Below are 113,965 nucleotides of genomic sequence, written 5' to 3'. Positions count from 1 at the left end.
ATCCTGCTCTATACCTCCGGCACCACTGGCGCGCCCAAGGGCGCCCTGCTGCCCCACAGCGTGCTGATCGGCAACCTGCCGGGCTTCGTCGCCTCGCAGGACTGGTTCCCCAAACCCGCGGATGTGTTCTGGTCGCCCGCGGACTGGGCCTGGACCGGCGGCATGATGGACGCGCTGCTGCCCACCCTGTATTTCGGGCATCCCATCGTCGGCACGCGCGGGCGTTTCTCGGTCGAGCGCGCCTTCGAGCTCCTGGAACGCTATCAGGTCACCAACACGTTCCTGTTCCCCACCGCCCTGAAGATGATGATGAAGGCGGTGCCCGAGCCCCGCCAACGCTACCAGCTGGCCCTGCGTTCCATCATGAGCGCCGGGGAAAGCGTGGGTGATACGGTCTTCGAATGGTGCCGCACGGCCCTGGGCGTCACGCCAAACGAGATGTTCGGCCAGACCGAGATGAACTACGTGGTGGGAAACAGCAACAAGCGCTGGCCCGCCAAACCCGGTTCCATGGGCCGCCCGTATCCGGGCCACAACGTGGCGGTGCTGGACAGCGACGGCGTGCCGGTTCCCCCGGGCGGAACCGGCGAAATCGCCGTGAACCGGCTCGACATCCACGGCTTTCCCGACCCGGTGATGTTCCTTGGCTACTGGCGCAACGAGGCGGCCACGCAGGCCAAGTTCAAGGGCGACTGGTGCCTGACGGGCGACCTCGCCACCATCGACGAGGACGGCTACCTCTGGTACGCCGGCCGCGCCGATGACGTGTTCAAGTCGGCCGGATACCGGATCGGCCCGGGCGAGATCGAAAGCTGCCTGATCGGCCATCCGGCCGTGGCCAACGCGGCGGTCGTGCCCAAGCCGGATGCCGAGCGCGGCGCGCTGGTCAAGGCCTACGTGGTGCTGACGCCGGAATTTGCCCAGCGGGACCACGGCGAAATCACCGAAAACCTGCAGGAACACGTGCGCGAGCGCCTGGCGCCGTACGAGTACCCCAAGGAAATCGAATACGTGGACGAACTGCCCATGACCACCACGGGCAAGATTCAGCGGCGCATCCTGCGGCAGCGCGAAGAAGAACGCGCGCAGGCCCACGCGCCCCAAACCGACGCTGGCGTGCCCGTTGCCGCCCCCGCGCGACAAACGGAGACATAGCATGGCCATTTACCAACTCAACGACCTGATCCCCCGCATCGACCCGCAAGCCTACGTGGCCGACAGCGCGGATCTCATCGGCAACGTCACGCTGGAAGCCGGCGTCAGCATCTGGTCGCATGTCTCCATCCGCGCCGACAACGACGCCATCCTGATCCGCGAAGGCACCAACATCCAGGAATCCAGCGTCCTGCACGTCGACGAGGGCTGTCCCATGACCATCGGCCCGAACGTCACGGTCGGTCACCAGGCCATGCTGCACGGCTGCACCATCCATGAAGGCGCGCTGGTCGGCATGCAGGCCATCGTGCTGAACAATGCCGTCATCGGCCGCAACTGCCTGATCGGCGCCGGCGCGATCATCCCCGAAGACCGCGTCATCCCGGACAATTCGCTGGTCATCGGCATCGGCAAGATCGTGCGGGAGCTTTCCGCCGACGAAATTGCCAACATGCACAAGAACACCGCCCATTACGTGGCGCGCGGCCAACAGTACAAGACCGCCCTGAAACGGATCGGCTGACGGCTCCCCCGAGGGCCCCCTCGCCGCCCCCGCAACCGTCCCAACCCCTGCTGCCAGCAGGGGGAATACCTCACCGCGATCGGCTAACATTCCGCTATGACCGATCAGCTCAAGAAATACCTTACCGAAGACCGCAGCGTCCGCGTCCAAGCGGTGCGCCTGTCTGACACGTGGAAGGCCGTGCAGGCCAACCACGACTACCCGCCCGCCATCACCGACCTGTTGGGTGAACTGGTGGCGGCATCCACCCTGCTCGCCGCCAACATCAAGTTCGATGGCTCGCTGGTGCTCCAGATCCAGGGCGATGGCCCCATCGCCCTGCTGGTGGTGGAATGCCGCTCGGACCTGAGCCTGCGCGCCACCGTCAAGATGCGCGAAGGCCACGAGGTGCCCAGCGCCGGCGACATGCAAAGCCTGTTGAACCCCGGCGGCAACGGGCGCTTCATCGTGGTGCTGGACCCGCAGCGCAAGCTGCCCGGCCAGCAGGCCTACCAGGGCATCGTGCCGCTCGAAGGCGACACGGTCGCCGAGGCGCTGCAACACTACATGAAGGCCTCCGAACAGCTCGACACGCGTCTGTGGCTGTCGGCCGACGCCGATCACGCCGCCGGCATGCTGCTGCAACGCCTGCCGCATCACGGCGGCGGAGAAACCGACCGCGCCCTGACCGAACAGGTGGCTGCCGAGACCTGGGAGCGCATCAATGCCCTGGCCGGCACGCTCAAGCGCGACGAAATCCTGGCCACGGACATCGACACGCTGATCCACCGCCTGTTCTGGGAAGAAACGCTCATCGCCTTCGATCCGCAGCCCGTCAGCTGGCACTGTCCGTGCACGCGCGAGCGCGTGGCCAACATGCTGCGTTCGCTGGGCGAAGCCGAGGTCAACAGCATCCTGGAAGAACGTGGACAGGTCGACGTGGCCTGCGACTTCTGCGGCAAGCCCTACAAGTTCGACACCGTCGACTGCGCGGCGCTTTTCTCGGCAAACCAGCCGGCAGCCGGAGACGAACCTCCCACCGTGCATTAATGCCCCCCGGCGGCAAGCCCGCCGGGACGTTTTCGTCACACCGGATTGTCCTCATCGACGGGCGGTCATGGGCGCGCCACACTGCGCAGCTATGACCGCCTTTATTTTTCCTGCCGTGTTTCGCGCCGTCCGCCGACAGCATGGCGCGGCCGCCCTTGAATTTGCCGTGGCGGGCGCCGCGGTGCTGCTGCTGGGTCTGCTGTGCATCGAAGCCGTCCAGTGGCACGGCGCGCGCCAGATGGCCCATCTGGCGCTGACAGAAGCAGCGCGCGCCGGCGCCACGGGCCACGGCGACCCGGCCCGCATGCAAGCAGCCTTTCTGCGCGCGTTGCTGCCGTTGCACGCCCACGCCGAGGGCCCGTCGGGCGCGCGGCGGCGCCTGGACACCGCGATGGCCAATCTGAAGGCGTTGACGGGCGTTGAGCCCTGGCGCATCGAAGTGCTGCTGCCGGACGACCAGTCGTTCCGCGAGCACGGGCACGCGGGCTTGCAGGTGGCCGCCGCGCCCGGCTTGCGCGCCATCGACAACGGCTACCAGGACCTGCAACACGCCCGCCGCCCGCCACGCCCTGGCGGCCAGGACATCTTCCTGGCCAACACGCTCAGGCTGCGTCTGACATATCTGCACAAACCGCTGCTGCCGCCGTTACGGGCGCTGCTGGCGGGGCTGGGCCGGCAGGACGGCAGCTACGCCGGGCACGCGCTGGCCAAGGGCGTGTTGCCGATCGTGGTGGAGCTGGAGCAGGAAATGCACACGCATCCGGTGGACTGGGCGCGCAGGCGCCCCCATCCCGAAGGCGTGGTGTATGGACCGTGCCGCCAGATGCGTTGCGGCCCGGGATAAGCCGGGCCACCGCTGGCAAGGTCAAAAAAACCGCCGGGCATCACTGCCGGGCGGTGGAATTGGAATGGTTGGCGCCGGTGGCGGCGGGCCTGGCTGGCGTTGCCGCCGCGGGCCGGGATGGGGCTGCTGCAGAGGCCGGCCGGGTGGCGGGGGCGTTGGCGCGTGCGGGCGTGCCGGTGGCGGCAGGCTTGGGCGGCGCCTCGGCGGACAGCGAGGCGCCCGCGGGAGGCTGGGTGTTCTGGGGCAGGATATGCACGAACACTTCGCCGTCGCGCATCATGCCCAGTTCACCGCGCGCCCGTTCCTCGATGGCCCCCGATCCGCCTTCCAGATCGCGCACTTCCGCCTCAAGGGCAGCATTGCGCGCGCGCAGGCCTTCGTTGGTCTCGCGCTGCTCAGCCACCTGGCGTTGCAGATCCCAGACCTTGAACCAGCCGCCCTTACCCAGCCACAGCGGGTATTGGATCAGGCCTAGCAGCACGAACAGCACCAGGAACAACAGGCGCATACGCGGGAACCTCAACTGTCGTGGCGTGGATGCGGCCCGGGCAACACGCCTGGGCCGCGCTTTTTATCAACGCAGGTTGTAGAAAGCTTCCAGGCCGGGATACGACGCGACTTCAGCCAGCTCTTCTTCGATGCGCAGCAGCTGGTTGTACTTGGCCATGCGATCCGAGCGCGACAGCGAGCCGGTCTTGATCTGCATGGCGTTGGTCGCCACGGCGATGTCGGCAATGGTCGAGTCTTCGGTTTCGCCCGAGCGGTGCGAGACGACGGCGGTGTAGCCGGCGCGCTTGGCCATTTCGATGGCGGCAAACGTTTCCGTCAGCGTGCCAATCTGGTTGATCTTGATGAGGATCGAGTTGGCCACGCCCTTCTGGATGCCTTCACGCAGGATCTTGGTGTTGGTGACGAACAGGTCGTCGCCCACCAGCTGGACCTTCTTGCCGAGCTGGTCGGTCAGGAGCTTCCAGCCTTCCCAGTCGTTTTCGGCCATGCCGTCTTCGATCGAGATGATCGGGTACTTGTCGCACCACGTGGCCAGGAGGTTCGTGAATTCTTGCGAGGACAGCGAGATGCCGCCTTCGCCGGCCAGCGTGTACTTGCCGTCGCGGTAGAACTCGGAGCTGGCGCAGTCCAGGCCCAGGGCGATCTGCGAGCCCGGCTCGTAGCCGGCTTCGGTGATGGCCTTCAGGATGAGCTGGATGGCGGCTTCATGGCTGGGCACGTTGGGCGCGAAACCGCCCTCGTCGCCCACGGCGGTCGACATGCCCTGGCTGTGGATCAGCTTCTTGAGCATGTGAAAGACTTCGGCGCCCCAACGCAGGGCTTCGCGGAAGCTGCCCGCGCCCACCGGCAGAATCATCAGTTCCTGCAGGTCCAGCGTGTTGTTGGCGTGCGCGCCGCCGTTGATGACGTTCATCATCGGGACGGGCATGCTCATGGGGCCGCTGCCGCCGAAATAGCGGTACAGGGACAGGCCCGACTCGTCGGCGGCGGCGCGGGCCACGGCCATGCTGGCGGCCAGGATGGCGTTGGCGCCCAGGCGCTCCTTGGACTCGGTGCCGTCCAGTTCGATCAGCGTGCGATCGACGAACGTCTGTTCCTGAGCATCCAGGCCCATCAGGGCTTCGGAGATTTCGGTGTTGAGGTTTTCAACGGCGCGCAGCACGCCCTTGCCCAGATAACGGCCCTTGTCGCCGTCGCGCAGCTCGATGGCTTCGCGGGCGCCGGTGGATGCGCCCGACGGCACGGCCGCACGGCCCATGGCGCCGGATTCCAGCAGCACATCGCATTCCACGGTGGGGTTGCCGCGCGAATCCAGAATCTCGCGGCCGATGATGTCGACGATTGCACTCATGACTTTACATTCCCTGAACGATAAACATATTCATGACGGCCGCGCCTTCGCGGGCATTGCGGGCACGGCGGTACTGCCAGGAATCGTAGAACGCCTGCGCCGCGGCCATGGACGGAAATTCCATGACGACGGTGCGGCCGGGTTCACGCCCCTCGAGGTGCTTCGATTCGCCGCCGCGCACCAGGATCTTGGCATCGTACGCGCGCATGGCGAGCGTGGACAGACGCTTGTAGTCCTCGTACTGCGCGGGCTTGGTCACTTTGACGTCGGCGATCAGATAGGCACTCATGGGGTTCCTTCAGAGCAGTTGCGTTGGTTTCGGTCTGACGCCGGATACGGCGCCGCCGCCAGTGTCGCGCAAGGCGCACGGGCGACGCATATCCGATGCTAATCGGTTGTATCCGAAAGAAGCGCCGCCGTATAGGGCGGCGCTGGGGAATCGGCCCGCGGCCCCGAGGATCCGCTTACGGAACTCAGGACCGCGGACACGCATCAGGCCTCCTGGCCGCGGCGAGCCTTCTGCTCGATGGCGGCGCGGATGTAGCTGGAGAACAGCGGGTGGCCGTCGCGCGGGGTGGACGTGAACTCCGGGTGGAACTGAACGCCGACGAACCACGGGTGGTTGGGCAGTTCCATCATTTCGGGCAGGTTCTCGGTCGGCGTGCGGGCGCTGATCACCATGCCGGCTTCTTCGAGGCGCGGCACGTAGACGTTGTTGACCTCGTAGCGATGGCGGTGACGTTCGTTCACCTCGTCGCCATAGATGGCCTGCGCACGGGTGCCGGGCTTGATCGGCACGCGTTGCGCGCCCTTGCGCATGGTGCCGCCCATGTCGGACGACGTGTCGCGCTTCTCGACCTTGCCTTCGCGGTCCATCCACTCGGTGATGAGTGCGACCACCGGGTGCGGCGCGGAGGGATCGAATTCCGTGCTGTTGGCGCCGCCCAGACCGGCGACGTGACGCGCGAATTCGATGACCGCCAGCTGCATGCCCAGGCAGATGCCCAGGTACGGCACGCCGTTTTCGCGGGCGTAGCGGATTGCGGCGATCTTGCCTTCGGTGCCGCGCTTGCCGAAGCCGCCCGGAACCAGAATGGCGTCCAGGTGCTTCAACTGATCGGTGCCGCGGGTTTCGATGTCTTCCGAGTCGATGTACTCGATGTTGATCTTCGAGCGCGTGTGGATGCCGGCGTGAACCAGGGCTTCGGTCAGCGACTTGTACGACTCGGTCAGGTCGACGTACTTGCCGACCATGCCGATGGTGAGCTGGTGCTCGGGGTGTTCCAGCGCCTCGACCAGGTTGTCCCACATGGACAGATCGGCCGGCGGCGGGGTCAGGCCCAGGGCCTCGCAGACGATGTTGTCCACGCCCTGCTTGTGCAGCATGGCCGGGATCTTGTAGATGGAGTCGGCGTCCCAGACGGAAATGACCGCGTCCAGGGGCACGTTGGAGAACAACGAGATCTTGGCGCGCTCGTCGTCCGGAATGCGGCGGTCGGCGCGGCACAGCAGCGCGTTCGGGTAGATGCCGATTTCGCGCAGCTTCTGCACCGAGTGTTGCGTGGGCTTAGTCTTCAGTTCGCCGGCGGAGGCGATGAAGGGCACGAGCGTCAGATGGACGAAGGCCGCGTTGTTGCGGCCCATGCGCAGGCTCATCTGGCGGGCGGCTTCGAGGAACGGCAGCGATTCGATGTCGCCCACCGTGCCGCCGATTTCCACGATGGCGACGTCGGTGTTGCCATTCCAGCCGGCTTCGGCGCCACGGGCGATGAAGTCCTGGATTTCGTTCGTGATGTGCGGAATCACCTGGACGGTCTTGCCCAGGTAGTCGCCACGGCGTTCCTTGCGCAGCACGGATTCGTAGATCTGGCCGGTGGTGAAGTTGTTCACCTTGTGCATGCGAGCGGAAATGAAACGCTCGTAGTGGCCCAGGTCCAGGTCGGTCTCGGCGCCGTCTTCCGTGACGAACACCTCACCATGCTGGAAGGGGCTCATCGTGCCCGGATCGACGTTGATGTAGGGGTCGAGCTTCAGCATGGTTACTTGCAAACCACGCGACTCAAGGATGGCGGCAAGCGACGCGGCGGCGATGCCCTTGCCCAGGGAAGACACCACACCGCCGGTGACAAATACGTATTTGGTCATCGTAATGAGCACCCGGGACGAGCGGGCGCGTGCGGGAAATTTGGATTATAGCCGGGCGACGCGACTTGTTTGGGTTTTCCCCTAGCTCTGTGCGGGTAACAATTGGCTGCACTCGGCAAGTGCATTGCCACAAGCCCCGCGGCGCCCGCATGGTATGGTCGCTCCCTAATTTTGAACCGCTGCCCGTGCGGGCGGCGCCCTCCCATCCCCGCCCCCGCGCCGATGACCGCCCTCTCCCGCCCCGTTCCTTCCCTTGCCTGGCGCATCGCCGTGGCCGCCGTCCTGTTGCGGCTGACGTATATCGCGCTGGTGCAGGCCTACACCTTGCTGAGCCCGACGCCCTACGTGGAGCAACTGCGTGAAAGCTACACGCAGCCGCCGGTGCTGGCCCCGCTGCTGGCCAACATCGTCTCGACCCTGCTCATCGTCGGGCTCGCGGCCTGGGGCGCAACGCGCCAGTGGCTTGCGCGCCGCGATGCGGCAACCGTGGACCAGCCGGGCAGGCTGCTGGCCACGTTCCTGGCTTTGCAGGCGCTCTACACGCTGTGCCTGTCCAGCGGCATGGCCTACGCGCAGCACCTGTTGATGAGCGGCCTGATCAAGGAAGGTTCCTGGCTCCAGACGGCCCTCGGCCTGGATGTGGCCGGACGTTTCATCGTCATGAACCTGGGTATCCGCGTCGTCACGGTGGCGCTGGAGATCGCCGGTATCTGCCTGGCGCTGCGCATCGCCGCCTGGACCACCACCCCGGCCGTCCCGGGCGCCGGCTCAGCGCTGACCCGCCGGCATGCGGCATGGATCAGCGGGCTGACCATCCTGATCTGGCAGTCCAGCGTGTCGATCATGCTGGGCGGCTATCTGCAAATGCAGACGCTGGAAGCGGGCTGGGCCCAGTATGCGCTGGGATATTGGGTGCTGCCCATCGCCCTGCTGGCGCTGACCACGCTCGTTTGCCTGAAGGTGCTGCCGCGCCCGCTGGAACGTTCCGGCATCGGCCGCGCCGTGGCGCTGGGCAGCGTGGCGTTCTGGATCGCCCAGGTGCTGGGCATTGGCCTGGGTATTGCCGTGCTCAAGTCCATGACCTGGGATCAACTGGCCTGGGCCGTCCAATCGCACGCGTCCGCCGCGCTGGCGCTGCTGGCTTACGGCGCGCTGCTGGCGCTGGGTTGCCTGATGGCCACGCGCCTGCTTCACCGCAAGCAAGACGCGCCGGCGCGGTAACCGGCGGCGCGCCGCGCCATGAAAAAAGGCCGTGGCGTCATTGCGCCGCGGCCTTTTTTTGCGCCGGCCCTGCCGGCAATACCGTCAGGTCAGATCGCCGCGCAGCGCAGCGTCAGCCACGCCAGCGCCTCGCCCTCAACCAGCGGCGACAGGCGCTCGAACACCGTCTTGTGATAGTCGTTCAGCCAGTCGATCTCGTCTTCGCGCATCAGCGAGGGCTCGATGCAGCGCGTGTCGATGGGGCACATCGTCAGCGTCTCGAAGCACAGGAATTCACCCAGCTCCGAGGTCAGCCAGCTGCGGTTGGCGACCAGGTTCTCGATGCGCACGCCCCAGCGGCCCGGGCGGTAGATGCCCGGTTCGTTCGAGGTGATCATGCCCGGCTCCATGGCCGTGTGGGGACCCGGCATCGCGCGGTACGAAATGACTTGCGGGCCTTCGTGCACGTTCAGGAAATAGCCCACGCCGTGGCCCGTGCCATGGCCGTATTCCGCGCCGCCTTCCCAGATGGGCGCGCGCGCGATGGCATCGAGCATGGGCGACGGCGTGCCACGCGGGAACGAGGCACGCGACAGCGCGATCATGCCCTTGAGGACCAGCGTGAAATCGACCTTCTGGTCCGCGCTGGGCGTGCCCACCGCCACCACGCGCGTGATGTCCGTGGTGCCGCCCAGATATTGGCCACCCGAGTCGATGAGCAGCAGGCCATCGCCTTCGATCGTGGCGTGCGATTCCGGGGTGGCGCGGTAATGCGGCATGGCGCCGTTGGCGTTGAAGCCCGCGATGGTGGCAAAGCTGGGGCAGACGTACGCAGGACGGCGCGCGCGGGCGGCCGTGATCTGCTCATCGATAGTCAGTTCGGTGATGGTTTCCTTGCCCAGCGCGCCTTCGAACCAGGCGAAGAATTCGCAGAGCGCGGCGCCGTCCTGCGCCATCGCCTGACGCACGTTCGCCAGTTCGGCGTCGGTCTTGCGCGACTTGAGCAGCGTGGACGGATTGATCGCTTCCACGCGCGGCACGGCCGGATCCATGGCGTGGAACACCCCGCAGGTGACGCGGGCCGGATCGATCAGCAGCTTCTGGTCCACTTCCAAGGAGGCCAGCGCATCCGCGGCCTGGGCGTAGTCCGCGACTTCGACGCCGTCGGCGGCCAGGATGGCGCGCAGGCTGTCGTCGATCTTGCCGTCCGCCACAAAGAGCGTGGCGTGGTCCAGGCCGACCAGCGCGTGGCCGACAAAGACCGGGTTGTAGTCCACGTCCGCGCCGCGCAGGTTGAACAGCCAGGCAATATCGTCAAGCGTGGAAATGAAATGCACGTCGGCGCCATGCTTGCGCATGGCGTCGCGAACCTGAGCCAACTTGCCGGCGCGGGTCACGCAGGCGTCGGGCGCGACGTGTTCGTAGATCTTGGCGTCCGGCAGCCCGGCGCGATCGGCCCAGACCTCGTCCAGCAGGTCTTCGCGGATTTCCAGCACGGCGCCAGAGGCGGCTGCGGCAGCGGACAAGGCGCGGAAAGCGCCCAGGCCCAGCACCTGGCCGTCCACCCCGATGACGTCGCCCGTGCCGGTGTTGGCGGCCAGCCAATCGACATGGCCCGGCGTCGTGGCCAGCGCAATCTTCATCAGTTGCACGCCCGTGCCCGCAAGCTGGGCTTCGGCCTGAACCCAGTAGCGGCTGTCCACCCACAGGCCGGCAAAGCTTGGCGTAACCACCAGCGTGCCCACCGACCCCGTGAAGCCCGACAGCCAGCGTCGCCCCTGCCAACGGGCCGGCAGGTATTCGGACAGGTGCGGGTCCGAGGAAGGAACGACGTAGGCAGTCAGACCGCGGCGGGTCATGGCCTGCCGCAATTGGGCAATACGGGCGTCGGTGCTAGACATGGAAGATGGGATCCTTAGCGCAACATGAAAGACATGGCGGCCAGGCTGTTCAGCGTGCGGATGGCGGACTGCATGCTATCCGTGGTGAATCGCAAGGTGACGCCGTCCACGCGTTCGAGCGTGGGCCACATGCAGAACAGATCGGCGAGCGCCGAGCTCTGCGTCTGCAACCGGCATTCTATAGGCGCGGGAATGCGGAAAGGAACGGCTTTCTTGTCGCCGCCGCGCTTGAAATTACGCACCGCGCTTTCGGCGGCCGCGGCAATCGCGCGGCGCGAGGCGGCGGGCGACAACGTGATGCCGCTGCCCTGCCCGTGCGCAACCTTGGTCTGCACCCATTCGGCGCCGGGAAAGGTGTCGCGGGTTTCCTCGATGAACACGTCGTCGCCCGTGCCCAGGATGACGGGCACGCCCAACTCGCCGGCCAGCGCGCCGTACAGGCCCGCTTCGCCCAGCTCCATGCCGTTGATGACAACGCGCGCGAACGCGAAGCTGTTGATGGTGTGGGCCAGGATGCCGCGGCCTTGCGAGCGCGAGTGGTAGCCGATCATGAAGACGGCGTCGCACGCCTCTTCCAGCCCGCCCATCATGCCCAGGTAGCGCGGCTTGCCCAGCACCAGGCGGGCGCGCTCGTCCAGGCCATCGGGCAGCAGGTTGCGAAAGCCGCCGTGCGAATCGTTGACCAGGATCTCTTCGGCGCCGCCCGCGATGGCGCCTTGCACGGCCGCGTTGGCCTCGGCGGTCATCCAGGCGCGGGCACGCTCGTACTCGCCGTTGCCGGCACGGACCTGCTCGGCATGGAAGACGCCGGCGACGCCTTCGATATCGGTGGAAATAAGGATTTTCATGAAAGGGGCCTTGAAAATGTTCAGAGTTCGGTGTCGGACAGCCACTGGCGCCAATCGGGCGCGGCGTGGCGGATGCAATCGCGGTGGTTCCCGTCGCGCCCGGTCACGCTTTCGGCGTGCCACAGCGCGGCAATGATGGCCTGTTCGCAGGCTTCGGCGGCGGCCTCGAAGAGCGGATCGATGCGGGCCTCGTGCAACATGGCGATCGCAGGCATGAGCGACTCGGCCAATTGCGGAATCGTGTATGCCGTCGAAAACGCCAGCGCAATGTCGCCGCTGCCGTGGCCGAACACCGAGCCGGTGCGCGCCAGCCCCGCGCCCGCGCGCAGCGACAGCCGGCGCAACTGCCGGGAATCGAGCGGCGCGTCGGTGGCCACCAGCAGGATGATCGATCCCTTCTCGGGCGCGATCACCGCGTTTTCGCCTTGCTGCGCCAGCTTGACGTCAAGCTGGTCCGCCAGCCGGCGGCCGAACGGCCTGCCCGCCACCGTGAGGTTGGGCAACCGGCCGAAGTTGGAAAGCACCAGCGCGCCCACGGTGTACTGCGGTCCGTCCTTGATCCGCGCAACGCGCGAAGCCGAGCCGATGCCGCCCTTGAACGAAAAGCTGGACATGCCCCGGCCGGCGCCAACGGCGCCCTGCGCGAAACGCTTGCCGGCGGCGGTCAGCGCGTCAGCGTAATGCGATTCCTGAACCGCCATCGCCTGGATGTCGTTCAGGAACCCGTCGTTGCACTCGAAGACCAGCGGATTCACGGTCGCCATGCCGCGGCCGATGCCGGGGTTGGCGGCGACCGCGGCGCGGATCTGCGCATTGGCCACCGTGCCCACGCCGAACGTATTGGTCAGCGCGATCGGCGTTTCCAGCACGCCCAGTTCCTGCACCTGAACCAGCCCCGTGCTCTTGCCAAAGCCGTTCAGCACGGTGGCCGCGGCCGGCGTCTTGTCCAGGAAGGGATCGCCGTCATGCGGGCGCACGACGGTCACGCCCGTTTGCAGCGGGCCATCGGCCAGCGTGCAGTGGCCGACGGTGATCTCGCCCACGTCGCAGATCGAGTCCAGCGGGCCCGAGGGCAGTACGCCGATCCGCGGGATGTCCAGCGCTTGTTTGTCCATGTTCGTCTACGTGTCGCCACGCTCCAGAATGCAAAACGCCGCCACCCTGGGTCCGGGACACGCGCGGGGCAGCGCGTGGCGGACGGAGGCGGCGGCGGAATAATCGCCCTCCACGCCGGCCTGGGCAAACAGGCCGGCGGCAGGTTTACTTGCGGTCGATCTTGGGATCGAGCGCGTCGCGCAGGCCGTCGCCCAGCAGGTTGAACGCCAGCACCGTCAGGAAGATGGCAAGCGCCGGGAAGATGGCGACGTGCGGTGCGATGACCATGTCGGCGCGCGCTTCGTTCAGCATCGCGCCCCACTCCGGCGTGGGAGGCGAAGCGCCCATGCCCAGGAACGACAGGCTGGCCGCGGTGATGATCGAGGTGCCGATCCGCATCGTGCCGTACACCACGATCGGCGAGATCGTGCCGGGCAGGATGTGGCGCATGATGATCGTCCAGTCGGACGCGCCCACGCTCTTGACGGCTTCGACGTACGTCATCTGCTTGATCGACAGCGTGTTGCCGCGCACCAGGCGGGCAAACGCGGGCACGCTGAACACGGCCACGGCCACGATCACGTTGACCATGCTGGAGCCCAGGATGGCAACCACGCCAATGGCCAGCAGCATGCCGGGGAATGCCAGCAGCACGTCGGAGATACGCATCGTGATGCGTTCCCACCAGCCTTCGTAGTAGCCGGCCATCAGGCCCATGAACGTGCCGACGATGGCGCCCATGGCGACCGACAGAAAGCCGGCGGCCAGCGAGATGCGTGCGCCCATGATGATTCGGCTGAAGATGTCGCGGCCCAGCGAATCCACGCCCAGCCAGTGCGCGAGGGACGGACCGGCGTTCAGCGCGTCGTAGTCGAAGAAGTTCTCCGGGTCGTACGGCACGATCCACGGCGCGAAGACCGCGACGATGACCAGCAGCAGGACGAAGAGGCCCGCGCCGACGGCAAGCTTCTGCTTCTTGAATTTGCGCCAGAACTCGGTGGCGGGCGTGCGCACGTCGTTTTTGGGAACGGCGGCGATGGTTGCGGCGGGTGTCGTATTGCTCATGGCCGCCTCACTTGTAACGGATGCTGGGATTGATGACGCCATACAGCACGTCGACAATCAGGTTGATCAGGATGAATTCCAGCGAGAACAGCAGCACGAGGCCCTGGATCACCGGATAGTCGCGCTGGGTCACGGCGTCCACCAGCAGGCGGCCAAGGCCGGGCCAGTTGAACACGGTCTCGACCACGATCGAGCCGCCCAGGAGGAAGCCGAACTGCAGGCCCATCATGGTGACGACGGGAATCAGCGCGTTGCGCAGCGCGTGCTTGATGATGACGCGGCGCTCGGACAGGCCCTTGGCGCGGGCCGTGCGCACGAAGTCTTCCTGCACGACTTCCACGAACGACGCCCGCGTGAAGCGCGCCATCACGGCGGCCACGGCGGCGCCCAGCGTGATGGAAGGAAGAATGTAGTGTTGCCAGGTCGAGGCGCCCACCGTGGGGAGCCAGCCGAGGTTCACCGAGAAAATCTGCATCAGCATCATGCCCAGCGCGAACGCGGGGAACGAGATGCCGGACACCGCCAGCGTCATGCCAAGACGGTCGGGCCAGCGATTGCGCCATACCGCCGACACGATGCCGATGATCATGCCAAAGCCAACGGACCACACCATGCTCGCAAGGGTGAGCCACAAGGTGGGCATGAAACGGTCGGCGATTTCGGTCGAGACGGGGCGCTTGGTGCGCAGCGAGGTCCCGAGGTCGCCCTGCAGCATGTGGCTGAAGTAGCGCACGAACTGCTGCGGCAGGGGCAGATCCAGCCCAAGTTCCTTGCGCACGAGCTCGACGGTCTGCTGGTCGGCTTCGGGCCCGGCGGCCAGTCGCGCCGGGTCGCCCGGAAGCATGTGCACAAACAGGAACACGACCACCGCTACCAGCAGCAGCGTGGGGATCATGCCCAAAAGACGTTTGACGATGTAGGTCAGCATTGAAATTCCTGCAACATCGGCGGGGACACCGCGTCCCCGCCGTATGTGGCCTTACAAGGGCCCGAAGGCCCCGAGAGTTACTGCTTGGTTTACTGCTTCAGGTCGATGTCGCCGAACCAGAACGAGGTGTCCGGTTCCACGTACACGCCCGACAGGTTCTTCGACTTGACGTACAGGTTGTTCTGGGTCACCAGGAAGGCCCACGGGGCGTCCTTCCAGATGGTTTCCTGAACGTTCTTGTAGATCTCGGTCTTCTTGGCGCGATCGGTCGTGGCCAGCGCTTGCTGGACGCCGTCGTCAACCGACTTGTTCGAGTAGTACGACACGTTGTTCAGCACCGGCGGGAACGCGGCGGTGGTCAGGAGCGGACGCAGGCCCCAGTCGGCTTCACCGGTCGAGGACGACCAGCCGGCGTAGTACATGCGGACCTTGGCGTCTTCAGGCTTTTGCACCTGTTGGACGCGTTGCACGCGCTGGCCGGATTCCAGGACTTCCACGGAAACCTTGATGCCGACCTGGGCGAGCTGCTGCTGCAGGAACTGAACGACCTTCACCGAGGTGCCGTCGTTATAGGCGGACCACAGCGTGCTTTCGAAGCCGTTGGGGTAGCCGGCTTCGGCCAGCAGGGCCTTGGCCTTCTTGATGTCGTAGGGCCATGCGCCGATCTTGTGTGCGTAGTCCACGCCTTGCGGCACGACGCCGTCGATGACGGTGGCGTAACCCGAGAACGCGACCTTGGCCAGGGCGTCCTTGTTGATGGCGTAGTTGATGGCTTCGCGCACCTTGACGTTGTCGAACGGCTTTTGCTGCGTGTTCATCGACAGGTAGCGGGCCATGATCGAGTTCTTGTGATCGACCACGTCCAGCTTTTCGTTCTTCTTCAGCACGGCGGCCTGCTCGAACGGCACCGGGAAGGCGAAGTGCGCTTCACCCGTCTGCACCACGGCGGCGCGGGTGTTGTTGTCGGTGACGGTGCGGAAGGTCAGCGTGTCGACCTTCGGGTAGCCCTTCTTCCAGTAACCGTCGAACTTCTTGACCTTCAGGTATTCAGCCGGCTTCCATTCGACGAATTCGAACGGGCCCGTGCCGACCGGGTGAAAGCCGATTTCCTTGCCGTACTTGGCCAGGGCAGCGGGCGAGATCATCATGGCGGCCGGGTGGGCCAGCGCGTTGATGAAGGCCGAGAACGGCTTCTTCAGCGTGATCTTGACGGTCATCGGATCGACCACTTCGGTCTTCTCGATGACGCTGAACTGGATGTAGCGCGACAGGCGGTTGTCCGGGTTGGCCGGACGATCGAAGTTGATCTTGACCGCTTCGGCGTTGAAGTCGGTGCCGTCGTGGAACTTCACGCCGGGACGCAGCTTGAACGTGTAGACCAGGCCGTCTTCGCTGACCGTGTAGTCGGTCGCCAGGACCTTCTGCACCTTCAGGTCCTTGTCGAACTCGAACAGGCCTTCGTAGTAGGCCTTGCCAGCCGCCTGGTTCAGCGTGCTGTTGGTGTTGTAGGGATCAAGCGTTTCCAGCGCGATGGAAACGGCGAACGTCACGTCCTTGGCGGCATGGGCCATCGGCGCGGCGAGCACGCCGAAGACCAGCGCGGCAGCGGCCATCAGCTTGGTGGGGCGCAGAACTTTCATCATTGCAACTCCTGGTTCCAAAAAAAGGTCAACTACTGAGTCAATACGCGCCGCCGACGGGATGGCGGGCTACAAAATGATCCGTACCGACCTGCACCAGCGGCTGCACCACCGGTTCGTCGTTCAGTTTGCGGATCGGGCTTGGGATTTCATCGGACAGCAAGGTGCGCTTCATGTGGCGGCGCGCCGGATCGGCGATCGGCACGGCCGACATCAGCTTCTTGGTGTAGGGATGCTGGGGATTCTCGAAGATCGCGCGGCGCGGACCGATCTCGACGATCTGGCCCAGGTACATCACCGCCACGCGGTGGCTGACGCGTTCGACCACGGCCATGTCGTGCGAGATGAACAGGAACGAGATGCCCATGTCGCGCTGCAGGTCGATCAGCAGGTTCACGATCTGCGCCTGGATCGACACGTCCAGCGCCGACACGGATTCGTCCGCGATCACGACCTTCGGATTCAGGGCCAGGGCGCGCGCAATGCAGATGCGCTGGCGCTGGCCGCCCGAGAACTCGTGCGGATAGCGCTGCGCCATTTCCGGCGGCATGCCCACGCGCTCGAGCAGTTCGGCGACGCGGCGCTCGGCATCCTTGCCCTTGGCCACGCCGTGCACCAGCAGCGGCTCCATGATCGAGAAGCCCACGGTCACGCGCGGATCCAGCGAGGCGAACGGGTCCTGGAACACGAACTGGATGTCGCGGCGCAGGGACTGCAGTTCGCTGTTCTTCAGGCGCACGATGTCGCGGCCGCCGAAGCGGATTTCGCCGCCCTGGCTTTCCACCAGGCGCAGCAGCGAGCGGCCGGTCGTGGACTTGCCGCAGCCGGACTCGCCGACCAGCGACAGCGTCTCGCCCGGGTACAGATCGAAGCTGACCTTTTCCACGGCGTGCACACGGCGCTGGACGCGGCTCATGATGCCGCCGCGCAAGTCAAAGCGCGTCACCAGGTTGCGCACGCTCAGGATGGGCTCGCGCTTGCCGGCGGGCACTTCCTGCGTGCTGACGGCGGCGGCCTCGGCCACGGGCTGGGCCTTGCCATCGACCTGCAGCAGCGGGAAGCGCGCGGGCAGGTCCGTGCCCTGCATGGCGCCCAGCTTGGGCACCGCCGACAGCAGCGCCTTGGTGTAGCTGTGCTGGGGCGCGGCGAACACGCGGTCCGACGGGCCTTCCTCGACCTTGTCGCCGCGGAACATGACCAGCACGCGGTCGGCCACTTCGGCCACCACGCCCATGTCGTGGGTGATGAACACCACCCCCATGTGCATTTCATCTTGAAGCTGGCGGATGAGCTGCAGGATCTGGGCCTGGATCGTCACGTCCAGCGCGGTGGTCGGTTCGTCGGCGATCAGCAGCGCCGGCTTGCAGGCCAGCGCCATGGCGATCATGACGCGCTGGCGCATGCCGCCCGACAGTTGATGGGGGTAGCGGTCCAGCACCGACTTCGCTTCGGGAATGCGGACCTGTTCCAGCATGCGCAGCGCTTCGGCGCGCGCCGAGGCGCCATCCATGCCCTGGTGCTCGCGGATCGATTCGGCGATCTGGTCGCCGGCCGTGAACACCGGATTCAAGGAGGTCATCGGCTCCTGGAAAATCATGGCCATGTCGGCGCCGCGCACATCGCGCATCACGCGCTGGCTGGCATTGGCCAGGTCGATCACGGAGCCGTTGCGCCGGCGCAAGGCCATGCTGCCCTGGGCGATGCGGCCACCGCCATGTTCCACCAGACGCATCAGCGCCAGCGACGTCACCGACTTGCCCGAACCCGATTCGCCCACGATGGCCAGGGTCTCGCCCCGGTCCACATGAAACGACAGATTGCGCACGGCTTCGACCGTGCGCTCGGAACCCACGAAGCGCACCGTCAGGTCGTCGACCTGGACCACGCGGTTATCCGGCAGCGCCAGGCTGTTTGCGCGATCAACCATCTCTTCTCATTCCCAAAATAAACCTACTGATCCAAACCGCCGCCGCTCATCGGTAGATGGCGGTTACCGGCTTCTCGCCAACGCGGGCGTAACCCCGGTACATGCCTTCCGTGTTGAACGGCAAGGCCACATTGCCCTGGGCATCGACGGCCACCAGGCCGCCCTTGCCACCGATGGTGGGCAGTTTTTCCATTACGACGCGGTCCGCCGCCGCTTCCAGCGAGGCGCCGCAGTATTCCATCTGGGCGGCCACGTCGTATGCGGCAACCATGCGGATGAACATTTCGCCCGTGCCCGTGGTGGACACGGCGCAGGTCTTGTTGCTGGCATAGGTGCCGGCGCCGATCAGGGGCGCATCGCCCACGCGGCCGACCTGCTTGTTGGTGATGCCGCCGGTGGAGGTGGCGGCGGCCAGGTTGCCCTGGGCATCGACGGCCACGGCGCCCACGGTGCCGAACTTCTTGTCGGCGTCCAGCGGATCGGCGGGCGCGGGCTGGCCGCGCGCGACCATGGCCTGGCCGTCGTGATCCAGCACGGCGGCGTCCGGCGTTTCGCGCTGCACGCGCAGCAGCTGCTCGCGGCGGGCTTCGGTCGAAAAATACGAGGGGTCGACGAGTTCCACGCCTTCCTGAGCGGCGAACGCTTCAGCGCCCTCGCCCACGAAGAACACGTGCTTGCTGTTTTCCATGACCTTGCGCGCGGCAAAGATCGGATTGCGCACGCGGTTCACATTGGCGATGGCGCCGGAACGCAGCGTGGCGCCGTCCATGATGGCGGCGTCCAGTTCATGAGTGCCGGCACTGGTGAACACGGCGCCGTGACCGGCGTTGAACAGGGGGCAGTCTTCGAGCAGGCGCACGGCCTCGGTGACGGCGTCCAGGGCGCTGCCGCCCTTGGCCAGCACGGCCTGGCCGGCGGTCAGGATCGACTCCAGCGCCGCGAGGTATTCCTGTTCTTTCTCGGCAGACATGGCCGCGCGGGACATCGCGCCGGCGCCACCGTGAATGGCAATCACGGGTTGAATCATCGTTTACCTACTCCATGGATGAGCCACGGCATCACGGACTGGGTCACCCCAGCGGCGGCCGCAACGGAATTCTTGGCCCGATAGGCCACCGCCGCGGACAGGGCTTCGATGAGCCCCAACGCGGCGGTTTCGGAATTGGGAATGAGCTGGCGCGCCGAGAAGGCGTACAGCACGACGGACGCCGTGGGCGCCAGCGGCGAGGTGGGCTTGTCCGTCAGCACCAGCACCGGCACCCCGGCCTGCTTGGCCGCGCCGGCCAGCGTCACGGTGTCGGCCAGGTAACGCGGAAAGCCGATAGCGATCACCAGGTCGTTACTGGTCATGCGCGACATCTGACGCGCCGCGTGCGACACGCCGCCGGGACCAGCCAGCGATTCCACCGAATGCAGGTGCATGCACAGGCCGCGCTGCAAGAGGCCTGCGAGAAACCCGCTGGCGCCGAAACCGATGATGAAGACGCGATCGGCGGCCAGGATGGCGTCGACCGCCTGTTCACAGGCCGCGGAATCCAACGCCTGCAGGTTGCGCTGCGCGTTGCGGATGTCTTCTTCGAGGGTTGCCGCAAAGATCTGGACGGCGCTGGCCGAGTGGGCCAGCTCGGTGCGCAGCTTCTCGACCGGTTCCAGCGCGGCTTCGAAGCCGCGGGCCAGTTCGGCGCGGAACTGCGGATAGCCCGGCAGGTCCAGGGCGCGCGCAAACCGGTTGGCCGTGGCGACCGACACGCCCACTGCCGCCGCGAACTCATCGATGGTCATGGTGGCGACGCGGAACTGATGCGCCAGCACGTACTCGGCCATCTTGTGCTGGGTCCGGCTCAGCGCGGGCTGGGCCCGGGCGATCCGATCAGCGATCGTAATGGCGGACTTGGTCATCGAACAGCGTGGTGGAAATCAGGCGGCGGGTTTATGTAAATCTGTTTACACACAAATTTTAGTTAAGAAAATAGATTTTCATACTAAGGGTATACCCGTGAATAGATGTAACAATCGGGCCTGAAAAATCGGGGCCGGTTTGCGTTACGCTAGTTGCCCTGTTTTTTGTCCCGCTATCTGGAATGACCCGCATGACACCCGCCTGGATCTGCAAGCCCCACGCCGACCTGACCCCCGCCGAGCTCTACGCCATCCTGCGGCTGCGCTCGGAGGTGTTCGTGGTGGAACAGAACTGCGTGTTTCTCGACATGGACGGCAAGGACCTGCAAGGGCAGACCGAGCACCTGATGGCCTGGCACGACGGCGAACTGGTGGCCTATTGCCGCCTGCTGGAGCCGGCCCTGAACGACGGCCGCGCCGTCATCGGCCGCGTGATCACCGCCCCCGCCGCCCGCGGCACGGGCCTGGGCCACGAACTCATGCGCCGCGCCAAGGAAGAAGTGCAGCGTCTGTGGCCGGATCAGCCCGTATACCTGGGCGCGCAGGCACGATTGAAGGGTTATTACGGCGGCCACGGTTTCGTGCCGGTCACGGAGGAATACATGGAAGACGGCATCCCGCATGTGGGGATGCTGTTGCAGGAGACGGCGTAGCGCGCGGCGCCCCGCCTCTGCATCAAGCAGGAACAAAAAAAAGCGCCCGTATTGAACGGGCGCTTTGATTTTGGCTGCCGGCGGCCGGCATCATGGGCCGGCCTGATCAGCCTGGCGATCAGCAAGCGTTACTGCACCGCAGACACGTCCAGCTTCGCCGCCGTCTTGGACTTGATCTCGTCCACCGTCACGCCGGGCGCCGTTTCCAGCAGCTTCAGGCCGTTTTCGGTGACTTCCATCACGCCCAGGTCGGTGATGATGAGATCGACCACACCCACGCCGGTCAACGGCAGGTTGCACTCGGGCAGCAGCTTGATGTCCTCGGTGCCGTCCTTTTTCTTGGCCACGTGTTCCATCAGCACGACCACGCGGCCGACGCCGGCCACCAGGTCCATCGCGCCGCCCATGCCCTTGACCATCTTGCCCGGGATCATCCAGTTGGCCAGATCGCCCTTCTCGGAGACCTGCATCGCGCCCAGGATCGCCAGGTTGATCTTGCCGCCGCGGATCATCGCGAACGAGTCGGCCGACGAGAAGATCGAGGAGCCGGGCAGCGTCGTGACGGTCTGCTTGCCGGCGTTGATGAGGTCGGCGTCGACCTGATCGTCGGTGGGGAACGGGCCGATGCCCAGCAGCCCGTTTTCGGATTGGAGCCACACTTCCACGCCCGCGGGGACGTGGTTGGCAACCAGCGTGGGCAGGCCAATGCCCAGGTTCACATAAAAGCCGTCTTGCAGCTCGCGCGCGGCGCGCGCCGCCATTTCATCGCGGGACCATGCCATGTCGTCTTCTCCTTAGGCCGGGCGAGTGGTGCGTTGTTCGATGCGCTTTTCGGGCGTGGCGTTCAGCACGATCCGTTGCACATAGATGCCGGGCAGGTGGATCTGATCCGGGTCCAGGCTGCCGGTGTCGACGATTTCCTCGACTTCGACAACCGTGAACTTGCCCGCCATGGCGACGTTCGGATTGAAGTTGCGGGCCGTCTTGCGAAACACCAGGTTGCCGCTGCGGTCGGCGATGTGCGCCTTGACCAGCGACACGTCCGGCACCAGCGAGCGTTCCATCACGTACTGCTGGCCGTCGAACTCACGGATTTCCTTGCCCTCGGCCACGATGGTGCCCACGCCGGTGCGGGTGAAGAACGCCGGAATGCCGGCGCCGCCGGCACGCAGCTTTTCGGCCAGCGTGCCCTGCGGCGTGAATTCAAGCTCGAGTTCGCCCGACAGGTATTGGCGTTCGAATTCCTTGTTCTCGCCCACGTAGGACGCGATCATCTTGCGCACCTGGCGCGTGTTGAGCAGCTGGCCCAGGCCAAACCCATCGACGCCCGCGTTGTTGCTGATGCAGGTGAGATCCTTGACGCCCGAATCGCGCAGCGCGGCGATCAGCGCCTCGGGAATACCGCACAGGCCGAAACCGCCCACGGCGATCATCTGACCGTCCTTGACGATGCCTGCCAGCGCCTCCTGGGCGCTTGCATAAACCTTGTCCATCGCTCCAACTCCTAGTTAAGGTCTAACCAAAGTGAGCCCGCCCCGCCGCTACCCGCGCACGGGTCCCGGAAAAATCGGGGAATCGGGACAAGCCCAGTCGTTCCTTGGGGCGCGGCTGTTGACGCCCGCTACCCGGGCATCGCGCCGAAGCCCGATTTCCGTGAAGCGGCGGCGCCGAGGGTGGCGCGCCCTCATTGCTTTTCTGATTTTGCGCTAGATTTTACCGGCATGACCGGCCAAAGCGCGCGCTATTTTGGCCGGTGCGCGGCCCGCGGCCGCGCGCGCTTACTCAGCCGGCGTGAACTGCGTGGCCATCTGCGCCAGGACTTCGGGCGGCCACGGTGCGGACGTATTGGCCACGTAATCCATCCAGACCAGCACATTGCGACCGCGCGCATAGGGGCCTGCGTCGTCGCCGACCTTCTCGAGCAGCAGCTCGAATTCGGCGCTGGAGCGGCCGATGCGCGTGACCTTGTGCGTCACGCGCACGGTGGCCGGATAGGTCAGCGGACGCAGGAAATCGCACGACGCATGCGCCAGGATCGCGCCGTCATCGGCCGGCAGCTTGAAGCCCGCGTTATACAGAATCTGCATGCGGGCCTCTTCCATGAGGCGGAAATACAGCGTGTTGTTCAGATGGTTCAAGGCGTCTGAATCGCCCCAGCGCAAAGGCAATTCGAGCTGATGGGTGTCGCCCACCGATAGCAGCCGCGCAGACAGATTGTCCGGGTTCACCAATAACTCCTGAAGGCTAAAAGAAATGCGAAGGCATACAGGACCCTCGCCTGCAATACAATCGCCGATAATACTTCCAGCCATATATGGAATACATACGGGGAGCTTTGCAAATGTCTGAACGCGAGTCGATGGAATATGACGTGGTCGTGGTTGGCGGTGGTCCCGCCGGCCTGGCCACAGCAATCCGTCTGAAGCAGCTGGCCGCTGAGAAGAATCAGGAGATTGGCGTCTGCGTACTTGAGAAGGGTGCGGAACTGGGCGCGCACATCCTGTCCGGCGCCGTGATGGACCCGCTGGCGCTGACCGAGCTCATCCCCGACTGGAAGGAAAAGGGCGCGCCCCTGAACGTGGCCGTCACGCAGGACAAGTTCCTGTTCCTGTCCGAGACCGGCGCGCGCGCCACGCCCAACTGGCTGCTGCCCCCCTGCTTTCACAACGAAGGCAACTACATCGTCCGTCTGGGCGACGTCGTCAAGTGGATGGGCGAGCAGGCCGAAGCGCTGGGCGTAGACATCTTCCCCGGCTTTGCGGCCGTCGAAGTGCTGTACGACGAGAACGGCGCCGTCCGCGGCGTGGCCACGGGCGACATGGGCGTGGCCCGCGACGGCAGCCACACCGACCACTATCAGCCGGGCATGGAATTGCACGCCCGCTACACCGTGTTCAGCGAAGGCTCGCGCGGCCAGCTCGGCCGCCAGCTCATCGAGCGCTTCAAGCTGGACGACGGCCGCAATCCGCAGTCGTACGGCATCGGCATCAAGGAAATGTGGGAAGTCGATCCGGCCCAATCCAAGCCCGGCCTGGTGATCCACACCGCCGGCTGGCCGCTGGATTCGGACACGTACGGCGGCTCGTTCCTCTATCACCTGGACAACAACCTCGTCGCCGTGGGCATGATCGTCGGCCTGGATTACGCCAATCCGTGGCTGTCGCCCTTCGATGAGTTCCAGCGCTACAAGACGCACCCCGCCATCCGCGGCACGTTCGAAGGCGGCAAGCGCATCGCCTACGGCGCCCGCGCCATCACGGCGGGCGGCCTGCTGGCGCTGCCCAAGCTCACGTTCCCGGGCGGCGTGCTGGTCGGCTGCGAAGCCGGTTTCCTGAACGCCTCGCGCATCAAGGGCAGCCACGCCGCCATCAAGTCGGGCAAGCTGGCCGCCGAAGCCGCGTTCGACGCCCTGGTTGCGGACCGCCGCCAGGACGAACTGACTGCATACCCCAAGGCCTTCGAGGCCTCGTGGCTGCACGCGGAATTGAACAAGGCCCGCAATTTCAAGCAGTGGTTCAAGAAGGGCCGCACGGTCGCCACGCTGATGACCGGCATCGAGCAACTGCTGCTCAAGGGCAAGATGCCCTGGACGCTGCGCCACAACAAGCCCGACCACGCCTGTCTGCAGCCCGCGTCGCAATGCGCGCGCATCGACTATCCCAAGCCTGACGGCAAGCTCACGTTCGACAAGCTGAGTTCGGTGTTCATCTCCAACACCAACCACGACGAGAACGAACCCGTCCACCTGACCCTCAAGGATCCGTCCGTGCCGGTCAAGGTGAACCTGGCCAAGTATGGCGGCCCCGAGTCGCGCTATTGTCCGGCCGGCGTGTACGAGTTCGTCAAGGACGACCACGGCGACGACCGTCTGCAGATCAACGCGCAGAACTGTGTGCATTGCAAGACCTGCGACATCAAGGACCCCACGCAGAACATCGTCTGGGTGGCGCCGCAAGGCGGCGAAGGGCCGGTCTACAGCGGCATGTGATACCCCGGGCGCATTGCGCCCGCCCGAAAGGCGCCCCGCGGGGCGCCTTTTTTTCCGACTGCCTGGAGCGACACCATGCGCGAACGCGTACTTCTCATCGGCTGCGGCGACCTGGGCCAGCGCGCGGCGCAACGCTTTCTGGCGCGCGGCGACGAGGTCCATGCCCTGCGGCGCCATCCCCCCGCCGGTGACACGAGCGGCATCCAGTGGCTGCAGGGCGACATCACCCGCCCCGACACGCTGAGCGCGCTGCCGCAAGGCGTGACCCGGCTCATCCACCTGCCCTCGCCCGGCGCGCGCGATCCGCAGGCCTACCGCGGCGTGTTCGTGGACGGGCTGGCAAACGTGCTGAACGCGCTGGATCGATCGCAGCTCAAGCGCATCGTGTTCGTCTCGTCCAGCGCGGTGTATGGCGAGCATCATGGCGCCTGGGTGGACGAGGACACGCCGCCCGCTCCGCAAGGCTTCAACGGCCGCGTGCTGCTCGAAGCCGAAGCTGCGCTGGCGGCGCAGCCGGTCTCGTCGACGGCATTGCGGCTGGCGGGCCTGTATGGGCCCGGCCGCATGCAGCTCATCGAGCGGTTGCGCAGCGGCGCGGCCGGCGCGCCGGTGCAGCCCGAACACTGGGCCAACCGCATCCACATCGACGACGCGGCTGCCGCGGTGGCGCATCTGGCGCTGCTGCCGCAGGTCGCGCCGGTGTATGTGGGCTGCGACGACACGCCCCTGCCGCTGCACACGCTGTATGCCGAACTGGCCTCGCTGATTGGCGCCCCCGCGCCGCGCGAGGCGCCCGCGCCGGCCAACGTGGGCAGCAAGAAACTCAGCAATGCCAGGTTGCGCGCCAGCGGCCTGTCGCTGCAATGGCCGGACTCGCGCCAAGGCTACGCCGCCCTGCTGGCTGAGGACGGCGCGTCGCAGGCATAGTTCGGTCCTCGCCGAATCGTTGCCGCCGGCGCGGGCGGATACTGGCGGCTGTCTCACTGCCCGCCGTCACCCTGCCGCCCGCGTGCCCCAGTTGGTTTTCCCGAGGACCACAACCGATGATTGCCGTGATATTCGAAGTCGAGCCCGCCCATGGCGACCCAGCTCCATACCTGGACATCGCCGCCGGCCTGATCGATGAACTGCGCACCGTGGACGGTTTCATTTCCGTCGAACGCTTTCAGAGCCTGTCCACGCCAGGCAAGCTGCTGTCGCTGTCATTTTGGCGCGACGAGGCGGCAGTCAAGCGCTGGCGTTCGCTGGAATCGCACCGCCGCGCCCAGCAGGCCGGGCGTGGCGGCGTGTTTCAGAACTACCGCCTGCGCGTTGCGCAGGTGCTGCGCGACTACGGCATGCAGGAGCGGGACGAGGCGCCCGCCGACAGCCGCCAGCGCCACGGGTGAAACGGCAGGGACGCGCTCGTCCGGAACGCCATCCCTTTGCCCCCGGACCGCCTACCGCAGCAGACGGCCCACCGTCTCGACCACGCGCCGCACGTCCTCGGCCGACACGTCCAGGTGCGTCACCAGGCGGGTCGGACCGCCGTAGACGGCGCGCATCAGGATGCCTTCCTTGCCCAGCGCCTCGGTCAGCGCGTCGCAGCGCGACGGCTCAAACCGCGCAAACACCATGTTGGTGTCCTGGCTTAGCACGTCCACGCCCGGGATGGCGCGCAGGCCTTCGGCCAACAGGCGCGCATTGTCGTGATCCTGGGCCAGCCGTTCGACGTTGTGCTCCAGCGCGTACAGGCACGCGGCCGCCAGCACGCCCGCCTGGCGCAGCCCGCCGCCCAGCATCTTGCGCCAGCGATGCGCGCGTTCGATCAGTTCCTTGCTGCCGACCAGCACCGACCCGATCGGCGCGCCCAACCCCTTGGAAAAGCAGCTGGACACCGTATCGAAGGGCGCGCAAAGCTCGGCCACGGGCTTGCCGCTTGCGACCGCCGCATTGAACACGCGCGCGCCGTCCAGGTGCGTGGAAAGCCCCTGCTCGCGCGCCCACGACGTGGCGGCCTGGATGTAGGCGGCCGGGATCAGCTTGCCGTGAAAGGTGTTCTCCAGCGCCAGCAGACGCGTGCGCGCAAAGTGCGGATCGCCTTTGGGCTTGACGGCCGCGGCCAGTTTTTCCAGCGGCAGGGTTCCGTCGGGCGCGTGCTCGATGGGTTGCGGCTGGATGCTGCCCAGCACCGCCGCGCCCCCGCCTTCGTACTTGTAGGTATGGGCAAGCTGGCCGACCAGATATTCGTCGCCGCGGTCGCAATGCGCCATGAGCGCGGCCAGGTTGCTTTGCGTGCCCGATGGAAAGAACAGGCCGGCAGCCTTGCCGGTGCGCTCCGCCAGGGTCTTTTGCAGGCGGATCACGGTGGGATCGTCGCCCATCACGTCGTCGCCCACGGGGGCAGAGGCCATCGCCTGCAACATGGCGGCGCCGGGCCGGGTGACGGTATCGCTACGCAGATCAATCATGAAGGTTCCAGGAAAACGGGGAAACGGGAAGTCGGAGGGGTCAATCGGCTTTCGCAGCCGGCGCCGCGCGGCTGACGACAAAAATGCCCGCCAGGATCAGCATCATGCCGCCCAGCTCGACCGGCGTGGGCCGCTCGGACAGGAACGCCCAGGCCAGCAGCATGGCCACGACCGGCACACCGAGGCTGGACAGGCCGGCGATCGACGCGGGCACCCGGCGCACGACCTGCAGCCACAGCAGCCAGCCTGCCGCGGTGGCGATCAGCACAATGTATGTCATGCCGGCCCAGAGCTGCCAACCCCATTGGGCGGGCATCTGCGGCACCAGCCAGGCCACGGGCGTCATGACCAGGCCGCCGAACAGCATCTGCCAGGCGGTGAACGTCATCACATCCGGCGCGTGGCGATCGAACATGCGCTTGGACAACACCGTGCCCACGCCCCAGCACAGGCCGCTGCCCAGGCCCAGCAGCACGGGGCGGATGTCGCCCAGGCCGTTCCAGGGCTCGACGAAACAGACCAGCCCGACAGCAGCCAGCGCGATGCCGGCCGCGTGGCGGGCGGTGGGCCGCTCGCCCAGCAGCCACCAGGCAAACAGCACGACCCAGAACGGCATGGTGTACGCCATGAGCGACACCTTGCCCACCCCGCCGTCCACCAGCGCGGTCTGCACGAAGCCCTGGAATCCCGCAGTCTGCGTCAGGCCGATCAAGAGGGTCAGTTTCCAGGGCGGCATCGACAGCGGCCGGCGCGTTGCAATCGCCAGCGCGAAGAGCACCAGGCTGCCCACCACGTAGCGCAGCGCCACGAAGTCGAAGGGGCCGATGTAGGGGACGATCAGCTTCATCGCGATCCAGCTACCGGCCCAGACCAGGATGGTGCTGAACATCAGGGCAAGCCCTGCGCGATCGAAACTGCTGCTCACGGGTGTGGCTCCATGCGTGGGGATCTGGCGATCAGGAATGAAGACGCCCGTGCCGCAACATGCCGGCACGGGCGTCTTCATTATGCGCCTGTCGCGATGCAAATGGCCGGTGGGATCCGGCCCGATGCGTCTACAGCGGCTTGGAGAGCTGCTCCAGGATGGCGGGGTTTTCCAGCGTCGAGACGTCCTGCGTCACTTCCTCGCCCTTGGCGACCACGCGCAAGAGGCGGCGCATGATCTTGCCCGAACGCGTCTTGGGCAGGTTGTCGCCAAAGCGGATGTCCTTGGGCTTGGCGATGGGGCCGATCTCGCGGGCCACCCAGTCGCGCAATTGCTTGGCGATGGCCTGGGCCTCCTCGCCCTCCGGACGCGAACGCTTGAGCACCACGAAAGCCACCACGGCCTCGCCGGTCGTGTCGTCGGGACGGCCCACGACGGCGGCCTCGGCCACCATTTCGTGCGCCACGAGCGCCGATTCGACTTCCATCGTGCCCAGGCGGTGGCCCGACACATTCAGGACGTCGTCGATGCGGCCCATGATCCAGAAGTAGCCGTCCGCATCGCGCTGCGCGCCATCGCCGGCCAGGTAATAGCCGCGCAGTTCGGCCGGGAAGTAGCTTTTCTTGAAGCGCTCCGGGTCGCCCCAGATGTTGCGGATCATGGCCGGCCACGGACGCTTGATGACCAGGAAGCCGCCATTGCCCTTTTCGACGTCGCCGCCGGTTTCATCGACGATGGCCGCGGCAATGCCCGGCAGGGGCAGCGTGCACGAGCCCGGCTTGGTGGGCGTGGCGCCCGGCAGCGGCGTGATCATGTGGCCGCCGGTCTCGGTCTGCCACCAGGTGTCCACGATGGGGCAGCGTTCGCGGCCCACGTTCTTGTGATACCAGATCCAGGCTTCGGGATTGATGGGCTCGCCCACCGTGCCGATGATGCGCAGCGAGTCCAGGTCGAAGTTCTTGGGGTGCGCTTCCGGCGTGGCCTCGGCAGCCTTGATCAGCGAACGGATCGCGGTGGGCGCGGTGTAGAACGTGGTGACCTTGTGGCGCGCGATCATGTCCCAGAAGCGGCCGGCGTTCGGATAGGTGGGCACGCCTTCGAAGACGATCTGCGTCAGCCCGGCGGCCAGCGGACCGTACGTGATGTACGTGTGGCCGGTGACCCAACCCACGTCCGCGGTGCACCAGTAGACGTCGTCCTTGCGCGCGTCGAAGGTCCATTTGACGGTCAGCAGCGCCCACAGCAGGTAGCCGGCGGACGAATGCTGCACGCCCTTGGGCTTGCCGGTCGAACCCGACGTGTAAAGGATGAAGAGCGGGTGCTCGGCGTTGACCGGAACCGGTTCGCAGGTGTCGGGCTGGCCATCCTCGACCTCGTGCATCCAGAGGTCGCGGCTGTCGTTCCATTGCACCTTGCCGCCCGTGCGGCGGTACACGACGACCTTCTTGACGGCCTCGCAGCCGCCCATGGCGATGGCCTCTTCGACGGCGGGCTTGAGCGGGATGGTCTTGCCGCCGCGCACCTGCTCGTCGGCGGTGATGATGAGCGAGGCGCCCACGTCGACGATGCGCTCCTGCAGGCTCTTGGCCGAGAAGCCGCCGAACACCACCGAGTGCGTCACACCCAGGCGCGCGCAGGCCTGCATGGCCACCACGGCTTCGATGGACATGGGCATGTAGATGATGGCGCGGTCGCCCTTCTTGTAGCCCAGCGCCGCCAGCCCGTTGGCGAAGCGGCACACGCGCGCCAGCAGTTCGCGGTAGGTCACCTTGTTGACCTTGCCGTCATCGGATTCGAAGATGATGGCGGTCTTGTCGGCGTTGCCGTTGGTCAGGTGGACGTCCAGGCAATTGGCCGAGACGTTCAGTTCGCCGTCGCCGAACCAGCGGTAGAACGGCGCGTCCGATTCGTCCAGGACCTGCGTGAACGGTTTGGTCCATTGCAGATTGTCGCGGGCCTGGCCGGCCCAGAATCCGTCGAAGTCGTTCTCGACCTGCGCGCACAGCGCGTTGTAGGCGTCCATGCTGGGAATCGCGGCGCCCTGCGCGGCGCGCTCGGGCGGCGGAAACACGCGGTTTTCCACCAGGACGGACTGAATAGCGTTCGACATGATCTTGTCTCCAAACGGTGATTCTGTTGTTTATGCTGCTTTTTTATTACCCACCTGCAACCGTATCGCCGCGCTCTTACGGGCACCTTACGCAAAATGCGGGCCGGAGCCCGCAGATTGACGAGGCCCAAGGCGATGCGTCTGCGCCGGATCTGGGCAGGAAGACGCCCCAAGGCGCCAACCGGGCAGCATGCACAAGCCAACGGCGCGCCGTCACGCGGCGCGCCAACAATGCCAAGCAATCAGCATGCGCCGCCGCATCGAAACACGCCGGCGCAAGGCAGTCCATAAGGATAGCAGCCGCATCAGGCTTGACGAATACGGCGTTCAGCCGGTCTGCCGGGCGAGGCCGCGTTTCATGTCCACCCGCGACAACAGGGCCAGTCCTCCGACGAAGAACAACCCTGTGACGAGGATGGCCAGGCGGTGATTGCCGTCCGTGCCCCACGTCACCAGCCCGTACGTCAACGGACCGATCACGGCGGCAAGCTGCACGGCAAAGGTCCACAGCGAATAGAACTCGGCCAGCCGGCCCGCGGGCGCCAAGGCGCCGGTCATGGCGCGGCCCGCGCTTTGCGTGGTGCCCATGCACAGCCCGGCCAGCGCGGCCGCCACCCAGAACACGGGCGCGGTCACGGCCGAGTAGGCCACCAGCACCATCACGATCCACCCGGCCAGCGTGATGGCCAGCGCCGGTTTGTGGCCGATGCGGTCCTGCACGTAGCCGAACGAAAACGCCCCCGCCGCCGCGCCGATGTTCACCGTGAACACCAGCAGCATGATCTGCGGCGTGGTGAAGCCCATGACTTCGGACGCATACACGGCCGCCAGCGTGATCACGACGGAGATCCCGGCCTGGTAGCAGGCAATGCACATCAAGAGGCGGCGGAATTCCGGAAAGTGCAGACCCGTCTCGCGCCAGGCGTACGCCAGCCGCTTGAGCATGTGCAGCGCGGCCGGATTGCCCGGCTGCGGCCGAGCGCGCTCGCGCAGCAGGAAGAACGACGGCAGCGCAGCCAGCGCAAAGACAGACGCAGTGACCACGATGACCCACGGCACGAATTCTTCGGCGGTGGCGCCGCGGGCCTCAGCCAGCGTCACCACGACGAGCGACAGGCCCAGCGTCAGCATGCCGCCGCAATAGCCGAAGCTCCAGCCCCAGCCCGACACGCGGCCCAGTGCCTGCGGCCGGGCGAGTTCGGGCAGAAAGGCGGCGACCACGGACTCGCCGACGCAATAGCAGTAGTTGGACACGACGATGGCGGCCAGCGCGAGCCACACGTCTCCGGGCCCAGCCTGAGTGAGCACCAGCGTGGCGGCCACGCAGCCGATCGTGCTGGTGTAGAGCAGCCGCCGCTTGCTGGCCCGCGCATCGGCGCGCGCGCCCAGCGTGGGCATGGTCAGCATGATGAGCAGGTACGACAGCGACAGCGCCGCCGTCCAGGCCAGCGTGGCCCACGAGGCGCGGCCGCCCACCACGCCGACGAAATAGGTGCTGAAGACCGCCGTGAGGATCACGGTGGTGTAGCCGGAGTTCGCGAAGTCGTACATGGCCCAGGCCAGGACTTCGCGCCGGGTGACGCCCGGGTTAAGCGGACCGTCGCCCGCCCCCCGGGGTTCCTGCGCGGAAACGCCGCCCGGCGTTTCCGGCGGCTGCGCCTGGCTCATAGGCCCAGCGCGGCGATGCCTGCTTGTGCAATCTGCACGTCTTCGGTCGACTTCACGCCCGAGACGCCCACCGCGCCGATGACCTGGCCGTCGGCAATGACCGGAACGCCGCCCTCGAGCATGCCTTCGATCAGGGGCGCCGACAGGAACGAGTAGCGGCCGTTGTTGATGAGTTCTTCGTAGATGCGCGATTCGCGGCGGCCCAGCGCGGCCGTCTTGGCCTTGGCCGGCGCGATGTGCGACGAGATGGGAGCCGCATCGTCCAGTCGCAGCATGCCCAGCAGATGGCCGCCATCGTCGGTCACGGCGATGGTGACGGCCCACTTGTTCTGCAAGGCGTGTGCTTCGGCCGCGGCCAGGATCTTTTTGACGTCGTCGGCGCTCAGCACGGGTTTGGTTTTCATTGCAGTGACTCCTTGATCTGTTCGAGGGCGTTAGGGTCTTCCATGGTGGTCAGGTCGCCGGGATCGCGCGACTCGCATACCGCGACGATCGCGCGGCGCAGCACCTTGCCGGAACGGGTCTTGGGCAGCGCGCCCACGAACCGGATCCTGGCCGGCCTTGCCACCGCCCCAAGCTGTTCTTCCACCAGGCGCATGATATCGCCTTCCAGCTGCTTTGCCGCTTCCGGCGTGTCGGCGCCGGCGGGATTCTTCAGCACGGCAAACGCCATGGCGACCTGCCCCTTCAGCGGGTCGGCCACCCCCACCACCGCGCACTCGGCAATGCCGCTGTGGCTGTTGACCGATTCCTCGATTTCGCGCGTGCCCAACCGATGGCCCGCCACGTTGATCACGTCGTCCGTGCGGCCCAGGATGAACCAGTAGCCGTCGGCGTCCACCCGCCCCCAGTCGAAGGTCGAATACACCTGCCGGCCCGGAATCGACGTGAAATAGGTCTCGACGAAGCGCGCGTCGTCACCCCAGATGGTGGACATGGCGCCGGGCGGCAGCGGCGGCACGATGGCCACCACGCCCTTCTGCTCGGGACCCAGGTCTTCGCCGGTGGACTCGCTGACGATGCGCGCGTCAAAGCCGTAGACCGGGAACGAGGGGCTGCCGAACCGGGTGGGGACTTTTTCGATGCCGGGTTGCGCCGACAGGATTGGCCAGCCCGATTCCGTCTGCCAGTAGTTGTCGATGATGGGCTTGCCCAGCCCTTCGGAGATCCATTGCGCGGTCGGCTCGTCCAGCGGCTCCCCGGCCAGGTAGACCGCGCGCAGGGAGGACAGGTCATGCCGCTTGAGCAGCGCGGGATCCTGGCGCTTGAGCACGCGCACGGCCGTGGGCGCCGAGAAGAGCGTATTCACGCCGTACTGCTCGACCAGCTTCCAGAGGATCGCGCCATCCGGGCGCACGGGCGTCCCTTCGTACAGGATGGTCGATTGCCCGCCGATGAGCGGTCCGTAGACGATATAGGAATGCCCCACCACCCAGCCGATGTCGCTGGTGCAGAAATAGGTGTCGCCAGGTCGGCCGTCGAACAGGTATTCCATGGACGAGGCCAGCGCCACGGCGTAGCCGCCGGTGTCGCGCTGCACGCCCTTGGGACGGCCGGTGGTGCCGGAGGTGTAAAGGATGTAGCTGGGCTCGGACGATTCCAGCCATTCGACGGGCACCCGGGCGCCGCGGTGGCGTTCGCGCAGCGTCGCATAGTCCAGGTCGCGCCCGGCCACCGGCTCGAACGGCGCCAGGCCGCGGTCGAACACCACCACGGACGACGGCGGCGACTTGGCCAGGCCCAACGCACGGTCCAGCAGCGGCTTGTATGGCACGACCTTGCCGGCGCGCGAGCCGCCGTCCGTGCACACCACCACCTTGGGCGCGGCGTCGTCGATGCGCTGCGCGAGGTTCACGGATGCAAACCCGCCGAACACCACGGAGTGGACCGCGCCGATCCGGGCGCACGCCAGCATCGTGAACACCGCTTCGGGCACCATGGGCATGTAAAGCAGGACCCGGTCGCCGCGCCCCACCCCCAGTTCGCGCAGCATGGCGGCGGCGGCGTTCACTTCTTCAAAGACGTCCTGCCGCGTATAGACCTGTTCGCGATCCACTTCCGTGGACACCCAGATGAGGGCCGGCTTGTCCGCCTGCGTGGGCAGCCAGCGGTCTACCGCGTTGTGGCACAGGTTGGTGCGCCCGCCAACGAACCACTTGGCGAAGGGCGGACGCGAGAAGTCCAGCACACTGTCAAATGGCGTTTCCCAGTGAATGCGCGTGGCCTCTTCGCGCCAGAACGCGTCGCGGTCATGAACCGAGCGATAGTGGAAATCCCGGGTTCTTTGCATGTTTGTCTCCTGGTATTGTTCATAGGCCTTAAGGCTGATTGATTTTTTGTCTAATCTTTTCGGTCATTCTGGTAGGCGAACCTTGCACGAGGCTTGCCGCAAGTCAAAAAATTCTTCCAGATGTCCACGCTGCATGGATATTTAGGGCCGTTACGTCACGAATCGGCCTTAAAAGTTTGGTAGAATCCCCGCGAAGTTGCACATAATTGTTGAATTTGCTGACATTTCGGCCCCATCCGCGGCTAAAGCGCGGGTTTTTGCTGTCATTCAGTGATTCATCCCCAGGCGAATGCATCGACACTCCAACCCCGCGCGATTCAATTCAACCACTGGCCATGCAAAGCGCGGTCTGCGCATGCTCGCGTTGGTTGCTTGCTTTGCGGGTCTGGCCGGTTGTGCAAGCACTAGTCAAAAGTCAACCGCCCATACGTCCGAGATCGATCCCTACGAGATGGAATGGGTTGCCACCGCCGATGACCCGATCGGCATGCTGGTGGTCCAGAAATTCAAGCGTGAACGCCAGCGCACCCATTCGGGTGTCGGCAGCGACAACGCCATGGTCAGCGAAGCCCTGAATCACCTGGGCATCCGCTACCGCTTCGGCGGCAGCACCCCCGAAACCGGCTTTGACTGCAGCGGCCTGGTCGCTTACTCGGCCGAACGCGGTCTGGGCCTGAAGCTGCCCCGCAACGCCGCAGAAATCGCCCAGCAAGGCGTGGCCGTCGCCAAGAACGAACTCCAGGTCGGCGACCTCGTCTTCTTCAACACCATGGGCCGCCGCTATTCCCACGTTGGCATCTACCTGGGCGACGACCGCTTCGTGCATTCGCCCAGCGCCGGTGGCGTGGTGCGCGTCGAAAGCATGACCATGGCCTACTGGTCCAAGCGCTACAACGGCGCCCGCCGCCTGGACAACACCCTGATGGCGTCGGCCCGCGCGTCCAACTGACCGCCCTGCCGGACCCTGCCCGTCTTCTGGGCAACATCTTCGCACGCAGGCCAACCCGCCGCCATCGTCCAAATGCAAAACGCCGCCCGACTCTCCGTCCGGCGGCGTTTTCGTTTTTTTCTCTTCGCGGCGATCAGACCGCAGGCCGTATCGGCCTCCCCAGTTTGTCTTGGATGCGCGGCAAGACGCGTCCCGTCAATGAACGGTGCCGGCGCGCGGGCACAGGCCGCACTGCTGCAGGGCTTGCTGCATGCTGCACACGGAACGGCGACAAGCCACGACCCGGATGCCGCCGCGCTGCGCCGCGTTGCGGAAGGTCTTCATGACATTGTGGCCAAGAAAATCGGTCAGCAGAATGACCAGTTGCGTGCCGGAAGGCAGTTGCAACGTCTTCTTTTGATGCGAGGGATCGCGCCCGCTGATGTGATGCGTGATCGAGATGTTGTGACCTTTTAGCAGATCGGGAATATTGCCGAGGCGGTCGGCGCCCACTACCACTGCACTAAGTCCTGCCGTCATGATTTACCTCACTGGGTCGTTGAGCCTGGATGTAATGATAATGATTCCTATTTTTTCGTCAACTTAAATGAGATCAGTTCTTATTTAATTATTTTTATGAGCTTGTCGAAAGGGATAGCCGTCTCACCCTTCCCGCCTGAATCGCAGGCAAAAAAAACGCGACGTCGCAAGGACGTCGCGCTTTTTCACGCATGCTGCGGCGATGCGGGCTACTTCGGCGTGCCCTGCACCGCGTCGGTGACGACGGCCCGGGTCAGCGACGGCGCCAGCATCTCCAGGAAGGTGTAGACGTAGTCGCGCAGGAACACGCCCGCCTTCACGCCCACGCGCGTGGTATGCGTGCCGAACAGGTGCCCCACGGGCAGGCCGACCAGATTCGAGTCGCGGCGCGGATCATAGGCAACGCCTGCGATGATGCCGATGCCCAGGCCCACGTCCACGTAGGTCTTGATCACATCGGCGTCGATCGCTTCGAGCACGATATCCGGATGAATGCCCTGGTTGGCGAAGATCTCGTCGATCGTGCTGCGGCCGGTAAAGGCCCGGTCGTAGGTCACGATGGGGTATTCGGCCAGTTGCGCCAGCGACAGGCGCTTGGCGGCGCTGGAGGTCAGCTCGGCCAGCGGATGATCGGGCCGCACCACCACCGTGTGCTCCCACGCGTAGACCGGCAGCGTGGCCAGGCCCGGCGTCAGCGCCAGCGACTCGGTCGCCAGCGCCAGATCCGCCTGTTCATGCAGCACCATTTCGGCCAGCTGGGCGGGGCTGCCCTCGGCCAGCGACAGGTGAACCTTGGGGAACTGCTTGCGGAACGCGGGGATCACGCGGGGCAGCAGATAGCGCGCCTGCGTGTGGGTGCAGGCAATGACCAGGCCGCCTTCGTCGCGGCGTGCGAATTCGTCGCTGACTTTTTTCAGGTTGTCGACCTCGCGCATGATGCGGTCGATCACCTGCGAAACGGCCAGGCCGGGCTTGGTCAGCCCCTTGATGCGCTTGCCATGACGTTCGAAGATCTTGATGCCCAGCTCGTCCTCGAACTCGATGATGGCCTTCGAAACGCCGGGCTGCGACGTGTAGAGCATCCGGGCGGCTTCAGTCAGGTTGAAGTCGCGCCGGATGGTTTCACGCACGAAACGAAATTGCTGGAGGTTCATTAATTGGCCCCTGATAGACGGGCCAATTATAAGTAATAAGAACGCCTTGCTATATGAATTATCGATATAAGCTTAGGAGCAAGGCGTCCCTCTTTCAGCGCATCGAGATCGTGGTGTTCACGGTCTTGGCGTGTGCCGACCAGCGCGCGGTCACAGTTTTGGTCTGCGTCCAGAACTGCACCGCCTGCTTGCCGTTGGGGCCCAGGTCGCCCAGCTTGGAGCCGCGCGAACCCGTGAAGCTGAACCACGCCACGGGCACAGGGATAGGCACGTTGATGCCCACCTGCCCCACGTCGATGTTGTTCTGGAAGTAGCGCGCCGCGCCCCCGTCCTGCGTGAACAGCGCGACGCCGTTGCCGTTGGGGTTGCGGTTGATGAACGCCACCGCGTCTTCCAGGGTCTCGACACCGACGCAGCACAGGACCGGCCCGAAGATTTCTTCCGTGTAGATGGTCATGTTCTCGGCGACGCCGTCGAACACGGTCGGGCCGACGAAGTTGCCTTCCTCGAAGCCAGCCACCTTCAGGTTGCGGCCGTCCAGCAACAGCTTGGCGCCTTCGTCCACGCCCTTCTGGATCAGGCTTTCGACGCGCTTCTTGGCGTTGGGCGACACCAGCGGACCCAGGTCGGCTTCGCGATCCGTGCCCGCGTTGACCTTGAGCTTCTTGGCGCGCTCGACGAAGTCGGGCAGCCAATTGCGGGCTTCGCCCACCAGCACCGCCACAGACGAGGCCATGCAGCGCTGGCCGGCCGCGCCAAAGGCGGCGCCCAGCAGCTGGTTCAGCGCCACTTCGGGATCGGCATCCGGCAGGACCACGCAGTGGTTCTTCGCGCCCATCATGGACTGGCAGCGCTTGCCCGCGGCCGACGCGCGGTTGTAGATCTCGGTGCCCACGCGGGTCGAGCCGATGAACGACACTGCCTTGATGTCGGGGTGCTCGCACAGGCCGTTGGCCGTTTCAGGACCGCCGTGCACCACGTTCAGCACGCCCGGCGGCAGGCCGGCTTCCAGCGCCAATTCCGCCAGGAACAGCGACGACGTCGGATCCTGCTCAGAAGGCTTCAACACGAACGTGTTGCCGCACGCCACGGCGATGGGGAACATGAAGCACGGCAGCATGACCGGGAAGTTGAACGCGGTGATGCCCGCGCACACGCCCAGCGGCTGGATCAGGGTGTAGACATCGATGCCGGACGCCGCGTTCTCCGCGTACTCGCCCAGTTGCAGGTTGGCAATCGAGCAGGCGTGCTCGACCACTTCCAGGCCGCGGCCGACTTCACCCTCGGCGTCCGGCAGCGTCTTGCCGTGTTCGCGGGTGATCATCTCGGCCAGCTTGCCGGTATTGGCGCGCAGCAGTTCCTGGAACTTGAGCATGACGCGCATGCGCGTGCCCTGCCCGGCGTTGCGCCAGGTCTTGAAGGCCTCCTTGGCGTTGGAGACGGCCAGGTCCAGTTCTTCGCGCGTGGCGAAGGGCACCTTGGCAACGACCTCCTGGGTGGCGGGGTTGATCACGTCTCGCCATTCGGTGGTTTTGGACTGCACAAGCTTGCCGCCGATCAGTAGCGGAACGCGCGGGACTTCACTCATTTTGTTGCTCCTCACACTGCGTAGTCGATGCGGATGAAAATCCGCGGTCTTGGATCGAGCCGCGCCCGCGGGACAGCGCCCGCGGGCTTGACGCTATTTCTTCACCAGCGGGCAGGTCGAATCGGCCAGGGGCTGGAAGGCTTCGGCCGCCGGAATGGTGGCCACCAGCTTGGAATAGTCCCAGCCACCCTTGGAGTCCGCGGGCTTCTTGACTTCGTACAGGTACATATCGTGGATCACGCGGCCGTCAGGGCGGATCGACGCATTGCGCATGATGGGATCCTTGATGGGAATCTCGCGCATCTTGTCGGCGACGACCTTGCCGTCGGTGCTGTTGGCGGCGGCCACCGCGCGCAGGTAATGCAGCACGCTGGAATACACGCCCGCCTGCGTCATCGTGGGCTTCAGGCCGCGGAACGCCTTCTCGAAGCGCCCCGACCACTCACGCGTGGCGTCGTCGTAATCCCAGTAAAAACCATCCACGTAAGACAGCCCCTGCGCGTTCTCCAGGCCGAGCGCACGCAGGTCCGACAGGAAGATGAGCAGGGAAACCAGCCGCTGCCCGCCTGCCACGATGCCGAACTCGCGCGCCTGCTTGACCGCATTGACGGTGTCCTGGCCGCCATTGGCCAGCGCCACCACCTGCGCCTTGGAGCTCTGCGCCTGCAGCAGATAGGACGCGAAGTCGGGCGCGTTCAGCGGGTGGCGGACATTGCCGGCCACCGTGCCGCCCAGCGCCTTCACCGCCTTGGCCGTGTCGGCTTCCAGCGAGTGGCCGAACGCGTAGTCGACGGTAATGAAGAACCAGGACTTGCCGCCCTCGCGCACGGTGGCCTTGGCGCCGCCCGCCGACTGCGAGTAGGTGTCGAACATCCAGTGAAAGCCGACCGGCGAGCAGTCCTTGTTGGTCAACGCCGTGGTGGCCGGGCCGGAAAACATCACGACCTTATTCTTTTCGCGGGCAATGCCCTGCACGGCGAGCGCGACTGCGGAATTGGTGAGGTCGGCAATGGCGGTGACGCCGTCGCGGTCAAACCATTCGCGCGCCCGGGCGGCGCCCACGTCGGCCTTGTTCTGGTTGTCCGCGGACACCAGATCGATCTTCATGCCCTTGCACTCCGCGGCAAGGCAGTCGTCGATGGCCAATTGCGCCGCCGCGACCGAGCCTGCGCCCCCCATGCCGGCGTAGGTGCCGGACATATCCGTCAGAATGCCGATCTTCACTGGCGGCTTGTCCGCCGCATGGGCCTGCCCAATCAAACCGGCGCCCAGACACAAGCCTGCGGCGAGCCCGCGTGCGTGCAATTTCATGGATTTGTCTCCTGAGTTTTTATGCGCTGAGTAGTAGCGTTGTGGCGCCGTCTTCGCGGCTTGCGGTCCCAGGGCATAGCCCAAGGCCAGCCGAACCAGTGTAGATGTGTGAAAATCAACAAGCAACACCAGAAATGCACATTCCTTGTGCATTCATGCACATACAAAAATGTCGCTGGCGCAACGTGCTGCCGGGGGCCTGGAGCGACGAATCTTGCTTGATTGGGACAGCCTGCGGTATTTCCTGGAAGTGGCCCGCACCCAGCGCGTCAGCGCCGCGGCGCGCAAGCTGGGCGTGGAGCACACCACCGTGTCGCGCCGGATCCGGGCCCTGGAAACCGAACTGGATACGCTGCTATTCGAGAAGTCGCGCAGCGCGGGGTTCGTGCTGACGGACGACGGCCAGCGCCTCTTCGTCCACGCCGAGCAAATGGAAAGCGTGGTGCACACGGCGCGCGAAAACCTGTCCGGCATCGGACAGGCGTTGTCGGGTCACCTGCGCATCGGCGCCACCGAAGGCTTCGGCAGCTACGTGTTGACCCCTCTCGCGGCCGACTTCCAGCGGCGCTATCCGCACATCACGCTGGACATCCTGCCCGTGCCGCGCTTTGTCAGCCTGTCCAAGCGCGAAGCGGACCTGGCCATCACCATCGAGCGGCCGCAGCGCGGGCCGTACGTATGCAGCAAGCTGTGCGACTACACCCTGCGGCTGTACGGCACGCCGGGTTATCTGGCCAACCATGCGCCCATCACTCGCCGCGAAGACCTGGCGGACCACACGTTCATCGGCTATGTGGACGAGCTGTTGTTCAGCGAGCGCCTGCGCTATCTGGAAGACCTGCTGCCGGCAAGCAAGGTGGTGTTGCGCAGCACGAGCGTCGTGGCCCAATACCACGCGGCGCTGCAAGGCCAGTCGCTCGCCATCCTGCCGTGCTTCATCGCGGCTCAGGATCCGCGGCTAAAGCCGGTGCTGGAAGACGAAATCGCCATCACGCGCTCGTTCTGGATGTATTGCCATGAAGACCTGCGCAAGCTCAAGCGCGTGACCGCGCTGTGGGACTTCATCCGCAAATCGGTCTTGAGAAACGCCGACCTGCTGGCAGGCCGGCGCGGGACGATGAAATATCTGCCCTGACAGGCGCGCCCTGACAGCGCCTGTCTTGCTAGGTGTTGTTCTTGGGCGCCTTGACGCGCAGGCGGCGCATCAGCAGGAAGACGGTCAACAGCGCGACGGCGCCGTGGATGGCCCATACCCCCAAACCAAAACTGAGCTTGCCGTTGGAGATCCAGGCGCGCGACAGGTTGATCAGGTTCATGTAGAGCAGACCGACCAGACCGGCGATGAGCAGGTCGCCCGAACGTCCCAGCCGCGGATTCACTGCGCCAAGCGGAATGGCCAGCAGCGCGAGATTCAGCGCCGCGAGCGGCAGCGAAATCCGCCACATGACTTGCGACCAGCTGCTGTTGGTGTTGTCCTCGATCAGTTGCGGCGTGCTGCGCGCCTTCGAGGAACGCTCTGCCGCCGCGCGGGCCTCGGCCACCGGGTCGCCGCCCCCCTTGCTTTCCAGGCGCAGACCGTATTTTTCGAAGTGCACGAGGCGCAGCTCCGGCGTGCCTGGCTTCAGGTCGTAGCGATGCCCTTCGCCCAGCACCAGGAAACGGTCGCCGTTGGGCAGGGTTTCGATATGCGCGCTGCTCGCGGTCAGCACGCTCAGCCATTCGGGACCGATCTCGCGCGCAAACACATTGCCAAGTTCGTCGGTGGGATTGACCGGGTCTTCGGCAAAGAACACGCGGTTGCCGCCCGAGGACTCGGCGAATTGGCCAGCCGTGACCTTGGACAGGTCCGAGCGCTGCTCGAAGCGTTCGTGGTATTCGCCGATCTGGCGGTAGGCCCAGGGCGAGGCCACCAACGTCAGCCCCGCCACGGCGATCGCGACGGGCACCGCCACGCGCAGCACGGGCTTGAGCCAGTCGGCCAGCGACAGGCCGCTGGCAAACCACACCACCATTTCGGATTCGCGGTAGTTGCGCGTGACCGTGGTCAGCACGGCAATGAAGATCGAGACCGCCAGAATGGTCGGCAGCGCGGTGATGGTAGAGAGCGCGGCAAGCACCACCACCACGTCCGCTCCGATGTTGCCTCCCGCGGCCTCGCCGAGCAGGCGCACGAGAAGCACGCTGAGCCACACGACGAGCAACGTGGAAAAGACAACGCCAGCGTGACTGGTGATCTCGCTGACGACAGAGCGTTTGAATAGAGACATGGGAGAATATGCGGGATAATCGACCGCATCATACACAGACGCACACGGGAAACCCTCATGGAATTTAGCACACAGACCACTGCTTCCCTGCACCAGGTCAAAACCGCCGCCCTCGCCGTCGGCGTGTACGCGGACGGCGTGTTGAGCCCCGCCGCCGACATCATCGACCGCGCTTCCAATGGCGCCGTCCGTGCGGTGGTCAAAAGTGAATTCCGCGGACGCGCCGGCTCGACCCTGACGCTGCGCACGTTGCCGGGCGTCTCCGCGCAGCGCGTCGTCCTGGTTGGCCTGGGCAAGCAGGATGAATATTCGGCCCGCACTCACGCGTCGGCCGAACAGGCATTTGCCTCGGTCTGCGTCTCGGCCCAACTTACCGAAGGCGTGTCCACGCTGGTCGCCAACCCCATCGCCGGCATCGACGTCATTACGCGCGCCCGCAGCGCCGCGATCGCGGCCGGCGGCGCGGCCTACTACTACGACGCAAGTTTCGGCAAGCCTGACCGCGACGCGCGCCCCAAGCTCAAGAAGATCGTGCAGGTCGTCGAGCGCGCCGATGCCACGCAAGCCCAGAAAGGCCTGCGCGAAGGCAGCGCCATCGCCAACGGCATGGAACTGACCCGCACGCTGGGCAACCTGCCGGGCAACATCTGCACCCCCACCTACCTCGGCGACACCGCCAAACGCCTGGCGCGCGAATTCAAGTCGCTGAAGGTCGAGGTCATGGACCGCAAGCAGGTCGAAGCGCTGGGCATGGGCTCGTTCCTGTCCGTCGCCCGCGGCTCCGAGGAAGCGCTGCGCTTCATCGTCCTGCGCCACGCCGGCGCCAAGACCGCCAAGAAGGGCGCCAAGTCCGCGCAAGGCCCGATCGTGCTGGTCGGCAAGGGCATCACGTTCGACGCCGGCGGCATCTCGCTCAAGCCTGCGGCCACCATGGACGAAATGAAGTACGACATGTGCGGCGCCGCCAGCGTGCTGGGTTCGTTCCGCGCCCTGGCCGAACTGGAACTGCCGCTGGACGTCGTCGGCCTGATTCCCGCTTGCGAGAACCTGCCCAGCGGCAAGGCCAACAAGCCGGGCGACGTCGTCACCAGCATGGCCGGCCTCACCATCGAGATCCTGAACACCGACGCCGAGGGCCGCCTGGTCCTGTGCGACGCCCTCACCTACGCGGAACGCTTCAAGCCGTCGGCCGTGATCGACATCGCCACGCTGACCGGCGCCTGCGTCGTCGCGCTGGGCAACGTCAATACCGGCCTGTTCTCCAAGGACGACGCGCTGGCTGACGCCCTGGCGTCGGCGGGCCGCCGTGCGCTGGACACCGCCTGGCGCATGCCCATGGACGACGCCTACCAGGAACAGCTCAAGTCCAATTTCGCCGACCTGGCCAACATCGGCGGTCCTCCGGCCGGCGCCGTCACCGCGGCCTGCTTCCTGTCCCGCTTTGCCAAGGCTTACCCCTGGGCGCACCTGGACATCGCCGGCACGGCCTGGCGGGGTGGCAAGGACAAGGGCGCGACCGGCCGTCCGGTGCCGCTCCTGATGCAATACCTGCTGGACCAGGTTTGAAGCGACTGACGCCAAAAGCCCCATGACGCGCATCGATTTCGCATTCGGCGCGCCCGACCGCCTGCGCATGGCCTGCCAGGTCGTGCGCAAGCGCGTCCTGGCAGGCCAGCGGCTGGTGGTGTACTGTAAAGACGGTTCGCGCCTGGCGGCGTTCGACCGGATGCTGTGGGCGTTCGACGACACGGCGTTCGTGCCGCACGTATTGGCAAACGATCCCCTGGCCCCTGAAACGCCGGTGGTGCTTACCGCCGGAGAGCCGCTGCAGGCCTTGCAGGCGGCAGGGCAGCCCGATCAGCCGCAGCCCTGGCTGCTGAATCTGGACGACGATTGCCCGCCCGGCTTCGACGCTTTCGAACGCCTCCTTGAAATCGTCTCGGACGATCCGGACGACAAGCAGGCGGCCAGGCAGCGCTGGCGCACCTACCAGACGGCCGGTCATGTGCCGCAAAGCCACGACCTGAGCCGCAAGGCCCAAGGCGGCTGAACCGTCCCCCCACGCGCGCCCGCGCGCCGCGTCCACCAGAATCTCGGGAGTTTCCATGCCCGCTCGCACACCCGACCCCGGCATCCCCACCCTGACTCACCGCGCCGAGCCCTCGTTCCACGACCCGGCGGACGACGACGCCGATGCGCCGCTCCTGACCGAACTGGCCGACGAGGCCGGCCCGGTTTACGAGCACGACCCGTTCCCCGTGCTGACGGACGTGGCCGACGACGACGGGCCTGCTGCGCCAGCCGCCAGCCCGGCGCCGACCGCGTACCAGCCGCCGCCCGCCGCCCCTGCACTGCGCGCCCTGCCGGACGCCACCGTGCTCGCCGCCCGCTTGCAGGCCGAGGTGGAACAGGTCATGCGACAGGCACTTGCCGACGCCGTGACGCAATTACAGGCACGCATGGATGCGGAATTGCCTGCTATCGTTTCCCGTGTGCTCAATGAGGTCAGGCAAGGCTGACTGGATTCTTCAGGGAACTGTAAGGTATCCTTCGCATCTAAGCCTTCTAGGCAATCACCATACTTGCCGTATACAGGAGTTCTCCATGAACGAATATCGTCCGTCCCCTTTTAACCGTTCCGGCGCTGTCGCCGGCGCGCCGGGCGAGGTCGCTCGCAACCAGGTCCTGCGCAATACGTACTGGCTCCTCGCCCTGTCGCTGATCCCGACGGTGCTGGGCGCGGCCGTCGGCCTCTACACCGGCATCAACCGCGTCATGGGCGCCAGCCCCGGCCTGTCGGCCATCGTCTTCCTGGTCGGCGCCTTCGGCCTGATGTTCGCCATCGAGAAGAACAAGAACAGCTCGCTGGGCGTGGTCCTGCTTCTGGCGTTCACGTTCTTCATGGGCGTCATGCTTTCGCGCCTGCTTGGCTTCGTGATGGGCATGAGCAACGGTTCGCAGCTCGTCATGACGGCGTTCGGCGGCACCGCGATCGTGTTCGGCACCATGGCCACCCTGGCCACGACCATCAAGCGCGATCTGTCGGGACTGCAGAAATTCCTGTTCATCGGCGCGGTCGTGATCCTGGTTGCGGCACTGGCCAACATCTTCCTGCAACTGCCGGCCCTGATGCTGACCATCTCGGTGCTCGCCATCGTGATCTTCTCGGCGTTCATGCTGGTGGACCTGCAGCGCGTGGTCAACGGCGGTGAGACCAACTACGTCTCGGCCACCCTGGCCATCTACCTGGACGTCTACAACGTCTTCTCGAACCTGCTGATGCTGCTGGGCATCTTCGGCGGCAACCGCGAGTAACGCGCCGTCGTCAGACCAGCACCGAAAGGGCCTGCATGCACATGTAGGCCCTTTTTCATTGGGCCGCCCCCCTTTCCTCTTGAATAGCCGGAGCCTTGCCATGCCTGACCGCCGCCGCTTCCTGCAGACCACCGCCAGCGCAGCCCTATTCGGGGCCGCGTGGCCGGCATGGGCAGCCACGCCGGGGCAGGCCATGCTCAAGCGCCCGATTCCGTCGTCGGGCGAGACCCTGCCCGTGGTGGGACTGGGCACCGCGGACACGTTCAACGTGTCGCCCGGCGACGCCGCGGCCATGGCGCCGCTGGCCCAGGTGCTTGAAACGCTCATGAAGGCGGGCGGCAGCCTGATCGACACGGCGCCCAGCTATGGCCAGGCCGAAGCCGTCACCGGCGCCCTCCTGGCCCGCGAAGGCGGCCTGCGCAAGCGCGCGTTTCTGGCGACCAAGATCAGCACGCGCGGCCACGAATCCGCGATGCGCCAGGTGCGGGAGTCGCAACAGGCGCTGCGCAGCGACAAGCTGGACCTGATCCAGGTCCATAACCTGATCGACACCCGCAACCAGCTCGCCTTGCTGCGCGATCTGAAACAGCAGGGCGTGACGCGCTATATCGGCATCACGCATTACACGGACCATGCGCACGACGACCTGACCGAGCTGGTCGAAAAGGAAAAGCCCGATTTCCTGCAGGTGAACCTGTCGATCGCCTCGCGCAGCGCCGAAAAACGCCTGCTGCCCGCGTGCCAGGCCAACGGCGTCGCGGTGTTGATCAACCGGCCGTTCGAAGACGGCGCGCTGTTCCGCCAGGTCAAGGGCGTGGCGCTGCCCAAGCTGGCCGCCGAGATCGATTGCACCTCCTGGGCGCAGATCTTCCTGAAATTCATCATTGGCCATCCCGCCGTCACGGCCGTCATTCCCGCCACGTCCAAGCCCGCCAACATGGCGGACAATGCGCGCGCCGGCTTTGGCCGCCAGCCCGACGCCGCCCTGCGCGACCGCATCGCCGCACTGCTCGCCTGACGCGATGGCGGCCGCCTCTCTGTCCTGGCGTGCCCGTGCCGCACGGGCGCTGAGCATCCAGGAAACCGAGCTCGCGCCTGCCGCGTGCGGCTTCGCGTTCTTCTTTTTCCTTTTCTGCGGTTATTTCATGCTGCGCCCCATCCGGGAAACGATGGGAATCCAGGCGGGCGTGAACCAGCTGCAATGGCTGTTCACCGCCACCTTCCTTGCCACGCTGGCCGTCGTGCCGCTGTTTGGCTGGATATCCAACCGCGTGCCGCGCGCCACGCTGGTGACCTGGGTCTACGCCATCTTCGCGCTGACGATGGTGGGCTTTGCCGCCCTGCTCCACCAGCAACCCGGCAGCGTCTGGGCCGCGCGCGCGTTCTACGTCTGGCTATCGGTGTTCAACCTGTTCGTCGTCTCCATCGCGTGGAGCCTCATGGCCGACGTGTTCCGCATGGAATCGGCCAAGCGGCTGTTCGCGCTGATCGCCGCGGGCGCCAGCGCGGGCGGCCTTTGCGGCCCGCTGCTTGGCGCTCTGCTGGCTGGCGTGCTGGGCCCGGCGGGCTTGCTGGTGCTGTCGGCCCTGCTGCTGACCGCCACGCTGCCGCTCAAGCAATGGCTGCTGGCCTGGCGCGCCGCATCCCGGCCCGACGTCGGCCTTGCAGACATGCAGCGTCCCATCGAAGGCGGCATCCTGGCCGGGCTGTCGCGCATCTTCCAGTCCCGTTACCTGCTGGGCATTTCCCTGCTTGTCGTGCTGCTGGCCACCTTGAACACCTTTCTCTACATGGAACAGGCGCGGCTGGTCGCCGACGCGTTCCCCGACACCGCCCAGCGCATCCGGGTCTTCAGCGCGCTGGATTTCACCGTGCAGACGCTCGCGCTGCTGTCGCAGATCTTCATCACCGGGCGCGTGGCCGCCCGCCTGGGATTGCGGTTCCTGCTGACTGCCGTCCCGCTGGCGGTGGCGGTCGCCTTTCTGGCGCTGGCGGCCTTCCCCGTGTTCGCCGTGCTGGCAGCCGCAATGATCCTGCGCCGCGCCGGCGAGTATGCGCTGATCCGGCCAGGGCGCGAGATGCTGTTCACGGCGGTCACGCCCGAGGACAAGTACAAGACGAAGAACGTCATCGACACCGTGGTCTATCGCGGCGGCGACGCCGCCAGCGGCTGGGTGAAGGCCGGCATCGACACGCTGGGTTACGGCGCGGCACTGATCGCCCTGTTGGGCGCGATCGTAGCGCTGTGCGCGGCTGCGGTGGGCCATGGATTGGGCAAGCAGGCCGATCGGCGAAACGGCGATCCTCATTAGATTTGGCCGAATAACCATGTGATTCAACCAAACGGCAGCCGCGTCGCGCGGTCGCACAATGGCGCAGCCCTCAACGCCTCGGGAATCGTCATGAAACGCTCTGCCTGCCTTGCCGCCCTGTTGCTTTGCCTCGCCGCCCCTCTTGCGCACGCCGATTACCCCGAACGCGCCATCACGCTGATCGTGCCGGCCGCCGCGGGCGGCAATGCCGACATCACGGCCCGCCTCATCGGCCAGGAAATGAGCCGCCTGCTTGGACAGCCGGTCGTCGTTGAAAACCGCGTGGGCGCTGGCGGCCGCATCGGCACGCAAGCCGTGGTCCGGGCCCCCGCGGACGGTTACACCATCGGCTATGCCCACGTAGGGACGCTGGTGCTGCACCGTTATCTCTTCAAGCAGCAGATGTACGACCTGGACCGTGACCTCAAGCCGATTGGCCTGGTCGCCGAGACGCCCAATGTGATCGTCGTGAACGCCGCCTCGCCATATCGGGACCTGAAAGGCTTCATCCAAGCCAGCCGCGCCCAGCCGGACCGCCTGACCATGACCTCGGCGGACCCGGGCACGACCAGCGAAGTGGGCGTCAAGCTCTTCATTGCCCAGACCGGCGCCGCCGTGCGCCAGATTCCGTACAAGGCCACCGCCGCGCAGCTCTCGGACCTGCTGGGCGGCCATGTGGATTCCATGATGGAAAACCTGCCGCCGTTGATCGGCAATCTGAAGGACGGGCGTCTGCGCGCGCTGGCCGTCACGACCCGCAAGCGCGCCGCCTCCAACCCTGACGTGCCGACGGTGGCCGAACAAGGCTATCCCGATTACGAGCAATCGGCGTGGAGCGCGCTGGTGGCGCCGGCGGGCACCCCGGCCGCCGCGATCTCGCGGCTGAACGCCGCGCTGAATCAGGCGCTGCGTTCCGACGCCGTGAGCCGGGAGTTGCGCAGCCGCTCCCAGGAGCCCCTGGGCGGCACGCCGCAGGATGTTCAGGCCCAGATCAAAAAGGAGCTGCCCAAGTGGGAGAGCATCATCAAGGCCGCCACGCTCGATTGACCCGCGCCCCCGCGCGTCCGACGCCTTTCCCCGGAGCCCCCGCATGGCCAGCGTAACCCGCGAGGATTTTTCCGTGGCCGCCGCCACCAACGCGTCGGCTTACCGGCGCATCACGATTCCCGTCCTGCGGATCGAGGCAGGCCCGGGACCCGCCGTCGCGCTGATCGCCGGCGTGCACGGCGACGAATGGGAAGGCCAGGCCGCGATCCTGGATTTGTGGCATCAGTTGCCGGACATTCTGCAGCGCGGCACCGTGTATCTGCTGCCCGCGGTCAACGCGGAAGCATCGCTTGCCGGCACCCGGCTGTCCCCGTCTGACGGCGGCAACCTGAACCGCGCCTTCCTCGGCGAACCGGCGCGCGGCTATACCGAAGGCGTGGCAGCCGCCCTGGAAGCGCGCCTGCTGCCCCGCGTACAGGCCCTGGTGGACGTGCACAGCGGCGGCGCGTCGCTGCGCTACCTGCCGTCGTCGGTCATCACCCGCTACGGCAACGATCCCTACGACGAACGCCTGCGCGCGCTCGCGCGCGCGTTCGGGCTGCCCGACTGCGTGTTCTTTCGCGGCGGCGAAGCCGGTTCCATGCCCGCCGCAGCCAGCCGGCACGGCGTGCTGCGCCTGTCTGCCGAGATCGGCGGCGGCCGAGAGACCAGCCAGTTGCTGGCGGACCGTTGCCGGGACGGATTGCTGGGCTGCCTGGCCGAACTGGGGCTGCTGCATGGCCAGGCGCCCGCCCCTGCCATGCAAGTCCGCCTCTACGACCTCGACACACCCGCCGCGACGCTGCGGTCACGTGAATCCGGCGTCTTCGTCCCCGCCGTGGAACTGGGACAATCCGTGGACGCGCACCAGCGCATCGGCCGCCTGATCGAACCGGCACGGCCCGACGCCCCGCCGCGCGCCCTGCTCAGCCCGCAGGCCGGCACGGTGGTGTGCCTTCGACCCATCGCGCGCAGCGACGACGGCGATTGCCTGCTGCAGGTCGCCCCCGCCCTCCCCTTGGACGCTCTTGCAACAAGATACTGACTCATGCAGATGAACCCCAAATTGACCGGCCTGCGCTGCATCCGCTGCGCAACCCTTTGGCCCGCAGGCGACTACCCCGAAGGCTGTCCCGCTTGCCTGGCGGCTGGCCACCCCGCCACGCTGGAGTGCCAGTATGACGCGCACGCGGTGGACGAGGTCATGCCCCTGCCCGTGCTGTCGCCCGTGACGTTGGGCGAAGGCGGCACGCCTTGCCTTGCCGCGCCCGACCTGGCGCGTGAAGAAGGCGTGGGCGCGTTGTGGCTCAAGTGCGAAAGCGCCAATCCCACAGGCAGCCACAAGGACCGCATGTCGGCGCAGCTGGTCTCGCGCGCGCGGCTGGCTGGCGCCACCCGCGTGGCGGCGGCTTCCAGCGGCAACGCGGGCGTGTCGCTGGCCGCCTACTGCGCCGCGGCAGGCCTGGAGGCCGACATCGCCATCACCCGCAACTGCCCGCCACTGCAACGCGAAGCCATGGAGCGCTTCGGCGCCCGGCTGCGGGCGTTCGAAGACAGTCTGGCCCGCTGGCCCTACGTGGCCGACCTGTGCCGCAACCACGGCGCGTTCGCGGGCACGAACTACCTGAATCCGCCGGTGGGCACGCATCCCTACGGCGTGGAAGGCTACAAGCCCATCGCCCAGGAGATCCTGGACGACTGCGGCGTGCCCACCGACATCATCGTGCCGACGGCGCGCGGCGACCTGCTGTGGGGAATCTACCTGGGCTGGCAGCACCTCTTGGCGGCCGGCCGCATTACGCGCCTGCCCCGGCTGCACGCCGTGGAACCCTACGCCCGGCTGTCACGCGCACTCACGACCGGCGATGCCCGAGGCCAGTGGGAAAGCGCGACACAGCAATACTCCATTGCGGGCGGCACGTGCACGCTGCAGGCCCTGGAGGCGCTGTCGCGCTCGGGCGGCATGCCGGTGGAGACATCCGATGCGCAAGCCGGCGACGCGCGCCTGCGCCTTGAACGCATGGGCCTGGGTGCGGAATTATCGTCAGCCGCCGCATTGGCGGCCGTGGCGCGGCTCAGGCGCGCCGGCAAGCTCGATGCGGAATCGACGGTGGTGTTGATGCTGACCTCGGACGGACGCCGGGGCTGACCGCCACCGCTACACGCCGAATCGATCGATCAGCGGGGCCAGGGCGGCGCGCAGGCACGTCGCCCAGAACTTGCCGGCTTCGGACAAGGGGCGGCTGCCATGCACGATCATGTGGCATTCGAAATGCACGGCGGCTTGAAGCGGCCGGAAGCTGAGTCCCGCAGCCTCCATGCCTAGCGCCGTTGCCGGATTGGCGATGCCCACGCCATGCCCCGCCAGCGCAAGCTGACAGACCGTGCTGGAATACGGCGTCTCGATCGCGACACGCAAGCTTTGGCCGGCCTGGCGCAACAGCGCATCCAGCCGCTTGCGCGACCCGTCCTCGGCGTTCAGCGCAATCACATCGACCTCAGCCAACTGCGAAAAATTCACCGACTCCAGCCGCGCCAGCGCGTGTCCGGCCGGAAACACCGCCACCGCCCGCAAGCTTGCCAGACGATGCCCGCGCAGCCCCTCCAGTTCGGATTCGTCGGCCACTGCCGCCAGATCCAGCTCACCGGACACCACCATGTCGCGCAAGGTGTTGGAATCGCGTATCTGCAAGTAAAGCGGCGTATCGGGGTAGCGCACGCGAAAGCGCGAGATGGCATCGGTGACGATGGCGCCGCTGTAGGCGTGGATGCAGCCGATCCGCAGCCGCGGCTGCGCGGCGCCGCGTATCGCCCGGATCTTGCGTCCCAGGCTTTCCAGTCCGACATTCAGGCGGCGGATCTCTTCGTACAGGAGGGTAGCCTCGGGCGTGCGTTGCATCCGCTGGCGCACGCGCTCGAAAAGGCGCAGCTCGATGCTGGCTTCCAGCGCGGCCAGCGTCGCGCTGACGGTTGCGGGCGACACGTCCAGACGCCGCGCGGCAGCGGTCACGCTTTCGGTTTCGTAGACCGTGCGGAAGGTTTCGACCTGCTTGAGCGTGAACGTCATGAGGCCGGGCCGCAATCAGATGCGCTGCAGGTCCAGCAGCACGCGCCGCGTGGAAAGCGGACGGCCCGCCAGAATTTCGGCCAGGCGCGCGCGCAGATCGCTGCGCAGCGCGGGCTCGATCACCGGATCATCGAAATCGGGCGGCGCTTCGTCCACGCCGTAGCCCGTCTCGCGCAGCAGGGTCCACTCAAAGCGTCGCAGCGCACCGGCCGCGCGAGTGCCGGCGGACAATTGCTGCAGCGCCATGTCATACGCATCGAACAGCAGCGGGTGGGCGTCCTCGCGGGGCAGAAGGCGCAGCAGCAGTTCGTTCATGTACCACGCCGACATCAGCGCGGCGCCGGCCAGCGGCCGGATGCCGGCGATCTCGGCGCGGGTCAGCGTCTTGACCTCGCCGTTGCCGGTCCATGACAGCAGCAGCGGCTGAAAGGCTGACAGGACGGGGCGCAAAACGGAATAAGGGCGCTTGGCGCCCTTCGCGACCATGGCCACGCAGCCGTGATCGCGGGAGAAGGTCTGAACAATCAGAGAGGTTTCACGCCACGCCGTGGCGTGGAGCATGAACCCCGGGCGATCCTGGACGCGTGGCGCCCGTCTACTCATAACCCAGATCGCGCAGCGCACCCTCGCGGTCGGACCAGCCCTTGCGCACCTTGATGTAAACCTCCAGATGCACGGGCTTGTCCAGCAGCTTGGCGATGTCCTGCCGCGCCTCCGTGGCGATCCGCTTCATGTGCATGCCGCCGGTGCCCAGCAGGATCGGCTTGTGGCTGTCGCGTTCAACGACGACACAGGCATTGATGGTGGCGCCCTTGGCGGTCTCTTCCCATTGCTCGATGACGACCGTGCAGCCATACGGCAGTTCGTCGCCCACCAGGCGGAAGATCTTCTCGCGCACGAGTTCGGCCGCGATGAAGCGCATGGGACGATCGGTGAGCGTATCTTCCTCGAACATCGGCTCGCCTTCCGGCAGGCGCGACGCGATTTCGTCGAGCAGTTGATCCAGTTGCTGGTTCTTGGTGGCGCTGACAGGCACCACCGCGCCGAACGGATGCTGCGCCATGATCTTGGAGACGAACGCGAACAGGTCGTCGCGGTTCTTCAGGGCGTCGATCTTGGACACCACCAGAATCGTACGCTCGGGATTGGGCAGGAGCGGCAGCAGCTTGGCGTCGCCCTCCGACCACTTGCCGGCTTCCACCACATGCACCACCACGTCGACGTCGGCCAGCGCCTGCGTCACGACGCGGTTCATCATGCGGTTCATGGCCCCGCCGTGGCGGGTCTGGAAACCCGGGGTATCGACGAACACGAACTGTTCGTGCTCGCGCGTGAGCACACCGTGGATGCGGTGGCGGGTGGTCTGCGCCTTGCGCGACACGATGGAGATCTTGGAACCGATCAGGGCGTTCGTCAGCGTGGATTTGCCCACATTGGGGCGGCCAACGATGGCAACGAAGCCGGTACGAAAAGGGGTATCGCTCATTTAGTCTCTTGAGCCACTGCCACGGGCAGCGACAATTGCGCGGTTTTGCGCGCCTTGCCCGATTTGCGGGCAGCCTTGGCGGCCGGGCTGACGGCCAGCGCGGCCTCGAGCGCCAGCTTGGCCGCGGATTGTTCGGCGGCGCGACGGCTGGCGCCAGGCGCCATCACCTTGATATCGAGCGCCGGAATGGCGCATTCGACTTCGAACTGCTGGCTGTGGGCCGCGCCGTGCGTGGCCACCACCGTATATAGCGGCAGGGCCATCTTGCGGCCCTGCAGGAATTCCTGGAGCAAGGTCTTGGCGTCCTTGCCAAGCGTCTTGGGATCCACCGACGCCAGCACCGGCTGGTATTGGCGCACGATCACGCGGCGCGCCGCGTCAAAGCCCGCATCCAGAAAGACGGCGCCGAAGATGGCCTCGACCGTGTCGGCCAGGATGGAAGGCCGGCGGAATCCGCCGCTCTTGAGCTCGCCCTCGCCCAGGCGCAGGTACTGGGACAACTCCAGCCGTTGGGCGATGTCGGCCAGCGATGCCTGTTTGACCAGGTTGGCGCGCAGGCGCGACAGATCGCCCTCATCGATCTTCGAGTAGCGTTCGAACAGCATCGCCGCCACGACGAAGTTCAGCACGGAATCCCCAAGGAATTCCAATCGCTCGTTATGGCGCGCCCCGTGACTGCGGTGCGTCAGCGCCTGTTCAAGCAAGGCTGGATCACCGAAGTGGTGATCCAGGCGGTTTTCTAGCGTGGCTAGCGACATAATCAGTTGAATCGGCCGATGCGGCTCAGATCGCTGAAGTTCATCCAGATGAAGAAGGCGCGGCCGACGATGTTGGCTTCCGGGACAAACCCCCAATACCGGCTATCCGCGCTGTTGTCCCGATTATCGCCCATGGCGAAATAATTCCCTTCGGGTACTTTGCAGCGTACCCCATTGTGGCTGTATTGGCAGTTTTCGCGGTAGGGAAAACGCCACTCCTGCGGGGTATAGCGCTGCGGAACGTTCTCATCGAGCAGGATCTTGTGCTCAACGTCGCCTAACTTCTCTTTATATTGCGCGATATAAGACACACGATCCGGCTCAAAATAGTCGCCATCGCGCACATGCGGCACCAGTTCGCCATTGACATACAGCTTCTTGTCGATGTACGCGACCTCGTCGCCGGGCAAGCCCACCACGCGCTTGATGTAATCGACGTCCGGATCCACCGGATACCGGAACACGAACACGTCGCCACGCTGCGGCGAGCCGATGGGGATGACCTTCTTGTCGATCACCGGCAGGCGAAGGCCATAGCTGAATTTGTTCACCAGAATCAGATCGCCCGATTGCAGCGTGGGCAGCATCGATCCGGACGGAATGCGAAACGGCTCGACGACAAACGAGCGCAGCATGAACACGAACAGAATGACGGGGAAAAAGCTGACCGCGTACTCGACCCACCAGGGCACGCGCCGGGCAGCGTCGCCAGCTTCGCGCCGAAGGCGCTCGGCCTCTTGCGCGTCGCCCACCAACGCCGTGTCGTACTGCGCCATCGCGGCCTGCGCCCGGCGCTCTCGCCCCTTGCGCAGCACGGCCAGATCGAGCGCCCAGATGACGCCGGTAACCACCAGCAGAATAAAAAGGATCAGGGCAAAGTTCCAACTCATCAGCTAATCGCCTTCTGGGGTTCTATTTGTCTTCCACTTGCAGGATGGCGAGGAACGCCTCCTGCGGAATTTCCACGCTGCCCACCTGCTTCATGCGCTTCTTGCCCGCCTTCTGCTTTTCAAGCAGCTTCTTCTTGCGCGAGATATCGCCGCCGTAGCACTTGGCCAGCACGTTCTTGCGCAGCGCCTTCACGTTCTCGCGCGCAATGATTTCCGCGCCGATGGCGGCCTGGATGACCACGTCGAACATCTGGCGCGGGATCAGGCCGCGCATGCGCGTCACCACATCACGCGCGCGGTGGCGCGCATTGCTGCGGTGGACGATGACGGCCAGCGCATCGACGCGGTCGTTGTTGATCAGCAGGTCGACGCGCACCACGTCCGCGGAGCGGTACTCCAGGAATTCGTAGTCCATCGACGCATAGCCGCGCGACACCGACTTCAGCTTGTCGAAGAAGTCGAGCACGATTTCGGCCAGCGGGATCTCATAGACCAGATGGACCTGGCGGCCGTGGTAGCTCATATTGACCTGCACGCCGCGCTTGTTGTTGCACAGCGTCATGACGGGACCCACATAGTCCTGCGGCATGAACAGCGTGACCTTCACGATGGGTTCGCGAATGTCCTGGATCTTGCCGATCTCGGGCATGCGCGAGGGGCTTTCCACGGTGATCACGGACCCGTCGCGCTGCTCGACCTCGTACACCACCGACGGCGCGGTGGTGATGATGTCCATGTCGAATTCGCGCTCCAGGCGCTCCTGCACGATTTCCATGTGCAAGAGGCCCAGGAAGCCGCAGCGGAACCCGAAGCCCAGCGCTTGCGACACCTCGGGCTCGAACATCAGCGCGGCGTCGTTGAGCTTGAGCTTTTCGAGCGAATCGCGCAGCTGGTCGTATTCGGAGCTTTCCACCGGATACAGGCCGGCGAACACCTGCGGCTTGACTTCCTTGAAGCCCGGCAGCGGAGTGGCGGCCGGCTTGTTGGCCAGCGTCACCGTATCGCCGACCTTGGCGTCTTCCAGTTGCTTGATGCCGGCAATGATGAAGCCCACCTCGCCCGCCGACAGATGCGGACGCTGCTGCGACTTGGGCGTGAACACGCCCGTCTGCTCGCACAGGTGGGTGGCGCCGGACGCCATCAGCAGAATCTTGTCCTTGGGCTTGAGCACGCCGTTGATGATGCGCACCAGCATGACCACGCCGACGTAGTTGTCGAACCACGAATCGATGATCAGCGCCTGCAGCGGCGCGTCGGGATCGCCTTTGGGCGCGGGAACGCGGGCAACGATGGTTTCCAGGATCTCGTCGATGCCCATGCCGGTCTTGGCGCTGGCCAGCACCGCGTCCGAGGCATCAATGCCGATCACGTCCTCGACTTCCTGGCGCGCGCCTTCGGGATCGGCCTGCGGCAGGTCCATCTTGTTCAGGACCGGCACGACTTCCACGCCCAGTTCGATCGCGGTGTAGCAGTTGGCCACGGTCTGGGCTTCCACGCCCTGCGACGCGTCCACCACCAGCAGCGCGCCTTCGCAGGCGGACAGGGAACGGCTGACTTCGTACGAGAAGTCCACGTGCCCCGGGGTGTCGATCAGGTTCAGGTTGTAGATCTTGCCGTCCTGCGCCTTGTAATGCAGGGCAGCCGTCTGGGCCTTGATGGTGATGCCGCGCTCGCGCTCGATTTCCATGGAATCGAGAACCTGCGCCGACATCTCGCGATCCGCCAGTCCGCCGCAGCGCTGGATCAGGCGATCGGCCAGGGTCGACTTGCCATGATCGATGTGGGCAATGATGGAAAAGTTGCGGATATGCTGCATGCTTGAATTTATAAGGGACGGAACAGACGGCATATTGCCGGGAGACACCGCCGCCGGAGTGTGCACGGCTGACGTGTAAGGCGCTGACGGGCTGGGCCCGGACAAAACTGAGGGGGCGCCTGGCGCCCCCTCTTGCGGCAACCAGCCATTTTAGCCGGTCTTGAGCCATTTTATTTGTCACGGCTGCGCCCCGGGACAAAAAGCGCCCTGAGATGCCAGCGCCCGGCGGTTTCGGCCGAGCCGCCGGCCGGACCTGACGCCCGCGGGCACCGGCCGGCAGGGCCGTCACATCACTTGCCGGCAGGCACCGCAACCCACTGTGTCTGGTCGCCGCGGCGCACCAGCAGACCCGTCGCGCGGCTCTTGTCCAGCTTGGCGACCAGTTCGCCGAACTGCTTGGCACCGGTCACGTCGGTGTCGTTCAGGGCCAACACGATGTCGCCTTCCTGCAGGCCCGCCTTCCCGGCCGCGCCATCGGCAACCTTCACCTGGACGCCGCCCTTGATGCGCAGCTTCTTCTGGACATCGGCCGGCACGTCGATGACGCTCAGGCCCAGCGCGTTCGTGACTTCGGGTTCGGGCGCGGGCTTCTTGCCGGCGCCTGCCGCCTTCTCGGCCGGGATCTCACCGACCTTGACCGACAGCGTCATGCTCTTGCCCTTGCGCCAGATTTCCATGTCGGCGCGCGTGCCCGGCTTGGTCTCACCGACGATGCGCGGCAGATCGGACCAGCGCTTGATGGGTTCCTTGTTGAACTTCAGGATCACGTCGCCCGGCTGCACGCCCGCCTGCTCGGCAGGCCCCTCGGCTTCGACGCTGCTGACCAGCGCACCTTCGGCCTTGGGCAGGCCGATGGCCTCGGCCACATCCTTGCCAACTTCGCCGATCTGCACGCCAACGCGGCCGCGCGTGACCTTGCCCGTCGTGCGAAGTTGCTCCACGACGCGCATGGCTTCGTCGATCGGAATGGCCAGCGAGATGCCCATGAAGCCGCCGCTGCGCGAGATGATCTGGGAGTTGATGCCCACGACCTCGCCGTCCAGGTTGATGAGCGGACCGCCCGAATTGCCCGGATTGACCGCAACGTCGGTCTGGATGAACGGCAGGTATTCGCCGGTATCGCGGCCGATGGCGCTGACGATGCCGGAGGTCACGGTGGAGTCCAGGCCGAACGGCGAGCCGATGGCCAGCACCCACTGCCCCTTCTTCAGCGTCTTCGGGTTGCCGATGACCAGCGGCGTCATGTCCTTGGCTTCGATCTTGATGAGCGCCACGTCCGTGCGCTCGTCCGTACCGATGACCTTGGCCTTGAACTCGCGTCCGTCGGTCAGCGTGACGTAGATGTCCGTCGCGTCGACCACGACGTGGTTGTTGGTCAGGATGTAGCCGTCGGCTGAGATGAAGAAGCCCGACCCCACGCCGCGCGGCACCGTGCGCTCTTCAGGCGGCGTCGGCTGCGGACGCTGGCGCGGATTGGGCGATTGGCCGGGCGGCTGGAATTCGGGACCGAAGAACCAGCGGAACAGTTCGTAGGGATCGCTGCCGCCGGGACCATTACCCCCGCGCACGGGCACGGTGGCCGTGGTGCGGATGTTGACGACGGCCGGATCGGCCTTTTCAACGATGGCCGTGAAATCGGGCAAACCGACCGCGGCGGGCGCCGTCGTCTGCGCCACCGTCACGGGCACATAGGCGGTGGACAGCATCGTCCCCGCCGCGACAGCCGCCAGAAAGCGCCGGAAAAAAGCGTTCGAGACCGTCATTGCTTTCATATGTCACTCCGAAATTGCTGCTTGCGGAACGGCGGGAATCATTTGGCCCCGCCCTCCGCGGGTGCGGCTGCCGCGGGTGCGGGCGGCACGTACTCAGTGGCTTGCGCAAGTTGTTCCAGCGTGGCGGCGGGCACTTCGCCAACCGCCGTCAACCAGAAGTCCGCGATGCGCGCGCCATAGACGTTGATCGCGCCGCGCTGCGACGCGCCATGCAACGGCTGGTGGTTGCGCTGGCTGTCGTAGGGCTCGATGAAGACCGAAATCGCCGCCAGGCCGTCGGACAGCACCATCTGGCTGACGGGCGATCCGCGCTTCATGGCGCGCGACACCTGCATGATCGTCTTGAAGCCATCGGGCGCCGGAATGCGCCATCCCTGGGCCGCAAGGTCCACGGGCTTCATGTTGGCCTCGAGCACCTTCCAGTCACGCGTGTTCCAGCGCGAGGACAGCGACTGCGGATCCACTTCGGAACCCAATCGCAGCGAAGTGAACGACACCTGCTCGACCACGCCGCGCGCGGCGTTCAGCGTCTGGGCCTTCAGCAGCAGATTGGTTTCGACGTCCGCGCACAGGCGATAGCCATAGCGCAGCTTGTCCAGGGGTTCGATCGTGATGAGCCGGCATTCGCGGCCCGCGACGCGATGCGGCGTGGGCTCGGTGCGGATCTTGTAGTGTTCGGACAGATTGGCGGCGTCGCCCAGCAGCAGGCCGGGAAAGCGATCGCCGCGGCGGCGCTCGATCAGCACCGTCTTGCGCTCGGGGATCAGGCACTGCACATCGTCGTTGTGACGCAGGTATTCGCGCGGCTGGCCGTCCAGAATCTCGAGGCGTTCGCGCTCACCGGTGCCGTCAAGGACATGCACCAGGCGCGAGGACTGGATCACATCGCCCTGCTGATACATGAAGACGCCGGCGTAATCCTGCTTGCGGGCCGCCTGCTGGATGCGCGTGAGCAGTTGCACCACGTCTTCGGTTTGGCCGGCTGGCGTGGCGCCGGCGGCGGCCGCGGGGCCGTGCGCGGCAAGGAAAGCAGTCAGGAGCGTGGCGGCGAACCAGCCGGCGCGGTGAGCGTGCCACGAGGCAGCGCGTCCCAATACCGGCCAGCGTGATGCAAGCACAAGCGCCATCAGCGTCCCGCTCCGCCATCGAACGACACCTGGCGGACCGCGCTGGGGCCCGCCATCTGGCGATGGGCCTCCAGGTAATCACGCAGGCCCGAGTCGTCGGACGCCGAGGCCGAGCCCGACGAACTGGCGTCGGCCAGCACGCGGACGTCCGTCGAAGGCGAGCCGGTGACGTACGGCTGCGCCACCCATGCGACCGTGGCCACGGCGGCGGCGACGGCCAGGCCCGACAGGCCCATGCGCAAAGGAGAGCGGCGCCGAGGCGCCGCTACGATGGGCAATTCCGCGTCCAGCGCGCGCGCCAACCGGGCCGAAAAGGCCGCGCTGGGCGTCAGCGCCAGATCGGCGTTGCGCAGGGAATCACCAATCAGATGATAGGTGTCCCAAGTCTGACGTCCCTCTTTGGACAACAGACTGGGAAGAATATCGTCGGAATCCTCTCCGTCCATCCAGGCGGAAACCGATTCTTCCCAGGAAGACTCGGTGATTTCAACGGATTTGGCTGCTATTTGCATGACTGCCACTCCTTACCAGCGACGCTCGACATCGGTGTCGAGCAGTGGACGCAACTTGGTCGCAATGGCTTCACGCGCACGAAAAATGCGGGAGCGCACCGTACCGATCGGGCAGTCCATGCTCTGGGCGATGTCTTCGTAACTCATACCTTCGATTTCACGCAGGACAATTGCGGTGCGCAATTCTTCAGGCAATTCCTCAATGGCCGCGTTCACCGTCTCGGCGATTTCGCGGCTGGCAACCATGGATTCCGGCGTGCTTATATCCGTTAGGTTGTCGGTTTCGTTAAAAGTTTCACCGTCTTCCGTTTCAATCGCATTGGGCGCGCTGGGGCGACGTCCCTGCGAGGCAAGCCAGTTGCGCGCGGTGTTGATGGCGATGCGGTAAAGCCAGGTGTAGAAGGCGCTTTCGCCACGGAATTGGGGCAAGGCGCGGTAGGCCTTGATGAAGGCTTCCTGCGCCACATCCTCGATTTCGGCCGGATCGCGGATCATGCGGGCGAGCAGGCGGAGAATCTTGCGCTGGTATTTCAGCACCAGGAGATCGAAGGCCTTCTTGTCGCCCCGCTGGACGCGCGCTACGAGCTCTGCGTCGACTTCGCGTTCGCTCATGAGGCCTCCCGCAAACGACGCGCAGGTTGTGCCTGCCGCGCCGTGCCCGCGACGAGGCGCAGACGGCGCCAGGATTCGGGTCGCAACGTGTGCTTCCAGACGGTGAGGGTGATTTTGCTGGTGGTAAAGGCCGTACTCCCGGTGGGCAAGGGCTGCAAGACAAGCGTCAGCCACGCTGGCCCCCGTTGCTGATCCAGCAGCAGCGCATCCTGCCAGCCTTGCGGCCAGCGTAGCTGCCAATGGTCAGCCCCGGTCGCGGTGCGTAGCGCCGTTACCGGGGACGGGGTGCTCCGTGCCGAGTGTAACAGCCCGGCCAACAGAAACAGAAGCGCGAGCAACGCGGCGGCCATCCAGGCATGACCGTGCCAGGATGCCGCCGTCAGCACGCAGGCCACGGCCGCGGCCAGGGCCAGCCCGAAGAGCGCGACGGCGCTCCTGGGCGGCGAGACTGGCACGCGGAATGACCAGCGCCCCCCGACCGAGCCTTCCAAATCAGACCCGGCGAACGGCCATCGAGCCGTTGGTGCCGCCAAAGCCGAACGAATTGGACAGGCCCACATCGATCTTCATCGGCCGCGCCTCGTTGGCGCAGTAATCCAGATCGCATTCCGGATCCTGATTGAAGATGTTGATCGTCGGAGGCGAGACCTGGTTGTAGACGGCCAAGGTCGTGAACACGGCTTCGATGCCGCCGGCCGCGCCCAGCAGGTGGCCCGTCATGGACTTGGTCGAGTTGACCACCAGCTTCTTGGCGTGGTCGCCGAACGCCAGCTTCAGCGCATCGGTTTCGTTCTTGTCGCCCAGCGGCGTGGACGTGCCGTGCGCGTTGACGTACTGGACGTCTTCGGGATTCAGGCCGCCGTTGCGCAGCGCGTTGATCACGCCGCGGCGCGGGCCGTCCTTGTCCGGTGCGGTGATGTGGTGAGCGTCGGAGCTCATGCCGTAGCCAGCCAGTTCACCGTAGATGCGCGCACCGCGCTTCTTGGCGTGCTCGTACTCTTCCAGAACCAGGACGCCTGCGCCCTCGCCCAGCACAAAGCCGTCGCGGTCGCGGTCCCAGGGACGCGAAGCGGTCTGAGGGTCATCGTTGCGGGTCGACAGCGCACGCATGGCGGCAAAGCCGCCGATGCCCAGCGGCGACACGGTCGACTCGGCGCCGCCAGCCACCATGACGTCGGCATCGCCGTATTCGATCAGGCGGGCAGCATCGCCGATGCAGTGCAGGCCGGTCGTGCAGGCCGACACCACGGCGTAGCTGGGCCCCTTCATGCCATAGGCGATCGACAGATGCCCGGAAATCAGGTTGATCAGCGAACCCGGCACGAAGAACGGCGAAATGCGCCGCGGGCCCTTGGCAAGGTACTCGACCTGGGTTTCTTCGATGCGCGGCAGACCGCCGATGCCGGACCCCACGATCACGCCGATACGCTCGGCGTTTTCTTCGGTGACTTCCAGGCCGCAATCGCGCCAGGCCTGCATTCCGGCAGCCAGGCCGTAATGGATGAACGTATCCATCTGGCGGGCTTCCTTGGCCGAAATATAGGTACTGATGTCGAAGTCTTTGACTTCGCCAGCAATGTGGGTGGTGATGGCCGAGGGATCGAAACGGGTGATGCGGCTGATGCCAGAACGTCCGTTGACGATATTGTCCCAAGCGGTGGTCAGATCATTTCCTACGGGGGAAACGATACCCAGGCCGGTGATGACGACACGTCGCTTCACGGATGACTCCTCAAACAGACAAAAGAAAGGCGGTTTTCGGGATGCGCTGCGCGTGTGGACCACATGAAGGCAGGCGAGGCGTTATGACGCCTTGCCTGCCGGTGGACCACACGGCACTCCTGAAACCGCCCTGATTCCAGGTTGGCCGACGATATCGGGCAACCAGGACGATATAGGCTGAGCTTACTGCTTACCGTGCGAATTGATGTAGTCAATCGCTTGTTGCACGGTCGTGATCTTTTCGGCCTCTTCGTCGGGGATCTCGGTCTCGAATTCGTCTTCGAGGGCCATGACCAGTTCGACCATGTCGAGCGAATCGGCACCGAGGTCGTCAAGGAAGGAGGACTCGTTCTTGATCTCGGCTTCGTTGACGCCAAGTTGTTCAGCGACGATCTTCTTGACGCGCTGTTCGATGCTTTCCATGCAGATCTCCAATTGGGAAAAATCCCGCGAATTATAGCCAAGCGCGGAGTGATGCAACGCCTGACCGTGACAAAAATAACACCGCGCATTTGTTCTGTCGCCGAGAGCGGCGCGGGAAGACCATGTGCGGCGTTTCCGGAGAATCGCGCCCCGCCTTGCCGGTTGCCCGGCGGCGACGCGCGATTCGTGATTTATTGCATGTACATCCCGCCGTTGACGTGCAGGGTGGTGCCGGTAATGTAACCCGCCTGAGGCCCGGACAAAAAGGCCACGGCATGCGCAATGTCAGTCGGAGAGCCCAGACGGCCCAGCGGAATCTGCTGCAGCAGCGCCGCGGTCTGGTTTTCGCCCAGCGCACGCGTCATGTCGGTATCGATGAAGCCAGGGGCCACGCAGTTCACGGTGATGTTGCGGCTGCCCAGTTCACGCGCCAGCGCACGGGACATGCCCGCCACGCCGGCCTTCGCGGCGGCGTAGTTGGCTTGGCCCGCGTTACCGCTGGAACCCACCACGGAAGTCACGTTGATGATGCGTCCCCAACGAGCCTTCATCATGCTGCGCAGCACGGCGCGCGACAGGCGGAAGACCGACGCGAGGTTGGTGTCGATGACCGCCGACCAGTCGTCGTCCTTCATGCGCATCGCCAGCGTATCACGGGTGATGCCGGCGTTATTGACGAGGATGTGCGGACCGCCGCCTTCCTTACCCAACGCGTCGATCAGCGCATCGCAAGCGGCAGCGTCGGTCACGTCGAGCACCACGCCGCGGCCGCCAAACGGCGCCAGCGCTTCGGTGATGCCGGCCGCGCCCGATTCCGACGTGGCAGTGCCAACGACGGTTGCGCCGCGTGCGGCCAGTTCCAGGGCGATCGCCCGGCCAATGCCGCGCGTGGCGCCCGTGACGAGCGCGATCTTGCCCTGCAGTTCGGTCGAGGTGTTGTCCATTGATCAGTTTCCGTTGACGGCAGCCAAAGCCGCTTCCAGCGAAGCGGGATCGGTGATGGCCAGGCCGGTGAGTTCGGGGTCGATGCGTTTGGTCAGGCCGGCGAGCACCTTGCCGGGACCGCACTCGATGACGTGCGTGACGCCTTGCGCCTTCATGGCGCGCAGGGTTTCGACCCAGCGCACAGGATGCCACGCCTGGCGCACCAGCGCATCGCGGATTGCCCCGGGTTCCGTGGGCGAGGCCACATCGACGTTGTTGATGACCTGCACCTGCGGCGCGGACACGGCGGCGCTGGCAAGCGCGCCAGCCAGCACGTCGGCGGCCGGCTTGAGCAGGCTGGAATGGAACGGCGCGGAAACGGGCAGCAGCAAGGCGCGCTTGGCGCCGGCGGCCTTGGCCAGTTCGCAGGCGCGTTCGACGGCGGCCTTGTGGCCGGCGATCACGACTTGCGCCGGCGCATTGAAGTTGACGGCTTCGACGACTTCGCCTTGCGCGGCTTGCGCACACGCGGCGCGCACGGCATCGTCGTCCAGGCCGAGGATGGCGGCCATGGCGCCGGTGCCGACCGGCACGGCGGCCTGCATGGCATCGGCGCGCACGCGCACCAGACGCACGGCGTCTTCCAGCGTCAGCGAGCCCGCGGCAGTCAGCGCGGCGTATTCGCCCAGGCTATGGCCGGCCACGACATCAGGCTTGCGGCCGCCCGCGGCCACCCATGCGTTGTAGAACGCCACGCCAGCGGTCAGCATGGCCGGCTGGGTGTTGGTGGTCAGGTTCAGTTGTTCCGCGGGACCTTGCGCGATCAGCGCGCCCAGGTCCTGCCCCAGGGCCTCGGAGGCACGCGCCACGGTGTCGGTGACCGCCGCCACGCCGGACCAGGCGTCCAGCATGCCGACAGCTTGCGAACCCTGGCCAGGAAAGACAAAAGCGATTTTCATGATTGAGCGTGTGGATTGATTCAGTGTCTGTGTGGGATGCCAGGCGCGCTCTCAGGCCGCCGGCGGCACTTGTGCCGCCGCAGCCCGGGCACGCCCTTACATGCGGGCCAGTACCGAGCCCCAGGTGAATCCGCCGCCGACGCCTTGCATCAGGATGAGCTGGCCCGGCTTGACGCGGCCGTCGCGGCGCGCGGCATCGAGCGCGAGCGGCACGCTGGCCGCGGACGTGTTGGCGTGACTGTCGACGGTGATGACGACCTTCTCGACCGGCACGTCCAGCTTGCGGGCAAGGAAATTCAGAATGCGCACGTTGGCCTGATGCGGGATCAGCCAATCGACGTCGGCAACGGTGACGCCGGCTTCGGCGCAGGTGTCGCGTGCGGAGCGGTCCAGGACGGTGACGGCTTGCTTGAAGACGGCCTGGCCGTCCATGCGCAGGAAAGGATCGCCCGTGACGTCGCCATAAGCGACGTTGCCGGCCGCGCTCAGGATCTTCATCTGGCTGCCGTCGGCATGCAGTTGCGCGGCCATGATGCCGGGCTTGTCGGACGCCTTGAGCACCACGGCGCCTGCGCCGTCGCCGAACAGCACGCAGGTGCTGCGGTCGTTCCAGTCGAGGATGCGCGAGAACACTTCGGCGCCGATCACCAGCGCGCAGCGCGCGCGGCCCGCGCGGATGAAGCTGTCAGCGGTGGTGAGCGCGTAGACGAAGCCGCTGCACACAGCCTGCACGTCGAACGCGGCCGAGCCCTTGGCGCCGAGGTTGGCCTGCACCAGACAAGCCGTGCTGGGGAACACGAAATCGGGGGTGGACGTGGCCACGATGACGAGGTCGATTTCGGAAGCGTCGACGCCCGCATCGGCCAGCGCGCGGCGCGAGGCCTCGGTGGCCAGCTGGCTGGTGGTCACCCCACGCTCGGCCAGATGGCGCTGACGGATGCCCGTGCGCTCGACAATCCATTCGTCCGAGGTGGCGATGTCGCGCGTCGCCAGTTCCGCAGCCAGTTCGTCATTCGAAACCACGCGTTCCGGCAGGAAGCTGCCGGTGCCCGCGATCACGGAGTATTTCATTGCGGTATCCATCAAGCGGTATCCCCAGCCACGTTGGGCGACGCCGCCGAGGGGCGATCGCCGGATTGAACGCGCTTGGTAATTTGAGCGACCGTCTGCGCGGTGCGCTCCAGCAGTTTACTCACTACGGCTTCGCGGGCGCGTTGCAAGGCAAAACCGAAGGCGTAAACGTCCGCGGAACCGTGGCTCTTGATGACCACGCCACGCAAGCCCAGCAAGGCTGCGCCGTTGTAGCGGCGGTTGTCCACGCGGTTGCGCAGGCGGTTCAGCACAGGCTTGGCCACCGCGCCGGCGATCAGCGTGATCAGATTGCGCTTGAACTCTTCGCGAATGATGCTGGACAGCATCTTCGCCAGTCCTTCGACGGACTTGAGCACGACGTTGCCGACAAAGCCGTCGCAGACGACGACGTCGACCGTGCCCTTGAAGATGTCATTGCCTTCGACGTTGCCGTAGAAGTTCAGCGGGCTGCCGCGCAGAAGCTCGGCGGCTTCCTTGACGACTTCGTTGCCCTTGATGACTTCTTCGCCAATGTTCAGCAAACCCACGGTGGGGTTGTCGCGATGGTCCACCGCCTGCGACAGCGCGGCGCCCATGATGGCGAATTGCAGCAGGTGCTCGGCCGTGCAGTCCACGTTCGCGCCAAGGTCCAGCACCGTGGTGGCGCGGCCCGTCTGGTTCGGAATGGACGTGGCGATCGCCGGGCGGTCAATGCCGTCCAGCGTCTTGAGCACATAACGGGAAATGGCCATCCAGGCGCCGGTGTTGCCCGCGGAAACGCAGGCGTCCGCCCGCCCATCCTTGACGGACTGGGCAGCGAGGCGCATGGAGGAGTCTTTTTTGCGGCGCAGGGCGACCTCGACCGGGTCGTCCATGGTGACGACTTCGGAAGCCGCCACGATCTCAATGCGATCGCGCGCCACGTTGCGGTGCTCGGCGAGCGCCGCTTCGATGGCGTCGGGAAGCCCGACCAACAATAGCCGGGTGTCCGGAAATTGCCGGGCGAACTCGATCGCAGCCGGAATCGTGACGGGCAGACCGAAGTCTCCGCCCATACAGTCTATGGCGATGCGTATCACGGGTGCCAGGTATCAGCGCTCAGCCGAAATGGTCCGAGTACGAGTTCGGCCCGGGGGCCTTATTCGTCGGCCTTGGTCTTCAGGACCTTGCGGCCACGATAGAAGCCGTTGGGGCTGATGTGGTGACGCAGGTGCGTTTCACCGGTGTTGGGTTCGATGGCGGTCGACGGGGCCACCAGAAAATCGTGCGAACGGTGCATACCGCGCTTGGAGGGGGACTTCTTGTTTTGTTGAACGGCCATGATGACTCCTAGAAACGGGGCGCATTGTACGCGATGCGGCCCGATGTTGATCTCAATCTTTGTGCTTCAGTTGTTCCAGCACCGCAAACGGCGACGGACGCTTGACAGCGGGCTCCTCTTCAGGAGCTTCGCTGGCCTTGGCCTGCGCGCCCGGGCATACATCATGCTTGGGCACATACGGAATGCTCAGAATGAGCTCATCTTCGATCTGGGCCAACAGATCAAAATGATGCGAACCCACCACCTTTTCAGGCAGGTGGGCCACAGAATCCCTTCCTACGCCTTCGTCGCCCTCGTCGTCGTCATCGTCGCCGTGATCGGCAAAGGAATGATCGTCGTCGAGGTCGTCTTCGGATTTGACCAGTTGCAGCACGACTTCGCTGTCCACCGGATAGGCAAACGGCACATTGCACCGCTGGCACATCACCACCGGATTGGCCCGCACATGCAGGCGCAAAAGCGGCTGGCCCAACAGCAAGCCGGTCTTGCCTTCTTCGCCTTGCACGGACCAGGTCACAAGCCCGGCTTCGCCCAGCGGTTGCTCGGGCAAGCCGTCAACCACGCGGCCAAGCCGCACCAAGGCGATGGCGCCCTGCGCGCTCTTGCCCAGTCGAGCAAAGGCAAAGGCGTCGATGCGCTTCACACCGGTTTCCACGGGCGCGGCTTCCAGTGCTTTGTCGGCTAAGGCTTTGTCGGCCAGAACTTTGTCCGCCGGTGCTGCATTCACACCAGCACCGGCCGATCCGTCCGCGCGGCGACCCAAGTCGCCAGGCTTTCCCTTCGGTGTCATGTTGATGTTCCTGCAAAAATGCCGCAAAACGTTAGATAATACTGTGACTTACGTATTACCGTCAAATGCCGCATGCCCTCAAAGCCTAGCCTGATCCTCGCGTCCAGCTCGCGATACCGCAAAGAACTGTTGTCGCGCCTGCGCCTGCCCTTCACCGCGATTTCCCCCGCTGTAGACGAAACGCCACAATCCGGCGAAACCCCCGAGGCGTTGGCGCTGCGACTGTCCGTTGCCAAGGCGATGGCGGTGGCCGCCAGCCACCCGGGCAGCATCGTGATCGGCTCTGATCAGGTGGCGACCGTGGATGGCACCCCGATCGGCAAACCGGGCGACTTCGCCCGGGCACAGGCGCAACTGCGCGCCCTGTCGGGCCGGATGGTGGAATTTCACAGTGCGCTTGCAGTGACCGATGGCCACCGGGTGGAAAAGGCCGACGTCATTACCCGCTGCCGGTTCCGCCAGTTGTCCGACCATGCCATCGACGCCTATCTGCGGGCCGAGGAACCTTACGATACCGCAGGCAGCGCCAAGGCGGAAAGCCTGGGCATTGCCCTGACGGAAAGCATCCAGAGCGACGATCCCACCGCCATCATAGGCCTGCCGCTGATCGAACTGACGCGCATGCTGGCCACTTTCGGACTGGATCCGCTCGACACCCCGGGAGCGCCCGCATGACCGGCGCCCTGCACCTGATTCCCGTCAGCCTGGGCGAAGCCCCGCCCGAGCGCTGGCTTCCCGCCGACGTGCGCGCGCTGGCCGGCCGGCTGGACACGTATATCGCCGAAAACGCCAAGACGGCGCGGGCCTTTCTGAAGCTTGTCGGAACCACCCGGCCGCTGCAGGAAATCACCATCCACACCCTGACCGACAAGGCCGATGCCGCGCTGATCAAGGCATGGCTCGAGCCGGCCAGGCGCGGCGCGGAAATCGGGCTGGTTTCCGAGGCGGGCTGCCCGGCCGTCGCCGACCCCGGCGCCAAGGTCGTGGACGCGGCCCATCGCCTGGGGATCCCCGTCAAGCCTTGGGTGGGACCCTCTTCCATCCTGCTGGGCCTCATGGCCAGCGGCCTGGACGGGCAGCGCTTCGCCTTTCATGGCTACGCGCCCGTGGACCCCGGCGAACGCGCCAAGCAATTGCGCGCCTGGGAGCAGCACTCTGCCCGCCACAACCAGACGCAGCTCCTGATCGAAACGCCCTACCGCAACGCCGCGATGTTCGCCACGCTGATCGCCACCCTGAAGGGCGACACCAAGCTCTGCGTGGCGCGCTCGATGACGACGGCGGACGAATGGGTGGTCACGCACACGGTGGCCGACTGGAAGAAGCTGCCCGCGCCCCAGCTGGACAAGCTGCCCACGCTGTTCCTGTACCTGGCCCGCTGACCATGATCCGCCTTTCCTGCACGCTGCTTGCCGCGGCGCTCCTGGCGGGCTGCGCCGCGCGCGGCCCCGTCGGCCTCGATCTGGACACTTCCATCACCGCCGCCAGCCAGAGCAGCCGGGTGCGGTCCGTGGTCGTGCACTACACCACGGTCGACGATGCCGAGTCGCTGCGACTGCTGTCCAAGGGCAAAGTCAGCGCCCACTACCTGATCGACCTGGACGGTCGCGCGTACCGGCTGGTCGACGAAAACCGCGCCGCGTGGCACGCCGGGGCCAGCTCCTGGTACGGCAACATCGCGATGAACAGCACGTCCATTGGCATCGAGATCGTCAATCCCGGCTGGACCGAGGGCAGCAACGGCGAGCGCGTCTGGCATCCCTATGACAGCCGCCAGGTCCGGGCGCTGACCATCCTGTTGCGCGACATCGTCCAACGGCACAACATCGCCCCGGAAAACGTGGTGGGCCACAGCGATATCGCGCCGCAACGCAAGGTGGACCCCGGCCCCCTCTTTCCCTGGAAGCCGCTGGCGGATGCGGGGATAGGACGCTGGTTCAACGAGGCCGGCGCGGCCGAGCACCTGGCGCGCCTGCAGACTGAGGGCGTTCCGGATATCGCGTGGTTTCAGAAGCAGCTTCAGCGGCTAGGCTACGCCTGCCCCCAGGACGGCGTGCTGGACCGCGCCACGATCAACACGTTGGCCGCCTTCCAGATGCACTACCGCCCTACCCTGCACGACGGCCAGCCCGACGCCGAAACCGCCGCCATCATGCTGGCCATCCTGTAGCCTCGCCGCTGCCCTACGCCCGCCGCCGCCACCAGGCGGCGAGGCGCCACCCCAGCAGCGCCGCCAACACGGCGGCGTAGATCGCCGGCTCTGTCAGGTCATTCTTGCCGGCCTTGTGCCACCAGTAGTGCAAGATCGCCAGCAGGCCGATCGCGTAGATGGCCCGATGCAGCGTCTGCCAGCGTTTTCCCAGCCGGCGCATCGCCCACTGCGTCGACGTTGCAGCCAGGGCCGACATCAACACGAAGGCCGAAAATCCCACCATGATGAAGGGACGTTCGGCGATGTCACGCACCATTGCAGCCGGATCGAAGCCACGATCCCACCACACCCAGGCCATGAAATGGAGCGCGGCGTAGAAGAATGCGAACAGCCCGCACATGCGCCGCACGCGCACCAGCGCAGGCTGGCCCGTCAATCGCCGCAGCGGCGTGATCGCCAGCGTGACCAGCAGGCAGACCAGCGCCCAGGTCCCCGAGGATCGGGTCAGGAATTCCACCGGATTGGCAGTGAGCCCATTGTTCACACCTAGCCATATCCAGCGGGCGAAGGGCGCGATGCCCAGCAGAAACAGCAACGGCTTGAAGCGCCCGACGGTGCGGGCCGAAAGCTGCGCCTTCGGGAAAGCCGCAGCCGGGGCCGCGCGGGGCGTCACAGACATGGAGACGCCCTCAGTAATTGGCCTTCAGGTCCATGCCCTGATAGAGCGATGCCACCTGGTCGCCATAGCCGTTGAACATCAAGGTCTTGCGCTTGGGACTAAACAGGCCGTCCTCGCCGATACGCCGCTCGGTGGCCTGGCTCCAGCGAGGATGCGCGATGTTGGGGTTCACATTGGCGTAGAAGCCGTATTCTTGGGGCGCGGACTTCACCCACGAGGTCACCGGCGGCTTTTCCACCAGCCGGATCTTCACGAGCGACTTGCCGGACTTGAAACCGTACTTCCAGGGCACGGCCAACCGCAGCGGCGCACCATTCTGGTTGGGCAGCACGCGCCCATAGACCCCGAAGACCAGCATCGCCAGCGGGTGCATGGCCTCATCGAGACGCAGTCCCTCCACGTAGGGCCAGTCCAGGATGGCCGTACGCACGCCGGGCATGTTTTCCCGCTGCACGGCGGTGACGAACTCGACATACTTGGCGTTGCCGGTCGGCTCCACCTGCTTGAGCACTTCGGACAGGGAATAACCCACCCACGGAATGACCATCGACCAGCCTTCCACGCAGCGCAGGCGATAGACACGGTCTTCCATTGGCGCGAGCTTGAGCAGATCTTCGATGGTGAAGGTGCGGGGCTTGCCGACCTCGCCCTCGACGCTGACGGTCCACGGCTGCGTCTGCAACTTGCCGGCATTTTTAGCCGGATCACCCTTATCTACGCCGAACTCGTAGTAATTGTTGTAGGACGTGACATCCGACAGCGACGTCTGCTTGTCCATGACGCTGAACGCAGGACTGGGCTTGCCGGGCAGCGCACCGGCCTCCTGGGCATGCGCGGCGCGCGTTGCCCAGCCGGATAACCCGACAGCCGCCGCCGCGGCGCCGGCCCGCAGCATCAGGTCGCGGCGGGATCGCCACACCGCCTCGGAGGTGATCTCGGAAGGGAGAACGTCGTGGGGTTTGCGTATCAGCATCGTAATCTCCGGTATGGCAGCGCGCCTTGCGCGCGCCCCGCATCAATCATGGACGAAGGACGGGACCAAGTTATTCCACGGCGCCGGCCTGCAACATGAAACACCCACGCAATGCACGCGGCGCACCTTCCGGATAGACCTGCCTGCCGGGCGGACGTTCCTGCCGCCCCTTGCTTGCAACCGGCTAGCCGCGTGCGGCAACGCGCGGCATCAGCCACTCACGCATCAGCGGCACCGAGTCGAGCACGGCTTGGGGGGCACACCCCTGAAGCTCTTTCAAGGTATGCGCGCCATAGGTAACGCCCAGACCGTGCACGCCCGCGTTGCAGGCCATCTGCAGATCGTGCGAGGTATCGCCCACCATGATGACCCCCGACGGATCCACGTCCAGCTCCTGCATCAATTCGTGCAACATGGCCGGATGCGGCTTGCTGAAGGTCTCGTCGGCGGTGCGGGTGGCGTCAAAAAGGGGGCCCAGGCCGGTGGCGGCCAGCGCGCGCGTGAGACCGACGCGGCTTTTGCCCGTCGCGACCGCCAGCCGCACGTTCTGGTTGGCCAGGTCGGTCAGCAACTCGTTGATGCCCTCGAACAGGCGCAATTCGGGATCGCGCAGCAGGTAGTGGGTGCGATAGCGTTCAAGGAAGCGCGGCAACATGGCCTGCGTCAATTCGGGGACGGCACGTCGCAATGCGCTTTCGAGGGAGAGGCCGATGACCCAGCTGGCCTCGGAGGCGGACGGCACCGCCAGCTCAAGGTCGCGGCACGCGCCCTGGATGGCGGCCACGATGCTGTGCGTGGAATCCATCAGGGTGCCATCCCAGTCAAAGACGACCAGCGAATACGACATATCAGGCAGACTCCAGTGATTTCAGTATGTTCCGGCAAGCAGGCGGCAGCTCGGCGGTCAGTGTCATGACCTCGCCCGTCAGGGGGTGAGGAAGGGTGAGGCTGTGGGCATGCAGGAACATGCGATTGAAGCCTTGGCGCGCAAATTGCGCCCGCACGTCGTCACTGCCGTATTTGTCGTCGCCGACGATGGGAAAGCCGCTTGCGGCCAGATGCACGCGGATCTGGTGCGTGCGCCCGGTGCGCAGCTCGGCGTCGACCAGACTGTAACCGCCAAAACGTTGCTTGAGCGTGACGATGGTGTGCGCCGTCTGCCCGTCCGGGTCCACCTTGACGCGGCGCTCGCCGGACTGCGTGGTCCATTTGGACAAGGACAGCTTGATGTGCTGGCGATCGTTCACCCAGTCGCCCTCGACCAGCGCGAAGTAATGCTTGTCGCTCCGGCCCTCGCGCAGCATGGCGTGCAGGGCCAAGAGCGCGCTGCGCTTCTTGGCGACCATCAGCAGCCCGGAGGTCTCGCGGTCCAGCCGGTGCACCAATTCCAGGAACTTTGCCTGGGGTCGGGCCGCGCGCAATTGCTCGATCACACCGAACGACACGCCGCTGCCCCCGTGGACCGCCACGCCGGCGGGCTTGTCCACCACCAGCATCGCATCGTCTTCAAACACGATGGGGAATTCGGCCGCGGGCACGGGCCGGGGCTTGCCGGGGTCGGGCAGGCGCAAGGGCGGAATGCGGACCACATCGCCTTCTTGCACCCGGTAATCGACCTGGATGCGTCCCTTGTTGACGCGCACTTCGCCGCCCCGGATGGCCTTGTAGATATGCGTCTTGGGCACCCCCTTGCACAGCCGCATGAGGAAGTTGTCCAGGCGCTGGCCGGCGTGCTCGGCGCCCACTTCGACCATGCGGACGACGGGGGCTGCTTTAGAGGCGGATACAGGGGAGGAAGTTTCTTTGCGCATTGCGGAAAGCGACATATAATCGGGACAGCCTAAAGGGGCTGAACAAGCCGCCTGGCGTAGAGATGCAACCAACACGCAACTCCGTCGAGCGCGCGGGCCGCCATTGTACTGCCTGCTCATTCAACCCCTGGGTCTCTTGGTCGCCGGCGCAACCGAGCCCTGTGGAATAGTGGTGTGGCATTCATCTTGCCCGCTTTTCCGGCAGGTCCGTTGCATGCCGCAAGCGGCTCTGAAGCACTGCAAGAATCGTCGCATATTTAAAGCACCAGCTGCGTGTAGGCAACCAATCCGACCGCAGCTGCCGTTCCCCAGCACAACTCCGTCAAACCACATTCAGTGAAGCTGACCCTCCTGCTGAAAGAACCCCGTGCCCCACGGCACGACGTGCCCGCCTGACCCGCGGCGGATACGCCTGGGCGCCGCCCAGGTACGGTCCGCATCTTCTTGCCCGCTTCAGCCGCAGCCCGAGTGGCCCGAGGTCACGCGCCGATATCGGCGCGTCATGACAACGGAGAAACCCTCTCATGAAGCGCATGCTGTTTAATGCGACGCATCAGGAAGAATTACGCGTCGCTATCGTCGATGGGCAAAAACTCATCGACCTTGACATCGAGACTGCCGGCCGCGAACAGCGCAAAGGCAACATCTACAAAGGTGTCATTACCCGGATCGAACCCGGCCTCGAAGCTTGCTTCGTCAACTACGGCGAGGACCGCCACGGCTTTCTGCCCTTCAAGGAAGTTGCCCGCAGCTTCTTCAAGGAAGGCGTCGATGTCCGCACCGCCCGTATCCAGGACGCCCTGCGCGAAGGCCAGGAACTGATCGTCCAGGTCGAAAAGGAAGAACGCGGCAACAAGGGCGCTGCCCTGACCACGTTCATCTCGCTGGCCGGCCGCTACCTGGTCCTGATGCCCAACAACCCCCGCGGCGGTGGTGTTTCGCGCCGCGTCGAGGGCGAGGACCGCCAGGAACTGCGCGACACGATGGAGCAGCTTGATCTGCCCCAGGGCATGAGCATCATCGCCCGCACCGCAGGCATCGGCCGCAACGTCGAGGAACTGCAATGGGACCTGTCCTATCTGCTGCAGCTCTGGACCGCCATCGACGGCGCCGCGCGCGACAACTCCGCGCCCATCCTGATCTATCTCGAATCCAGCCTGGTCATCCGCGCGATCCGCGATTACTTCTCGCCGGAAATCGGCGAGATCCTGATCGATACCGACGAGATCGCCGACCAGGCCACCGCCTTCATGAGCGTGGTGATGCCGGACAACGTCCAGCGCGTCAAACGCTACCGTGACGACATCCCCCTCTTCTCGCGCTTCCAGATCGAACACCAGATCGAGACGGCCTACTCGCGCACCGTGCAACTGCCCTCGGGCGGCGCCATCGTCATTGACCACACCGAAGCGCTGGTGTCCGTCGACGTGAACTCGGCCCGCTCGACCCGCGGCGCCGACATCGAGGAAACCGCGCTGCGCACCAACTCGGAAGCGGCAGACGAAGTGGCCCGCCAGTTGCGTCTGCGCGACCTGGGCGGCCTGATCGTCATCGACTTCATCGACATGGAAGACAGCAAGAACCAGCGCGCCGTCGAACAGCGCCTGCGTGATGCCCTCCATTTCGACCGTGCCCGCGTCCAGATGGGCAAGATCTCGCGCTTTGGCCTGATGGAACTGTCTCGCCAGCGCCTGCGCCCCGCCCTGAACGAAGGCTCGCACATCACCTGCCCGCGCTGCAACGGCACCGGCGTGATCCGCGATGCCGAGTCCAGCGCCCTGCACGTGCTGCGCCTGCTGCAGGAAGAAGCCATGAAGGAGAACACCGCGGCGGTCCACGCCCAGGTGCCCGTCGACGTGGCCACCTACCTGCTGAACGAAAAGCGCGCCGACATCACCAAGATGGAAGCCCGCCTGAAGGTCAATCTGATGCTGATCCCCAACAAGCATCTGGAAACGCCGCACCACCACATCGAGCGCCTGCGCCACGACGACCCCCGCCTGGAAGAAGTGAAGACCAGCTTCGAACTGGTGGAAGCGCCGGCCACGGACGCGCCCTGGCAGCCCCGCGAAAGCGAAATCAAGTCGCGCCCGGAAGCCCTGGTCAAGGGCATCACGCCCTCGCAGCCCGCTCCCGTCTCCACGCCCGCAGCGCCGGCCGCGGCACCTGCCGCGCCCGCAGCAGGCGCCGGTCTGGGCGGTCTGTTCAAGCGGCTGGTCGGCTGGCTGACCGGCGGCTCCGAGCCCGCCAAGCCCGCGCCTGCCGCCGCCGAGGAAACCGCCAAGCGCGCCGCCCCGGCCCGTGGCAAGGGCCGTAACGGCCATGACGGCCAGGACCGCCGCGGTGAACGCCACGGCTCCGACCGCAACCGCAATCGCCGCGGCGAAGGCCGTGGCGAAGGCGCCGAGGCCACCGAAGGCGGCCGTCACCACGTGCGTGGCAATCGCCGCTCGGACGCCGAGCGCGGCGAACGCAACAACCGTGGCGAAGGCCGCGGCGAGCGCGACGCGCCGGCCGCCACCCAGGCAGCCCTGGCGTCCGCCCGTCCTGAACAAACCCCTGAGCTCAACGGCGAGGACACCGGCGCAGGCCGCAACCGCCGTCGTGGCCGTGGCCGCAACCGCCGCGAGGAAGGCCAGGCCGACGCGCCGATGAGCGAACAGGAAAGCATGGTCGCCGCGCTGGCCCAGACGGTCGCCACCGCGCTGCCCGACACCAAGTCGGATGCCAAGCCCGCCGCCGAAGCTGCCATGGACACCGCTGACGCCGACGATCTGTCCGCCGACGCGATCCCGGGCGTTGAAGGCGCCGAAGGCGCGGCCGATCCGGAGCGCAAGCGCCGCCGCCGCCGCAGCCGCCGTGGCCGCCGCAGCCAGGACGAAGCTGGCTTGGCCGGCAGCGACGAGCAGCAGGAAGACGGCGCCGAAGACGCTGGCGAGCAGCTGGCCGAAGGCGTTGACGCCCAAGCCGCCGAGCCGGTTCAAACCGCAGCCGCCGAGGCAGCGCCCGCCCCGGCCCAGCAGGTTCAAGCGCCGGCCCAGCCCGTGCAGACCGCCGCGCAGCCCGAGCAAGCCCCGGCCGAACCGGTTCAAGCGCCCAAGGCTGAGCCCGTCCAGGCCGCCGCAGAGCCCGCCGTTGAGCCCGCGATCGAGCCCCTGACCCAAGCCGCGGCTGAACCCGTCGCGCAACCGGTCCAGACGGCCCCCGAAGCGACCCCGCCCGTCACCGTGCAACCGGCAAGCGAGGCTTCGGTCCCCGCCGCGCCGGTGCAGGCGCCGGTGGAAGCGCCCGCCGTCGAACCGGTCGTCCCGGCCCCGGCAGCTGCGCCCGCCCCCGCGCCCGTCGCGCCGGCCCCCGCGCCGGTGGCTCCGGCCAGCGCGCAGCAGCCCATCGTGGTGCCCGCCGCTGCCCCCGCCGCCAAGGCGCAGGCCTTGCACGACGTGGTCAACGCCGCTGGCCTGAAGTGGGTGGAAACCGATCCGGAACGCCACGCACAGACGCAGCAACGCATTGCCGCCTCGTATGCGCCGGTTCGCCTGGGCCGCGAGCGCAAGCCCGTGACGCCCGTCTCGAACGAACCGCTGGTTCAGGTCGAAACGCGCCACTAAGCCGCTAGACCGCCAGGCCCCCAGGGCCTGGCCCCGAGAAGCACAACACCCCGCACACCGGAAACGGTCTGCGGGGTGTTTTTTTGCCTCGAGCGGCGTCAGTCGCTTGCCGAATGGCGCGCCTGCGGATCGAGGGCGCGGCCCGCTTCCTCTACAAAGGCTTCCGCCAGGGCCGAATGCGGCATGTGACGCGCCCATAGAATGCCCATCCGGCGCAGCGGCGCTCGGCCGGGCAGCAGCACACGCTTGACGCGGCGGCTGTCGAGCCAATCCGGCGCCCAATCCGGCACCAGCGACACGCCCAGCCCCTCCGAGACCATGCAGGCAATGCCCATGAGGCCGTCGACCTCCAGCCGCTCGCGGGGCGCAATGCCATGCTGGCGCAGGTACTGGTCTGCCAGCCGCCCGCCCCAGACATTGCGGTCGTAGCGGATGAAGGGTTGTGTGCGCATCAATTCGTGCGCGTCGTTGCCCGGCGTGTCGGGCGGGGCAAGCACGACCAGCGGCTCCTCGGTGACCTGCTTCCAGGCGTAGCCCTTGGACAGGTTGAATTGCGGCTTGACGATGAACGCCGCATCCAGGTCAGCGTTGATGACGCGGTGGTACAGATGGTTGGACGTGCCGGGTTCCATGAAGACCGCCAGCTTGGGCATGCGCCGGTACAGCCGGGCCAGCACGATGGGCATGATGCCGGTCAAGGCCGACGCCGAGACGCCCAGGCGCAGCTCGCCGAGCGGCGCGTCGTCCGCGGCGCTGGCCCGCAGGTCGCGCACCTCGCGCAGCACGCTACGGGCGCGCTCAAGCACCTTCAGGCCGGCTTCGGTCGCCTTGACGCTGCGGCCCACACGCTTGATCAGCGTGGCGCCCAGCTCTTCTTCCAGCGTGCGCACGCGCGCCGCGATGGCGGCGGGGGTCAGGTCCAGCCGCCGCGCGGCCTCGGCGAGCGAGCCGCTCTCGATGACCGACACAAAGCTCTGCACATAGCGCGTATCCACGGTCTCCCCCTTTTCTTGACGTGTGGCAAACCACAACAATTTTATGGATTGAAGCCATTAAACAGCAGATGTTCGCAGGACAGATCAATGCCAGAATCGGAAATCGCAGCTGCGCGACCGCGGCGCGCTTTTTTCCATCCTTCCAATAACGAGTAGAGACATGACGACCCCTGCCCGCATTCCCGGCGTTTTTTCTCCTGTCCTGACGCCGTTCGACGAGCGCTACCGCCCGGCACTGGGGCGCTACGTGAAGCACTGCCGCTGGCTGCGCGAACAGTCCGTCGGACTGGCCATCTTCGGCACCAACTCCGAAGCCAACTCGCTGTCGCTGGAAGAAAAGCACACGCTGCTGGACGCGCTGCTCGAAGCGGGGGTGGAACCGTCGGCGCTGATGCCGGGCACGGGCGCCTGCGCGCTGCCCGATGCCATTTCGCTGACGCAGCATGCCGTGCGCAGCGGCAGCATGGGTGTGCTGGTCCTGCCGCCCTTTTATTACAAAGGGGTCAGCGACGAAGGCCTTTTCCGCTACTACGCCGAGCTGATCGAGGGCGTGGGCGACGACAAGCTGCGCATGTATCTCTATCACATCCCGCCCGTGAGCCAGGTGCCCCTGAGCCTGGCCCTCATCGAGCGTCTGCTCGATCGTTATCCCGGCATCGTCGCCGGCGTGAAGGACAGCGGCGGCGATTGGGCCAACACTGCCGCGATGATCGAGCGCTTTTCGCCCCGCGGATTCCAGGTCTATGCGGGCAGCGAGGCATTCCTGTTGCAGACCCTGCGCGCGGGAGGCGTGGGCTGCATCACGGCCACGGGCAACGTCAATCCGGGTCCGATCGTGGCGCTCCAGCAGCGCTGGCAAGAGGCGGATGCCGACGAGCGTCAGGCGGGCCTGAACGCCACGCGCAACGTGTTCCAGCAGTTTCCGATGATTCCCGCCATGAAGGCGGCCATCGCCTGGAAGTCCGGCGATGCGGCGTGGGCCACGGTAAGGCCGCCGCTGGTGGAACTGAATGCCTCGCAGACAGAGGGGCTGAAGGCCGCGTTGCAGGCAAACGGGTTTGAGATGCCGGGCGCCGCGGCGCTGTCCGACGCCTGAGCGTTTCTGCACCACACGCGAAGGGTCAACACGCGGACGGTCTTTACGCTGACCGTCCGCGGCGCCGCCATCTTGCGAGGCGGTCAGCTCACCACGCCGATATTCCAGGGCACGAATTCGTGGTCCCCCAGCCCCAGCAACTCGCTCTTGCTGCGGTCGCCGGAGGCCACCCGCAGGATTTCCTCGAAGATCCGCTGCGCCACCTCTTGCAGGGTTGCCGTGCCGTCCAGGATGTCGCCGCAGTTGACGTCCATGTCTTCGGTCAGACGGTCGAACATCGGCGTATTGGTGGCCAGCTTGATCGAGGGCACCGGCTTGGCGCCGAACATCGAGCCGCGGCCGGTCGTAAAGCAGATGATGTTGGCGCCGCCCGCGATCTGCCCCGTCGCCGACACGGGATCGAACCCCGGCGTGTCCATGAACACCATGCCCGGCTGCCGGACAGGTTCCGCGTAGCGGTAGACCTCCATCAGCGCCGTGGTGCCGCCCTTCATCGACGAGCCCAACGATTTTTCAAATATGTTGGCCAGGCCCCCCATCTGATTGCCCGGGCTGACCTTGCCGTTGATCTGCACGTCGCGCCCCGGCGAGTACTCTTCCTTCCACCAGCGGATGCGCTGGACCAGCTTCTCGCCGACTTCGCGATTGCGTGCCCGTGACGTCAGCGTATGCTCGACGCCATAGATTTCCGGCGTCTCCGACAGGATGGCGGTGCCGCCATGCCGCACCAGGATATCCATGGCCGCGCCCAGCGCCGGATTGGCGGTGATCGACGAAAAGCCATCCGATCCGCCGCATTGCAGGCCGATCTTCAGGTGCCGCGCCGGCACCGGCTCGCGCCGCACGTCGTTCGCGGCCGGTAGCATCGCCTTCACCGCGGCGACGCCGGCCTCGATCGTTTTGCGGGTGCCGCCCGTCTCCTGCATGATGAAGGTCTGCAGCCGCGCGCCCGCCTCCAGGCCCTGGTCCTTGAGCAACGCATCGAGCTGATTGCGTTCGCACCCCAGGCCCACGATCAGCACGCCCGCAAAATTTGCATGACAGGCGTATCCGCCCATCGTGCGCCGCAAGAGGTCCATCGGCTCGCCGGACATCTCCATGCCACAGCCCATGCCATGACTCAACGCCACCACGCCATCCACGTTGGGATAGGCGTCCATGACATCCTGTGTGAACGCGGCCGCAATCCGATGCACCACCGTGGCCGAACAGTTCACCGTGGCAAGAATCCCGATGTAGTTGCGCGTGCCCACCTGCCCGTTGGCGCGCACGATGCCCTGGAATTGCGCCTGCTCCGATTCGGGCAGGATTTGCGTCGGAACGTAGTCCCGCGCGTGGGCATAGTCGCGGTCGAATTCCTGGAAATCCATGTTGTGCGAATGCACGTACGTGCCCGCCGGGATGTCAGTGGCGGCAAAGCCGATGCAGACGTTGTATTTCAGGATGGGTTCGCCCGCGCGCAGATCGCGCGCCGCGATCTTGTGGCCGGCGGGCACCTGGCTGCGGCTGACAAGGTTTTCGGAGGGCACGGCAGTGCCGATGCCGATGGGCACGCGCGCCACCACGACGTTGTCTGCGGAATGCAGCCGGATGACGGGGCCGGCGGCGCGTTTTTCGGTGAAGTCGATCATGTCATTGTCTCGGGTGAATGAATGGGAGCCGCCGGTGAACGGCTCCCGCTGACGCCCGCCCAGGGGCGCCAGCACGTGGTGACCGCGTTATTCCGGCTTGATGCCGATGTCGCGGATCAGCACCGACCAGCGCGGCAGTTCGGCGCCCACGAATTGGCTGAAGGCCGCCGAGTCGCTGCCCACCACCGTGAACCCCTGCTCGCTCAGCTTGGCCTGCATGTCCTGTTGCGCCAGCGCGGTGCGGATGGAATTGGACAGCTTCTCGATCACCGGCTTGGGCGTCTTGGCCGGCGCGAACACGCCGTACCAGGTCGACACCTCGAAGTCCTTGAAGCCCGATTCGGCCAGCGTGGGAATCTGCGGCGCCTTGGGATCGCGCTTCAGGCTGGTGATCGCCAGCGGACGCACCTTGCCCGAGGCGATGTGCGGCAGCGCCACCGGCAGGTTCGCAAACATGTAGGGCACGTGTCCGCCCAGCACGTCGGCGATCGCCGCCGATTCGCCCTTGTAGGGCACGTGCGTGACCTTGGTGCCGACCCGGTGCGCGTACAACTCACCCGCGATGTGTTGCGGGCCGCCCTGGCCGGAGGATGCATAACTGAGCGCGCCGTTGCCCGCCTTGCGGATGTGCTCGGTCAGCTCGCCGACGCTTTTCACATCGATCATCGCGGGGTTGACCACGAGGATGAGGGGCATCGTCACGATCTGCGATACCGGTTCGAAATCAGTCTCGGGTTTGAACGGCAGCGTGGGGAACAGGGACGGCGCCACGACCATGGTGGATTGCGATCCCAGGAACAGCGAGTAGCCATCGGCGGGCGAGCGGGCCACGTTGTCGGCCGCGATCGTGCCCGTGGCGCCGGCGCGGTTTTCCACCACCACCTGCTGACCCAGGCTGTCGGCCATCTTGGCGCCCACCAGCCGCGCCACGATATCGGCGCCGCCACCCGGCGCGAAGCCGACGACCATGCGCAGGGGCTTGGCGGGAAATTCGTCGGCCAGCACGGCGCCCGGGGCGGCGGCCAGCGACAGGACAAGACCGGCGGCGCCGGCAATGCGCGCCAAGCGGCGCGCCTTCGTACAGGGGTATTTCATCTGCGTCTCCGTGTGCCGCCTGCCGGGCCCTGCCCCGATCACGCATGCGGCGGCGGATCGAAGCCTCCCACGACGGCTCGTTGTGGTTTTGGGTGTTGCCAGGGCATTCTGGCCATTGCACTCAACACCAACAAGTACGTGAACACACAGTCAAACGATAATTTTTTTGTGGTTTTAGCGGTGGCCCCGGGATGACCGGCGGCCCAGGCGACGCACAAAAAAAACCACCCGTGAACGGGTGGTCTTCAAGATCTGCGCCCGGAACGTTCCGGCAGGCGGGAACGCTCAGGACGTCACGATTCGATCAGAACTGGTACGTGTAGGTGAGTTGCACCACGTCCAGGCCCGGGTTCGGGCGCTTGATGCTGGCATTCGAGAAGTGCGAATAGCGCACGCCGATGCGGTTGTTCGGCGTGAGCAGGAAGCCAACGCCGACGTGGTCGCCGAACTGGAAGGCCGTGCTGATGTTTTCGTCGGCAAAGCGCGTGCTGGAGAACAGCGTGGCGCCGATACCCGCTTCGATGTAGAAGCGTTCGCCGGTCCACCAGCGGAACATCGGGATGGCGCTGAACTGCCACACATGGCCGGGCGAACGCGAACCGTCAGCCTGCCAGTACGAGGCGCCGAATTCCGGCGTCAGGTCCAGCCGGCCCCAGTTGCCGCCGAATTGATAGGTCCAGAGCGAGGCAGTTTCGTAGTTCAGGGTCAGGCGCTTGTAGTGATCGCCGATGCCGTAGTGCAGGCTGACGCCGCCCTGCGTGCCCTCGGACGACTGGGCGCTGGCAAAGGTGGCAACGCCTGCCAGGGCCAGGCCGGCAAGGCGCGTCAGCATTTTCTTCTTCGTCGACTGCATGGGATTAACTCCATCTATTTCTGGACTAACGGGGAACATTAGCAAAATCCGGACCAACCCGCCTTACGCATGTCGCAATATGGCAACAAACGGACATGAAAAAGACTGTTCCGGACCACGCGTAATTCAAGCTTGCGATTTTGCGCTAGGCCGCCTTAGCAAGTGGCGTGCCCGGGCTTTGACGCTGAGCGCAAAAACAAAAATGCCGCCCGAAGCACGAAGCTGCTGGCGGCATTTTCCGAAGCCGGCGCGGCCGTCATGCGGCAGCCCGGCGCCGGCAGCATTGTCAGGCAGTAACCACGTCGGCCGGTTGATTGGTCAGCAGCGCCAGCAGGCGGGCAATTTCTTCGCGAAGCTGGCGGCGATCCACGACCATGTCGATGGCGCCCTTTTGCAGCAGGAATTCCGCGCGCTGGAAGCCTTCCGGCAGCTTTTCCCGCACGGTCTGTTCGATCACGCGCGGGCCGGCAAAGCCGATCAGGGCCTTGGGTTCGGCAATGACGACGTCACCCATGAACGCAAAGCTGGCCGACACACCGCCCATCGTGGGATCGGTCAGGACGCTGATGAACGGCAGGCCGGCGGCCGACAGACGGGTCAGCATGGCGTTCGTCTTGGCCATCTGCATGAGCGACAGCAGGCTTTCCTGCATGCGCGCGCCGCCCGAAGCGGCCACGCAGATGAACGGCGTCTTGTTGTCCAGGGCTGCCTGCGCGCCGCGCGCAAAGCGCTCGCCCACCACCGAGCCCATCGAGCCGCCCATGAATTCGAATTCAAAGCAGGCCAGCGTGGCAGGCACGCCGCGGATCGAGCCGCTCATGACCACCAGCGCGTCGGATTCGCCCGTGGCCTTGACGGCCTCTTGCAGGCGCTCGGGATACTTGCGCGTGTCCTTGAACTTCAGGGTGTCGACCGAACGCGTGGTCTGGCCGATTTCGACGCGGCCTTCCATGTCGAGCAGCGAATCGATCCGGGCGCGAGCCCCGATCCGCATGTGGTGGTCGCACTTGGGGCAGACGTGAAGGTTGGCTGCCAGGTCTTCGCTATACAGCACCGATTCGCACGACGGGCATTTCACCCAAAGGCCTTCGGGAACGCGGCGGGCGCCGCTGTCGCTGGTTTTGTTGATGCGAGGCGGCAGGAGTTTATCGATCCAGCTCATTGAGTATTCATCCCGTTTGAGATCGCGACCCGGCCGCTCAGGCCGACGCGTTCTCTCGTTTTACTTGATCCAGCGCCTGCCGGATGGTGCGCAGCCAACCGCTGGCGGCGGCGACTGCGGCGTCGGTTTGCTGGGCAGCCGGTGCGTTGGCGACCGCCTGCTCCATGGTTTCAATCAGTTTGCTGCCAATGACCACGGCATCGGCCGATCGGGCCACGCGCTGGGCGCTTTCGGCATCGCGGATGCCGAATCCCACGCCGACCGGAATGTCGCGCACGTGGCGGCGAATCAGGGCCACGCGGTCGGCGACGTCGTCGGTGTTCAGCGAACCCGCGCCCGTCACGCCCTTGAGCGACACGTAATACACGTAGCCGCGCGCCACCGTGGCGACGGCCTTGATGCGTTCTTCGGTGGACGTGGGCGCCAAAAGGAAGATGGGCGCAATGCCGTGCTCACCCAGGGTGGCAGCGAACTCGATGACTTCCTCGGGCGGATAGTCCACGACCAGCACGCCGTCCACGCCGGCCTGTGCGGCGCGGCTGGCGAATTCTGCCTGCCCCATGCGTTCGATGGGATTGGCGTAGCCCATCAGCACCACCGGCGTCGCGGTGTCGCGCTGGCGGAAATCTGCCACCAGTTCGAGCACGCGGGCCAGGCCCACGCCCTGCGCGATGGCGCGGTCGGCGGCGCGCTGGATGACGGGGCCGTCGGCCATGGGATCCGAGAACGGCACGCCCAGTTCGATGACGTCGGCGCCGGCATCCACCAGCGCGTGCATCAGCGGCACGGTGGCGCCGGGGGAAGGATCGCCGGCGGCGATGTAGGGAATCAGGGCCGCGGCGCGGCCGGACTCTGCGGTGCGCGCGAAAGCCGCGGCAATGCGATCAGTGCGGGTTGTCATGTTCAGAGCTCGATGCCGGCGCGTTCGGCGACGGTGTGCATGTCCTTGTCGCCGCGGCCCGACAGATTGACCAGGATCACGGCGTCGCGCGGCAGCGTGGCGGCCATCTTGACGGCTTGCGCGATGGCGTGCGAGGACTCCAGCGCGGGCATGATGCCTTCGATGCGGCAGCAATCGTGAAAAGCCTTCAGGGCTTCCTCGTCGGTGATGCCGACGTATTCGGCGCGGCCAGAATCCTTGAGCCACGCGTGTTCCGGGCCGACGCCCGGGTAGTCCAGGCCGGCGGACACGGAATGCGTTTCCTGGACCTGGCCGTCCGCGTTCTGCATGACGTAGGTACGGTTGCCGTGCAGCACGCCCACCTGGCCCGCGGCCAGCGATGCGGCGTGCTTGCCGCTGTCCATGCCCTCGCCCGCCGCTTCGACGCCGATCAGGCGCACTTCTTCGTGGGGGATGTAGGGATGGAAGATGCCCATGGCGTTGGAGCCGCCGCCCACCGACGCCACGACGTAGTCGGGCTGGCGGCCGATGGCCTCGGGCATCTGCGTCAGGCATTCGTTGCCGATGACGGTCTGGAAATCGCGCACCATGCGGGGATAGGGGTCGGGACCCGCCACCGTGCCGATGATGTAGAACGTGTTTTCGATGTTGGTGACCCAGTCGCGCATGGCTTCGTTCAGCGCGTCCTTCAGGGTGCGCGAACCGGAAGTCACGGGCACCACGGTCGCGCCCAAGAGCTTCATGCGGTAGACGTTGGAGGCCTGGCGGCGCACGTCTTCGCTGCCCATGTAGACCACGCATTCCATGCCGTAGCGGGCCGCGACGGTGGCGGTGGCCACGCCGTGCTGGCCCGCGCCGGTTTCGGCGATGACGCGCGGCTTGCCCATGCGCTTGGCCAGCAGGGCCTGGCCGATGCAGTTGTTGATCTTGTGCGCGCCGGTGTGGTTCAGGTCTTCGCGTTTGAACCAGATCTGAGCGCCGCCAACCAGCTCGGACCAGCGCCGGGCGTGGTAGACGGGGCTGGGCCGGCCCACGAAATGCTTGAGTTCGTAGTTGAACTCTTCCAGGAAGGCGGGATCGACCCGATAACGGTCATAGGACGCGCGCAGTTCATCGAGCGCGTGCATCAGCGTTTCCGCCACGAAAACACCGCCATAAGGCCCGAAATGGCCCTTGGCATCCGGAAAGTCGTAAGGTTTCACCAAAGCATCTCCCCCGGCATCGCGGCAGGCCACTGCCGGCCGCAAATCCGGTTTGCAACCCGTCATTTTACCTGACGCGGACGGCACCGGCGTGCCGCCCGCCCCCAGGAGGTCCGCTCGTCAGAGGGACTGCCCCATGCGGCGCAGGAAGGTTTCGCAGGCGGCAAGCTGGTCCAGCGCCACGTATTCGTTGGGCTTGTGGGCCTGTTCGATGTGGCCGGGGCCGCAGACCACCGTGGGAATGCCGATCCCCTGGAAAAGCCCCGCCTCGGTGCCGTAGGCCACCTTGCGCGTGGCGCGGTCTTCGGTCAGCGCGCGCACGAGCTGGGTGATGGCGGCGTCTTCCGAGGCTTCCAGGGCGGGCGCGGCGGCGCCGGTCTCGATTTCGATGCTGGCGCCGTCGAATTCGGCCTTCATCTTCGGCAGCAGCTCTTCGCGCACGTATTTTTCGACTTCGGCCTGGATGTCGTCGGGACGCATGCCCGGCAGATTGCGGAATTCGTAGGTGAATTCGCACAGTTCGGGAATGGTGTTGACCGCGATGCCGCCCCGGATCTGGTTGGTGGTCATCGTGGAGAACGGCACGTCGTAGAACTGATCGTAGGGGCCGTTGGCCTTGAAGCTGTCCGCGAGATCGCGGATGCGGCAGATCAGGCGAGCGGCGTATTCGATGGCGTTGCAGCCGCGGGGCGTGAGCGAGGAATGCGCCGCCTTGCCGTGGACCTTGCAACGGAAGAGATTGATGCCCTTGTGGGCCACCACGACCTGCATGCCGGTCGGTTCGCCCACGACGCAGCCCTCGGGACGGATGCCGCGTTCGTGCAGGTCGGCCAGCATGTAAGGCGCGCCCGCGCAGCCGACTTCCTCGTCGTAGGAGAACGCCAGGTGGATGGGCTTCTTGCGCGGCATGGCCATGAATTCCGGCACCAGAGCCAGGGATCCGGCAATGAAGCCCTTCATGTCGCAGCTGCCGCGGCCATAGAGCAGACCGTCTTTTTCGACGAGTTTGAACGGGTCCGTGCTCCAGTCCTGGCCGTCCACGGGCACCACGTCGGTGTGGCCCGACAGGACGATGCCGCCCTGCTGGTTGCCGTCTTGCGCCGGCAGCGTGGCAAAGAGGTTGGCCTTGGTGCGCTCGGGGTTGTGCGCCAGCCATGCCTCGACGCCCTGGCCCTTGAGCCAGTCACGGACGGTTTCGATCAGGGCAAGATTGGAATTGCGGCTGGTGGTGTCAAAGCCAACCAGCGTTTCCAGCCAGGTGCGCGCGTTCATGTCGCTACTCTCGTGGGGAAAAGACGCAGTGTAAAGCCAGGCAGCGGCCGCGTCTCGGGCCCCTTGCGGACGATTGCCGGGACGGCTGGGGCGGCACCGCCTAGAATGTCGGCCGGATTTTAAAAAGCCCCCAAGGAGATCCCGTGCAGCACAAAGCAGTCCCCACACGCAACATCGTGGCAGCGGTAATCGGCAACGCCCTCGAATGGTATGACTTCCTGGTGTTCGCGTTCATGACGCCGATCATCGCCAAATTGTTCTTTCCCACGGACCCCAGCGTCCCCGGCAGCGAACTGAACGCCATCCTTATGACCACCGCCATCTTCGGCGTCGGGTTCTTCATGCGCCCGGTGGGCGGCATCATCCTGGGCCTGTACGGCGACCGCAAGGGCCGCAAGGCCGCCATGGTGCTGGTGACCTCGCTGATGGCCGTGTCCATCGCGCTGATCACGGTGGCGCCCACCTACCACGCGGCCGGCATCCTGGCGCCGATCTTCATCCTCATCGCTCGCCTGCTGCAAGGCTTCTCGGCCGGCGGCGAGTTCGGCACGTCGACGGCGCTGCTGATCGAAATGGCGCCCAACGGCAAGCGCGGCTTCTATGGCTCGTGGCAGATGGCGGGCCAGATGCTGGCACTGCTGATTGGCGCGGCCTGCGGCACGCTGATCACCGAGTTCTTCACCGAGCAGCAGATCGCCGACTGGGCGTGGCGCCTGCCGTTCGCCTTCGGCCTGGTGATCGTGCCGATCGCCATCTATATCCGCCGCAACGTCGACGAAACGGACGCCTTCAAGCAGATGAAGGAAGCCGACCGCCAGGCCGCCGAGCGCGGCGAGGTCAAGCGCCTGTCGCTGGGTCAGATGCTGCGCACCCACACGCGCGAGACGCTGATCGGCGTGGGCCTGGTGGTGACGGCCACGGTGTCCATCTACATCACCTTCACGTATCTGGTCACCTATTCGACCAAGGTGCTGATGCTGCCGCTGAACCAGACCTTCCTGGTGCAGATGGCGGGCGCGGCGCTGATGGTGGTGTTGACCCCGTTCATGGGCGCCTGGTCCGACCGCATCGGCCGCCGTCCGCTCGTGATCGGCTCGCTGATCGGCTACCTGATCGTGCTGTACCCGCTGTACTTCTGGCTGTCGGACGCGCCGTCGATCGGCCGCCTGCTGACCGTGCAGGTCGTGGTCTGCATTTTCGTGTCGGCGTTTTTTGGTGTGTTCAGCACGGTGATGGCCGAGCTGTTCCCGGCGCGCGTGCGTTCGGTGGGCCTGTCGCTGGCCTATAACGTGGCCGTGATGATCTTTGGCGGGTTCGCGCAGTTCATCGTGACCTGGCTCATCAAGACCACCGGCTCGCCCATGGCGCCCGCCTACTACGTGATGTTTGGTGTGGCCCTGGGCCTGGTTGCCGCGTTCTACATGCGTGATCGCGCGCATGAAGACCTGGAGCACTGAGGCCTGAACCGCCCGCCCCGCGTTGTTCAGCGCGCGGGGCAATCTCCGGCAGCGGCGCCGCTGCCGGACACCCCTCTAGCGGCGCGTCGCCGACGACACGCCTGGCACTTCGGCCAGCGCATCGAGCGCGCGCGACAGCGATTCGCCGCCGCGCACTTCCACCGTGAACACCATGTGGGCCAGCGACTGCTTGCTCTGCGTGTTCACGCCCACCACGTTAAGGCGCAGGCGCGCAAACACTTCGGACAGGTCGCGCAAGAGGCCCGACCGGTCGTGCGCGCGCACGCTGATGTCGACCGGATAGAAGGTATCGGCGGTTTCGCCCCACGCCACCTCGATGACGCGTTCGGGCTCGCGTGCGGCCAGCGCCAGGTAGCTGTGGCAGTCGCGGCGGTGGATGGACACGCCGCGACCGCGCGTCACGAATCCGGAGATCGCATCCGGCGGCGCGGGACGGCAGCAGCGGGCAAGCTGCGTCAACAGCGACCCCACCCCGACCACCAGCACGCCGCTCTTGCCGCTTTTCTCGGCGCTGCCCGCGCTGGCGTGGCGCAGCGCGGCCGGCGTGGGCTCGGCCGCGGGCGCCGGCTGCTGGAACACCGCATCGATCTGGCGCAGGCTGAATTCTTCCTTGGCCGCGGCAACGTACAGGTCGTCGGCGCGGGCAAAGCCCAGGTTCTGGGCCAGCTGTTCCAGATTGATGGCCGTCTTGCCCAGACGCTGCAGTTCCTTTTCGACGAGCGCCTGGCCCTGCGTGATGCGTTGCTGCAGTTCAATGGCGTTGAACCACATGCGCACCTTGGCGCGTGCGCGGGGGCTGGCCAGAAAGCCCAGCTGCGGATTGAGCCAGTCGCGCGACGGGCCGCCGGACTTGGCGGAGATGATCTCCACGGTCTGTCCGGTGGACAGATGCGTCTGCAGCGGCACCATCTGCCCATCGACGCGCGCGCCACGACAGCGATGCCCCAGGTCGGTATGCAGGTGGTAGGCAAAATCCACCGGCGTGGCGCCGGCGGGCAGCTCGATCACGCGCGCCTGGGGCGTCAGCACATAGATGCGCTCGTCGGTGTGCGCGGGCGCCGCCACCGCGCCGCGGCTCTTGCCTGCGGCGGCCCTGCCCGAGGCGGGCTTGGCCGGCTCGGGCGGCGTGTCCGCGCCGCCCTCGACTTCGCTGTTCCAGGCCAGCAACTGGCGCATCCAGGCAAGCTGCCGGTCGTATTCGCTGGAGGCGGCCACCTGGCCGCCCTTGGCGCCCGCTTCCTTGTAGCGCCAGTGCGCGGCCATCCCGTATTCGGCGAACTGATGCATCTCGCGCGTGCGGATCTGCACTTCGAAGGGGCGGCCATCGTCATCGGTGACCACCGTGTGCAGGGACCGGTAGCCGTTGGGCTTGGGCCGCGAGATGTAGTCGTCGAATTCCTCGGACAGCGGCGTCCACATCTCGTGCACCATGCCCAGCGCCGTGTAGCACGCGCGCACGTCGTCGACGATGACGCGCAGCGCCCGCAAGTCGTACATCTGCGAGAAGTCCAGGCGCTTGACGCGCATCTTGTTCCAGATGCTGTAGATGTGCTTGGGCCGGCCGCTGACCTCGGCCTGGATGCCGCTTTTGGCCAGGGCTTGTTGCAGGCGAGCGATGGCGCCGGCGATGAAGGCCTCGCGCTCGACCCGCTTTTCTTCCAGCAGGCGGGCGATGTGCTTGTACTTTTCGGGCTCAAGAAACCGGAAGGACAGGTCTTCCATTTCCCATTTGATCTGCCAGATGCCCAGCCGGTTGGCCAGCGGCGCGTACAGGTCCAGGGTCTCGCGGGCAAAGTCGGGCGAGCACGGGGCCTTGGTTTCGGCGTGCCAGCGCAGCGTGCGCAGCCGCGATGCCAGCCGCATCAGCACGATGCGCAGGTCGGCGGCCATGGCCAGCAGCATCTTGCGCTGCATTTCCTTTTGCGAGCCGCTAACCGCGGCGGCGTCGCTGGCCTGGCGGGCCACCACGCCCAGGCGCAGCAGGGCGTAGGCGCCCTGCACCAGCCGCGCGACCTCCGTGCCAAAGGCAACGGCGATGGGGTCGTTTCGCAGGGACGGCGCGGGGGCCATCAGGTCGGTGGGCAGCGCGGCCAGGAGCGCGGCGGTGCGCGTGGCCGCGTCGGTGTGCATGGCCGCCAGGATACGGACCACGCCGGCGCCGTGGCCGGCCAAGGGCTCGCCCGTGAGGGCGTTCTGGCCGTGGAAACGCGGCTCGGCCCAGGCGACGGCCCGGTCCAGCAACGTCAGGCCATCGGCATCCAGGCCCGCCCCGGCTTCCTGCCGCCAGGAAGCGTCGAATGGCGAAGGCGCATCGGGAACAGGCGGGGCGGACATGACGGGCGTAGCACAGGTATCTGGTTGAATATCCCGACACTCTACACTAGGGTTCAATCACCCTGAACACCCTGCCGCATCCCGGCATATGGAAGGAACCAAAGCTTATGTTGCGCTGGCTGAAGGGGCGCGGCGCCCGCCCGTCCGAGGTCGCCGAAATGCAGGCCCGCATCCCGCCCGAACTGTGGCGGCGGGTGCTGGACACCTATCCGTTTCTGGCCGTGCTGACGCAGGACGAAGCCGCCCAGCTGCAGTCGCGCGCCGCGTGGCTGCTCGCCAGCAAGACCATCAACGGCGCGCAGGGACTGGAGGTCTCGGACTTCATGCGGCTATCCATCGCCGCGCAGGCCTGCCTGCCCATCCTGAACCTCACGCCCGAGCTGTACGAAGGCTGGGACGAGATCATCGTGTATCCCGCCAGCTTCCGCATTCCGCGCTCGCGTCAGGACGAGGACGGCGTGGTCCACGAGTACATCGAGGACGCCGCGGGCGAAGCCTGGGAAGGCGGGCCGCTGGTCCTGTCCTGGGAGGACACGCAGTTGTCCGAAGGCGGCTTTAACGTGGTCATCCACGAATTTGCCCACAAGCTGGATCTGCGCTCGGGTTTCGCGGACGGCATGCCGTCGTTGTCGGCGCACCCCGAGATCCAGCCGCGCTCGTGGCGCCAGGTGCTGGACGACAGCCTGGACCGCTTCATTGCGGCGGTCGACGCCGTGGAGGCGGCGATCCCGCGCGACGTGGACCCCGAGAGCGAGGAAGCGGACGCCTGGTACGGGCAGCTGCCGATGGATCCCTACGCGGCCACGGACGAAGGCGAGTTCTTTGCCGTCAGTTCGGAGCACTTCTTCGTGGATCCCCATCCCATGCAGCAGGCCTTGCCCGAGTGGTATGCGATGCTGCGGGCGTATTACCGGCAGGACCCGGCGGAGCGGTACGCATGAAGGAATTGCTGATCGTCTGGCATTCGCGCACGGGTGCGGCACAGCAGATGGCGCGCGCCGCCGCGCGCGGGGCCACTGAAGCGGCGGCCGCGCTGGAGCAGCCGGACGATCTGCGCGTTACGTTGATGCGCGCGCAGGATGCCGGCGACGACGCTCTGCTGGCCAGCCACGGGTTCCTTTTCTGCGCCCCCGAAAACCTCGCCAGCCTGAGCGGCGAGATGAAGGAGTTCTTTGATCGCAACTACTACGCGGTGCTGGACCTCCTGCAGGGACTGCCCTACGCGGCAATGATCAGCGCGGGCAGCGACGGCGCGGGCGCCGCCCGGCAGGTCGAACGCATCTGCACCGGCTGGCGGCTGACCCCGGTCGCGCCCGCCGTCATCGTGAACCTGGGCGCCCAGACCGCCGCGCAGATCCTGGCGCCCAAGACCGTGCCGCCGGCGGATCTGGCGCGTTGCGAGGAACTGGGCGGTCTGCTGGCGGGCATCATGCTGATGGGCGCGTAACGCGGCGGGGGTAGCTGACATCCAAGCAAAGAAAAAGCCCTCGGCGTTGGCCAGAGGGCTTTTCTGGGTGCCGGACGAGGCCGGCATTCAGACTGCGTGCCTCACAGGGCGGCCGTCACCACGATCTCGACCTTGTAGTCGGGGTTGGCGAGGCGGGCCTCGACGGTGGCGCGGGGGGGCGAGTTGCCGTCGGCAACCCATGCGTCCCAGGCCTTGTTCATGCCGTCGAATTCCTTCATGTTGGCCACGTAGATCTGGGCCATCAGGATCTTGGTCTTGTCGGTGCCGGCTTCGGCCAGCAGACGGTCGATCGTGGCGAGCACTTGCTCGGTCTGGCCCGTGATGTCCAGCGTGGCATCGTCCGGCACCTGGCCCGCCAGGTAGGCAACGCCGTTGTACACGGCCATGTCCGACAGGCGCTTGGTCACGTGAAAGCGCTTGATGCTGCTCATGAGAATTCCCCTAGAGTCGAGTGGTTTGGTTGGAACTGTGTAACGCTGCCCGCGCGCGACGCCGGGGCGTCGTCAGGCAGGCGGCAACTGGAAAACCTGGCGCAGATAGGCCAGGTAGGCGGGATCGTCGCACATCGTCTTTTCGGGCGCATCCGACACCTTGGCCACCGGCTGGCCATTGCAGCGGACCATCTTCATGACGATCTGCAGCGGCTCGTGGCCCAGGTCGTTGGTGAGATTGGTGCCGATGCCGAACGACACCTTGCAGCGGCCCGAGAACTGGCGCGCCAGCTCGATGGCGCGCGGGAAGGTCAGCGCATCCGAGAACACCAGCGTCTTGGCGCGCGGATCGACGCGGTTCTTGCGGTAGTGCTCGAGCAGACGCTCGCCCCAGATGAAGGGATCGCCGGAATCGTGGCGCGCGCCGTCAAAAAGCTTGCAGAAATACATGTCGAAGTCGCGCAGGAACGCATCCATGCCGTAGACGTCCGACAGCGCGATGCCGAGGTCGCCGCGGTACTCCTTGGCCCAGACCTCCAGCGCGAACACCTGCGAATCGCGCAGCCGCGGACCGAGCGCCTGGCAGGCCTGCAGATATTCGTGGCCCATGGTGCCCAGCGGCAGCACGTCGTGTTCCTTGGCAAGCAGCACGTTGCTGGTGCCCGCAAAGTGCGGACCCATCTCGGCTTTCATGGTGGAGACGATTTCTTCGTGCCAGGCCTTGGAGAAGCGGCGCCGCGTGCCGTATTCGGCCACGCGGAAATCCGCCAGCGCGGGATCGTCCAGCACCAGGTGCATCTTGGACTGCAGGCGCTTGCGGCCCTCTTCCCAGTCCGGATGCTTGCGGGTGTTTCGGAAATAGACCTCGTTGACGATGGCCAGCACGGGGATCTCGAACAGGATCGTGTGAAGCCACGGCCCCTTGACCTCGATGCTGATTTCGCCGGGGCCTTCGCCTTCGCTGATGTGAATGCAGCGCTCCGGCATGTGGAACAAACCGAGGAAATCAACGAAGTCGCTTTTGATAAAGCGCAAGCTGCCGAGATATTTAAGCTCGTCTTCCGTGAAGCGCAACTGACATAGCTGATGCACTTCGTCGCGGATTTCATCCAGATAGGGGCGCAAATCCACGCCTTGCGTCCGGCATTTGTACCGGTACTCGACCTGGGCAGCCGGGAAGTGATGCAGCACCACTTGCATCATGCTGAATTTATACAGGTCGGTGTCGAGCAGCGAAGTAATAATCATGATTGCGCGTTTCGTTTCGCGACACCATAGCATGAAGCAGCGGGCCCTCGACACGATGGGCCACGCTGTCAATACGGGTATTGCCGGCACATCGGCGCGGCATTGGGTAAAATCCGCCCATTAAGACACATCTGCCGCCGATCCCCGGAGTACCTGAATGACCCACGTAGTCACCGAAAACTGTATCAAGTGCAAGTACACCGATTGCGTCGACGTGTGCCCGGTGGACTGTTTTCGTGAGGGTCCGAACTTCCTCGTGATCGACCCCGACGAATGCATCGATTGCGCGGTCTGCATCCCCGAATGCCCGGCCAACGCGATCTACGCCGAAGAAGACGTGCCGCAGGACCAACTCAATTTCATCGCGCTGAACGCCGAACTCTCCCCGGAATTCGCCAGCATCAGCCGCGCCAAGAAGCCCCTGCCCGACGCCGACGAATGGAACGGCAAGCAGGACAAGCTGCAATACCTGGAAAAGTAATCCACGGGCGCCGGCCGCACGCCGGACCGGCGCTTTCCGTGCGATGTCCCGATGACCGACGACTCCAAATACACGCGCCAGACCATCGCCAGCGTCCACACCTGGGTGCCGGACAAACTGTTCTCCGTGCGCGTGACGCGGGACGAGGCCTTCACGTTCGTGCCAGGCCAGTTCGCCCGGGTGGGTCTGCCCGGCGCTGAAGACCCTGACGGCGCGCCCACGATCTGGCGCGCCTATTCCATGGTCTCGGCCCCGCATGAGCCCTGGCTGGAGTTCTATTCCATCGTTGTCCCTGACGGGCTGTTCAGTCCGCGCATGGCGCGTCTGCAGCCCGGCGATGCGCTTTACGTCGAAAAGGCCCCCTACGGCTTTCTGACGCTGGAGCGCTTTGCGCCCGGCGGCGACCTGTGGCTGCTGGCCTCGGGCACCGGTCTGTCGGCCTACCTGTCCATCCTGCGCGACCCGGCCGTCTGGCGCGCTTACCGCCGCATCGTCCTGGTGCACGGCGTGCGCACCGCGGCCGAACTGGCCTATCGCGACGAAATTGAGTCCTGGCGCCGCGATCCGGCCCTGGCCGAGATGTTTGCCGCCGACCCCGGCAAGCTCGTCTACCTGCCCATCGCCACGCGCGAAGCCATGCCCGGCATGCCGCAAGCGCGCATCACCACGCTGATCGCCGATGGCCGCCTTGAGCAGCTGGCCGGCCAGCCGCTGGATCCCGAAACCGCCAAGGTCATGCTCTGCGGCAACCCCGCCATGCTGGCCGAGGCACGAAAATTGCTGGGTGATCGGGGATTCAAGCCGGGACGCCGCGGCATTCCGGGCAACCTGGCAGTAGAAAACTACTGGTGATCCCGCACTGCATGGCGTAGTGCATAAATCCACCTTTTGGCGTCACCGCAAGGCATGAACGCGGCCCTAAACTGGTGCGAAACACATGACGGGTCGCTTTTTAGCAACAAAATCAGGCACTTTGCCTGACATTCTTCAGTCTGATTGGAAATATCGTTACGCCTCGGAGCAATAATCGGGGCACACGCTCGACCCAGAAGGACTTCCCCGAAATGCTGTACCAATTGCACGAAATGCAGCGCGCCTTCCTGACTCCGTTCGCTGCATTCACGGACGCCGGTTCTCAGCTGTTCTCCAGCCCCTACAGCCCGCTCGCCTATACCCCGATTTCGCGCCAGATGGCCGCCGGGTATGAGCTGATGACCCGTATCGGCAAGGAATACCAGAAGCCCGCCTGGAATCTTCCCACCACCCAGATCGGCGGCAAGTCCGTGCGCGTGATCGAAGCCGTGGCCATGGACAAGCCGTTCTGCCGCCTGGTGCACTTCCAGCGCGACGTGCGCCTGGCTGGCAAGAACGATCCCAAGGTGCTGCTGGTGGCCCCGCTTTCCGGGCACCACGCCACCCTGCTGCGCGACACCGTGCGCGCCCTGCTGCCCAACCACGACCTCTATGTGACCGACTGGGTCGACGCGCGCATGGTGCCGCTGTCGGCCGGGCCGTTCCATCTGAACGACTACGTGCGCTACGTGCAGGACTTCATCCGCCACCTGGGCCCGGACGTGCACGTCATTTCCGTGTGCCAGCCCACGGTGCCGGTGCTGGCCGCCGTGTCCCTGATGGCGTCCGCCAACGATCCCTGCCAGCCGCGCAGCATGGTGATGATGGGCGGTCCCATCGACCCGCGCCAGTCGCCCACGCAGGTCAACCGCCTGGCCACGACCAAGCCCTATGCCTGGTTCGAGAACCAGGTGATCCACCCCGTTCCGCCCCGCTATCCGGGGGCCGGCCGCCGGGTCTATCCGGGCTTCCTGCAACATGCGGGATTCATGGCCATGAATCCGGACCGCCACATGAAGTCGCATTACGACTTCTACCTGGACCTGCTGCGAGGCGACGACAGCGATGCCGAAGCGCACCGCCGGTTCTACGACGAATACAACGCGGTGCTGGACATGCCGGCCGAGTTCTACCTGGACACGATCCGCATGGTGTTCCAGGAGTTCGCGCTGCCCGGCGGCACCTGGGAAGTGGACGGCAAGCTGGTGCGCCCGGCCGACATCAAGGACGTGGCCCTGTTCACCATCGAAGGCGAACTGGACGACATTTCCGGCCAGGGCCAGACGCGCGCGGCCATCACGCTTTGCAAGAGCATTCCGGCCGACCGCAAGGCGCACTACACCGCGCCGAACTGCGGCCACTACGGCATTTTCTCGGGCCGCCGGTGGCGCGAAATGATCTGTCCTAAAATTGCCGAGTTCATCCGGCAATCGGCTTGAGGACGGCGCCGCGCCGTCCATCCGGCGGGGCACGGGCGTAAGCCCGGCGCCGCCTGCAGCCTGATCCGTATCCCCGGGGCCCGAGCGGCCCCTTTTCATTACTGGCTTTACATGTCCTGTCGCTCATTAGCCGACCGCGTTGACGCCTTGCTGCCTCAGACGCAATGCACCAAATGCGGTTACGACGGCTGCCGGCCCTATGCCGAGGCCATCGCCCAGGGCGCCGCGCCGATCAACCGCTGTCCGCCCGGCGGCGAGGACGGCGTCGCCGCCTTGTCCGCGCTGCTCGGCACGCCCCTGCTGCCGCTCGATCTGTCACGCGGGGAACCCGGCCCGCTGCTCGTCGCGCGCATCGACGAATCGCATTGCATCGGCTGTACGCTGTGCATCCAGGCCTGTCCGGTCGACGCCATCGTCGGCGCCAACAAGCACATGCACACCGTGCTGGACGATTGGTGCACCGGCTGCGACCTGTGCGTGGCGCCCTGTCCCGTCGACTGCATCGAGATGGTGCCGGCCGGGCGCGCATGGACCAGCGAGGACGCCGCCGTCAGCCGCGAGCGTCATCGCCGTCATCAGGCGCGCGCCGAGCGCCTGGCTGTCGACAACGCGCGCCTGATGGCACCGGACGTGCCCGAAGCGCCCGCGCCCGTGGCGCCCGCCGCCGAGGATGCGCAAAAGGAAGACCGCAAGCGCTCCGCCATCGAATCCGCGCTGGCCCGCGCCCGGGCCCGCCGCAATCCCACGCAGTCATGAACGCCGCCAGACGTCGAGAGATCTTCGCCCGCCTGAAGGCGGCCAACCCTACCCCCACCACCGAACTGGAATATGCCACGCCGTTCCAGTTGCTGATCGCCGTGCTGCTTTCGGCACAGGCGACCGACAAGTCGGTCAACATCGCCACGCGCAAGTTCTTCCCGCAGTACGGCACGCCCGAAGCCCTCTTGGCGCTGGGCGAGGAAGGGCTTGCCGACTACATCAAGACCATCGGCCTGTTTCGCACCAAGGCCAAGAACGCGATCGCCACCTGCAAGATCCTGATCGAGCAGCACGGCGGCCGGGTGCCGCAAACGCGCGAGGCCCTGGAAGCCCTGCCCGGCGTCGGCCGCAAGACGGCCAACGTGGTGCTCAACACCGCGTTCGGACAGGCAGCCATGGCGGTGGACACGCATATATTCCGCGTTTCAAATCGCACCGGCATCGCGCCCGGAAAAAACGTGCTGGAAGTCGAGCAAAAACTCATGAAGTTCGTGCCCAGCGAATATCTGCTGGACGCGCATCACTGGCTTATCCTGCACGGCCGCTACGTTTGCGTGGCGCGCAAGCCGAAGTGCCCGCAGTGCGGCATTTCCGACCTCTGCGAATTCAAGCAGAAAACGCCTGCCTGAAACCTGCGCGCGGGTATTCACCTGCGATTATGCGAGCGGAAAACCGGGTTTTCCCTCGCCTTTTGCCGCGTGACATCTTGATGACGATCAACGCGTAATTGCTGCAATGCATTTGCATATTGGGAGCCCATTCTCCCCATAAGCACACTGCATTGTCGGCATGCCGACAATTGGCCTTTCCGCAGTGCAAAACCTATGACAAACCCTCATGGAATTTTGATTGCGACGTCCGCATACTCGCCGGCAACTCATAAGAAAACTGAGCACGCAAACAGTTTTCAAACCCTGCGGGGGCCTGACGCAATGACGCCGGGCGGAGACCATATAAATACAACGCTGGTGCAGCGAACATGGATGACACAATCCTGGAGACAAAAGGCCTCACCAAGGAGTTCCGCGGCTTTGTCGCGGTCAACGGGGTCGATTTGCGTATCAAGCGGGGCGAGATTCATGCCTTGATCGGGCCTAACGGCGCGGGCAAGACCACATGCTTCAACCTGCTGACCAAATTCCTCGCTCCCACGTCGGGCAGCATCAGGTTCAATGGCATCGACATCACCGGCGAGCGGCCCGCGCAGATCGCGCGGCGCGGCATCATCCGGTCGTTCCAGATCTCGGCGGTGTTCCCGCACCTGACCGTGCTCGAGAACGTGCGGATCGGCCTGCAGCGCAAGACCGGCCTGTCCTATCACTTCTGGCAAAGCGACAAGCGGCTCGCCTCCTTGAACGAGCCGGCGCGCGCGCTGCTTGAACAGGTGGACCTGGGCGGCTTTGCCGACGAGACCACAGTCAACCTGCCGTACGGCCGCAAGCGCGCGCTCGAGATCGCCACCACGCTGGCGATGGAGCCCGAGCTGATGCTGCTGGACGAACCCACCCAGGGCATGGGCCACGAAGACGTGGACCGCGTCACGCAATTGATCAAGCGCGTGAGCGCCGGGCGCACCATCCTCATGGTGGAACACAACATGAACGTCGTGTCCTCCATCGCCAACACCATCACCGTGCTGGCGCGCGGATCGGTGCTGGCCGAAGGTTCCTACGCCGAAGTCTCCCGCCATCCGGCCGTGATGCAGGCTTACATGGGCACGACCGACGGCGAACTTCAAGGAGCGCACGCATGAGCACCCCCGCACTCGAAATCTCGGGCTTGCACGCCTGGTACGGGGAATCGCATATCCTGCACGGCGTGGACATGCGCGTTGGACAAGGCGAGGTCGTCACGCTGCTGGGCCGCAATGGCGCCGGCCGCACCACGACGCTGCGCGCCATCCTGGGCCTGACCGGTTCGCGCAAGGGCTCGGTCCGCATCCATGGCACCGAGGCCATCGACCTGCCCACTTACAAGATTGCCCACCTGGGCGTGGGCTATTGCCCCGAGGAACGCGGCATCTTCGCCAGCCTGTCTTGCGAAGAGAACCTGCTGCTTCCGCCGGTCGTGGGCTCGCTTGGCGGCGGCATGTCGCTGGCCGAGATCTACGACATGTTCCCCAATCTGCAGGAACGCCGCAATTCCCCGGGCACGCGCCTGTCGGGCGGCGAACAGCAGATGCTGGCCGTGGCGCGCATCCTGCGCACCGGCGCAAACCTGCTGCTGCTCGACGAAATCTCCGAAGGCCTCGCGCCCGTCATCGTGCAGGCGCTGGCCCGCATGATCACGGCGCTCAAGCAGCGGGGCTACACCATCGTCATGGTGGAACAGAATTTCCGCTTCGCCGCGCCGCTGGCCGACCGCTTCTACGTCATGGAGCACGGCCAGATCGTCGAGCACTTCGAAGCTGCCGAACTTTCAGAAAAACAGGACACGCTCAACGAACTGTTGGGCGTCTAAAGCAACCTGTGTCATCCGCCGGAACCCCGGCAAACACCACACCGTAGGGAAGAGGAGTCATCCCATGAAGCTGCACACCATCACTGCTGCACTGGCCATGGCGGGCCTGGGATTCGCGGGGGCAACCGCCCACGCTCAAGGTATCTCCGACGATGTCATCCGCATCGGATTCATCACCGACATGTCGGGCGTTTACTCCGACATCGACGGCAAGGCGGGCCTGGAAGCCGTGCGCATGGCGGTCGAGGACTTCGGCGGCACGGTCAACGGCAAGAAGATCGAAATCGTCTCCGCCGACCACCAGAACAAGGCCGACGTCGCTTCGGCCCGCGCCCGCGAATGGTTCGACCAGCAGAAGGTCGACGTCATCATCGCCGGCACCAACTCGGCCACCAGCCTGGCCATGGCGGCCGTGGCCGCTGAAAAGAAGAAGCCCTTCATCGCGGTGGGTGCCGGTTCGTCCGACCTGACCAACGCCCAATGTTCGCCTTACACCGTGCACTACGCCTACGACACCGTGGCGCTGGCGCGCGGCACCGGCTCGGCAGTGGTGAAGGACGGCGGCAAGAGCTGGTTCTTCCTGACTGCGGACTACGCGTTCGGCCACGCGCTGGAACGTGACACGATGGCGGTCGTCAAGGCCGCGGGCGGCGAAGTGAAGGGCCAGGTGCGCGCACCGCTGGGCGCTTCGGACTTCTCGTCGTTCCTGCTGCAGGCGCAGGCCTCCAAGGCGCAGATCCTGGGCATGGCCAACGCCGGCGGCGACACCATCAACACGGTCAAGGCCGCCAACGAATTCGGCGTCACCAAGACGATGAAGCTGGCCGGCCTGCTGGTGTTCATCAACGACGTGCACTCGCTCGGCCTGGACGCCACCAAGGGCATGTACCTGACCGACGGCTGGTACTGGGATCAATCCGACGCCTCGCGCGCCTGGTCCAAGAAGTTCGAGTCCAAGGTCGGCCGCAAGCCGTCCATGCTGCAGGCGGGCGATTACTCGTCGGCGATGTTCTACCTGAACGCCGTCAAGGCCACCGGCTCGGATAACGGCGACGACGTGATGAAGTGGATGAAGTCGAACAAGGTGAACGACTTCTTCGCCCAGGGCGGCGTCGTGCGCGAGGACGGCCGCATGGTCCACGACATGTACCTGATGCAAGTGAAGACCCCGGCCGAATCCAAGGGCCCGTGGGACTACTACAAGGTGGTGGCGACGCTGCCTGGCGACGAGGTCTACACCAAGTTGTCCGAGTCCACCTGCAAGCTGGTCAAGAAATAAACCGCCGCATGTGATCCCGGATGCGGTCCGGGCCGACAGCCCGGCCGCATCCTTCCTGACTAGCTCGCTTCCTTCCGTACCGCGCAGGACTTTCACACGATGACTGACATTTTCGGCATCCCCATACAGGCCTTGTTCGGCCAGCTGTTACTGGGCCTGGTCAACGGTTCCTTCTATGCAATGCTGTCGCTCGGACTCGCCGTCATCTTCGGGCTGCTCAACGTCATCAACTTCGCCCACGGCGCTCTCTACATGCTGGGCGCCTTCGTCGCATGGATGGGGCTGTCGTACTTTGGCCTGAATTACTGGATCATGCTGATCCTGGCGCCGCTGATCGTGGGCCTGTTCGGCATCATCATCGAAAAGCTGCTGCTCAAGCACCTTTACAAGCTCGACCACCTGTACGGGCTGCTGCTCACCTTCGGGCTGACGCTGCTGATCGAAGGGCTGTTCCGCAGCTTCTACGGCGTGTCGGGCCAGCCCTATCCCACGCCCGAGGCCCTGCGCGGCGCGACCAACCTGGGTTTCATGATCCTGCCGAACTACCGTGGCTGGGTCGTGGCGGCATCGATCATCGTCTGCTTTGCCACGTGGTACGTCATTGAACGCACCCGCCTGGGCGCCCTGCTGCGCGCCGGCACCGAGAATCCGCGCCTTGTGGAATCCTTCGGCGTGAATGTGCCCCGCATGATCACGCTGACTTATGGGTTCGGCGTGGCGCTGGCGGGCTTTGCCGGGGTGCTGGCCGCGCCGGTGCTGCAGATCTCGCCGCTGATGGGATCGAACCTCATCATCGTCGTGTTCGCGGTGGTCGTGATCGGCGGCATGGGCTCCATTCTTGGCGCCATCGTCACCGGGTTGGGCCTGGGCGTGATCGAAGGCCTGACCAAGGTGTTCTGGCCCGAAGCGTCCAGCACGGTCGTCTTCATCATCATGGCCATTGTTCTGTTGATCCGCCCGGCCGGGCTGTTCGGAAAAGAAAAATGAATCGTCAATTCCTGGGCTATGCGGTCTTGGCCATCGTGGTGGCCTTGCTTCCCTTCGCAGGCGTGTATCCGATCTTCGCCATGAAGGTCATGTGCTACGCCCTCTTCGCGTGCGCCTTCAACCTGCTGCTGGGCTTCACGGGGCTCTTGTCCTTCGGCCACGCCGCCTTTTTGGGCAGCGCGGCCTATGCGGCCGGGCACAGCATGAAGGTCTGGGGCCTGCCCACCGAGCTGGGCCTGCTGTTCGGCGTGGCCGTGGCGGCGCTGCTGGGCCTGGCCATGGGCGCGCTGGCCATCCGCCGCAGCGGCATCTACTTCGCCATGATCACGCTGGCGCTGTCGCAGATGGTGTTCTTCTTCTTCCTGCAGGCCAAGTTCACGGGTGGCGAGGACGGCCTGCAAAGCGTGCCGCGCGGCACGCTGTTCGGGCTGGTCGACCTGTCCAAGGACATCAACCTGTACTACCTGGTGATGGCCATCTTCATCATCGGCTACTTCATCATCTGGCGCACGGTGAACTCGCCCTTCGGGCAGGTGCTGCAGGCGCTGCGCGAAAACGAACCGCGCGCCATCTCGCTGGGTTACGACGTCGACCGCTTCAAGCTGGTGGCCTTCGTGCTGTCGGCCGCCCTGGCGGGCCTCGCGGGCGCCACCAAGACGCTGGTGTTCGTGTCGGCCACGCTGTCGGACGCCACCTGGCAGATGTCCGGGCTGGTGATCCTGATGACGCTGATCGGCGGCCTGGGCACGCTGACCGGTCCGGTGCTGGGCGCGTTCATCGTGGTGCTGCTGGAGAACAAGGTGGGCGACTTCGGCCAGATGATGGCCAACCTGACCGGCGTCGAATGGTTCCTGCGCCTGGGCGAGTCCGTCACCATCGTGAGCGGCCTGATCTTCGTGGTCTGCGTGCTGGCGTTCCGGCGCGGCATCGTGGGCGAGCTGGGCGCGCTCTTCAACCGCCGGCGCGCCGCCCGCGCGTGATCCGACTGATCGGTTGATTGACCCCGGGGCCGCGCATAGCGGCCCCGTTGCATTGGGGCGCGCGGCAGCGCCCCGTACAATGGCAGGCACCCTACTACACAGGTGCCGACCATGCGCATCACGCATCTCGTTCCCGGCCTCGGCGCGCTCGCGCTGGCCGCCGCCGCGGCCCAGGCCGCGCCCGCCGTCCCCGTTTGCGAAGTCGACCGGCCCATCCGTTTCAGCGGACTGAACTGGGAATCCAATCTTGTCCTGGCCGGCATCGAGCGCTTCGTGCTGGAACACGGCTACGGCTGCAAGACGTCTGTTGAAATCGGCGAAACCCTGCCCATGCTGGCCGCGCTGCAACGCGGCGACGTCGATGTCACGCCCGAGGTCTGGCCCGGCCAGATCGAAGGCGCCTGGAAGAAGGCGCTTGCCAGCGGCAAGGTGCTGGGCGTGGGCCACGTCTATGACGCGGGCGAAGGCTGGTATGTGCCGCGCTACACCGTCGAGCGGCACCCGGAGCTCAAGTCCGCCGCCGACCTGGCGCGCTTCAAGGAGGTGTTCGCCGACCCCGAAGACCCGGGCCGCGGACGCATCTACGGATGCCCGGCCGGCTGGGCCTGCGGCACGCTGAACGACAACCTGCTGCGCGCGCTGAAACTGGACAAGGACTATTCGCTGTTCGCGCCCGGCTCCGGCGCCGCGCAGAAGGCCGCCATCGTGTCGGCCTACAAGCGCAAACGCGACATCGTCTTCTACTACTGGACGCCCACGTCGCTGGTTGGCGCGCTGGACCTGGTCAAGCTGGAACTGCCCGCGTTCGACCAGGCGGCCTATACCTGCATGACCGATCCCAAGTGCGCGGACCCCGTGCCCACGCAGTTCAAGCCCAATCCGGTCGTCACCGGCGTGAACGCCGATTTTGCCAAGCAGGCGCCGCGCGTGACCGAGTTCCTGTCCAAGCTGACGGTGCCCGACGAAGCCATCGACGCGACGCTGGGATGGCTGGAAAACGAGGGCAAGGATCCGGAGGACGCCGCGCGCTATTTCCTCAAGCAGTACGCGCCCGTCTGGCGGCAATGGATGCCCGCGGACGTTGCCGATCGCGTGCAGGCGGCACTGGCCAAGGAATAGCAGTCCGGCTCATGTATCCTGGCGATTCGGCGTTCTGGACCCGCTTCGCGCCCGATCGCCAACCCGATTCAAGCTAAGGATGACAATCATGGATGCCTTGTTCTGGCACAACGGTCACTGGACCACTGAAAACCCCAAACTGCTCGGCCCGGCCGACCACGCCTTCTGGATGGCCAGCATGGTCTTTGACGGCGCGCGCGCCTTCCGCGGCCTGACGCCCGACCTGGACCTGCACTGCCAGCGAGTCGTGCGCTCGGCCGAAAAGATGCTGATGAAGCCGCAGATGGCCTGGGAAGAAATCCAGGACCTGTGCCTGCAGGCCGTGGCGCGCTTCCCCGAAGGCTCGGAGCTCTACATCAAGCCCATGTTCTTCTGCGCCGACGGCTTCCTGTTGCCCGACGCCGACAAGACCCAGTTCGTGCTGCATGTGTTCAAGGTGCCGATGCCGGGCGACCAGGGCTTTTCCGCCTGCTTCTCCAGCTTCGCGCGCTCGTGGCCCAACATGGCGCCCACCGACGCCAAGGCATCGTGCCTGTACCCCAACGGCCAACGCGCCATCCGCGAAGCCGCCGAAAAGGGCTTCGACAACGCCATCATGCTGGACGGCGCGGGCAATCTGGCCGAGTTCGCCACCAGCAACCTGTGGCTGGCCAAGGACGGCGTCGTATCCACCCCGGTGGACAACGGCACGTTCCTGAACGGCATCACGCGCCGCCGCGTGCTGGCGCTGCTGAAGGCCGATGGCATCGAGGTCCGGGAACGCAGCCTGACGCGCGCCGACGTCGAAGCTGCCGACGAAGTGTTTTCGTCGGGCAACTACGGCAAGGTGGTGCACGTAAACCGCGTCGAGGACCGTGCGTTGGAATACGGCCCGATTGCGCGGCGTGCGCACCAGCTGTACATGGAGTACGCGGAAAGCACGCGCCGCTGACAACGCAGCTTGACGGCCCGCGCGCACCCCGCGCGGGCCGTCAGGCAAATAACAGCAAGGCGGCGTACGCTGTGGGCTTCCGACCGTGAGGCCCGATCATGCAAAGCAGACGCGAGTTCCTGCGCCACGGCGCCACCCTGACCGGCGCCGCCGCCGCCCTGTCGCTGTTTCCCCCCGCGATCCGCCGCGCGCTGGCCATTCCGGCCAACCGCCGCACCGGCACGATCCGCGATGTCGAGCACATCGTGATCTTCATGCAGGAAAACCGCTCGTTCGACCACTATTTCGGCGGTCTGGCGGGCGTGCGCGGCTTTGGCGACCGTTTTCCCATCCCGGTGCCGGACAGCCCCGATGCCCGGCATCGCACCGTCTGGGCCCAGTACAACGACAAGACGGATGAAGGCGCGCCGCGCACCGTCCTGCCGTACCGGCTGGATACGCGCGAAGCCTACGAGGCCATGCGCGTGGCGAGCACGCCGCACACCTGGTCCAACGCGCAGGACGCCTGGGACGCCGGCCGCATGGGCAACTGGCCCGCCGCCAAGAAGAACCATTCGATGGCCTACTACACGGAAGGCGACCTGCCCTTCCAGTACGCCATGGCCCGCGCCTTCACCGTCTGCGACGCCTACCATTGCTCGTTCACCGGCGGCACCAACACCAACCGCCTGTTCCTGTGGACCGGCACCAATGACGGCCTGGCGCGCGGCAATGGCCCGGCGATGGGCAATGTCTACAACAAGCTCACCGGCGGCGACCCGGCCGGCGCCTACACCTGGACGACCTATCCCGAACGGCTGGAGCGGGCGGGCGTGAGCTGGCGCATTTACCAGAACATGGCGGACAACTATTCGCTCAATCCCACGGCGGGCTTTAAGGCCTATCGCGATGCGTACCAGGAACTGCCGGGTGCGCTGGCGGCGCTCAAGCACAAGGCGCTGGCCACGCGCGACCTGGACCTGCTGCGCCAGGATGTGCTGGACGGCACGCTGCCCCAGGTGTCCTGGATTTGCGCGACCAAGGCGGGCTCCGAACATCCCAGCCCGTCCAGCCCCGCGCAGGGCGCCGACTACACGGCGCGCGTGCTCGACGCGCTGACCGCGAATCCCGCCGTGTGGAGCAAGACGGTGCTGCTGCTGATGTTCGACGAGAACGACGGCTTTTTCGACCACATGCCGCCCCCGGCGCCGCCATCGCGTCTTCCCTCCGGCGAGCTGGCCGGCGCCTCCACGGCCGACACCGCGGGCGAATATCACGAACATCTATCCCGCGTTGAAAAGGACGACACGCGGGCGCATCTGCATGGCGCCTACGGGCTGGGGCCGCGCGTGCCCATGTATGTGCTGTCGCCGTGGACCAAGGGCGGCTGGGTCAACTCGCAGGTGTTCGATCACACGTCGGTGCTGCGCTTCATCGAGCGGCGCTTCGGCGTGGCCGAGCCGAACATCTCGCCATGGCGGCTGGCGGTCTGCGGCGATCTGACCAGCGTGTTCGATTTCGCGGCGCCCGACGACGGCAACCAGCTGCGGGGCCTGCCCGCCACGGCCGAACGCGCGGCCCGCGCGGCCGCGCTGGACGGCACGGTCAAGCCGCCCGCCCCGCTCGACCCCGAGCCCGCCCGCCAACACGCCGGCACACGTGCGTCGCGCACGCTTCCCTATGCGCTGCAGGCTCACGCCCGCGTCCAGGACGATGGCGTCACCTTGCGGTTTGAAAACGTGGGCACGGCGGGCGCGGTGTTTCACGTCTACGACCGGCTGGACCTGGAGCGCGGGCCGCGCCGGTACACCGTGGAGGCCGGCAAGACTCTCGACGGCACGTGGCACGCCGCGCCAGACGGGCGCTATGACCTGTGGGTGCTGGGCCCCAACGGCTTTCACCGGCACTGCGCGGGGCATATCGGGCAGCCGTCGCTGGCGGTCGTGGCGGCTTGCGACGGCGCGGGCGCGCGGCTGCGCGTGTCATTGCATAATCCGGACACCCGGCCGCGCGTCTACCGCATCGACGCCAATGCCTATGGATACCCCGGCGACACCGAAGCCGAGCTGGCTGCCGGCGAATCCCGCGAGCTTGCCTGGGAAATGTCACGCAGCGGCGGCTGGTACGACATCAGCGTGCGCGACATGCAGGATCCGTCCTTTCTGCGCCGCTTTGCGGGGCGCATCGAAACCGGCGCCGACTCGACATCGGATCCCGCGATGGGAGAGGAATTGATAGTGCGATGGACGCCCGTGCCGTGACGCCGCCCTCTGAAAAAGCGGCACCGCCGTGCCGTTCGTCGGCAAGCCCCGCCGTAAAAGAAAACGCCGGCCCCTCGCGGCAGCCGGCGTTCTGGTCTGGCGCGTGGCGTCAGGCCGCTTCGGCGCCCTTGCCCAGCCCCAGGTAGCTTTCGATAACCTTGGGGTCACCAGCCAGCTCGCGCGCCGGGCCATGCAGAATGACCTCGCCGGTTTCCAGCACGTAGCCGTAGTCGGCCACCTGGAGCGCCGCGCGGGCGTTCTGCTCGACCAGCAGGATCGCCACGCCGGTCTCGCGCAGGCGCGCAATGATGTGGAAGATCTCGCGCACGATACGCGGCGCAAGGCCCAGGCTGGGTTCGTCCAGCATCAGGAGCGTGGGCTTGGCCATGAGCGCGCGGCCCACGGCCAGCATCTGGCGTTCGCCGCCCGACAAGGTGCCGGCCTGCTGGGCGCGGCGCTCGCGCAACCGCGGAAACAGGTCGAATACTTCGTTCAACGTGTCGCGCCAGCCGCTTTCGCGGGCGCGGTACCGGCGAAAGCCCCCGAGCAGCAGGTTGTCTTCCACGGACATGGTGCCGAAGAGTTCGCGGCGCTCGGGCACCAGCGACATGCCGGCCGCCACGCGGCGCTCGACCATCCAGCCCGACACGTCCGCGCCGGCGTAATGCACGGCGCCGGCGGCGTGGCCGGTCTGCGGCAGCGAGCCCATGATGGCGTTGAGCATCGTGGACTTGCCGGCGCCGTTGGCGCCGATCACCGTGACGATGCTGCCGGCCGGCACGCTGAGCGAGGCGCCAGCCAGCGCGCCCACTTTGCCGTAGCGGGCCGACAGGTTGCTGACTTCCAGGACGGGGGAATTGGTTGCGCTCATCACACGCCTCCCGCGGGCACGGCCTTGGCCTGGTCGGCTTCAGGCAGGTCGTCGTCGATGCCGCCGAGGTAGGCTTCCAGCACCGCCGGGTTCTTTTGCACGTCGGCCGGCACGCCTTCGGCCAGCTTCGTGCCGAAATCCATCACCACGAGGTGGTTGGTCAGGCGCATCACAAAATCCATGTCATGTTCGACGAGCAGAATGCTCATGCCTTCCGCGCGCAGCTGTTCCAGCACGCGCGCCAGGTCCTGCTTTTCCTTGTAGCGCAGGCCGGCGGCCGGCTCATCGAGCAGCAGCAGCAAGGGATCGCAGGCCAGCGCCCGGGCGATTTCCAGGATGCGCTGCTGGCCCAGGGCCAGGTTGCCGGCCTGTTCGTACAGATATTCACCCAGGCCCACGCGCTTGAGCTGCTCGGCGGCCTCATGCAGCAGCTGCGCTTCGCGTGCACGGTCCGAATGCAATGCGCCCGACAGCACGCCCACGTCCGAACGCAGGTGCGCGCCCAGCGCCACGTTTTCCAGCACGGTCATGCCCGGCAGCAGCTGCACGTGCTGGAACGTGCGGCCCACGCCCATCTTGGCGATTTCGCGCGCCGAACGGCTGTCGATGCGCTGGTCCATGAACGTGACCTGGCCACGCGTCACCGGCAGCACGCCGCTGATGAGGTTGAAGGTGGTGCTCTTGCCGGCGCCGTTCGGGCCGATGAGACCCATGATCTCGCCCGAACGCACCTTGAAGGTGATGTCGTTCACGGCCACCAGCCCGCCGAATTCCTTGCGGATGGCATCGACTTCCAGCACGACCTGGCCGGGCTGCGGGCGCTCGCGCGTCGGCAGGGCCGGGGCCGCCGCGGGCGGCGCCAGGTTGCGGCGCGAGCCATCGGCGCCGGTGATGCTGCCCCACCAGCCCGACAGGATCGGCCACAGGCCGTTGCGCGCGTACTGCAGCATCAGGATCAGCAGCACGCCGAAGACGATCATCTCGAAGTTGGCGTTGGTGTCCAGCAGCTTGGGCAGGAGGTTCTGCAACTGGTCCTTCAGCACCAGGATGACGCTGGAACCCAAGAGGGCGCCCCAGACGTAGCCCGCGCCGCCGACCACCGCCATGAACAGGTATTCGATGCCGTAGTTCAGGCCGAAGGGGCTGGGGCTGACCGCGCGCTGCATGTGCGCATAGAGCCAGCCCGACAGGCAAGCCAGCAGCGCCGCCCAGACGAAGATCACGATCTTGTACGCGGCGGTGTTCACGCCCATGGACTCGGCCATGCCCGCCCCGCTCTTCAACGCGCGGATGGCGCGGCCCGGACGCGAGTTGAGCAGGTTACGCGTGGCCCACAGCGCCAAGAGGACGCAGACCCAGATCAGGTAGTAGATGTGGCGGCCGCTGGCCAGCGACATGCCGAAGATGCTGATGGGCTCGATGCCGGCAATGCCGTCATGCTTGCCCAGCCAGTCGATGTTGCCGAACAGGTAATACAGCGACAGGCCCCAGGCGATGGTGCCCAGCGGCAGGTAGTGACCCGACAGGCGCAGCGTGATCGCGCCCAGCAGGTAGGCCACGACGGCGGTCAGGATGAGGCCCGCGGGCAGCGCCAGCCAGGGCGACACGTCGTATTGCGTCGTCAGGTAGGCAGTCGTGTAGGCGCCCAGCCCCACGAATGCGGCCTGGCCGAAGGACGTCAGGCCGCCGACGCCGGTCAGCAGCACCAGGCCCAGCACGACCAGGCTGGCCAGACCGATATAGTTCAGTTGCGTCACCCAGAATTCGGGCGTGGCCGACACCATCGGCAGGCCCGCCAGGACGACGAGAAAAACGGCAAGCAGAATGCGGTTCATGGCTTATTCCTCTTCGTCCGCGTGATGGGTGCTGAACGAACGCCAGACCAGAACCGGGATGATCAGGGTGAAGACGATCACTTCCTTGTATGCGCTGGCCCAGAACGACGAGAAGGATTCGAGCACGCCGACGAGCAGCGAGCCGGCCGCCGCAATGGGATAGCTGGCCAGACCGCCAATGATGGCGCCGACGAAGCCCTTCAGGCCGATCAAAAAGCCCGTGTCGTAATAGACCGTGGTGATGGGCGCGATCAGCATGCCGGACATGGCGCCGATGCCCACGGCCAGCGTGAACGTCAGCGAACCCGACATGTTGGTGCTGATGCCGACCAGGCGCGCGCCGCGGCGGTTGACGGCGGTGGCGCGCAGCGCGCGGCCGTACAGCGTCTTGCCAAAGAAGATCCACAAGGCCAGGATGAGCAGCGCGCACGTGGCGACCACGAACAGGCTCTGCGCGGACCACGTCATGAAGCCCAGGTCGACCTGCCCGCTCACGAATGCCGGCGTGCGCCAGCCTTCGGCGCCAAAGAACACGAGCGCCAGGCCCATCAGCGCGAAGTGCACGGCAACGGAAACGATCAGCAGCACCAGCACGGTGGCTTCGGCGAGCGGCTGATAGACGATGCGGTAGACCATCGGGCCCATCGGAATCACCAGCAACAGCGTCAGCAGCATGTTCAGCCACAGCGAGTTCTCCGGACCGGTATAGCTACGGGTCAGCCAGAACAGCGCCAGCGGCAGCACGACGCAGGTCGCAATGGTCTTGGGCAGGCCGGCGGCGCTACGCGTGCGCACGGCGCGCATCAGCTCGAGCGCCAGGCACACCAGGCCCAGCAACGGCAGCAGGTAGGCAGTGCCCGGCACCTTGCCGTCGACCAGCATGGCCAGGGTCAGGGCGCCAAACGCCACGAACTCGCCCTGGGGAATGAAAATGACGCGCGTGACGGCGAAAACCAGTACCAGAGCCATGCCCAGGAGGGCATAGATGGCGCCGTTGACGACACCGTCTTGCAGCAGGATCAGCGCAATTGATGAATCCATCTAACAACTACCTTGTGGTTTCTTGGTGTTCCGGCCCCACCCGGAACACTGATACGACACACCGGCCGGAAAGGCCGGTGCGAAGTCCTGCCGGGCGCGGCGCGGCGGGCGGTGTGCCGCCCCCGCGCCTCGGGCGCCCGCTATGGGCAGCCCGCGCTCGGGCGATCCTGGGGCATTACAGGCCGGGCTGGTAGACCCACTTGCCGTTTTCCACCTTGACCATGACGCGCGAGCGCTCGTCAAAGCCGGCGTGGTCCGTGGGCGACATGTTGAACACGCCTTGCGACACGGCCAGGTCCTTCACGCCTTCCAGCGCGTCGCGCATCGCGGCACGGAATTCGGGCGTGCCGGGCTTGGCGCCCGTCTTGAGCGCCACGGGCAGCGCGGCGACCACCAGCTGGCCGGCATCCCACATATGGCCGCCGAACGTGTTGGTCGAACCGGCGCCGTTGGCCTTTTCGTAGGTTTCCACGTAGGCCAGGGCCGACTTCTTGACCGGGTTGCTGTCAGGCAGTTGCGCGGCGACCAGCAGCGGGCCGGCCGGCAGGTACATGCCGTCGCAGTCCTTGCCGCAGACGCGCAGCACGTCGTTGTTGGCGGCGCCGTGGGTCTGGTAGATGGTGCCGCCGTAGTTGCGGGCCTTCAATTCCTTTTGCGGCAGCGCCGACGGGGTGCCGGCGCCGGCGATCAGGATGGCGTCGGGCTTGGCGCCGACCAGCTTGAGCACCTGGCCCGTCACGCTGGTGTCGGTGCGGCCGTACTTTTCGATGGCGACGATCTCGATGCCCTTGGCCTTGGCGGCCTTCTGCATCACGTCCAGCCAGCCGTCGCCGTAGGCGTCGGCAAAGCCGATGAAGCCCAGCGTCTTGACCTTGGACTTGGCCATGGCATCAGCCAGGGCGCCGGCCATCAGTGCGTCGTTCTGCGGGGTCTTGAAGACCCAGCGGCGCTTGTCGTCCACGGGTTCGACGATCTTGGCGCTGGCGGCCACGCTGATCATCGGCACCTTGGCTTCGGCGGCCACATCGACCATCGCGAGCGAGCCCGGGGTGATGGACGTGCCGATCAGCACGTCGACCTTGTCGTCGGAAGCCAGCTTGCGCGAGTTCTTGACGGCCTGCGTGGTGTCGGTGGCATCGTCCAGCACGATCCATTCGATCTTCTGGCCGGCGACTTCCTTGGGCAGCAGGGCCACGGTGTTGCGCTCGGGGATGCCCAGCGAGGCGGCGGGGCCGGTGCTGGCAACCGTGACGCCAACCTTGACCTGTGCGCTCGCCAGAAGCGGCAGAGTCAGGGCTACAGCGGCGGCGGCCGCGGACAAGCCGAAGTGCTTGCGCATGTTTTTGTCTCCTGTGGTTGGCTCTTATGTGCCTCGAACGAGGCGAAGCGAGCCTGTTTAAAGTTATACAGAAAAAAATATTATATGGTTAAAACAGTATCAGATGACGTAGCGCAACTACGGTAATTCCCTGATGTGCTACGGAAATCGTGATTTGGCAAACGCATTTGTTAATGGCGAACTTGTACTTGAAAGGGTCGCAGGCGTCATGTTGGGGGATTCCCTTGGGGCGACTGGGGTTTTCAAGGGGGCTCAGCGGCCCAGCATCGGCCACACCCGCTCGACACGCGACGCGACCCAGGCAGCCACCACGGCCTTGACCAGATCGCCCGGCAGGAACACAGCGACCGCACCGGCGGCCTTGGCCATGTCCATCTTCGCCACCGCCGCCAGCCACGGCACGCCAAACGCGTACACCACCGCAATGCCGCCGACGACGCAGGCGGCCACGTAGCCCGCCAGCCCCATCCACGTGCCGGATGCGCGCGCGGCCAGGCGGCGCGTCAGCCAGCCCGTGACGAATGCGCCGGCCACCATACCGACCAGGAACCCGCCCGTCGGACCGAAGAACGCGCCCAGTCCGCCGCGGCCGCCGGGCAGAACGGGCAGGCCGACCGCCGCCAGCGCCAGATACAGCAGGCACGCCAGCGCGCCACGCACGGGGCCGAGCATGGCGCCGGCCAGCATCGCGCCAAGCGTCTGCAAGGTGATGGGCACGGGAATGCCGGGCATGGGAATGGGCGGCATCAGGCCCAGGACGACGATCAGCGCCGCAAACAGCGCGACCAGCACCGTATTGTTCGATTTCATGGGGTTCCCCTCGGGTATGAATGTTGGGCGCGTGCGGTCAGAAGCTGCGCGCGTCGATCGCTTCGGACACTTCCTGGGCCCGCTTCAAGGTCAACGCGATCAGCGGCACGATCAGCGCGACCGGGTTTGCGCCCAGACCGCGCGCGGCCTGCGCCTCGCGGATCTCCTGGAAATTGCGCCAGATCTCCGGCACGAAACGCAGCGCCAGCGCAAGGGCCAGCGCCACCTTCTCGGCATCGACCAGCCCCGTGCGCTCCAGCGGCCGCAAGGTCCGCTCGCAGACGGCAATCAGATCGGACGTGCGGGTGGACAGGGTCA

108 protein-coding genes (2 of these 108 cut by a window edge) are annotated in these 113,965 nt (G+C 65.9%); 41 read left to right on the top strand and 67 right to left on the bottom strand.

Annotation, left to right across the window (positions count from 1 at the left end; translation table 11 throughout):
* The 4 genes from ASD87_RS13085 to ASD87_RS13070 form a co-directional block, all read left to right on the top strand.
* On the top strand, positions 1–1,155 hold the 3' portion of the coding sequence (locus ASD87_RS13085; protein WP_056322062.1) for an acyl-CoA synthetase. The gene continues 561 nt to the left of window position 1, outside the view; 1,155 of the gene's 1,716 nt are visible here — the last part of the coding sequence; the start codon falls outside the window, past its left edge; its stop codon occupies positions 1,153–1,155.
* 1 nt (position 1,156) lies between these two features.
* Positions 1,157–1,678 carry a gamma carbonic anhydrase family protein gene (locus ASD87_RS13080; protein ID WP_056322060.1) on the top strand — a complete coding sequence of 174 codons (522 nt, stop codon included), beginning with the start codon at positions 1,157–1,159 and terminating at the stop codon, positions 1,676–1,678.
* Positions 1,679–1,774: 96 nt separating this feature from the next.
* Positions 1,775–2,707 carry an Hsp33 family molecular chaperone HslO gene (gene hslO, locus ASD87_RS13075; RefSeq protein ID WP_056322057.1) on the top strand — a complete coding sequence of 311 codons (933 nt, stop codon included), beginning with the start codon at positions 1,775–1,777 and terminating at the stop codon, positions 2,705–2,707.
* A 91-nt stretch (positions 2,708–2,798) separates the two neighbouring features.
* On the top strand, positions 2,799–3,551 hold the full coding sequence (locus ASD87_RS13070) for a pilus assembly protein TadE (protein WP_056322054.1): 753 nt from the start codon (positions 2,799–2,801) through the stop codon (positions 3,549–3,551).
* A 40-nt stretch (positions 3,552–3,591) separates the two neighbouring features.
* Here the strand turns inward: ASD87_RS13070 and ftsB are convergent, their stop codons facing one another.
* The 4 genes from ftsB to ASD87_RS13050 form a co-directional block, all read right to left on the bottom strand.
* Positions 3,592–4,059, bottom strand: a complete 468-nt coding sequence (ftsB, locus tag ASD87_RS13065) for a cell division protein FtsB (protein ID WP_056322052.1) — start codon at positions 4,057–4,059, stop codon at positions 3,592–3,594.
* 66 nt (positions 4,060–4,125) lie between these two features.
* A complete protein-coding gene (gene eno / locus ASD87_RS13060; RefSeq protein ID WP_056322049.1) occupies positions 4,126–5,412 on the bottom strand; it encodes a phosphopyruvate hydratase in 1,287 nt (428 codons plus the stop codon).
* A gap of 4 nt (positions 5,413–5,416) precedes the next feature.
* A complete protein-coding gene (locus tag ASD87_RS13055; protein WP_056322046.1) occupies positions 5,417–5,701 on the bottom strand; it encodes a DUF1330 domain-containing protein in 285 nt (94 codons plus the stop codon).
* 203 nt (positions 5,702–5,904) lie between these two features.
* Positions 5,905–7,557: a CTP synthase gene (locus ASD87_RS13050; protein ID WP_056322044.1), complete on the bottom strand. Its 1,653-nt coding sequence runs from the start codon at positions 7,555–7,557 to the stop codon at positions 5,905–5,907.
* A gap of 222 nt (positions 7,558–7,779) precedes the next feature.
* On the opposite strand from ASD87_RS13050, the gene ASD87_RS13045 reads away from it, so the two are divergent.
* Positions 7,780–8,778, top strand: coding sequence for a hypothetical protein (locus ASD87_RS13045; RefSeq protein ID WP_056322041.1), 999 nt, complete (start codon positions 7,780–7,782; stop codon positions 8,776–8,778).
* Positions 8,779–8,867: 89 nt separating this feature from the next.
* On the opposite strand, the gene ASD87_RS13040 is transcribed toward ASD87_RS13045, so the two are convergent.
* From ASD87_RS13040 to ASD87_RS13000, 9 genes are all read right to left on the bottom strand, one after another.
* A complete protein-coding gene (locus tag ASD87_RS13040; RefSeq protein ID WP_056322039.1) occupies positions 8,868–10,658 on the bottom strand; it encodes an aminopeptidase P family protein in 1,791 nt (596 codons plus the stop codon).
* A gap of 14 nt (positions 10,659–10,672) precedes the next feature.
* Positions 10,673–11,506, bottom strand: a complete 834-nt coding sequence (locus tag ASD87_RS13035) for a M55 family metallopeptidase (RefSeq protein WP_056322036.1) — start codon at positions 11,504–11,506, stop codon at positions 10,673–10,675.
* Positions 11,507–11,526: 20 nt separating this feature from the next.
* On the bottom strand, positions 11,527–12,621 hold the full coding sequence (locus ASD87_RS13030; protein WP_056322035.1) for a P1 family peptidase: 1,095 nt from the start codon (positions 12,619–12,621) through the stop codon (positions 11,527–11,529).
* Positions 12,622–12,766: 145 nt separating this feature from the next.
* Positions 12,767–13,666 carry a glutathione ABC transporter permease GsiD gene (gene gsiD / locus ASD87_RS13025; protein ID WP_056322031.1) on the bottom strand — a complete coding sequence of 300 codons (900 nt, stop codon included), beginning with the start codon at positions 13,664–13,666 and terminating at the stop codon, positions 12,767–12,769.
* A 7-nt stretch (positions 13,667–13,673) separates the two neighbouring features.
* Complete coding sequence (gsiC, locus tag ASD87_RS13020) at positions 13,674–14,594, bottom strand: glutathione ABC transporter permease GsiC (RefSeq protein ID WP_056322028.1); 921 nt, start codon at positions 14,592–14,594, stop codon at positions 13,674–13,676.
* Positions 14,595–14,683: 89 nt separating this feature from the next.
* Positions 14,684–16,237, bottom strand: coding sequence for a glutathione ABC transporter substrate-binding protein GsiB (gene gsiB / locus ASD87_RS13015; RefSeq protein ID WP_056322027.1), 1,554 nt, complete (start codon positions 16,235–16,237; stop codon positions 14,684–14,686).
* Between the two features lie 37 nt (positions 16,238–16,274).
* On the bottom strand, positions 16,275–18,161 hold the full coding sequence (locus tag ASD87_RS13010) for a dipeptide ABC transporter ATP-binding protein (RefSeq protein WP_056322024.1): 1,887 nt from the start codon (positions 18,159–18,161) through the stop codon (positions 16,275–16,277).
* A gap of 46 nt (positions 18,162–18,207) precedes the next feature.
* Positions 18,208–19,188 (bottom strand): isoaspartyl peptidase/L-asparaginase family protein, encoded by a 981-nt coding sequence (locus ASD87_RS13005; RefSeq protein WP_056322021.1) that lies wholly within the window; start codon positions 19,186–19,188, stop codon positions 18,208–18,210.
* Positions 19,185–20,060 (bottom strand): MurR/RpiR family transcriptional regulator, encoded by an 876-nt coding sequence (locus ASD87_RS13000; protein ID WP_056322019.1) that lies wholly within the window; start codon positions 20,058–20,060, stop codon positions 19,185–19,187. Before ASD87_RS13000 ends, ASD87_RS13005 begins: the two co-directional genes overlap by 4 nt.
* Before the next feature lie 191 nt (positions 20,061–20,251).
* Here ASD87_RS13000 and ASD87_RS12995 point away from each other — a divergent pair, with 191 nt between their 5' ends.
* Positions 20,252–20,713, top strand: coding sequence for a GNAT family N-acetyltransferase (locus tag ASD87_RS12995; RefSeq protein WP_056322017.1), 462 nt, complete (start codon positions 20,252–20,254; stop codon positions 20,711–20,713).
* Between the two features lie 128 nt (positions 20,714–20,841).
* On the opposite strand, the gene ASD87_RS12990 is transcribed toward ASD87_RS12995, so the two are convergent.
* From ASD87_RS12990 to ASD87_RS12980, 3 genes are all read right to left on the bottom strand, one after another.
* A complete protein-coding gene (locus ASD87_RS12990) occupies positions 20,842–21,495 on the bottom strand; it encodes a CoA transferase subunit B (protein ID WP_056322014.1) in 654 nt (217 codons plus the stop codon).
* Between the two features lie 12 nt (positions 21,496–21,507).
* Positions 21,508–22,206 carry a CoA transferase subunit A gene (locus ASD87_RS12985; protein ID WP_056322011.1) on the bottom strand — a complete coding sequence of 233 codons (699 nt, stop codon included), beginning with the start codon at positions 22,204–22,206 and terminating at the stop codon, positions 21,508–21,510.
* 285 nt (positions 22,207–22,491) lie between these two features.
* Positions 22,492–22,944, bottom strand: a complete 453-nt coding sequence (locus tag ASD87_RS12980) for a thioesterase family protein (RefSeq protein ID WP_108005086.1) — start codon at positions 22,942–22,944, stop codon at positions 22,492–22,494.
* Positions 22,945–23,054: 110 nt separating this feature from the next.
* Here ASD87_RS12980 and ASD87_RS12975 point away from each other — a divergent pair, with 110 nt between their 5' ends.
* The 3 genes from ASD87_RS12975 to ASD87_RS12965 all read left to right on the top strand — a co-directional run bounded on the left by ASD87_RS12975 (position 23,055) and on the right by ASD87_RS12965 (position 26,089).
* Positions 23,055–24,701 carry an electron transfer flavoprotein-ubiquinone oxidoreductase gene (locus ASD87_RS12975; RefSeq protein WP_056322006.1) on the top strand — a complete coding sequence of 549 codons (1,647 nt, stop codon included), beginning with the start codon at positions 23,055–23,057 and terminating at the stop codon, positions 24,699–24,701.
* A gap of 75 nt (positions 24,702–24,776) precedes the next feature.
* Entirely contained in the window at positions 24,777–25,628 is an 852-nt protein-coding gene (locus ASD87_RS12970) for an NAD-dependent epimerase/dehydratase family protein (RefSeq protein ID WP_056322003.1), read from the top strand.
* 116 nt (positions 25,629–25,744) lie between these two features.
* Entirely contained in the window at positions 25,745–26,089 is a 345-nt protein-coding gene (locus tag ASD87_RS12965; RefSeq protein WP_056322000.1) for an antibiotic biosynthesis monooxygenase, read from the top strand.
* A gap of 51 nt (positions 26,090–26,140) precedes the next feature.
* Here ASD87_RS12965 and ltaE read toward each other — a convergent pair whose 3' ends face one another.
* From ltaE to ASD87_RS12935, 6 genes are all read right to left on the bottom strand, one after another.
* Entirely contained in the window at positions 26,141–27,151 is a 1,011-nt protein-coding gene (gene ltaE, locus ASD87_RS12960) for a low-specificity L-threonine aldolase (RefSeq protein WP_056321997.1), read from the bottom strand.
* A 40-nt stretch (positions 27,152–27,191) separates the two neighbouring features.
* Positions 27,192–28,040: a DMT family transporter gene (locus ASD87_RS12955; RefSeq protein ID WP_056322735.1), complete on the bottom strand. Its 849-nt coding sequence runs from the start codon at positions 28,038–28,040 to the stop codon at positions 27,192–27,194.
* A gap of 166 nt (positions 28,041–28,206) precedes the next feature.
* Complete coding sequence (gene acs / locus ASD87_RS12950; RefSeq protein WP_056321994.1) at positions 28,207–30,186, bottom strand: acetate--CoA ligase; 1,980 nt, start codon at positions 30,184–30,186, stop codon at positions 28,207–28,209.
* 327 nt (positions 30,187–30,513) lie between these two features.
* Positions 30,514–31,854, bottom strand: a complete 1,341-nt coding sequence (locus ASD87_RS12945; protein ID WP_056321991.1) for an MFS transporter — start codon at positions 31,852–31,854, stop codon at positions 30,514–30,516.
* A complete protein-coding gene (locus ASD87_RS12940) occupies positions 31,851–32,258 on the bottom strand; it encodes a heme-binding protein (RefSeq protein ID WP_056321988.1) in 408 nt (135 codons plus the stop codon). Before ASD87_RS12940 ends, ASD87_RS12945 begins: the two co-directional genes overlap by 4 nt.
* Complete coding sequence (locus ASD87_RS12935; protein ID WP_255357255.1) at positions 32,255–34,183, bottom strand: propionate--CoA ligase; 1,929 nt, start codon at positions 34,181–34,183, stop codon at positions 32,255–32,257. Before ASD87_RS12935 ends, ASD87_RS12940 begins: the two co-directional genes overlap by 4 nt.
* A 250-nt stretch (positions 34,184–34,433) precedes the next feature.
* Between ASD87_RS12935 and ASD87_RS12930 the strand changes: the two genes are divergently transcribed.
* Positions 34,434–35,093 (top strand): C40 family peptidase, encoded by a 660-nt coding sequence (locus ASD87_RS12930; RefSeq protein WP_056321982.1) that lies wholly within the window; start codon positions 34,434–34,436, stop codon positions 35,091–35,093.
* A 195-nt stretch (positions 35,094–35,288) separates the two neighbouring features.
* Here ASD87_RS12930 and ASD87_RS12925 read toward each other — a convergent pair whose 3' ends face one another.
* The 4 genes from ASD87_RS12925 to ASD87_RS12910 all read right to left on the bottom strand — a co-directional run bounded on the left by ASD87_RS12925 (position 35,289) and on the right by ASD87_RS12910 (position 39,665).
* Positions 35,289–35,612, bottom strand: a complete 324-nt coding sequence (locus ASD87_RS12925) for a DUF2325 domain-containing protein (protein WP_035212827.1) — start codon at positions 35,610–35,612, stop codon at positions 35,289–35,291.
* 209 nt (positions 35,613–35,821) lie between these two features.
* Positions 35,822–36,766: a CysB family HTH-type transcriptional regulator gene (locus ASD87_RS12920; RefSeq protein ID WP_056321979.1), complete on the bottom strand. Its 945-nt coding sequence runs from the start codon at positions 36,764–36,766 to the stop codon at positions 35,822–35,824.
* 94 nt (positions 36,767–36,860) lie between these two features.
* Entirely contained in the window at positions 36,861–38,354 is a 1,494-nt protein-coding gene (locus tag ASD87_RS12915) for a CoA-acylating methylmalonate-semialdehyde dehydrogenase (RefSeq protein WP_056321975.1), read from the bottom strand.
* A 93-nt stretch (positions 38,355–38,447) separates the two neighbouring features.
* A complete protein-coding gene (locus tag ASD87_RS12910) occupies positions 38,448–39,665 on the bottom strand; it encodes an ABC transporter substrate-binding protein (RefSeq protein ID WP_056321973.1) in 1,218 nt (405 codons plus the stop codon).
* Between the two features lie 214 nt (positions 39,666–39,879).
* Here ASD87_RS12910 and ASD87_RS12905 point away from each other — a divergent pair, with 214 nt between their 5' ends.
* Positions 39,880–40,800, top strand: coding sequence for a LysR family transcriptional regulator (locus ASD87_RS12905; RefSeq protein ID WP_056321970.1), 921 nt, complete (start codon positions 39,880–39,882; stop codon positions 40,798–40,800).
* Positions 40,801–40,828: 28 nt separating this feature from the next.
* On the opposite strand, the gene lptF is transcribed toward ASD87_RS12905, so the two are convergent.
* The gene (lptF, locus tag ASD87_RS12900; RefSeq protein ID WP_056321967.1) at positions 40,829–41,932 is read right to left on the bottom strand and encodes an LPS export ABC transporter permease LptF; all 1,104 of its coding nucleotides are present in this window, start codon (positions 41,930–41,932) and stop codon (positions 40,829–40,831) included.
* Between the two features lie 57 nt (positions 41,933–41,989).
* Here lptF and ASD87_RS12895 point away from each other — a divergent pair, with 57 nt between their 5' ends.
* The 9 genes from ASD87_RS12895 (at position 41,990) to ASD87_RS12855 (ending at position 50,734) form a co-directional block, all read left to right on the top strand.
* A complete protein-coding gene (locus ASD87_RS12895) occupies positions 41,990–43,498 on the top strand; it encodes a leucyl aminopeptidase (protein WP_056321963.1) in 1,509 nt (502 codons plus the stop codon).
* Between the two features lie 22 nt (positions 43,499–43,520).
* Positions 43,521–43,982, top strand: coding sequence for a DNA polymerase III subunit chi (locus tag ASD87_RS12890; RefSeq protein WP_056321960.1), 462 nt, complete (start codon positions 43,521–43,523; stop codon positions 43,980–43,982).
* 55 nt (positions 43,983–44,037) lie between these two features.
* Positions 44,038–44,451: a hypothetical protein gene (locus tag ASD87_RS12885; RefSeq protein ID WP_056321958.1), complete on the top strand. Its 414-nt coding sequence runs from the start codon at positions 44,038–44,040 to the stop codon at positions 44,449–44,451.
* 85 nt (positions 44,452–44,536) lie between these two features.
* A complete protein-coding gene (locus ASD87_RS12880; RefSeq protein ID WP_056321955.1) occupies positions 44,537–45,247 on the top strand; it encodes a Bax inhibitor-1/YccA family protein in 711 nt (236 codons plus the stop codon).
* A 100-nt stretch (positions 45,248–45,347) separates the two neighbouring features.
* On the top strand, positions 45,348–46,265 hold the full coding sequence (locus tag ASD87_RS12875) for an aldo/keto reductase (RefSeq protein WP_056321951.1): 918 nt from the start codon (positions 45,348–45,350) through the stop codon (positions 46,263–46,265).
* Positions 46,266–46,269: 4 nt separating this feature from the next.
* Positions 46,270–47,559 carry an NTP/NDP exchange transporter gene (locus ASD87_RS12870; RefSeq protein WP_056322733.1) on the top strand — a complete coding sequence of 430 codons (1,290 nt, stop codon included), beginning with the start codon at positions 46,270–46,272 and terminating at the stop codon, positions 47,557–47,559.
* Between the two features lie 90 nt (positions 47,560–47,649).
* Positions 47,650–48,606: a tripartite tricarboxylate transporter substrate binding protein gene (locus ASD87_RS12865; protein ID WP_056321948.1), complete on the top strand. Its 957-nt coding sequence runs from the start codon at positions 47,650–47,652 to the stop codon at positions 48,604–48,606.
* 43 nt (positions 48,607–48,649) lie between these two features.
* Positions 48,650–49,630, top strand: coding sequence for a succinylglutamate desuccinylase/aspartoacylase family protein (locus ASD87_RS12860; RefSeq protein ID WP_056321946.1), 981 nt, complete (start codon positions 48,650–48,652; stop codon positions 49,628–49,630).
* A 3-nt stretch (positions 49,631–49,633) separates the two neighbouring features.
* Positions 49,634–50,734, top strand: a complete 1,101-nt coding sequence (locus tag ASD87_RS12855; RefSeq protein WP_056321943.1) for a pyridoxal-phosphate dependent enzyme — start codon at positions 49,634–49,636, stop codon at positions 50,732–50,734.
* A gap of 9 nt (positions 50,735–50,743) precedes the next feature.
* Here ASD87_RS12855 and ASD87_RS12850 read toward each other — a convergent pair whose 3' ends face one another.
* The 19 genes from ASD87_RS12850 to ASD87_RS12760 form a co-directional block, all read right to left on the bottom strand.
* Positions 50,744–51,652 (bottom strand): LysR family transcriptional regulator, encoded by a 909-nt coding sequence (locus ASD87_RS12850; RefSeq protein WP_056321938.1) that lies wholly within the window; start codon positions 51,650–51,652, stop codon positions 50,744–50,746.
* A 15-nt stretch (positions 51,653–51,667) separates the two neighbouring features.
* On the bottom strand, positions 51,668–52,255 hold the full coding sequence (gene recO / locus ASD87_RS12845; RefSeq protein ID WP_056321935.1) for a DNA repair protein RecO: 588 nt from the start codon (positions 52,253–52,255) through the stop codon (positions 51,668–51,670).
* The gene (era, locus tag ASD87_RS12840; RefSeq protein WP_056321933.1) at positions 52,248–53,138 is read right to left on the bottom strand and encodes a GTPase Era; all 891 of its coding nucleotides are present in this window, start codon (positions 53,136–53,138) and stop codon (positions 52,248–52,250) included. The genes recO and era overlap by 8 nt, the downstream gene beginning before the upstream one ends.
* Positions 53,135–53,896, bottom strand: coding sequence for a ribonuclease III (gene rnc / locus ASD87_RS12835; protein ID WP_056321930.1), 762 nt, complete (start codon positions 53,894–53,896; stop codon positions 53,135–53,137). The genes era and rnc overlap by 4 nt, the downstream gene beginning before the upstream one ends.
* A 2-nt stretch (positions 53,897–53,898) precedes the next feature.
* Positions 53,899–54,786: a signal peptidase I gene (gene lepB, locus ASD87_RS12830; RefSeq protein ID WP_056321926.1), complete on the bottom strand. Its 888-nt coding sequence runs from the start codon at positions 54,784–54,786 to the stop codon at positions 53,899–53,901.
* Between the two features lie 22 nt (positions 54,787–54,808).
* Positions 54,809–56,602 carry a translation elongation factor 4 gene (lepA, locus tag ASD87_RS12825; protein ID WP_056321923.1) on the bottom strand — a complete coding sequence of 598 codons (1,794 nt, stop codon included), beginning with the start codon at positions 56,600–56,602 and terminating at the stop codon, positions 54,809–54,811.
* A gap of 290 nt (positions 56,603–56,892) precedes the next feature.
* Positions 56,893–58,374, bottom strand: a complete 1,482-nt coding sequence (locus tag ASD87_RS12820; RefSeq protein ID WP_056321921.1) for a DegQ family serine endoprotease — start codon at positions 58,372–58,374, stop codon at positions 56,893–56,895.
* Between the two features lie 38 nt (positions 58,375–58,412).
* Entirely contained in the window at positions 58,413–59,501 is a 1,089-nt protein-coding gene (locus tag ASD87_RS12815; protein WP_056321918.1) for a MucB/RseB C-terminal domain-containing protein, read from the bottom strand.
* The gene (locus ASD87_RS12810) at positions 59,501–60,013 is read right to left on the bottom strand and encodes a sigma-E factor negative regulatory protein (RefSeq protein ID WP_056321916.1); all 513 of its coding nucleotides are present in this window, start codon (positions 60,011–60,013) and stop codon (positions 59,501–59,503) included. Before ASD87_RS12810 ends, ASD87_RS12815 begins: the two co-directional genes overlap by 1 nt.
* Positions 60,014–60,025: 12 nt before the next feature.
* Entirely contained in the window at positions 60,026–60,625 is a 600-nt protein-coding gene (gene rpoE, locus ASD87_RS12805; RefSeq protein WP_008161984.1) for an RNA polymerase sigma factor RpoE, read from the bottom strand.
* Positions 60,622–61,116, bottom strand: a complete 495-nt coding sequence (locus ASD87_RS12800; protein WP_056321911.1) for a protein YgfX — start codon at positions 61,114–61,116, stop codon at positions 60,622–60,624. Before ASD87_RS12800 ends, rpoE begins: the two co-directional genes overlap by 4 nt.
* A 1-nt stretch (position 61,117) precedes the next feature.
* A complete protein-coding gene (gene fabF, locus ASD87_RS12795) occupies positions 61,118–62,347 on the bottom strand; it encodes a beta-ketoacyl-ACP synthase II (RefSeq protein WP_056321908.1) in 1,230 nt (409 codons plus the stop codon).
* Positions 62,348–62,530: 183 nt separating this feature from the next.
* Entirely contained in the window at positions 62,531–62,770 is a 240-nt protein-coding gene (acpP, locus tag ASD87_RS12790; protein WP_003813816.1) for an acyl carrier protein, read from the bottom strand.
* Positions 62,771–62,961: 191 nt separating this feature from the next.
* The gene (gene fabG, locus ASD87_RS12785; RefSeq protein ID WP_056321905.1) at positions 62,962–63,714 is read right to left on the bottom strand and encodes a 3-oxoacyl-ACP reductase FabG; all 753 of its coding nucleotides are present in this window, start codon (positions 63,712–63,714) and stop codon (positions 62,962–62,964) included.
* A 3-nt stretch (positions 63,715–63,717) separates the two neighbouring features.
* Positions 63,718–64,653: an ACP S-malonyltransferase gene (gene fabD, locus ASD87_RS12780; RefSeq protein WP_056321901.1), complete on the bottom strand. Its 936-nt coding sequence runs from the start codon at positions 64,651–64,653 to the stop codon at positions 63,718–63,720.
* A 96-nt stretch (positions 64,654–64,749) separates the two neighbouring features.
* Positions 64,750–65,736 (bottom strand): beta-ketoacyl-ACP synthase III, encoded by a 987-nt coding sequence (locus ASD87_RS12775; protein WP_056321898.1) that lies wholly within the window; start codon positions 65,734–65,736, stop codon positions 64,750–64,752.
* Positions 65,736–66,803 carry a phosphate acyltransferase PlsX gene (gene plsX / locus ASD87_RS12770; protein WP_056321895.1) on the bottom strand — a complete coding sequence of 356 codons (1,068 nt, stop codon included), beginning with the start codon at positions 66,801–66,803 and terminating at the stop codon, positions 65,736–65,738. The genes ASD87_RS12775 and plsX overlap by 1 nt, the downstream gene beginning before the upstream one ends.
* A 59-nt stretch (positions 66,804–66,862) precedes the next feature.
* Complete coding sequence (gene rpmF / locus ASD87_RS12765) at positions 66,863–67,045, bottom strand: 50S ribosomal protein L32 (RefSeq protein WP_006218037.1); 183 nt, start codon at positions 67,043–67,045, stop codon at positions 66,863–66,865.
* Between the two features lie 52 nt (positions 67,046–67,097).
* On the bottom strand, positions 67,098–67,835 hold the full coding sequence (locus tag ASD87_RS12760; RefSeq protein WP_082586268.1) for a DUF177 domain-containing protein: 738 nt from the start codon (positions 67,833–67,835) through the stop codon (positions 67,098–67,100).
* Positions 67,836–67,907: 72 nt separating this feature from the next.
* On the opposite strand from ASD87_RS12760, the gene ASD87_RS12755 reads away from it, so the two are divergent.
* Genes ASD87_RS12755 through ASD87_RS12745 form a run of 3 tightly spaced genes read left to right on the top strand, consistent with a single transcriptional unit; the run spans position 67,908 to position 70,005 of the window.
* A complete protein-coding gene (locus ASD87_RS12755) occupies positions 67,908–68,510 on the top strand; it encodes a Maf-like protein (RefSeq protein WP_056321893.1) in 603 nt (200 codons plus the stop codon).
* Complete coding sequence (locus ASD87_RS12750; RefSeq protein WP_056321891.1) at positions 68,507–69,217, top strand: SAM-dependent methyltransferase; 711 nt, start codon at positions 68,507–68,509, stop codon at positions 69,215–69,217. The genes ASD87_RS12755 and ASD87_RS12750 overlap by 4 nt, the downstream gene beginning before the upstream one ends.
* Before the next feature lie 2 nt (positions 69,218–69,219).
* Positions 69,220–70,005: an N-acetylmuramoyl-L-alanine amidase gene (locus ASD87_RS12745; RefSeq protein ID WP_056321887.1), complete on the top strand. Its 786-nt coding sequence runs from the start codon at positions 69,220–69,222 to the stop codon at positions 70,003–70,005.
* Positions 70,006–70,018: 13 nt separating this feature from the next.
* Here ASD87_RS12745 and msrQ read toward each other — a convergent pair whose 3' ends face one another.
* The 4 genes from msrQ to ASD87_RS12725 all read right to left on the bottom strand — a co-directional run bounded on the left by msrQ (position 70,019) and on the right by ASD87_RS12725 (position 73,450).
* Positions 70,019–70,666: a protein-methionine-sulfoxide reductase heme-binding subunit MsrQ gene (gene msrQ, locus ASD87_RS12740; RefSeq protein ID WP_056321886.1), complete on the bottom strand. Its 648-nt coding sequence runs from the start codon at positions 70,664–70,666 to the stop codon at positions 70,019–70,021.
* Positions 70,667–70,676: 10 nt separating this feature from the next.
* Positions 70,677–71,639 (bottom strand): protein-methionine-sulfoxide reductase catalytic subunit MsrP, encoded by a 963-nt coding sequence (gene msrP, locus ASD87_RS12735; protein ID WP_056321883.1) that lies wholly within the window; start codon positions 71,637–71,639, stop codon positions 70,677–70,679.
* A 184-nt stretch (positions 71,640–71,823) separates the two neighbouring features.
* Positions 71,824–72,486, bottom strand: coding sequence for an HAD family hydrolase (locus tag ASD87_RS12730; protein ID WP_056321880.1), 663 nt, complete (start codon positions 72,484–72,486; stop codon positions 71,824–71,826).
* Between the two features lies 1 nt (position 72,487).
* Positions 72,488–73,450: an RluA family pseudouridine synthase gene (locus ASD87_RS12725; RefSeq protein ID WP_369818527.1), complete on the bottom strand. Its 963-nt coding sequence runs from the start codon at positions 73,448–73,450 to the stop codon at positions 72,488–72,490.
* A gap of 524 nt (positions 73,451–73,974) precedes the next feature.
* Between ASD87_RS12725 and ASD87_RS12720 the strand changes: the two genes are divergently transcribed.
* Positions 73,975–77,058 carry an Rne/Rng family ribonuclease gene (locus ASD87_RS12720; protein WP_056321876.1) on the top strand — a complete coding sequence of 1,028 codons (3,084 nt, stop codon included), beginning with the start codon at positions 73,975–73,977 and terminating at the stop codon, positions 77,056–77,058.
* Positions 77,059–77,156: 98 nt separating this feature from the next.
* Here the strand turns inward: ASD87_RS12720 and ASD87_RS12715 are convergent, their stop codons facing one another.
* Complete coding sequence (locus tag ASD87_RS12715; protein ID WP_056322728.1) at positions 77,157–78,053, bottom strand: LysR family transcriptional regulator; 897 nt, start codon at positions 78,051–78,053, stop codon at positions 77,157–77,159.
* A 160-nt stretch (positions 78,054–78,213) separates the two neighbouring features.
* Between ASD87_RS12715 and ASD87_RS12710 the strand changes: the two genes are divergently transcribed.
* Positions 78,214–79,149, top strand: coding sequence for a dihydrodipicolinate synthase family protein (locus ASD87_RS12710; RefSeq protein ID WP_056321873.1), 936 nt, complete (start codon positions 78,214–78,216; stop codon positions 79,147–79,149).
* Between the two features lie 83 nt (positions 79,150–79,232).
* Here ASD87_RS12710 and ASD87_RS12705 read toward each other — a convergent pair whose 3' ends face one another.
* From ASD87_RS12705 to argE, 7 genes are all read right to left on the bottom strand, one after another.
* Positions 79,233–80,780 (bottom strand): UxaA family hydrolase, encoded by a 1,548-nt coding sequence (locus tag ASD87_RS12705; RefSeq protein WP_056321871.1) that lies wholly within the window; start codon positions 80,778–80,780, stop codon positions 79,233–79,235.
* 87 nt (positions 80,781–80,867) lie between these two features.
* On the bottom strand, positions 80,868–81,875 hold the full coding sequence (locus ASD87_RS12700; protein ID WP_056321868.1) for a tripartite tricarboxylate transporter substrate binding protein: 1,008 nt from the start codon (positions 81,873–81,875) through the stop codon (positions 80,868–80,870).
* Positions 81,876–82,179: 304 nt separating this feature from the next.
* The gene (locus ASD87_RS12695; RefSeq protein WP_056321866.1) at positions 82,180–82,728 is read right to left on the bottom strand and encodes an acyloxyacyl hydrolase; all 549 of its coding nucleotides are present in this window, start codon (positions 82,726–82,728) and stop codon (positions 82,180–82,182) included.
* Positions 82,729–83,014: 286 nt separating this feature from the next.
* Positions 83,015–83,890 (bottom strand): acetyl-CoA carboxylase, carboxyltransferase subunit beta, encoded by an 876-nt coding sequence (gene accD, locus ASD87_RS12690; protein WP_056321862.1) that lies wholly within the window; start codon positions 83,888–83,890, stop codon positions 83,015–83,017.
* A gap of 37 nt (positions 83,891–83,927) precedes the next feature.
* A complete protein-coding gene (gene trpA / locus ASD87_RS12685; RefSeq protein WP_056321859.1) occupies positions 83,928–84,791 on the bottom strand; it encodes a tryptophan synthase subunit alpha in 864 nt (287 codons plus the stop codon).
* A 2-nt stretch (positions 84,792–84,793) separates the two neighbouring features.
* Positions 84,794–85,993, bottom strand: a complete 1,200-nt coding sequence (gene trpB / locus ASD87_RS12680; protein ID WP_056322725.1) for a tryptophan synthase subunit beta — start codon at positions 85,991–85,993, stop codon at positions 84,794–84,796.
* 120 nt (positions 85,994–86,113) lie between these two features.
* Positions 86,114–87,265, bottom strand: a complete 1,152-nt coding sequence (gene argE / locus ASD87_RS12675) for an acetylornithine deacetylase (RefSeq protein ID WP_056321856.1) — start codon at positions 87,263–87,265, stop codon at positions 86,114–86,116.
* A gap of 143 nt (positions 87,266–87,408) precedes the next feature.
* Here argE and ASD87_RS12670 point away from each other — a divergent pair, with 143 nt between their 5' ends.
* Entirely contained in the window at positions 87,409–88,722 is a 1,314-nt protein-coding gene (locus ASD87_RS12670; protein ID WP_056321854.1) for an MFS transporter, read from the top strand.
* A 75-nt stretch (positions 88,723–88,797) separates the two neighbouring features.
* Here the strand turns inward: ASD87_RS12670 and ASD87_RS12665 are convergent, their stop codons facing one another.
* A complete protein-coding gene (locus ASD87_RS12665) occupies positions 88,798–91,077 on the bottom strand; it encodes a bifunctional (p)ppGpp synthetase/guanosine-3',5'-bis(diphosphate) 3'-pyrophosphohydrolase (protein ID WP_056321851.1) in 2,280 nt (759 codons plus the stop codon).
* Between the two features lie 107 nt (positions 91,078–91,184).
* Here ASD87_RS12665 and ASD87_RS12660 point away from each other — a divergent pair, with 107 nt between their 5' ends.
* Together ASD87_RS12660 and ASD87_RS12655 are read left to right on the top strand one after the other, a co-directional pair.
* Positions 91,185–92,018, top strand: a complete 834-nt coding sequence (locus tag ASD87_RS12660; RefSeq protein WP_056321848.1) for a zinc-dependent peptidase — start codon at positions 91,185–91,187, stop codon at positions 92,016–92,018.
* Positions 92,015–92,524, top strand: coding sequence for a flavodoxin family protein (locus ASD87_RS12655; protein WP_056321846.1), 510 nt, complete (start codon positions 92,015–92,017; stop codon positions 92,522–92,524). Before ASD87_RS12660 ends, ASD87_RS12655 begins: the two co-directional genes overlap by 4 nt.
* Before the next feature lie 101 nt (positions 92,525–92,625).
* Here the strand turns inward: ASD87_RS12655 and ASD87_RS12650 are convergent, their stop codons facing one another.
* Both ASD87_RS12650 and pncB read right to left on the bottom strand, forming a co-directional pair.
* Positions 92,626–92,976, bottom strand: coding sequence for a RidA family protein (locus ASD87_RS12650; protein WP_056321843.1), 351 nt, complete (start codon positions 92,974–92,976; stop codon positions 92,626–92,628).
* A gap of 72 nt (positions 92,977–93,048) precedes the next feature.
* Entirely contained in the window at positions 93,049–94,224 is a 1,176-nt protein-coding gene (gene pncB, locus ASD87_RS12645) for a nicotinate phosphoribosyltransferase (RefSeq protein ID WP_056321839.1), read from the bottom strand.
* 157 nt (positions 94,225–94,381) lie between these two features.
* Here pncB and fdxA point away from each other — a divergent pair, with 157 nt between their 5' ends.
* The 13 genes from fdxA to ASD87_RS12580 all read left to right on the top strand — a co-directional run bounded on the left by fdxA (position 94,382) and on the right by ASD87_RS12580 (position 107,751).
* The gene (fdxA, locus tag ASD87_RS12640) at positions 94,382–94,705 is read left to right on the top strand and encodes a ferredoxin FdxA (protein WP_006389264.1); all 324 of its coding nucleotides are present in this window, start codon (positions 94,382–94,384) and stop codon (positions 94,703–94,705) included.
* A gap of 51 nt (positions 94,706–94,756) precedes the next feature.
* Entirely contained in the window at positions 94,757–95,557 is an 801-nt protein-coding gene (locus tag ASD87_RS12635; RefSeq protein ID WP_056321835.1) for a ferredoxin--NADP reductase, read from the top strand.
* A gap of 212 nt (positions 95,558–95,769) precedes the next feature.
* Positions 95,770–96,996, top strand: a complete 1,227-nt coding sequence (locus ASD87_RS12630) for a polyhydroxyalkanoate depolymerase (RefSeq protein WP_056321834.1) — start codon at positions 95,770–95,772, stop codon at positions 96,994–96,996.
* A 111-nt stretch (positions 96,997–97,107) separates the two neighbouring features.
* Complete coding sequence (rsxB, locus tag ASD87_RS12625; protein ID WP_056321831.1) at positions 97,108–97,752, top strand: electron transport complex subunit RsxB; 645 nt, start codon at positions 97,108–97,110, stop codon at positions 97,750–97,752.
* Positions 97,749–98,384, top strand: coding sequence for an endonuclease III (gene nth / locus ASD87_RS12620; RefSeq protein ID WP_056321827.1), 636 nt, complete (start codon positions 97,749–97,751; stop codon positions 98,382–98,384). The genes rsxB and nth overlap by 4 nt, the downstream gene beginning before the upstream one ends.
* Before the next feature lie 350 nt (positions 98,385–98,734).
* A complete protein-coding gene (locus ASD87_RS12615) occupies positions 98,735–99,508 on the top strand; it encodes an ABC transporter ATP-binding protein (protein WP_056321825.1) in 774 nt (257 codons plus the stop codon).
* Entirely contained in the window at positions 99,505–100,215 is a 711-nt protein-coding gene (locus ASD87_RS12610) for an ABC transporter ATP-binding protein (protein WP_008162066.1), read from the top strand. Before ASD87_RS12615 ends, ASD87_RS12610 begins: the two co-directional genes overlap by 4 nt.
* A 64-nt stretch (positions 100,216–100,279) precedes the next feature.
* Complete coding sequence (locus ASD87_RS12605; protein WP_056321822.1) at positions 100,280–101,494, top strand: ABC transporter substrate-binding protein; 1,215 nt, start codon at positions 100,280–100,282, stop codon at positions 101,492–101,494.
* 99 nt (positions 101,495–101,593) lie between these two features.
* Positions 101,594–102,481 (top strand): branched-chain amino acid ABC transporter permease, encoded by an 888-nt coding sequence (locus ASD87_RS12600; protein WP_056321820.1) that lies wholly within the window; start codon positions 101,594–101,596, stop codon positions 102,479–102,481.
* Positions 102,478–103,461 (top strand): branched-chain amino acid ABC transporter permease, encoded by a 984-nt coding sequence (locus ASD87_RS12595; protein WP_056321818.1) that lies wholly within the window; start codon positions 102,478–102,480, stop codon positions 103,459–103,461. The genes ASD87_RS12600 and ASD87_RS12595 overlap by 4 nt, the downstream gene beginning before the upstream one ends.
* 111 nt (positions 103,462–103,572) lie before the next feature.
* On the top strand, positions 103,573–104,580 hold the full coding sequence (locus ASD87_RS12590; RefSeq protein ID WP_056321815.1) for an ABC transporter substrate-binding protein: 1,008 nt from the start codon (positions 103,573–103,575) through the stop codon (positions 104,578–104,580).
* An 88-nt stretch (positions 104,581–104,668) separates the two neighbouring features.
* Entirely contained in the window at positions 104,669–105,511 is an 843-nt protein-coding gene (locus tag ASD87_RS12585) for a branched-chain amino acid aminotransferase (RefSeq protein WP_056321812.1), read from the top strand.
* A 98-nt stretch (positions 105,512–105,609) separates the two neighbouring features.
* Positions 105,610–107,751 (top strand): phosphocholine-specific phospholipase C, encoded by a 2,142-nt coding sequence (locus ASD87_RS12580; RefSeq protein ID WP_056321808.1) that lies wholly within the window; start codon positions 105,610–105,612, stop codon positions 107,749–107,751.
* A gap of 109 nt (positions 107,752–107,860) precedes the next feature.
* On the opposite strand, the gene ASD87_RS12575 is transcribed toward ASD87_RS12580, so the two are convergent.
* From ASD87_RS12575 to ASD87_RS12550, 6 genes are all read right to left on the bottom strand, one after another.
* Positions 107,861–108,622 carry an ABC transporter ATP-binding protein gene (locus ASD87_RS12575; protein ID WP_056321805.1) on the bottom strand — a complete coding sequence of 254 codons (762 nt, stop codon included), beginning with the start codon at positions 108,620–108,622 and terminating at the stop codon, positions 107,861–107,863.
* Complete coding sequence (locus tag ASD87_RS12570) at positions 108,622–110,457, bottom strand: ATP-binding cassette domain-containing protein (protein WP_056321803.1); 1,836 nt, start codon at positions 110,455–110,457, stop codon at positions 108,622–108,624. Before ASD87_RS12570 ends, ASD87_RS12575 begins: the two co-directional genes overlap by 1 nt.
* Positions 110,458–110,460: 3 nt before the next feature.
* Complete coding sequence (locus tag ASD87_RS12565) at positions 110,461–111,498, bottom strand: branched-chain amino acid ABC transporter permease (RefSeq protein WP_056321800.1); 1,038 nt, start codon at positions 111,496–111,498, stop codon at positions 110,461–110,463.
* A gap of 175 nt (positions 111,499–111,673) precedes the next feature.
* Positions 111,674–112,837 (bottom strand): ABC transporter substrate-binding protein, encoded by a 1,164-nt coding sequence (locus tag ASD87_RS12560; RefSeq protein ID WP_056321798.1) that lies wholly within the window; start codon positions 112,835–112,837, stop codon positions 111,674–111,676.
* A 252-nt stretch (positions 112,838–113,089) separates the two neighbouring features.
* Positions 113,090–113,647 carry a biotin transporter BioY gene (locus ASD87_RS12555; RefSeq protein ID WP_056321795.1) on the bottom strand — a complete coding sequence of 186 codons (558 nt, stop codon included), beginning with the start codon at positions 113,645–113,647 and terminating at the stop codon, positions 113,090–113,092.
* A 37-nt stretch (positions 113,648–113,684) separates the two neighbouring features.
* Positions 113,685–113,965, bottom strand: partial view of an energy-coupling factor transporter transmembrane protein EcfT gene (locus ASD87_RS12550; protein ID WP_056321794.1) — the 3' end only. The gene runs 316 nt beyond the window's last position; 281 of the gene's 597 nt are visible here — the last part of the coding sequence; its start codon lies off the right edge, out of view; it ends in the stop codon at positions 113,685–113,687.

The sequence above is a fragment of the Achromobacter sp. Root170 genome, from assembly GCF_001428165.1.
In the GTDB taxonomy this organism is placed as follows: Bacteria; Pseudomonadota; Gammaproteobacteria; order Burkholderiales; family Burkholderiaceae_B; genus Achromobacter; species Achromobacter mucicolens.
Note: the sequence above shows the minus strand (reverse complement) of the source record. Positions and strands in the feature narration are given on the sequence as shown.

Coding starts and splice junctions, on each gene's coding strand:
- ASD87_RS13080 (WP_056322060.1), top strand. CDS start 1,157: ATGGCCATTTACCAACTCAACGACCTGATCCCCCGCATCGACCCGCAA.
- hslO (WP_056322057.1), top strand. CDS start 1,775: ATGACCGATCAGCTCAAGAAATACCTTACCGAAGACCGCAGCGTCCGC.
- ASD87_RS13070 (WP_056322054.1), top strand. CDS start 2,799: ATGACCGCCTTTATTTTTCCTGCCGTGTTTCGCGCCGTCCGCCGACAG.
- ftsB (WP_056322052.1), bottom strand. CDS start 4,059: ATGCGCCTGTTGTTCCTGGTGCTGTTCGTGCTGCTAGGCCTGATCCAA.
- eno (WP_056322049.1), bottom strand. CDS start 5,412: ATGAGTGCAATCGTCGACATCATCGGCCGCGAGATTCTGGATTCGCGC.
- ASD87_RS13055 (WP_056322046.1), bottom strand. CDS start 5,701: ATGAGTGCCTATCTGATCGCCGACGTCAAAGTGACCAAGCCCGCGCAG.
- ASD87_RS13050 (WP_056322044.1), bottom strand. CDS start 7,557: ATGACCAAATACGTATTTGTCACCGGCGGTGTGGTGTCTTCCCTGGGC.
- ASD87_RS13045 (WP_056322041.1), top strand. CDS start 7,780: ATGACCGCCCTCTCCCGCCCCGTTCCTTCCCTTGCCTGGCGCATCGCC.
- ASD87_RS13040 (WP_056322039.1), bottom strand. CDS start 10,658: ATGTCTAGCACCGACGCCCGTATTGCCCAATTGCGGCAGGCCATGACC.
- ASD87_RS13035 (WP_056322036.1), bottom strand. CDS start 11,506: ATGAAAATCCTTATTTCCACCGATATCGAAGGCGTCGCCGGCGTCTTC.
- ASD87_RS13030 (WP_056322035.1), bottom strand. CDS start 12,621: ATGGACAAACAAGCGCTGGACATCCCGCGGATCGGCGTACTGCCCTCG.
- gsiD (WP_056322031.1), bottom strand. CDS start 13,666: ATGAGCAATACGACACCCGCCGCAACCATCGCCGCCGTTCCCAAAAAC.
- gsiC (WP_056322028.1), bottom strand. CDS start 14,594: ATGCTGACCTACATCGTCAAACGTCTTTTGGGCATGATCCCCACGCTG.
- gsiB (WP_056322027.1), bottom strand. CDS start 16,237: ATGATGAAAGTTCTGCGCCCCACCAAGCTGATGGCCGCTGCCGCGCTG.
- ASD87_RS13010 (WP_056322024.1), bottom strand. CDS start 18,161: ATGGTTGATCGCGCAAACAGCCTGGCGCTGCCGGATAACCGCGTGGTC.
- ASD87_RS13005 (WP_056322021.1), bottom strand. CDS start 19,188: ATGATTCAACCCGTGATTGCCATTCACGGTGGCGCCGGCGCGATGTCC.
- ASD87_RS13000 (WP_056322019.1), bottom strand. CDS start 20,060: ATGACCAAGTCCGCCATTACGATCGCTGATCGGATCGCCCGGGCCCAG.
- ASD87_RS12995 (WP_056322017.1), top strand. CDS start 20,252: ATGACACCCGCCTGGATCTGCAAGCCCCACGCCGACCTGACCCCCGCC.
- ASD87_RS12990 (WP_056322014.1), bottom strand. CDS start 21,495: ATGGCATGGTCCCGCGATGAAATGGCGGCGCGCGCCGCGCGCGAGCTG.
- ASD87_RS12985 (WP_056322011.1), bottom strand. CDS start 22,206: ATGGACAAGGTTTATGCAAGCGCCCAGGAGGCGCTGGCAGGCATCGTC.
- ASD87_RS12975 (WP_056322006.1), top strand. CDS start 23,055: ATGTCTGAACGCGAGTCGATGGAATATGACGTGGTCGTGGTTGGCGGT.
- ASD87_RS12970 (WP_056322003.1), top strand. CDS start 24,777: ATGCGCGAACGCGTACTTCTCATCGGCTGCGGCGACCTGGGCCAGCGC.
- ASD87_RS12965 (WP_056322000.1), top strand. CDS start 25,745: ATGATTGCCGTGATATTCGAAGTCGAGCCCGCCCATGGCGACCCAGCT.
- ltaE (WP_056321997.1), bottom strand. CDS start 27,151: ATGATTGATCTGCGTAGCGATACCGTCACCCGGCCCGGCGCCGCCATG.
- ASD87_RS12955 (WP_056322735.1), bottom strand. CDS start 28,040: ATGTTCAGCACCATCCTGGTCTGGGCCGGTAGCTGGATCGCGATGAAG.
- acs (WP_056321994.1), bottom strand. CDS start 30,186: ATGTCGAACGCTATTCAGTCCGTCCTGGTGGAAAACCGCGTGTTTCCG.
- ASD87_RS12945 (WP_056321991.1), bottom strand. CDS start 31,854: ATGAGCCAGGCGCAGCCGCCGGAAACGCCGGGCGGCGTTTCCGCGCAG.
- ASD87_RS12940 (WP_056321988.1), bottom strand. CDS start 32,258: ATGAAAACCAAACCCGTGCTGAGCGCCGACGACGTCAAAAAGATCCTG.
- ASD87_RS12930 (WP_056321982.1), top strand. CDS start 34,434: ATGCATCGACACTCCAACCCCGCGCGATTCAATTCAACCACTGGCCAT.
- ASD87_RS12925 (WP_035212827.1), bottom strand. CDS start 35,612: ATGACGGCAGGACTTAGTGCAGTGGTAGTGGGCGCCGACCGCCTCGGC.
- ASD87_RS12920 (WP_056321979.1), bottom strand. CDS start 36,766: ATGAACCTCCAGCAATTTCGTTTCGTGCGTGAAACCATCCGGCGCGAC.
- ASD87_RS12915 (WP_056321975.1), bottom strand. CDS start 38,354: ATGAGTGAAGTCCCGCGCGTTCCGCTACTGATCGGCGGCAAGCTTGTG.
- ASD87_RS12910 (WP_056321973.1), bottom strand. CDS start 39,665: ATGAAATTGCACGCACGCGGGCTCGCCGCAGGCTTGTGTCTGGGCGCC.
- lptF (WP_056321967.1), bottom strand. CDS start 41,932: ATGTCTCTATTCAAACGCTCTGTCGTCAGCGAGATCACCAGTCACGCT.
- ASD87_RS12895 (WP_056321963.1), top strand. CDS start 41,990: ATGGAATTTAGCACACAGACCACTGCTTCCCTGCACCAGGTCAAAACC.
- ASD87_RS12890 (WP_056321960.1), top strand. CDS start 43,521: ATGACGCGCATCGATTTCGCATTCGGCGCGCCCGACCGCCTGCGCATG.
- ASD87_RS12885 (WP_056321958.1), top strand. CDS start 44,038: ATGCCCGCTCGCACACCCGACCCCGGCATCCCCACCCTGACTCACCGC.
- ASD87_RS12880 (WP_056321955.1), top strand. CDS start 44,537: ATGAACGAATATCGTCCGTCCCCTTTTAACCGTTCCGGCGCTGTCGCC.
- ASD87_RS12875 (WP_056321951.1), top strand. CDS start 45,348: ATGCCTGACCGCCGCCGCTTCCTGCAGACCACCGCCAGCGCAGCCCTA.
- ASD87_RS12870 (WP_056322733.1), top strand. CDS start 46,270: ATGGCGGCCGCCTCTCTGTCCTGGCGTGCCCGTGCCGCACGGGCGCTG.
- ASD87_RS12865 (WP_056321948.1), top strand. CDS start 47,650: ATGAAACGCTCTGCCTGCCTTGCCGCCCTGTTGCTTTGCCTCGCCGCC.
- ASD87_RS12860 (WP_056321946.1), top strand. CDS start 48,650: ATGGCCAGCGTAACCCGCGAGGATTTTTCCGTGGCCGCCGCCACCAAC.
- ASD87_RS12855 (WP_056321943.1), top strand. CDS start 49,634: ATGCAGATGAACCCCAAATTGACCGGCCTGCGCTGCATCCGCTGCGCA.
- ASD87_RS12850 (WP_056321938.1), bottom strand. CDS start 51,652: ATGACGTTCACGCTCAAGCAGGTCGAAACCTTCCGCACGGTCTACGAA.
- recO (WP_056321935.1), bottom strand. CDS start 52,255: ATGAGTAGACGGGCGCCACGCGTCCAGGATCGCCCGGGGTTCATGCTC.
- era (WP_056321933.1), bottom strand. CDS start 53,138: ATGAGCGATACCCCTTTTCGTACCGGCTTCGTTGCCATCGTTGGCCGC.
- rnc (WP_056321930.1), bottom strand. CDS start 53,896: ATGTCGCTAGCCACGCTAGAAAACCGCCTGGATCACCACTTCGGTGAT.
- lepB (WP_056321926.1), bottom strand. CDS start 54,786: ATGAGTTGGAACTTTGCCCTGATCCTTTTTATTCTGCTGGTGGTTACC.
- lepA (WP_056321923.1), bottom strand. CDS start 56,602: ATGCAGCATATCCGCAACTTTTCCATCATTGCCCACATCGATCATGGC.
- ASD87_RS12820 (WP_056321921.1), bottom strand. CDS start 58,374: ATGAAAGCAATGACGGTCTCGAACGCTTTTTTCCGGCGCTTTCTGGCG.
- ASD87_RS12815 (WP_056321918.1), bottom strand. CDS start 59,501: ATGGCGCTTGTGCTTGCATCACGCTGGCCGGTATTGGGACGCGCTGCC.
- ASD87_RS12810 (WP_056321916.1), bottom strand. CDS start 60,013: ATGCAAATAGCAGCCAAATCCGTTGAAATCACCGAGTCTTCCTGGGAA.
- rpoE (WP_008161984.1), bottom strand. CDS start 60,625: ATGAGCGAACGCGAAGTCGACGCAGAGCTCGTAGCGCGCGTCCAGCGG.
- acpP (WP_003813816.1), bottom strand. CDS start 62,770: ATGGAAAGCATCGAACAGCGCGTCAAGAAGATCGTCGCTGAACAACTT.
- fabG (WP_056321905.1), bottom strand. CDS start 63,714: ATGGACAACACCTCGACCGAACTGCAGGGCAAGATCGCGCTCGTCACG.
- fabD (WP_056321901.1), bottom strand. CDS start 64,653: ATGAAAATCGCTTTTGTCTTTCCTGGCCAGGGTTCGCAAGCTGTCGGC.
- ASD87_RS12775 (WP_056321898.1), bottom strand. CDS start 65,736: ATGGATACCGCAATGAAATACTCCGTGATCGCGGGCACCGGCAGCTTC.
- rpmF (WP_006218037.1), bottom strand. CDS start 67,045: ATGGCCGTTCAACAAAACAAGAAGTCCCCCTCCAAGCGCGGTATGCAC.
- ASD87_RS12760 (WP_082586268.1), bottom strand. CDS start 67,835: ATGACACCGAAGGGAAAGCCTGGCGACTTGGGTCGCCGCGCGGACGGA.
- ASD87_RS12755 (WP_056321893.1), top strand. CDS start 67,908: ATGCCCTCAAAGCCTAGCCTGATCCTCGCGTCCAGCTCGCGATACCGC.
- ASD87_RS12750 (WP_056321891.1), top strand. CDS start 68,507: ATGACCGGCGCCCTGCACCTGATTCCCGTCAGCCTGGGCGAAGCCCCG.
- ASD87_RS12745 (WP_056321887.1), top strand. CDS start 69,220: ATGATCCGCCTTTCCTGCACGCTGCTTGCCGCGGCGCTCCTGGCGGGC.
- msrQ (WP_056321886.1), bottom strand. CDS start 70,666: ATGTCTGTGACGCCCCGCGCGGCCCCGGCTGCGGCTTTCCCGAAGGCG.
- msrP (WP_056321883.1), bottom strand. CDS start 71,639: ATGCTGATACGCAAACCCCACGACGTTCTCCCTTCCGAGATCACCTCC.
- ASD87_RS12730 (WP_056321880.1), bottom strand. CDS start 72,486: ATGTCGTATTCGCTGGTCGTCTTTGACTGGGATGGCACCCTGATGGAT.
- ASD87_RS12725 (WP_369818527.1), bottom strand. CDS start 73,450: ATGCGCAAAGAAACTTCCTCCCCTGTATCCGCCTCTAAAGCAGCCCCC.
- ASD87_RS12720 (WP_056321876.1), top strand. CDS start 73,975: ATGAAGCGCATGCTGTTTAATGCGACGCATCAGGAAGAATTACGCGTC.
- ASD87_RS12710 (WP_056321873.1), top strand. CDS start 78,214: ATGACGACCCCTGCCCGCATTCCCGGCGTTTTTTCTCCTGTCCTGACG.
- ASD87_RS12705 (WP_056321871.1), bottom strand. CDS start 80,780: ATGATCGACTTCACCGAAAAACGCGCCGCCGGCCCCGTCATCCGGCTG.
- ASD87_RS12700 (WP_056321868.1), bottom strand. CDS start 81,875: ATGAAATACCCCTGTACGAAGGCGCGCCGCTTGGCGCGCATTGCCGGC.
- ASD87_RS12695 (WP_056321866.1), bottom strand. CDS start 82,728: ATGCAGTCGACGAAGAAGAAAATGCTGACGCGCCTTGCCGGCCTGGCC.
- accD (WP_056321862.1), bottom strand. CDS start 83,890: ATGAGCTGGATCGATAAACTCCTGCCGCCTCGCATCAACAAAACCAGC.
- trpA (WP_056321859.1), bottom strand. CDS start 84,791: ATGACAACCCGCACTGATCGCATTGCCGCGGCTTTCGCGCGCACCGCA.
- argE (WP_056321856.1), bottom strand. CDS start 87,265: ATGAACGCGCGCACCTGGCTGGAAACGCTGGTTGGCTTTGACACCACC.
- ASD87_RS12665 (WP_056321851.1), bottom strand. CDS start 91,077: ATGTCCGCCCCGCCTGTTCCCGATGCGCCTTCGCCATTCGACGCTTCC.
- ASD87_RS12660 (WP_056321848.1), top strand. CDS start 91,185: ATGTTGCGCTGGCTGAAGGGGCGCGGCGCCCGCCCGTCCGAGGTCGCC.
- ASD87_RS12655 (WP_056321846.1), top strand. CDS start 92,015: ATGAAGGAATTGCTGATCGTCTGGCATTCGCGCACGGGTGCGGCACAG.
- ASD87_RS12650 (WP_056321843.1), bottom strand. CDS start 92,976: ATGAGCAGCATCAAGCGCTTTCACGTGACCAAGCGCCTGTCGGACATG.
- pncB (WP_056321839.1), bottom strand. CDS start 94,224: ATGATTATTACTTCGCTGCTCGACACCGACCTGTATAAATTCAGCATG.
- fdxA (WP_006389264.1), top strand. CDS start 94,382: ATGACCCACGTAGTCACCGAAAACTGTATCAAGTGCAAGTACACCGAT.
- ASD87_RS12635 (WP_056321835.1), top strand. CDS start 94,757: ATGACCGACGACTCCAAATACACGCGCCAGACCATCGCCAGCGTCCAC.
- ASD87_RS12630 (WP_056321834.1), top strand. CDS start 95,770: ATGCTGTACCAATTGCACGAAATGCAGCGCGCCTTCCTGACTCCGTTC.
- rsxB (WP_056321831.1), top strand. CDS start 97,108: ATGTCCTGTCGCTCATTAGCCGACCGCGTTGACGCCTTGCTGCCTCAG.
- nth (WP_056321827.1), top strand. CDS start 97,749: ATGAACGCCGCCAGACGTCGAGAGATCTTCGCCCGCCTGAAGGCGGCC.
- ASD87_RS12615 (WP_056321825.1), top strand. CDS start 98,735: ATGGATGACACAATCCTGGAGACAAAAGGCCTCACCAAGGAGTTCCGC.
- ASD87_RS12610 (WP_008162066.1), top strand. CDS start 99,505: ATGAGCACCCCCGCACTCGAAATCTCGGGCTTGCACGCCTGGTACGGG.
- ASD87_RS12605 (WP_056321822.1), top strand. CDS start 100,280: ATGAAGCTGCACACCATCACTGCTGCACTGGCCATGGCGGGCCTGGGA.
- ASD87_RS12600 (WP_056321820.1), top strand. CDS start 101,594: ATGACTGACATTTTCGGCATCCCCATACAGGCCTTGTTCGGCCAGCTG.
- ASD87_RS12595 (WP_056321818.1), top strand. CDS start 102,478: ATGAATCGTCAATTCCTGGGCTATGCGGTCTTGGCCATCGTGGTGGCC.
- ASD87_RS12590 (WP_056321815.1), top strand. CDS start 103,573: ATGCGCATCACGCATCTCGTTCCCGGCCTCGGCGCGCTCGCGCTGGCC.
- ASD87_RS12585 (WP_056321812.1), top strand. CDS start 104,669: ATGGATGCCTTGTTCTGGCACAACGGTCACTGGACCACTGAAAACCCC.
- ASD87_RS12580 (WP_056321808.1), top strand. CDS start 105,610: ATGCAAAGCAGACGCGAGTTCCTGCGCCACGGCGCCACCCTGACCGGC.
- ASD87_RS12575 (WP_056321805.1), bottom strand. CDS start 108,622: ATGAGCGCAACCAATTCCCCCGTCCTGGAAGTCAGCAACCTGTCGGCC.
- ASD87_RS12570 (WP_056321803.1), bottom strand. CDS start 110,457: ATGAACCGCATTCTGCTTGCCGTTTTTCTCGTCGTCCTGGCGGGCCTG.
- ASD87_RS12565 (WP_056321800.1), bottom strand. CDS start 111,498: ATGGATTCATCAATTGCGCTGATCCTGCTGCAAGACGGTGTCGTCAAC.
- ASD87_RS12560 (WP_056321798.1), bottom strand. CDS start 112,837: ATGCGCAAGCACTTCGGCTTGTCCGCGGCCGCCGCCGCTGTAGCCCTG.
- ASD87_RS12555 (WP_056321795.1), bottom strand. CDS start 113,647: ATGAAATCGAACAATACGGTGCTGGTCGCGCTGTTTGCGGCGCTGATC.